Source organism: Vicinamibacterales bacterium (genome assembly GCA_035699745.1).
Taxonomy (GTDB): Bacteria; Acidobacteriota; Vicinamibacteria; order Vicinamibacterales; family 2-12-FULL-66-21; genus JAICSD01.
The window spans coordinates 1-115,343 of sequence record DASSPH010000072.1; the positions used below are offsets into that span (position 1 = coordinate 1).

89 protein-coding genes and 3 tRNA genes (1 of these 92 running past the window's edge) are annotated in these 115,343 nt (G+C 69.4%); 39 read left to right on the forward strand and 53 right to left on the reverse strand.

The features are described from left to right. Window positions 1–357 precede the first annotated feature (357 nt). Window positions 358–1,224, reverse strand: a complete 867-nt coding sequence (locus VFK57_17560) for a TIM barrel protein (GenBank protein HET7697528.1) — start codon at window positions 1,222–1,224, stop codon at window positions 358–360. 85 nt (window positions 1,225–1,309) lie between these two features. On the opposite strand from VFK57_17560, the gene VFK57_17565 reads away from it, so the two are divergent. From VFK57_17565 to VFK57_17575, 3 genes are all read left to right on the forward strand, one after another. Further along, the gene (locus tag VFK57_17565; protein ID HET7697529.1) at window positions 1,310–2,215 is read left to right on the forward strand and encodes a PIG-L family deacetylase; all 906 of its coding nucleotides are present in this window, start codon (window positions 1,310–1,312) and stop codon (window positions 2,213–2,215) included. Window positions 2,216–2,294: 79 nt separating this feature from the next. Beyond that, window positions 2,295–3,170 carry a hypothetical protein gene (locus VFK57_17570; protein HET7697530.1) on the forward strand — a complete coding sequence of 292 codons (876 nt, stop codon included), beginning with the start codon at window positions 2,295–2,297 and terminating at the stop codon, window positions 3,168–3,170. A 71-nt stretch (window positions 3,171–3,241) separates the two neighbouring features. Beyond that, on the forward strand, window positions 3,242–4,984 hold the full coding sequence (locus VFK57_17575) for a hypothetical protein (protein HET7697531.1): 1,743 nt from the start codon (window positions 3,242–3,244) through the stop codon (window positions 4,982–4,984). A gap of 13 nt (window positions 4,985–4,997) precedes the next feature. On the opposite strand, the gene VFK57_17580 is transcribed toward VFK57_17575, so the two are convergent. Next, window positions 4,998–7,604: a hypothetical protein gene (locus VFK57_17580; protein HET7697532.1), complete on the reverse strand. Its 2,607-nt coding sequence runs from the start codon at window positions 7,602–7,604 to the stop codon at window positions 4,998–5,000. Between the two features lie 197 nt (window positions 7,605–7,801). Here VFK57_17580 and VFK57_17585 point away from each other — a divergent pair, with 197 nt between their 5' ends. Next, window positions 7,802–8,293 (forward strand): heavy metal-responsive transcriptional regulator, encoded by a 492-nt coding sequence (locus tag VFK57_17585; GenBank protein ID HET7697533.1) that lies wholly within the window; start codon window positions 7,802–7,804, stop codon window positions 8,291–8,293. Here the strand turns inward: VFK57_17585 and VFK57_17590 are convergent. Then, complete coding sequence (locus VFK57_17590; GenBank protein HET7697534.1) at window positions 8,273–8,797, reverse strand: hypothetical protein; 525 nt, start codon at window positions 8,795–8,797, stop codon at window positions 8,273–8,275. The genes VFK57_17585 and VFK57_17590 overlap by 21 nt on opposite strands. 195 nt (window positions 8,798–8,992) lie before the next feature. After that, a complete protein-coding gene (locus tag VFK57_17595) occupies window positions 8,993–9,448 on the reverse strand; it encodes a plastocyanin/azurin family copper-binding protein (GenBank protein ID HET7697535.1) in 456 nt (151 codons plus the stop codon). A 92-nt stretch (window positions 9,449–9,540) separates the two neighbouring features. On the opposite strand from VFK57_17595, the gene VFK57_17600 reads away from it, so the two are divergent. Next, window positions 9,541–10,239, forward strand: coding sequence for a Crp/Fnr family transcriptional regulator (locus VFK57_17600; GenBank protein HET7697536.1), 699 nt, complete (start codon window positions 9,541–9,543; stop codon window positions 10,237–10,239). A gap of 11 nt (window positions 10,240–10,250) precedes the next feature. On the opposite strand, the gene VFK57_17605 is transcribed toward VFK57_17600, so the two are convergent. Genes VFK57_17605 through nosZ form a run of 5 tightly spaced genes read right to left on the reverse strand, consistent with a single transcriptional unit; the run spans window position 10,251 to window position 16,466 of the window. Continuing rightward, on the reverse strand, window positions 10,251–10,661 hold the full coding sequence (locus tag VFK57_17605; protein HET7697537.1) for a cytochrome c: 411 nt from the start codon (window positions 10,659–10,661) through the stop codon (window positions 10,251–10,253). After that, window positions 10,597–12,201, reverse strand: coding sequence for an ABC transporter permease subunit (locus tag VFK57_17610; GenBank protein ID HET7697538.1), 1,605 nt, complete (start codon window positions 12,199–12,201; stop codon window positions 10,597–10,599). Before VFK57_17610 ends, VFK57_17605 begins: the two co-directional genes overlap by 65 nt. Further along, entirely contained in the window at window positions 12,198–14,027 is a 1,830-nt protein-coding gene (gene nosD / locus VFK57_17615) for a nitrous oxide reductase family maturation protein NosD (GenBank protein ID HET7697539.1), read from the reverse strand. The genes VFK57_17610 and nosD overlap by 4 nt, the downstream gene beginning before the upstream one ends. Next, on the reverse strand, window positions 14,024–14,464 hold the full coding sequence (locus VFK57_17620; protein ID HET7697540.1) for a nitrous oxide reductase accessory protein NosL: 441 nt from the start codon (window positions 14,462–14,464) through the stop codon (window positions 14,024–14,026). The genes nosD and VFK57_17620 overlap by 4 nt, the downstream gene beginning before the upstream one ends. 7 nt (window positions 14,465–14,471) lie before the next feature. Continuing rightward, window positions 14,472–16,466 (reverse strand): Sec-dependent nitrous-oxide reductase, encoded by a 1,995-nt coding sequence (gene nosZ / locus VFK57_17625; protein HET7697541.1) that lies wholly within the window; start codon window positions 16,464–16,466, stop codon window positions 14,472–14,474. A 128-nt stretch (window positions 16,467–16,594) separates the two neighbouring features. Between nosZ and ric the strand changes: the two genes are divergently transcribed. Further along, complete coding sequence (gene ric / locus VFK57_17630) at window positions 16,595–17,317, forward strand: iron-sulfur cluster repair di-iron protein (GenBank protein HET7697542.1); 723 nt, start codon at window positions 16,595–16,597, stop codon at window positions 17,315–17,317. Between the two features lie 29 nt (window positions 17,318–17,346). Here the strand turns inward: ric and VFK57_17635 are convergent, their stop codons facing one another. Continuing rightward, window positions 17,347–18,714 (reverse strand): sigma-54 dependent transcriptional regulator, encoded by a 1,368-nt coding sequence (locus VFK57_17635; protein ID HET7697543.1) that lies wholly within the window; start codon window positions 18,712–18,714, stop codon window positions 17,347–17,349. A gap of 223 nt (window positions 18,715–18,937) precedes the next feature. Between VFK57_17635 and VFK57_17640 the strand changes: the two genes are divergently transcribed. Continuing rightward, window positions 18,938–19,378 (forward strand): hypothetical protein, encoded by a 441-nt coding sequence (locus tag VFK57_17640; protein HET7697544.1) that lies wholly within the window; start codon window positions 18,938–18,940, stop codon window positions 19,376–19,378. 32 nt (window positions 19,379–19,410) lie between these two features. Here the strand turns inward: VFK57_17640 and VFK57_17645 are convergent, their stop codons facing one another. The 3 genes from VFK57_17645 to VFK57_17655 all read right to left on the reverse strand — a co-directional run bounded on the left by VFK57_17645 (window position 19,411) and on the right by VFK57_17655 (window position 22,013). Then, entirely contained in the window at window positions 19,411–19,662 is a 252-nt protein-coding gene (locus tag VFK57_17645; protein HET7697545.1) for a hypothetical protein, read from the reverse strand. 26 nt (window positions 19,663–19,688) lie between these two features. Next, entirely contained in the window at window positions 19,689–20,885 is a 1,197-nt protein-coding gene (locus tag VFK57_17650; protein ID HET7697546.1) for a BACON domain-containing carbohydrate-binding protein, read from the reverse strand. Between the two features lie 141 nt (window positions 20,886–21,026). Further along, window positions 21,027–22,013: an aldo/keto reductase gene (locus VFK57_17655; GenBank protein HET7697547.1), complete on the reverse strand. Its 987-nt coding sequence runs from the start codon at window positions 22,011–22,013 to the stop codon at window positions 21,027–21,029. Between the two features lie 180 nt (window positions 22,014–22,193). Between VFK57_17655 and VFK57_17660 the strand changes: the two genes are divergently transcribed. Further along, complete coding sequence (locus VFK57_17660) at window positions 22,194–25,577, forward strand: carboxypeptidase regulatory-like domain-containing protein (GenBank protein HET7697548.1); 3,384 nt, start codon at window positions 22,194–22,196, stop codon at window positions 25,575–25,577. A gap of 73 nt (window positions 25,578–25,650) precedes the next feature. Here VFK57_17660 and VFK57_17665 read toward each other — a convergent pair whose 3' ends face one another. Then, complete coding sequence (locus tag VFK57_17665) at window positions 25,651–26,202, reverse strand: hypothetical protein (GenBank protein ID HET7697549.1); 552 nt, start codon at window positions 26,200–26,202, stop codon at window positions 25,651–25,653. A gap of 61 nt (window positions 26,203–26,263) precedes the next feature. On the opposite strand from VFK57_17665, the gene VFK57_17670 reads away from it, so the two are divergent. The 3 genes from VFK57_17670 to VFK57_17680 are packed head-to-tail and all read left to right on the forward strand — an operon-like array spanning window position 26,264 to window position 29,309. After that, window positions 26,264–27,682 carry a hypothetical protein gene (locus tag VFK57_17670; protein HET7697550.1) on the forward strand — a complete coding sequence of 473 codons (1,419 nt, stop codon included), beginning with the start codon at window positions 26,264–26,266 and terminating at the stop codon, window positions 27,680–27,682. After that, window positions 27,655–28,437, forward strand: a complete 783-nt coding sequence (locus tag VFK57_17675; GenBank protein ID HET7697551.1) for a prolyl oligopeptidase family serine peptidase — start codon at window positions 27,655–27,657, stop codon at window positions 28,435–28,437. The genes VFK57_17670 and VFK57_17675 overlap by 28 nt, the downstream gene beginning before the upstream one ends. Continuing rightward, on the forward strand, window positions 28,437–29,309 hold the full coding sequence (locus VFK57_17680; protein HET7697552.1) for a hypothetical protein: 873 nt from the start codon (window positions 28,437–28,439) through the stop codon (window positions 29,307–29,309). Before VFK57_17675 ends, VFK57_17680 begins: the two co-directional genes overlap by 1 nt. A gap of 258 nt (window positions 29,310–29,567) precedes the next feature. Here the strand turns inward: VFK57_17680 and VFK57_17685 are convergent, their stop codons facing one another. The 6 genes from VFK57_17685 to VFK57_17710 all read right to left on the reverse strand — a co-directional run bounded on the left by VFK57_17685 (window position 29,568) and on the right by VFK57_17710 (window position 38,595). Then, the gene (locus VFK57_17685) at window positions 29,568–31,205 is read right to left on the reverse strand and encodes a sodium:solute symporter family protein (GenBank protein ID HET7697553.1); all 1,638 of its coding nucleotides are present in this window, start codon (window positions 31,203–31,205) and stop codon (window positions 29,568–29,570) included. 27 nt (window positions 31,206–31,232) lie between these two features. Beyond that, window positions 31,233–32,210, reverse strand: coding sequence for an amidohydrolase family protein (locus VFK57_17690; protein HET7697554.1), 978 nt, complete (start codon window positions 32,208–32,210; stop codon window positions 31,233–31,235). A gap of 51 nt (window positions 32,211–32,261) precedes the next feature. Further along, a complete protein-coding gene (locus VFK57_17695; protein HET7697555.1) occupies window positions 32,262–32,933 on the reverse strand; it encodes a hypothetical protein in 672 nt (223 codons plus the stop codon). 127 nt (window positions 32,934–33,060) lie between these two features. Further along, entirely contained in the window at window positions 33,061–34,077 is a 1,017-nt protein-coding gene (locus VFK57_17700) for an ROK family protein (GenBank protein ID HET7697556.1), read from the reverse strand. A gap of 34 nt (window positions 34,078–34,111) precedes the next feature. Continuing rightward, on the reverse strand, window positions 34,112–37,273 hold the full coding sequence (locus VFK57_17705) for an efflux RND transporter permease subunit (protein HET7697557.1): 3,162 nt from the start codon (window positions 37,271–37,273) through the stop codon (window positions 34,112–34,114). Then, window positions 37,270–38,595, reverse strand: coding sequence for an efflux RND transporter periplasmic adaptor subunit (locus tag VFK57_17710; GenBank protein ID HET7697558.1), 1,326 nt, complete (start codon window positions 38,593–38,595; stop codon window positions 37,270–37,272). Before VFK57_17710 ends, VFK57_17705 begins: the two co-directional genes overlap by 4 nt. 67 nt (window positions 38,596–38,662) lie before the next feature. On the opposite strand from VFK57_17710, the gene VFK57_17715 reads away from it, so the two are divergent. Continuing rightward, a complete protein-coding gene (locus VFK57_17715; protein ID HET7697559.1) occupies window positions 38,663–41,752 on the forward strand; it encodes a carboxypeptidase regulatory-like domain-containing protein in 3,090 nt (1,029 codons plus the stop codon). Window positions 41,753–41,787: 35 nt separating this feature from the next. On the opposite strand, the gene VFK57_17720 is transcribed toward VFK57_17715, so the two are convergent. Further along, window positions 41,788–44,616 (reverse strand): TonB-dependent receptor, encoded by a 2,829-nt coding sequence (locus VFK57_17720; GenBank protein HET7697560.1) that lies wholly within the window; start codon window positions 44,614–44,616, stop codon window positions 41,788–41,790. 361 nt (window positions 44,617–44,977) lie between these two features. Between VFK57_17720 and VFK57_17725 the strand changes: the two genes are divergently transcribed. The 4 genes from VFK57_17725 to VFK57_17740 all read left to right on the forward strand — a co-directional run bounded on the left by VFK57_17725 (window position 44,978) and on the right by VFK57_17740 (window position 51,291). Continuing rightward, a complete protein-coding gene (locus VFK57_17725) occupies window positions 44,978–46,336 on the forward strand; it encodes a TolC family protein (protein HET7697561.1) in 1,359 nt (452 codons plus the stop codon). Further along, window positions 46,326–47,531: an efflux RND transporter periplasmic adaptor subunit gene (locus VFK57_17730; GenBank protein HET7697562.1), complete on the forward strand. Its 1,206-nt coding sequence runs from the start codon at window positions 46,326–46,328 to the stop codon at window positions 47,529–47,531. Before VFK57_17725 ends, VFK57_17730 begins: the two co-directional genes overlap by 11 nt. A 12-nt stretch (window positions 47,532–47,543) precedes the next feature. Beyond that, window positions 47,544–50,681 (forward strand): efflux RND transporter permease subunit, encoded by a 3,138-nt coding sequence (locus tag VFK57_17735; GenBank protein HET7697563.1) that lies wholly within the window; start codon window positions 47,544–47,546, stop codon window positions 50,679–50,681. Between the two features lie 73 nt (window positions 50,682–50,754). Further along, entirely contained in the window at window positions 50,755–51,291 is a 537-nt protein-coding gene (locus VFK57_17740) for a lytic transglycosylase domain-containing protein (GenBank protein ID HET7697564.1), read from the forward strand. On the opposite strand, the gene VFK57_17745 is transcribed toward VFK57_17740, so the two are convergent. Together VFK57_17745 and VFK57_17750 are read right to left on the reverse strand one after the other, a co-directional pair. Beyond that, a complete protein-coding gene (locus VFK57_17745; GenBank protein ID HET7697565.1) occupies window positions 51,277–52,170 on the reverse strand; it encodes a CehA/McbA family metallohydrolase in 894 nt (297 codons plus the stop codon). The two genes, VFK57_17740 and VFK57_17745, sit on opposite strands and share 15 nt — an antisense overlap. Then, window positions 52,152–52,739, reverse strand: coding sequence for a hypothetical protein (locus VFK57_17750; GenBank protein ID HET7697566.1), 588 nt, complete (start codon window positions 52,737–52,739; stop codon window positions 52,152–52,154). The genes VFK57_17745 and VFK57_17750 overlap by 19 nt, the downstream gene beginning before the upstream one ends. Window positions 52,740–52,770: 31 nt before the next feature. On the opposite strand from VFK57_17750, the gene VFK57_17755 reads away from it, so the two are divergent. Beyond that, window positions 52,771–53,823, forward strand: coding sequence for a proline racemase family protein (locus tag VFK57_17755; protein HET7697567.1), 1,053 nt, complete (start codon window positions 52,771–52,773; stop codon window positions 53,821–53,823). 9 nt (window positions 53,824–53,832) lie between these two features. Here VFK57_17755 and VFK57_17760 read toward each other — a convergent pair whose 3' ends face one another. The 11 genes from VFK57_17760 to VFK57_17810 all read right to left on the reverse strand — a co-directional run bounded on the left by VFK57_17760 (window position 53,833) and on the right by VFK57_17810 (window position 66,813). Next, window positions 53,833–55,431: an ATP-binding protein gene (locus VFK57_17760; GenBank protein ID HET7697568.1), complete on the reverse strand. Its 1,599-nt coding sequence runs from the start codon at window positions 55,429–55,431 to the stop codon at window positions 53,833–53,835. Beyond that, the gene (locus VFK57_17765) at window positions 55,428–56,048 is read right to left on the reverse strand and encodes a chemotaxis protein CheC (protein HET7697569.1); all 621 of its coding nucleotides are present in this window, start codon (window positions 56,046–56,048) and stop codon (window positions 55,428–55,430) included. The genes VFK57_17760 and VFK57_17765 overlap by 4 nt, the downstream gene beginning before the upstream one ends. Continuing rightward, window positions 56,039–56,416 carry a response regulator gene (locus VFK57_17770; GenBank protein ID HET7697570.1) on the reverse strand — a complete coding sequence of 126 codons (378 nt, stop codon included), beginning with the start codon at window positions 56,414–56,416 and terminating at the stop codon, window positions 56,039–56,041. The genes VFK57_17765 and VFK57_17770 overlap by 10 nt, the downstream gene beginning before the upstream one ends. Beyond that, entirely contained in the window at window positions 56,413–57,447 is a 1,035-nt protein-coding gene (locus VFK57_17775; GenBank protein ID HET7697571.1) for a chemotaxis response regulator protein-glutamate methylesterase, read from the reverse strand. The genes VFK57_17770 and VFK57_17775 overlap by 4 nt, the downstream gene beginning before the upstream one ends. 20 nt (window positions 57,448–57,467) lie before the next feature. Beyond that, on the reverse strand, window positions 57,468–58,310 hold the full coding sequence (locus tag VFK57_17780) for a CheR family methyltransferase (protein HET7697572.1): 843 nt from the start codon (window positions 58,308–58,310) through the stop codon (window positions 57,468–57,470). 8 nt (window positions 58,311–58,318) lie between these two features. Next, window positions 58,319–61,000, reverse strand: coding sequence for a HEAT repeat domain-containing protein (locus tag VFK57_17785; GenBank protein HET7697573.1), 2,682 nt, complete (start codon window positions 60,998–61,000; stop codon window positions 58,319–58,321). A 35-nt stretch (window positions 61,001–61,035) separates the two neighbouring features. After that, entirely contained in the window at window positions 61,036–63,114 is a 2,079-nt protein-coding gene (locus VFK57_17790; protein ID HET7697574.1) for a methyl-accepting chemotaxis protein, read from the reverse strand. A gap of 11 nt (window positions 63,115–63,125) precedes the next feature. Continuing rightward, window positions 63,126–63,578, reverse strand: a complete 453-nt coding sequence (locus tag VFK57_17795; GenBank protein HET7697575.1) for a chemotaxis protein CheW — start codon at window positions 63,576–63,578, stop codon at window positions 63,126–63,128. Next, window positions 63,578–65,518 carry a chemotaxis protein CheA gene (locus VFK57_17800; protein ID HET7697576.1) on the reverse strand — a complete coding sequence of 647 codons (1,941 nt, stop codon included), beginning with the start codon at window positions 65,516–65,518 and terminating at the stop codon, window positions 63,578–63,580. Before VFK57_17800 ends, VFK57_17795 begins: the two co-directional genes overlap by 1 nt. Then, a complete protein-coding gene (locus VFK57_17805; protein HET7697577.1) occupies window positions 65,515–65,928 on the reverse strand; it encodes a response regulator in 414 nt (137 codons plus the stop codon). Before VFK57_17805 ends, VFK57_17800 begins: the two co-directional genes overlap by 4 nt. A 66-nt stretch (window positions 65,929–65,994) precedes the next feature. Then, on the reverse strand, window positions 65,995–66,813 hold the full coding sequence (locus VFK57_17810) for a response regulator (protein ID HET7697578.1): 819 nt from the start codon (window positions 66,811–66,813) through the stop codon (window positions 65,995–65,997). Between the two features lie 117 nt (window positions 66,814–66,930). Here VFK57_17810 and VFK57_17815 point away from each other — a divergent pair, with 117 nt between their 5' ends. The 4 genes from VFK57_17815 to VFK57_17830 all read left to right on the forward strand — a co-directional run bounded on the left by VFK57_17815 (window position 66,931) and on the right by VFK57_17830 (window position 71,582). Beyond that, a complete protein-coding gene (locus VFK57_17815; GenBank protein HET7697579.1) occupies window positions 66,931–67,881 on the forward strand; it encodes a GGDEF domain-containing protein in 951 nt (316 codons plus the stop codon). 38 nt (window positions 67,882–67,919) lie between these two features. After that, a tRNA-His gene (locus VFK57_17820) sits at window positions 67,920–67,994 on the forward strand. A 209-nt stretch (window positions 67,995–68,203) separates the two neighbouring features. Then, window positions 68,204–71,347 carry an Ig-like domain-containing protein gene (locus tag VFK57_17825; protein HET7697580.1) on the forward strand — a complete coding sequence of 1,048 codons (3,144 nt, stop codon included), beginning with the start codon at window positions 68,204–68,206 and terminating at the stop codon, window positions 71,345–71,347. A 19-nt stretch (window positions 71,348–71,366) separates the two neighbouring features. After that, window positions 71,367–71,582 carry a hypothetical protein gene (locus VFK57_17830; protein HET7697581.1) on the forward strand — a complete coding sequence of 72 codons (216 nt, stop codon included), beginning with the start codon at window positions 71,367–71,369 and terminating at the stop codon, window positions 71,580–71,582. 84 nt (window positions 71,583–71,666) lie between these two features. On the opposite strand, the gene VFK57_17835 is transcribed toward VFK57_17830, so the two are convergent. The 4 genes from VFK57_17835 to VFK57_17850 all read right to left on the reverse strand — a co-directional run bounded on the left by VFK57_17835 (window position 71,667) and on the right by VFK57_17850 (window position 77,152). Continuing rightward, on the reverse strand, window positions 71,667–72,527 hold the full coding sequence (locus VFK57_17835; GenBank protein ID HET7697582.1) for a Ku protein: 861 nt from the start codon (window positions 72,525–72,527) through the stop codon (window positions 71,667–71,669). Between the two features lie 62 nt (window positions 72,528–72,589). Further along, entirely contained in the window at window positions 72,590–75,625 is a 3,036-nt protein-coding gene (locus VFK57_17840; protein HET7697583.1) for a TonB-dependent receptor, read from the reverse strand. 172 nt (window positions 75,626–75,797) lie between these two features. Then, complete coding sequence (locus VFK57_17845; protein ID HET7697584.1) at window positions 75,798–76,745, reverse strand: M48 family metalloprotease; 948 nt, start codon at window positions 76,743–76,745, stop codon at window positions 75,798–75,800. Further along, the gene (locus VFK57_17850; GenBank protein ID HET7697585.1) at window positions 76,742–77,152 is read right to left on the reverse strand and encodes a BlaI/MecI/CopY family transcriptional regulator; all 411 of its coding nucleotides are present in this window, start codon (window positions 77,150–77,152) and stop codon (window positions 76,742–76,744) included. The genes VFK57_17845 and VFK57_17850 overlap by 4 nt, the downstream gene beginning before the upstream one ends. Before the next feature lie 96 nt (window positions 77,153–77,248). Here VFK57_17850 and ligD point away from each other — a divergent pair, with 96 nt between their 5' ends. Further along, a complete protein-coding gene (ligD, locus tag VFK57_17855) occupies window positions 77,249–79,282 on the forward strand; it encodes a DNA ligase D (protein HET7697586.1) in 2,034 nt (677 codons plus the stop codon). Here ligD and VFK57_17860 read toward each other — a convergent pair. Next, the gene (locus VFK57_17860; protein HET7697587.1) at window positions 79,279–79,434 is read right to left on the reverse strand and encodes a hypothetical protein; all 156 of its coding nucleotides are present in this window, start codon (window positions 79,432–79,434) and stop codon (window positions 79,279–79,281) included. The genes ligD and VFK57_17860 overlap by 4 nt on opposite strands. A gap of 73 nt (window positions 79,435–79,507) precedes the next feature. On the opposite strand from VFK57_17860, the gene VFK57_17865 reads away from it, so the two are divergent. From VFK57_17865 to VFK57_17885, 5 genes are all read left to right on the forward strand, one after another. After that, window positions 79,508–79,870, forward strand: a complete 363-nt coding sequence (locus tag VFK57_17865) for a hypothetical protein (protein ID HET7697588.1) — start codon at window positions 79,508–79,510, stop codon at window positions 79,868–79,870. A gap of 28 nt (window positions 79,871–79,898) precedes the next feature. Beyond that, window positions 79,899–79,972 (forward strand) — tRNA-Arg (locus VFK57_17870). Between the two features lie 4 nt (window positions 79,973–79,976). Beyond that, window positions 79,977–80,053 (forward strand) — tRNA-Arg (locus tag VFK57_17875). Window positions 80,054–80,166: 113 nt separating this feature from the next. Continuing rightward, on the forward strand, window positions 80,167–80,832 hold the full coding sequence (locus tag VFK57_17880) for a DapH/DapD/GlmU-related protein (protein ID HET7697589.1): 666 nt from the start codon (window positions 80,167–80,169) through the stop codon (window positions 80,830–80,832). Continuing rightward, window positions 80,832–82,166, forward strand: a complete 1,335-nt coding sequence (locus VFK57_17885) for a class I SAM-dependent methyltransferase (protein HET7697590.1) — start codon at window positions 80,832–80,834, stop codon at window positions 82,164–82,166. The genes VFK57_17880 and VFK57_17885 overlap by 1 nt, the downstream gene beginning before the upstream one ends. Before the next feature lie 3 nt (window positions 82,167–82,169). On the opposite strand, the gene VFK57_17890 is transcribed toward VFK57_17885, so the two are convergent. From VFK57_17890 to VFK57_17900, 3 genes are all read right to left on the reverse strand, one after another. After that, window positions 82,170–82,700, reverse strand: a complete 531-nt coding sequence (locus tag VFK57_17890; GenBank protein ID HET7697591.1) for a PepSY domain-containing protein — start codon at window positions 82,698–82,700, stop codon at window positions 82,170–82,172. Between the two features lie 308 nt (window positions 82,701–83,008). Next, window positions 83,009–83,971, reverse strand: a complete 963-nt coding sequence (locus VFK57_17895; GenBank protein HET7697592.1) for an alcohol dehydrogenase catalytic domain-containing protein — start codon at window positions 83,969–83,971, stop codon at window positions 83,009–83,011. A 38-nt stretch (window positions 83,972–84,009) separates the two neighbouring features. Then, entirely contained in the window at window positions 84,010–84,387 is a 378-nt protein-coding gene (locus VFK57_17900; protein ID HET7697593.1) for a hypothetical protein, read from the reverse strand. Window positions 84,388–84,630: 243 nt separating this feature from the next. On the opposite strand from VFK57_17900, the gene VFK57_17905 reads away from it, so the two are divergent. From VFK57_17905 to VFK57_17945, 9 genes are all read left to right on the forward strand, one after another. Beyond that, complete coding sequence (locus tag VFK57_17905; GenBank protein HET7697594.1) at window positions 84,631–87,042, forward strand: heavy metal translocating P-type ATPase metal-binding domain-containing protein; 2,412 nt, start codon at window positions 84,631–84,633, stop codon at window positions 87,040–87,042. Then, on the forward strand, window positions 87,039–87,221 hold the full coding sequence (gene ccoS, locus VFK57_17910) for a cbb3-type cytochrome oxidase assembly protein CcoS (protein HET7697595.1): 183 nt from the start codon (window positions 87,039–87,041) through the stop codon (window positions 87,219–87,221). Before VFK57_17905 ends, ccoS begins: the two co-directional genes overlap by 4 nt. Next, on the forward strand, window positions 87,205–89,370 hold the full coding sequence (gene ccoN, locus VFK57_17915; protein ID HET7697596.1) for a cytochrome-c oxidase, cbb3-type subunit I: 2,166 nt from the start codon (window positions 87,205–87,207) through the stop codon (window positions 89,368–89,370). Before ccoS ends, ccoN begins: the two co-directional genes overlap by 17 nt. Beyond that, window positions 89,370–89,561, forward strand: a complete 192-nt coding sequence (locus tag VFK57_17920) for a hypothetical protein (protein HET7697597.1) — start codon at window positions 89,370–89,372, stop codon at window positions 89,559–89,561. The genes ccoN and VFK57_17920 overlap by 1 nt, the downstream gene beginning before the upstream one ends. Continuing rightward, window positions 89,558–90,154 (forward strand): cbb3-type cytochrome c oxidase N-terminal domain-containing protein, encoded by a 597-nt coding sequence (locus VFK57_17925; GenBank protein HET7697598.1) that lies wholly within the window; start codon window positions 89,558–89,560, stop codon window positions 90,152–90,154. Before VFK57_17920 ends, VFK57_17925 begins: the two co-directional genes overlap by 4 nt. After that, window positions 90,145–91,593, forward strand: a complete 1,449-nt coding sequence (gene ccoG / locus VFK57_17930) for a cytochrome c oxidase accessory protein CcoG (protein ID HET7697599.1) — start codon at window positions 90,145–90,147, stop codon at window positions 91,591–91,593. Before VFK57_17925 ends, ccoG begins: the two co-directional genes overlap by 10 nt. Window positions 91,594–91,598: 5 nt before the next feature. Further along, window positions 91,599–92,036, forward strand: a complete 438-nt coding sequence (locus tag VFK57_17935; GenBank protein HET7697600.1) for a FixH family protein — start codon at window positions 91,599–91,601, stop codon at window positions 92,034–92,036. Further along, window positions 92,033–92,740: a sulfite exporter TauE/SafE family protein gene (locus tag VFK57_17940; GenBank protein ID HET7697601.1), complete on the forward strand. Its 708-nt coding sequence runs from the start codon at window positions 92,033–92,035 to the stop codon at window positions 92,738–92,740. Before VFK57_17935 ends, VFK57_17940 begins: the two co-directional genes overlap by 4 nt. A 138-nt stretch (window positions 92,741–92,878) precedes the next feature. After that, a complete protein-coding gene (locus VFK57_17945; GenBank protein ID HET7697602.1) occupies window positions 92,879–93,772 on the forward strand; it encodes a hypothetical protein in 894 nt (297 codons plus the stop codon). A 15-nt stretch (window positions 93,773–93,787) separates the two neighbouring features. Here the strand turns inward: VFK57_17945 and VFK57_17950 are convergent, their stop codons facing one another. Together VFK57_17950 and VFK57_17955 are read right to left on the reverse strand one after the other, a co-directional pair. Beyond that, on the reverse strand, window positions 93,788–94,402 hold the full coding sequence (locus VFK57_17950; protein ID HET7697603.1) for a hypothetical protein: 615 nt from the start codon (window positions 94,400–94,402) through the stop codon (window positions 93,788–93,790). 41 nt (window positions 94,403–94,443) lie between these two features. Then, on the reverse strand, window positions 94,444–94,812 hold the full coding sequence (locus VFK57_17955) for a hypothetical protein (GenBank protein ID HET7697604.1): 369 nt from the start codon (window positions 94,810–94,812) through the stop codon (window positions 94,444–94,446). 95 nt (window positions 94,813–94,907) lie between these two features. On the opposite strand from VFK57_17955, the gene VFK57_17960 reads away from it, so the two are divergent. Next, window positions 94,908–97,265 carry a helix-turn-helix domain-containing protein gene (locus VFK57_17960; GenBank protein HET7697605.1) on the forward strand — a complete coding sequence of 786 codons (2,358 nt, stop codon included), beginning with the start codon at window positions 94,908–94,910 and terminating at the stop codon, window positions 97,263–97,265. A 44-nt stretch (window positions 97,266–97,309) separates the two neighbouring features. Here the strand turns inward: VFK57_17960 and VFK57_17965 are convergent, their stop codons facing one another. Next, window positions 97,310–102,082 (reverse strand): 2-oxoacid:acceptor oxidoreductase family protein, encoded by a 4,773-nt coding sequence (locus tag VFK57_17965; protein ID HET7697606.1) that lies wholly within the window; start codon window positions 102,080–102,082, stop codon window positions 97,310–97,312. Between the two features lie 450 nt (window positions 102,083–102,532). Here VFK57_17965 and VFK57_17970 point away from each other — a divergent pair, with 450 nt between their 5' ends. Beyond that, complete coding sequence (locus tag VFK57_17970; protein ID HET7697607.1) at window positions 102,533–103,114, forward strand: sigma-70 family RNA polymerase sigma factor; 582 nt, start codon at window positions 102,533–102,535, stop codon at window positions 103,112–103,114. Window positions 103,115–103,124: 10 nt separating this feature from the next. Here VFK57_17970 and VFK57_17975 read toward each other — a convergent pair whose 3' ends face one another. The 8 genes from VFK57_17975 to VFK57_18010 all read right to left on the reverse strand — a co-directional run bounded on the left by VFK57_17975 (window position 103,125) and on the right by VFK57_18010 (window position 115,083). After that, on the reverse strand, window positions 103,125–106,121 hold the full coding sequence (locus VFK57_17975; GenBank protein HET7697608.1) for a protein kinase: 2,997 nt from the start codon (window positions 106,119–106,121) through the stop codon (window positions 103,125–103,127). A 151-nt stretch (window positions 106,122–106,272) separates the two neighbouring features. Further along, a complete protein-coding gene (locus tag VFK57_17980) occupies window positions 106,273–107,589 on the reverse strand; it encodes a carboxypeptidase regulatory-like domain-containing protein (protein HET7697609.1) in 1,317 nt (438 codons plus the stop codon). A 47-nt stretch (window positions 107,590–107,636) separates the two neighbouring features. After that, complete coding sequence (locus tag VFK57_17985) at window positions 107,637–110,585, reverse strand: protein kinase (protein ID HET7697610.1); 2,949 nt, start codon at window positions 110,583–110,585, stop codon at window positions 107,637–107,639. A 46-nt stretch (window positions 110,586–110,631) separates the two neighbouring features. Continuing rightward, on the reverse strand, window positions 110,632–111,759 hold the full coding sequence (locus VFK57_17990; GenBank protein HET7697611.1) for a serine hydrolase domain-containing protein: 1,128 nt from the start codon (window positions 111,757–111,759) through the stop codon (window positions 110,632–110,634). 43 nt (window positions 111,760–111,802) lie between these two features. Continuing rightward, complete coding sequence (locus VFK57_17995; GenBank protein HET7697612.1) at window positions 111,803–112,360, reverse strand: gluconate 2-dehydrogenase subunit 3 family protein; 558 nt, start codon at window positions 112,358–112,360, stop codon at window positions 111,803–111,805. Beyond that, the gene (locus VFK57_18000; GenBank protein ID HET7697613.1) at window positions 112,357–114,069 is read right to left on the reverse strand and encodes a GMC family oxidoreductase; all 1,713 of its coding nucleotides are present in this window, start codon (window positions 114,067–114,069) and stop codon (window positions 112,357–112,359) included. The genes VFK57_17995 and VFK57_18000 overlap by 4 nt, the downstream gene beginning before the upstream one ends. Beyond that, on the reverse strand, window positions 114,069–114,599 hold the full coding sequence (locus tag VFK57_18005; protein ID HET7697614.1) for a DinB family protein: 531 nt from the start codon (window positions 114,597–114,599) through the stop codon (window positions 114,069–114,071). Before VFK57_18005 ends, VFK57_18000 begins: the two co-directional genes overlap by 1 nt. A gap of 67 nt (window positions 114,600–114,666) precedes the next feature. Continuing rightward, complete coding sequence (locus tag VFK57_18010; protein HET7697615.1) at window positions 114,667–115,083, reverse strand: hypothetical protein; 417 nt, start codon at window positions 115,081–115,083, stop codon at window positions 114,667–114,669. A 112-nt stretch (window positions 115,084–115,195) separates the two neighbouring features. Here VFK57_18010 and VFK57_18015 point away from each other — a divergent pair, with 112 nt between their 5' ends. Continuing rightward, window positions 115,196–115,343, forward strand: the beginning of a protein-coding gene (locus tag VFK57_18015; protein ID HET7697616.1) for an SMP-30/gluconolactonase/LRE family protein. Its footprint extends 809 nt past the window's final position; the window shows 148 of its 957 coding nt (coding positions 1–148); the start codon lies at window positions 115,196–115,198; its stop codon lies off the right edge, out of view.

The following is a 115,343-nucleotide window of genomic DNA, read 5'->3' on the forward strand; positions in this document are numbered from 1 at the left end:
CCGACATCGCGACGGGGCAACGATCCGGATGGGCGCCAGTTCACCATCGTCATCGACGCCCGAACCGCGGACGGCGCTACCGCAACCGCCACGACCTCGGTGGTCGTGCCGCACGATCAGCGCAGATGATCGCCGCGCGCGAGCCCGCGATAGACCTGCCGTCCGCTCGCCCGTCTCCGTCTCGTTAACGGATGGGTGACGATGGTTGTTGTTGATACGAATCAACTTGCGACTTCTACTGCAAGGGCCCTCCATGCAACGAGGGATTCGCCGAAGAATTCTCACCAAATTAGTTGGTTTGAGGCCGACGTCTCCGGCCAGCACCGCGCCCGGCTCGCCGGACGTCGCCGGCAGAGCTCACACGTCGCAGATCGTCACACCTTGTTTGAGTGACGCCAGTACGTCAGGCCGCGCCGGCACGAACTCCTGCGCGACATGCCCTGTGAAGCCGGTGTCGACGATGGCCTTCATGACGGCCGGGTAGTTGATCTCCTGCGTCTCGTCGATCTCGTGGCGGCCGGGAACGCCGCCGGTGTGGTAGTGCGCGATGAAGGGATGGAACTTCTGAATCGTCGCGATGATGTCCCCCTCCATGATCTGCATGTGGTAGATGTCGTAGAGCAGCTTGAAGTGCTCCGACCCGACGCGCTTGCACAATTCGACGCCCCACAGCGTGTGGTCGCACATGTAGTCGGGGTGGTTGACTTTGCTGTTGAGCAGCTCCATCACGGCGAGCACCTTGTGCTTCTCGCAGATCCGCGCAATGCGCTTGAGGCCGATCGCGCAGTGCTCGAGCCCCTGCTCGTCCGACATCCCGCCGCGATTGCCGGAGAAGCAGATGATGTTCTGAAATCCCGCGGCCGCCACCTTTGGCGCGGTGTCCTCGAAGAAGGCAGCGATCCGGTCGTGGTTCTCCAGGCGATTCAGGCCCGCCGTGATGCCCCCGGGAACGCCGCTGACCATCGCGCACGCCATGTCGTGTTTCTTCAGGGTCTCGAAGTCCTTCACCTCGAGCAGTTCGACCGACGCGAGGCCGAACCTCTTGCCCTCGCGGCAGAGATCGTCGAGGCTGACCTTGGGGTAACACCATTTGCAGACCGAGTGGCGCACCCGGCCTTTGAGCTGAATCCCGGCGGCGTCCAGACGTTCCGCCAGGGAGGCGATTGAGGCGGACAGGAATGCCGCGCCGCCCGCGACGCGGCCCAACGCCGAACGACGGGTCATCATCATGGCTCTCGACTCCGGATCGCGCATCATACACGGCCTCTCCGCCCGTGGTTCACGGTATATGTTGAGACAAGGAGAAACTATGTGCAAACCGACAGGCTTGATCGCAGCGATTGCCATCGTCGGCGTCTGTGGCAGCGGCATTCCATCGTCGGCGCAGGAGCCGAAGCTGCGGATCATCGCGTTCGGCGCGCATCCGGATGACAACGAGCTCCGGCTGGCGGGCACGGCCGCGAAGTGGGCCGCGCTCGGCCATCACGTCAAGTTCGTCTCGGTGACCAACGGCGACATCGGCCACTGGCGGGAGGCCGGCGGTCCTCTGGCGCGCCGCCGCACGCAGGAAGTCCAGCAGGCGGCGAAGCTTCTGGGGATCACGACGCAGGTGCTGGATCTCCACGACGGCGAACTGGAACCGACGCTGGAGAACCGCCGGACGATTACACGCCTCATCCGCGACTGGAAGGCGGACATCGTGCTGGGACACCGGCCGGAAGATTACCACCCCGATCACCGGGCGGTCGGCGTACTCGTCCGGGACGCCTCGTATATGGTCACCGTCCCGTTCTTCTGCCCCGACACGCCCCACCTGGAGCGCAACCCCGTGTTCCTCTCGTACGAGGATCGCTTCACCCAGCCCGCTCCGCTCCGTGCCGACATCGTCGTGGCGATCGATGACGTCGTGGAGAAGAAACTGGCGGCGGTGGAGGCGATGCCGTCGCAGTTCTACGAGGGCGGAGCGAACGGCGGCCCGGCCCTCGTACCCGACGACGAGCCAGGCAAAGCGCGCCGGAAGACGGAGGTTCGCGAGGGATTCAAGAGACGCTTCGCCGGCACCGCGCAGCGTTTCCGGGACAAGCTGCGCGAGCTGTACGGCGCGAAGCCGGGCGATGCCGTGCAGTATGCGGAAGCATTCGAGATCTCGGAATACGGACGCCGCCCGACCGCGGAGGAAATTCGACGGCTGTTCCCCTTCTTCGGCAAGCCGTAATTGCGCGTGTCAGAGGACGCAGATGCCGGATCGGCAGGGCATCTGTGGCTTTGGAGGGCGAATGAGATCGAAACGGCAAATGCTGCTCGTCCTGGCGCTCGCCCTTGCCGCAATCGGCCGGCCTGACGAGAGTTCCGGTGCCGGCAAGACTGAGCAGGAGCCTCGTAAGCCGGACGACCCCGCGGTCTATGTCGCCCGCACGCTTTCGGTGAGCGCAGCGGGGCGCGATGCCTTCGTAGCATGCCTGCGGCAGAAAAAGCTTCCGGTCTGGCAACAGATGAAGCGTAACGGGCTGCTCGCAGACCACAGCGTGTTCGAGACCGTCTCGGTCCGCCTCGCGGCGCCCGACGTGCCCGCCTGGAACTTCCTGCTCCTGAGTCACCTCGAACCGTCGGCAACGCCTGAGACATTTTTCAAGGCCGAGGAGAATCGTGAGGGCGAGCGGCCGATCGGCACGCGCTGCGAGGATGCGCCCGGGATCGAGACGCGCCGCGTGGAAGTACTTCGTTCGACCCCCAACTCTTATTACCCGAGGCCGGCCCCCGGGACCCGTCTGCCTGGTGCAGCCACGGAGTTCACGGTCCCGTTCATCGTGGAGTACATCGCGGTGCGGGACACACCGGAGGCGCTGAACGAATACCGGGAGACGATGCGGACGAACAACGGGCCGGCACTCGCGCAGCTCATCCGGGACGACATGCTCTTGAATTTCATCGCGTTGGAGACCGTCTCCGTCAGGTACGCGCAGCCGGGCATGCCCGAATGGAACCAGATGCACCTCCGCGGGTACTTTCCCGACAAGGGACCTGTGCCGCCAGACGCCATGGATGCGGCGCTGCGGCGTATTAACCCGAAGAGCGGCGGGGCCGCCGGCATCTTCGGCCGCCTGGCCGCTATCCGGACGAAGCCGCGCGAGGACGTGGCGCGGCAACTGCCCGAACTGGCGGTCCGGTGACACGAGATCCATGCACGACTGACGACACCTGATCGTCCACCCTGGCGCACGGCTGCGATTATGCTGGGGCCATGCGATGGATCCCGGCACTCGCGGTACTCGCTCTGGCGGCGGCGACGCTCGACCCGCACCGCCCGACGCATAACGATCCCGTCACCATCCGCGTCGACACCGCCGTCAAGAAGGGACCGATGCATCCCTTCTGGGCCTGGTTCGGCCACGACGAGCCGAATTACACCTATACCCGGAACGGCCAGAAGCTGCTGTCGCAGCTACAGGCGCTGAGCCCGGTGCCCGTCTTCGTGCGCGTCCACAACCTGCTCACATCGGGCGACGGCACACACGCCCTGAAGTGGGGCTCGACGAACGTCTACACCGAGGACACCCGCGGCAACCCGGTCTATGACTGGACGATCCTCGACCGGATCGTGGACGCCTACGTGGCTCGCAGGATGAAGCCGTTCGTCCAGCTCGGCTTCATGCCCGAGGCGTTGTCGTCGGCGCCGGCGGGCGTGCCGTACCGGCATTTCTGGAAGCCCGGCGATCCCTACAACGACATCTACACGGGATGGACCTACGCGCCGAAGGACTACAAGAAGTGGGAAGAGCTCTGCTACCGGGTGACGCGCCACTTCGTCGAGAAGTACGGCCGGCGCGAAGTCGAGAGCTGGTGGTTCGAGCTGTGGAACGAGCCTGACATCGGCTACTGGAGCGGCTCGGTCGGACCCGGCGGCGGCCGCGGCGATCCGCTGGCCGCACAGAAGGCGCAGACGCGCCGCGACGAGTTCAACCGGCTCTACGACTTCACGGTCGAGGGCGTGCGCCGCGCCCTGCCGTCGGCGCGGATCGGCGGGCCCGAAGTCACCGGCGGCGCGCAGAACATGCTGCGCTCGTTCCTGCAGCACACGTCGGCGGGCACCAACTACGCCACCGGCCGGATCGGGACGCCGCTCGACGTCATCACCTTCCACGCCAAGGGCAGCCCCACCTTCGTCGACAATCGCGTCCGCATGGGCGTCGCCAGCCAGCTTCGCAGCATCAACAACCACTTCGCGGTCGTCAGGGAGTTTCCGATGTACGCGAAGACGCCGCTGGTGATCGGCGAGTCCGATCCGGAGGGCTGCGCCGCCTGCGGCGTCACCCATTACCCGCAGAACGGCTACCGCAACGGCACGATGTTTCCGACCTACACGGCGCTGCAGATCGCCCGCACCTACGAGCTGGCCGATCTGCACCAGGTGAACCTGCTCGGTGCCGTCACCTGGGCCTTCCTCTTCGAGGATCAGCCGTACTTCGATGGCTTCCGCGATCTCGCGACCAACGGCATCGCCAAGCCGGTGCTCAACACGTTCCGCATGCTCGGCCAGATGACCGGCGATCGCGTGGAAGCGATCAGCTCGGCGGGCCTCAGGGTCGAGGAGATTCGCGACAAGGGCGTGCGCGGCGCGCCCGACATCTCCGCGCTGGCGGCACGGTCGGCGCGGTCGGCCACGGTCTTGATCTGGAACTATCACGACGACGACGTGCCGGCGCCGGCGGCGCCGATCGCGCTGACGATCGAGGGGCTGCCGGCCGGGCGCGCGACGCTGGCGCACAGCCGGATTGACGACACTCACAGCAATTCGTACGCGGCCTGGCTGAAGATGGGATCGCCGCAGGCGCCGACGCCCGCCCAGTACGAGCAACTGGAGCGGGCGAGCGCGCTGCAGCCGCTGACGCCGGCCCGGCCGGTGACGATCGGCCGCGACGGGCGCGTCACCGAGACGTTCGATCTCCCGCGCAAGAGTGTCTCGTTCGTCAAGCTGACCTGGTGAATGTCAGTGCGCGCTAGTCGACGATCCGGATGCGGCAGCCCAACGATCGCCCGGCGATCGTCGCCCCCTGCTCCACTCTGAAGTTCACGACCGTGGTGGAGTCCGCGTTCGCCAGCGGCACGGTGACGATCCACCGTTCGTCGGGTGCGAGGTCCCGCGTCTCCGACCACGATCCGTGCGAGACGCGCACGCGGTTGCGCACGGAGACGTTCGACACCTCGAGCCGGAGATCCGAACGTGAACCGTCGGTCGTCATCACCACATCGGGCTGACGTCCGCCGAGCACCCAGAAGCCGTCCGGTTCAACGGCGATGCGATTGTCGATCGCGTAGATCGCGACGCGTCCGTAGCGCGCCGCCGCGCGCGCGCGTGTCGCCCCGGCCCACGTGTCCGCGAGGTGCCGGATCGGGACGGCCGCAACGGTGCGGATCGAGCCTGCGGCGGCCGCGTCGCCGGTCACGACGAGCCGCGACGCGCGGATCGGGAGATGAAAGCTGTAGGTGTTCTCGGCGGCCGCGGCCTGCCACGATTCCAGCGGCATGCCGGACTCGCCGATCGCCAGCCGGATTTCGCCGCGCGGCTCGGACGCGAACCGGAGGCGCAGCCGATAGTCGCCCGGCGGCACCTCATCGAGCGCCAACAGCACGCCGGGGCGCGGCGTCTCCAGCAGCGACGTGGACACCTCCATGCGCGGCAGCACGTCTTCCGCGGCGAACACGCGCAGCGGCAGGAACTGGACACCCCGCGGCGTCGCCCGGGGACTCTCACGCGCGATGAGCGCGAGCTGACTCCGCGTCGCCAGGACGTGCGGCGCTTGTGCGAACGCCCATGTGCCCGCGACCGCCGCCGACACGACCAGCACCACGGATCCCGCCGCGAGAGCCGGCCGGCCGAATCCCGCCGGCGTCCACCATCTGGCAATCCGCCGCGAGCCCCGCCACGCGAGGATCCAGATGCCGGCCCAGATCGCGGCGGGAACCAGCAGTTCCTTCACCACCGTGCCGCGGACCGGACCCTCGGCGGGTATGGCGCGAAAGTAGCTGGGGAATCCGCCCGGAAGGTTGACCAGCGGCGCCAGCCAGTCGAGCAACGCCGATCGGCCCAGCGCCGCGTTGTAGGCCAGCGTGCCCTGCGCGCCGAAGCCGAACGCGACGGCGATCAGGACGCTGACGACCAGGAGCGCCGCGCTCAGCGATCGGCCGAACCCGTCCTGCCTCGCCCACAGCGACGCGACGGTCACCGACATCGGAAACACCAGCGGCGTCAGATACCGCGCCGGCGTCGACGCTCCGAACCAGTCCGGAAATGCCGCGACCGCGACCACATAGGGCACGGTCAAGGCGGCGAGTTCGACGAGCAGACGCCTGTTCACTCTCCAGAGCGCCGCCGCGCCGGCGATCCACAGCGCGTGCACGGGAGCGTTTGGAATCAGCCCGAATTCCTGATCGGCCGCCAGTCCCGCCAGCCCGTCGAGGACGAGATCGAATCGCAGCGGGGCGCGAGCGTGGAACGGCGCCAGCGGATCGAGCGTGCCGTACAGCCGGCCGAAGAACAGCAGCCACGCGGCCGCGCTCACGCCGATGGGAAGCGCCAACGCGAGCAGGACCCTCCACCATCGCCGCCAGCCGCCCGGCGCGCCGACGATCCGCGCCGCCACCGCCGCCAGGAGAATCACCGCCGCCGGCGCCAGCCGGATGTGCAGCCACGGCAGCAGTCCGATCCCGGCGCCAAGCGCCGCCGCGCCCACCGCCGAGAGCGACGCCGCGGTCAGCATCGCCAGCACGCCGGCGGCCAGCACCGTGCCCGCCACCGAATCGGGATAGACGAGCGTGCTGTGAAGGACCACCGGGGCGGTCAACGCGGAGGCGGCCCACGCAAACCAGGCGCTCGCCACGTTCGCGGTCAGCGCGTGCGCGGCCTTCCACACGAACAGCGTTCCCACGGCGCCAATCGCCGCGATCCACCACACGACCGCCCGGTAGCCGCCAATCGCGAGCGTGGGGGCGATCAGCACGGGCAGGCCTTGCCCGTGCAGCGAATACAACGCTCCATCCCTGGCCGGGGCTGCGTAATGAGGCCGCAGCAGACCGGCGTAGTAGGCCAGGTAGTCACCCCGTTCGTAGTTGTTCGACACCTCGAGGTCGCGATCGACCACGACGCTGTGTGCGATCAACAGGTAATGCGGCTCGTCCCCCGTCGGCGGCAGTTGCTGTCTGGCGTGGATCAGGAGCGACGCCACGAACGCGAGCGCGCACGCCATACGCGGTGCGACGCGTGCATCCAGGAGGAACTCGAACGCTCGCGGCTTGCCCGCGCGCAGCCACGGCGGCAGCGCGCATCCGGCGATCGCCATCCAGACGAGCACGACGATCGGACCAGTCCAGATGAGGAAGACGTCAGGAACGGGGACCGGCAGCCAGGGCAGCAGGATCAGCAGCGCCCAGCTCGCGACGTGCGTCGAACGTCCGAGCCTGCGGGCCCCGTGAACCACGGCGACGCTCGCCGCCAGCGAGATGCCGAGCGACCACAGGGGCGGAAGCAGTCCGATCCTCCGTCCGTCGACGGCGGCCGTCACGGCGAGTGAGCCGAACGACAGCCAGATGGCGAGGCCGGGCAGCAATGCGGTCAGAACAGAGACGAGTCGCGGCAATCGATCCTGCGCAGCCAGCATAAGAGATACTGACGTCAGGACAGGCGCCACCGCGGAGCACGGGACGGCGCTGTTTCTCTGGACGATCAGGCACCGCTGACGCGGCGCAAGGGCGTCAGGGTCGTCGCCGGTTGAGTCTGGAACGGTTCCAGGGTGTACGATGGCCCGTGCCCGGACCAGGTTTCGGCATCGGCGAAGCGGCGCGGCGCGCCGGCGTCAGCCCGGATCTCATCCGCTACTACGAGCGCGTCGGGCTGCTGTCCCCCGCCCCCCGGACGGCCGGCGGGTTCCGCCGCTACTCGGAGGAGAGCGTCGCCCGAGTGCTGTTCGTGCGCCATGCCATCCGTTTCGGCTTCACCTCGAAGGAGCTGGCGGGTTTCCTGCGGGCGCGGGACAGGGGCAATCCGCCGTGTCGATCGGTGCGTGCCGCCGGGCAGCGGCTGCTCGAGGAGATGGACACGCAACTCGCACGCCTGCAGGAGTCCAGGACGGCCATGGCCGCGCTGCTGTCGGCGTGGGACGCGCGCCTCGAGGGCACGCCGGCGGGCGCGCCGGCGCACCTGCTGACGATGGTTTCCCCCGCCACGCGCGCGACGGAAGGGAACGGTTCGCGGCCACGCCCGCGCGTGCGGCGAGCCTCAGTCGGTCTTCGAGACTGAGGAGACGAGGATCTTCAGAAGCTCGGTGTAGCGCTGATCCGCCTCGGACAGCCGCTTCTCGTAGGCTTCCTTCGACAGCTTCATCCGTTTCCAGTCGCCGTCGAACAGCGTCTGCTTCGAGCCCTGCTCGTACATGACGTCCACGGCCTCGGTGTTCCCCTCCAGGCCGTCTCCGCCCATGTCCTGGAAGAACAGCTTGCCGTCGGCAACCGCTGCCGACTGGAGCTCGGCGTAGACCTCGGCGAACTGCTTGTGCGCAAGCTGCGACTCGACCAGCATCGGCGAGGTGTGCCGGCCGGCGACGACCAGCAGCTGGACGCCGGGAAACGCCATCGCCGCCACGAACCGGTCGGAGGCGGCCGGATCGCGAGCGGCCATCGTCTGCAGGCCGCGCTCGGCCATCACCGACATCAGTTTCCTGGCAAGCTCCGGCGAAGCCGGCGGCGGCGGCGCGCCCGCCGCGCCAATCCCGAGGAGCGGAAGCAATAAGAACGCGAGCCGCATGGCGACAGGACCTCCTGGGCAACGTCGCCCGCGGCGGGTGTCCCGCGGGTCAACGGGACTCGGCGTCTGCGCGTGCGACGTCGCCCACCGGTCAGCGTAGCCGCGCCCCCGGGCGAACGCTATCGGGTCGAGACGGTATTTTCGGCAGGCGCCGGTCAGGACCCTCGGCGGGGCCGGCGCGGCCCCGCCGGCGGGTCACTTCACGACCAGCGTTCCTTTCATCCCGGACTGATAGTGGCCGGGGAACGAGCAGATGAACGGGTAGCGGCCGGGCTTGGCCGGCGCGGTGAATACCACCTGCACCACTTCCCCCGCCCCGGCAAGCGCCGTGCGCGCAATCACGCTGCTCGTCATCGCCGGCGGGATGAAATCGGTGGCGCGGTGCGGCGCCCCTTCCGCGACCAGCTTGGCCACGTCGGTGCCGATCTTCAGCACCACGACGTTGTGCGCCATCGCGAGCTTGGGAAGCGCACTCTTGACCGTCAGGCGGATCCGGATCTGTTCACCGGGCCGCGCGGTCAGCGTCGGCACGCTGTATTTCATGTCGTCGGTGGCCACCAGATCGAGCGTGCGCGGCGGATCGGCGGCGGCGCGGGCGGCCGGGCCGGAAGCGGAGGCGAGGACCAATATGAGAGCGGCGCAGAGTCGCATGATGAGATCTCCTCGGAAAAAAGAACTGGCGTCCTGGCTAGCCTGCACCGGCGGCGGCGGCTGCGCTATGACGGTCGTCATACAATCGTCGGATGCGCCAGGACGTGGCGGAAGTCGAGGGGATCCTGCGGACGACGCCGGTGTTTCAGCGGCTGTCGCCCGAGGATCTGCGGACGGTCGCGCAGGCGGCCGCCGTCAAGCGGTACGAGAAGGGACAGGTCCTCTTCGAGCAGGACACGCCGTCGGACGCGTTCTACACCATTGCCTCGGGCCGCGTGAAGATCTTCAAGCTGCTGCCCAGCGGCAAGGAGGTCATCCTCGAGGTGTTCGGGAAGGGGGATCCGCTCGGCGCCGTGGCGGCCTATGACGGGCGGCCGTTTCCGGCGAGCGCGATCGCCCTGGAGGACACCGTCTGCGTCGTGATCCCGCGCGCCGTCTTCTTCCGGCTGCTGGAAGCGCATCCCTCGCTCGTCCGCGGGCTGATGCTCGGCCTGACGATGCGGCTGGTGGAACTGACCAACCGTGTGGCCGATCTGTCGGGGTCCCGCATCGAGCCCCGCTTCGCGCGGCTGTTCCTGAAGCTGGCCACCGACATGGGGCGCCAGGAGCGCGGCGGCACGTTCATCCCGCTCGCCCTCTCGCGGCAGGAGCTGGCCGACATGACCGGCACCACCATCGAGACGGCGATCCGGATCATGAGCCGGTGGAACAAGGACGCGATCGTCCACACCGACAAGGACGGGTTCGTCGTCCTCGATCGCGCCGCGCTCGCCGCCGCGGCGGGCGAGTGACCGCGGATCGCTCACCGGCCGGGCTCGCTCAGCGATCGGACGTAGGCGACGAGCGCCGCCAGGTCGTCGCCGTTGATCTGCGGATTGCTCGGCATCAGCGGCTTGCCCCTGATCGCGCCGCCCATCCTGATCACGTCGCCGATCTCCTTGTCGCTCAGCGTGCTCATGTAAGCGCGATCGGTGTGATCGCGCGGCGGCGGTTTGAGCACCCCGGCGCCGGGTCCGTCGCCCTTGCCGCTCTCGCCGTGACAGGCCGCGCACGTCGTCTTGTACAAAGTGCGTCCGCGCTCGAGCGCCGCGGGCGTCGCTTTGGCCGGCGCCGCGGCGGCGGGCGGCGTTTTCCCATTCGGCGGTGCGTCAGACGAGCCGTCCTCCGACGCGCACGCAATCGCGGCGGCGAGCGCGCCCACCGACAGCAGCATGACCAACCGTCTTCCTCTCTTCATGACTACGGACCCTCCTCAGCGGACGTGAAAACGTGACGACTGCCGCGGCCACCGGCACGAGGCTCCAGCCGGCCAGCGCCCCGAGCAGCAGGGCGGCGGCGCCGGCCTGCGACAGGCGCGCCACGAGAAACGCGCCGGCCGGGCCGAGCAGATAGAGATCCGGCTCGAGCGCGAGCACGCCGAGCACCCGCGCCGCATCGACGGGATTGGCAACGAGCAGCGCCGAGACCGCCTGCACCGGCAGGCCGCTGAACGCGAGCGTGCCCATCAGCACCAGGTCGTAGAGCAGCACGAACGCGAACCAGACGAACACGGCCGTCCCCTGCGCCTGCACGCCCGATCGGCTCGTGACCGAGACGAGCAGGCCGATGCCCGCCATGGCGGCGGCGGCGAGCGCGGCGATGACGGGAAAAATCAGGTAGTGCGCCAGCATCGAGGGCTCGGCGGCAACCGCGATCAGCACGCCTGCCGGCAGGAAGCCCGCGACGGTGGCGGCCGACACCGCGACCACCAGCCCGGCGTGCTTCCCGAGCAGCAGCTCCGTCCGCGTGAGCGGCTGCGCGAGCAGGTGCTCGAGCGTGCCGCGCTCCTGCTCGCCGGCGATCGACGCCGCACCCATCAACACGGCGACGAGCGGCGCGAGCAGCAGGCACAGGTTCATCAACGTCGCGGTCGTCCGTCCGAACGCCTGCACCGCGAGCCCCGAGGCGCTGTCGAGCCCGGTGGCAGTGGCGGCGAACCCGAGCGCCGCGAGCAGCGCCGCATAGGCGATCACCCAGCGGTTGGTGATCGCGTCGCGCAGTTCCTTGCGTACGATCGGCCGGATGCTGCCGCCCGGCGCGGACGGGAGCGCCGGCGCGCGCTGCGGCCATTCCCGGGTCCCGCGCCGCGTCACCGCGCTGACGCGGCCATCCTCCAACTGCACCTGGCAGTCGCCGGCCTCGATCAGCTCCTGCCCGGCGTGCGTCGAAACCAGCACCGTGCGCCCTTCGTCGGCCGCGGCCCGCAGGCGCTGCGCCAGCCATCGCCGGCTGGCGGCGTCGAGGCTCGCGGTCGGCTCGTCGAGCACGAGAATCTGCGGATCCGTGAGCAGCGCGAGCGCGAAGCCGAGACGCTGCCTCGCACCGCCCGACAGCTCGCCGACCCTGGTCTGCAGGTATCGGTCGAGACCGGCCTCGCTGACCAGCTCGACGCCGCGCTCCACCGAGGCGCGGCGGATGCCGGCGTAGAACTCGATCGTTTCCTTGACGGTGAGATCCGGGTGCAGCCCGCCGCTCTGCGGCATGTAACCGACCAGCGCGCGCACCGCGCGGCCGTCGGCCAGCGGATCGAGCCCGCCGATGCGGATCGACCCTTCGAAGCTGGTGATGCCGAGGAGGCAGCGCAGCAGCGTGGACTTGCCGGCGCCGTTCGCGCCGAGCAGGAGCGTCACTTCCCCCGGATACAGGTCCAGCGAGACGTCGGCGAGCGCCTCACGGCGGCCGTAGTTCTTGCGGACTCCCTCGATCGCAATCATCGCAGCACTCCGTTCACGGTCATGAGCGGGCGCTCGTCGACCAGCACCGGCGGCTGGCGGAAGAGCGGAAACAGGCGCGCCGCCGCCTCGAGCGCGAGATGCGCCGGCGTATAGAGGAACGCCTGCGTCATCGGACTGCGCCGGATGAGAGCGTCGAGCGCGTCTTCGACGCGGTGCGGCTGATCGCCGATGCCGTCGCCGTCCGCGTCGTAGCCGCGATAGGCGCTCCAGGAATTGCCGCGGCCGTCCCGCGTCCACCGCATGCCCGCCGACAGCTGCCGTCCCAGCGGACGAACGTCGGCGAGGTTCTCCGCGATGCGGTTGCGTGTCAGGGTCAGCGCCGCGGTGCTCTGCAGCGCCAGGCCGGTCTCGTTGCCGGCGATGAGATTGCCGGCGAACACCGCTTCGCCGGTCCCGTCCGCCGGAACCGATTCGGCGTAGATGCCGACGCGATTGGCGACGATGTGATTGTCTTCCGCGATCAGCCCGCCGATGTCCTTCAACAGCACGCCGTAGGCGGCAGGGCCGGCCCGGTGCTCGCGGATGCGATTCCCTTTGAGCACCAGGCGGTCCGACATCATCAACGCGGCGCCGAGCAGATTGGCGGCAGCCTCGTTCCCCTCGAAGCGCGCCTCGTGCGAATACATCGAGTGCAGGCCGTAGCGGCAGCGCGTCACCCGGTTGCCCGTGACCGTCACCCGATCGGTGAACGAGAGATAGATGCCGTCGCGGGCGTCGGCAATCTGGTTGGCGGCGATCTCGCTGTCGCGGAGATGCCAGGCGCTGATGCCATGGCCGGGGCGCGCGCCGTGCCGCTCGCCGGGAACGATCCGGTTGCCGCGCACGGTCACGTACGATCCGTTGCCGAGGTGGATGCCGAAATACACGTCGCGCACGTCGTTCTGCTCGATGCGGTGGCCGTTGCCGGTGGCCTTGATTCCGGCCGCCTCCTCGGTGACGTCGCGCCCGCTGTTGCGCACCGCGAATCCGCGGAAGGTCACCTGGTCGCCCGTGATCGTCACCACGCTCCCCCTGCCGCCGCCGTCGATGGTGACGGCCCCCTCGGCGGTGAGCGTGAGCGGCCCGCGAATGGCAATCGGGCCCGCGTAGTGGCCGGCGGGCACGACGACCGTGGCGCCGCGCGGCGCGGCGTCGATGCGCGCTTGGAGCGCGCCGGCGGATTGTGCCGACAGCTGCGCCGGTCCGAGCAGGAGCACGGCCAGCCCCGCGGCGACGCCCAGGCCGGCGTCCCTGCTCGGGCGGGTGCCCCGGCGCAGGAAGCCGTTGCTGATGCGCTCGGCGAGGACGAGCAGCACGGCGGCAGCCACCAGGCTCCAGAAGCCCCACGACACCATCCCGTGCGACTCGAAGTTCCCCATGTGCGTCTCGCCGAGCACGAGCGGCGTGAACGGCTTGAGGCGGATCGGCGCTTTCGGATCGAGGCTGTGGCCGAACGAATAGAGGCGCCACTGCAGATCCGCCAGGATCGACAGCGGCACCGCCACCGTCGCCGCCACCGCCGCCCGCCGGACCCACCGGTGCAGCGGCGACAGCAGGGTCAGCGCCAGCAGAAAGGCGATGCCGATCGGGAACAGCGACGTCTCGAGCGCCGGCGCTTCGATCGGCGGCATGCCGATGTAGTGGTTGAGGATGCTCAGCTCGCGGACGTCGCCGGTCATCCCGGTGCCGAAGACGTGCAGGAACAGGCCGTGGCGATACTGCGGGGCCTCCATCTTCAGCGTCCACAGCGGCAGCTGCGTCGACAGTCCGATCAGCGCCGCGGCGGCGGCGGCGACCGAGAAACGGATCGCGCGTGCGGATCTCATCGGCGTTCTCCCCTTCGCTGCAACAGCCCGCCCAGCGTCGCCACGGCTTCTCCGCGGTGCTGCCGCGCGGCGGCGGTGGCCGACGCCAGGTCGCGGTAGGCGAGAATGCCGCCGCCCATCGGCGTCCGGATGGCGGGCGAGACGGCGAATGCCGCGACGCTGCCGTCGATCCACCCGCCGTCCGCCGCATCGTGAAACCAGAAGCGCATCGTGCGCCTCTCCTCTTTGCGCGCCGCGGCGACGAGGCAGCCGATGTCGTCGAACACTCGCGCGTCCGAATCGGCGGCCTGGTACGCCGCGGCGTAGATCCGCTCGCTGATCAACATCCCGCAGTGGCTGCAGGCGCTGCGATCGATCTCGATCGCCGGCGGACCGTCGGCTGCCGTCCGGCAACCGGCGGCGGCGAGCACCGCGAAGACGATGAACGCGAGACGCATCGGAGCCTCACTTCTCGACGATCAGCCAGCCCTGCATCTCGAGATGCAGCGCCGAGCAGAATTCCGTGCAGTAGAAGGAGTAGGTGCCCGGCTTGTCGGCGGTGAACTCCACCGTCGTCGTCTCGCCGGGATCGAGGCTGACCATGACGTTCTTGGTCGGGACGGCGAAGCCGTGCGTCGCGTCCGGGGTCGATTCCGCGTTGGTGAGATGGACGATGACCTTGTCCCCCACCTTGGCGCTGACGATGTCGGGCGTGAAGTGGCTGCGCACCACGTTCATCCAGACTTCCACCACGCCCGGGCGGCGGACGATGCGCGCTTCCTTCTCGCCGGCGATCGAGTCCGGCGACTTGCGGTTGGACGCGGGGGACACGCCGGCCTGGTAGACCTCGTGCGCCTTCAGCGTGTCGGCCTTGATCAGCTGCGCGTAGTGCGGCTCGCCGAACCCGATCGGCATGTCCGCGAGCAGCTCCATCTTCGGACCGGAGATGTCGATCAGCTGGAAGTTCTGCGGATGCAGCGGGCCGACGTTGGTGTGGCGATCGATCGACCACTTGTTCATCGCGATCAGGTACTTGCCCTGCGGATCCATCGTGTCCCCCTGCGTCGTGGCGAGGTGGCCGATGTTGTAGTGGATCGAGACCTTGTCGACGAGCTTGAACGCCTGGTCCTTCGGATGGTACGGCTCGCCGAGCGTCCACTTGGCGACGGCGCTCTCGAGATACAGGCTGGTGTAGGCGTTCCCCTGATTGTCGTACTGCGTGTGCAGCGGGCCGGCGCCGAGCTCCACCTTGCCGGCGACCACCGCGTCGAACTTGAGGATCGGCACGCCGTAGCGGTCCTTGCCCTCGAAGGTGCGCGCCTCGATGGCCTTCTTGATCAGATCGATGCTGTAGACCGTGGCGTGCGGATCGAGCTTGCCGGCGACGGTGATGTAGTCCCCCTTCGGCGCGATGTCGACGCCGTGCGGGCTGCGCGGCTCGGGGGCGAGATACAGCACGCCTTCGGCGATCGCGGTTTCCAGCGGGATGACGCGGATGCCGTTCAACTCGGTGAACTTGCCGGCGCCGACCACCTGTTCGGCCTTCTTCCAGTTGATGATGTGCAGGTAATCGAAGTCGAGCTGCGAGGCGCCGACTTCAATCGGCGGCTTGCCCTGCTGGATGCCGCCGGTCGCCATCTCGACGTTGTACGAGTTGATGAAGGCGAAGCCGTCGCTCGCCCCCTTGCCGGCGTCCGCCAGGTCCTGCGTGTACGGCGGCAGCTCGATCTGGAAGCTCTTCGCCAGGTCCATCCGCCCGGTCTGGGGGTCGACGGAGACGAAGGTCGAGTAGCCGCGATAGATGTCGGCGTAGCGATTGAGGTGGTCGTCCAGCGTGACGGTCTGGCCGCGGCTGGCGTTCCAGGCCTTCAGCGCCGGCACCTTCGACGAGATGTGCACGTACTGCGTGTCCGGCGTCGCGAAGATGCCGCCGTGCGAGGTCTGCAGGTTGGGCACCTGCAGGATCTGCTTGGCGCGGAAATCGGAGAGGTCGACCATGCCGATCCGGCCGTGCGCGCGATCGTTGATGTAGAGCCAGCGGCCGTCGTACTTGCCGCCGGTCTCGCTGAGCGCCGGATGGTGCGAGTCGCCCCAGCGGAGCGGTTCCTTCGTCCCCTGGCCCGCCAGCGCCATCTCCGACCAGTCGGCGCCGTAGCCGTAGCCCTGCCACGGCTCGGGGGTGAAGACCGCGATCGTCTTCATCAGGCGCATCGAGGGCACGCCGATCACGTGCACCTGCCCGGAGTGGCCGCCGGACGCGAACAGCATGTATTCGTCGCGGCCGCCGGGCGGCACGAACGTCTTGATCGCGCGGGCGGCGTCCTCGGGCGCGAGGCCGCGCGACTGCGCGAGAGCCAGCAGCTGGGCCTGTCCGCCGACCGCGGACCGCCGGCTGCACGCACCGATCGCCGCCGCCGCGATCAGCGTCAGCGTTATTCCCAGCAGCAACACTTTCTTCATCACTCGCCTCCGTTCAGCGGACGACTGTTTTCAGTGGAGTATTCGCCGCCGCGGCGCGCCCGCCTATGACGCGCGTCATACGCGGCGCAACTCGGTCCTGTTACCGTGGCGCGCAGAGGGAAACACCCATGCACTTCACAGGCGATTCGACAATCGGCGACATCGTCGCCGAGGATTTCCGCACGGCTGCCGTGTTCCAGCAGTTCGGCATCGACTTCTGCTGCGGCGGCCGCCACACCCTTGCCGAGGCGTGCCGCGAACGGAATGCCGACCCCGAGGCGGTCCTCGCCGCGCTGACGCGGAGCTGCAGCGCCGCCGGGACCGCGCCGAAGTTCGACGCGTGGTCGCCGGAGACGCTCATCGGCTACGTCGTGGGCACGCATCACGCCTACGTCCGGCGCGCGCTGCCGACGCTGCTGGCGCACACCCGCAAGCTGGCGGCGGCGCACGGCACCAACCATCCCGAGCTGCACGAGGTGATGCGGCTGGTCGAGCAGGTCGCCGGCGAAATGACCTCGCACATGGCCAAGGAAGAGCAGATCCTGTTCCCCTACATCGCCGAGATCGCCGAGGCCGCAGACGACGGCCGGGCCGCGCCGCGCGCCCCGTTCGGATCGATCGACAACCCGATCGCGATGATGGAGCGCGAGCACGAAGACGCCGGCGCGGCGATGGCGGAGATCCGCCGGCTCACGGGCGGCTACACCGTCCCGGCGGACGGCTGCACGACCTATCGCGTCACCTTCCGCGAGCTCGAAGCGTTCGAGAGCGATCTGCACACGCACGTGCACCTCGAGAACAACATCCTGTTCCCCAAGGCCCGGCGCCTGGCGGAGGGCCGCCGCGCCTGACGGCCGCGGCGGACCTGACGCGCGTCCGGCTACCGCGTCGATGCGAGGGTGAGACCGAACTTCTCGATGCGGTAGCGAATCTGGTCCCGGTTCAACCCGAGGAACGTGCCGGCCTTGGTCTGGTTGCCGCCGCTCCGCTTGAGCGCCTGGACGACGAGGCTGCGTTCCAGTTCCTCGAGATCGACACCGGTCGCCGGCAGGCCGAATTCCTCCGCTGCGCTGGCCGTCGTCGCCGACAGCGTGAAGTCGCGGGCGTCGAGACGGTCGCCGTCCGACAGCAGCATCGCGCGCTCGATCACGTTGCGAAGCTCGCGCACGTTGCCGGGCCAGCCGTAGCCGCGCAGCATGGCGTGCGCCGCCGGCGTCGCCCCCTGCACCCGCTTCCTGAACTCGGTGTTGAACCCGTCGATGAAGTACTCGACCAGGAGCGGAATGTCGTCCGGCCGCGATCGCAGCGGCGGGATGTCGACCGGCAGCACGTTCAGCCGGAAGAACAGGTCGGCGCGGAACCGGTGCCGCGCCACTTCTTCGTCGAGATTCCGGTTCGTCGCCGCGACGACGCGGACGTCGACGTGGATGTCCTGCGAGCCGCCGACGCGCTTGAAGCTCTTCTCCTCGAGGAACCGCAACAGCTTGGCCTGCAGGCCCGCCGTCATCTCGGCGATCTCGTCGAGGAACACCGTGCCGCCGTCGGCCGCTTCGAGCAGCCCCTTCTTCTGGAGCCGCGCGTCGGTGAAGGCGCCGCGCTCGTGCCCGAACAGCTCGCTCTCGAGCAGGTGCTCGGGCAGCGCCGAACAGGTGATGTTCATGAAGGGGCGCGACGCGCGGGCGCTCGCGTAGTGGATGATCTTGGCGACGAGATCCTTGCCGGTCCCGCTCTCACCCGTCAGCAGGACCGTCGAGGCCGGACTCGCCGCCACCCGCCCGACCAGCGATCGCAGCGATCGAATCTCCGCCGATTCGCCGACCAGGCGCTGCAGGCTGTACGGACGCGCCGCATTGGTGCGGTACTGCCGCACCTCTCGCCGCAGCCGCGTCGTTTCCAGCGCGCGTTCGACGGTCGCCGCGACTTCATCGAGGTTGAACGGCTTGTGCGCGAAGTGATACGCCCCCTGCTTCATCGCCTCGACGGCGGTGTCGACGCTGGCGTACGCGGTCAGCATCACGACGAGGACGTCCTGGTCGAAGTCCTTCATCTTGCGCAGCACGCTCAGCCCGTCCGTGTCAGGCAGCCGGTAATCGAGCAGGACCAGATCGACGCCTTCGGCCAGCTTGTCCATCGCTTCCTGGCCGGTCTCCGCCTCCAGCACCGAGTAGCCCTCGGCGCTGAGACGCTCCTTCAAGGACCATCGGATCAAAGGTTCGTCATCGACGACGAGAATGCTGGCTTTCCCCATGGTGCGCGGCTATTGCACCTGAAATGCCGCCGCCGGGCGGTGACTTTACGGGGGTTTCGGGACGATCGCGCCGCGGCGGCCGCGGACTTTTCCCCGCAGATCGGGAATAGTCCGCATCGAGGCCCCGATGGGTGCCGTGATGGTGGCGGCGGAAGGGCGGCTACTCGGCAGGGGGTTCTGAATCAGCGGCGCGCCGATCGCCGCCGTTGTAGCGGAGCGCGGCGTGCTCGGCAACCAGCCGGCGGCTGCGTTCGTGCGCGCGGCGCGTGGCGTCCACCTGCTGGCGGAGCCGCTCGGTCTCCCGGTGCAACGCCTCAATCAGCCGTTCGATGTCCCGGCGCTCGTGCTCCTGCACGGAACGAAACTAGGACATCTGATTCCCGGCGTCAAAGTCAGCTTCAGATTTTCCGCCGCGCGCCAGCTCATCACCGGGAGCGCCGGCCGGGCATATGATCGACTCCGGAGCGTGACCATGACCGAATCTCTGGCGGACGAGCACGCCCGGCTGCGGGAACGCATGCGCGAGCTCCAGGCGGAACACGCCCGGCTGGAAGCGACTCCGGGCGACATCGCGGCCCACGTCGCGCACCGCGCCCACCTGCACACGCAGATCGAAGCACTGCGCGCCCATATCGAGCGGATCAAGCGCGACGCCGCGCGGTAGCCGGCCGGAGGGTTCCCCCGGCCGGCGGCGGCTCAGGCCGATCGGCGGCCGCCCTGCGCGCTGGCGTACGTCCTGCCATCGGTCGCAAGGTGGCCGTCGTCGACCAGCGTGCCCAGCACCCGCTCGCAGTAGACGATGTCGATACTGAACAGGCGGGCCGCCTGCGGCAGCGTCAGCATCATGCCGGGCATCTCCCGGAACTCCGCTTGGATGCGCGCGCGCAGCCGCTGCTCGTCGGCGGCGGCGTCGCGCGCTGGCGTCGGCGCAGAGAGTAGGTGTCGCATGGCTGTTCGCCGGCCCACCTCAGCAATCACCGTACCGGGCCGCCCGCCTGGGTGATGGTGACCACCTTGTCGCGGACGACGATCCGCCCCGTCCGTGCCGAGGGGCCGTCGTTCGGCGCGACCGAGAACGCCACCGGGTTATCGCCGGATCGCGGCATGCTGCTGGTGATCGTGATCCACGACACCTCGGACCGCGCCGTCCACACACAGCGGTCCTGGGTCGCGCCGCCGCAGGTGAGCGGCTCGCTCTGCTGCAGCACGTCGAACGACGCCGATCCGCCGGCCGCCGGGATGTCAATCGCCGCGCGGCTGACGCCGTAGCGGCATCCCGCCTGGGCCACCTGGATGTTCTGGCCCGCGGTCGGCGTCGGCCATCGCACCTCCACCATGCCGCTGCGCGGCGCGTCGTAGTTGTCCGAATACGCGATCGATATCGTCGCCGAGCCGGTCCCCGACGTGCCGCTCGGCACACCGAGCCACGACGCCGCCGGCGCCGCCGTCCACGGACACGTCGGCTCCGTGGCGATGGTTGCCGTCACGGTGCCGCCGGGCATGCAGGGCGTGAACGACACCGGCGCCACGGAGTACTTGCATGACCCGAGGTCGCCGGACTGCCTGACGGTGAAGCTGCGCCCGGCGATCGTCAGCGTCGCGGTCCGGCCTGGAATCTCGAACTGGCGGGACACGGTGTACGACACGGTGCCGCTGCCGGTGCCCTGCGCACCACGATCGATCGTCACCCATCCGGCGCCGCTGCTCGCGGTCCACGAGCACTCGCCCGGGGCGCTGACGGTGACCGTGCCGGAACCGCCGTCCTTCGTGAAGTCGGCGCTCGCCGGCGACAACTCGTAAGTGCACGCCGTCGGCGCGCGTCCTTCCTGGTTGATCGCGTGCGTCTGGCCGCCGATGGTCACCGTGCCGTTTCGCGCCGCCGCGGCCGCATTCGACGTGACCGAATACGTCACGCTGCCGGGACCGGTCCCGTTCGCGGGAGCCGTGATGCTGATCCATCCGGCGCTCGCCGCGGCGGTCCAGGCGCAGCCGGCAGCCGTGGTCACGTTGATCGTGCCGTTGCCGCCGTTGCTGGGGATGGTCGCGCTTGCCGGAGAGATGGTGTACGTGCAGGTCGGCGTGGGCTCGGAGGGGGACGAATCCGTGCCGCACGCGACGAAGACGGCCAGTGCCGCCGTCATGAGGCCGCATGCCAAGAGTCTTACCTTCATGAAGCACCTTTCCGGTGGACCAGAGCAAATGGGGATCCAGCGGAAAGCGCCTGCCGCACACCAGCCGGCGGGAAGGTCTCGCCGAAAACTCCGCGGCGATCGGGAAATTCACGCGACGGCGGCCTGGATCGGCCGGCCGCCTCAACGATCGATGAGCCGCTGCAGGTGTTCCGGGTAGCGGGCGCCGTGCACGTCGATCGCCGCTGCGGCCTCGTCGATCTCGCGCAGATCGGCGGCGGTCAGCTCCACGGCGGCGGCGCCGAGATTCTCGTCCAGGCGATGCCGCTTCGTCGTGCCCGGGATCGGGACGATCCAGGGCTTCTGCGCGAGCAGCCAGGCGAGCGCGATCTGTGCCGGCGTCGCCTCCCGGCGCGCGGCAAATTCCTTGAGCCACGCGACGAACCCGAGATTTGCGCGCCGGTTCTCCTCCGTGAAGCGCGGCACCGCGTTGCGGAAGTCCGTGCTGACGAACGTGGTCTTGTCGTCGATGGCGCCGGTGAGGAAGCCCTTGCCGAGCGGACTGAATGGGACGAACCCGATGCCGAGCTCCTCGAGGACCGGCAGGATCTCGCGTTCCGGCTCGCGCCACCACAACGAATACTCGCTCTGCAGCGCGGCGACCGGCTGCACCGCGTGCGCGCGGCGGATGGTCCGCACGCCGGCCTCGGAGAGGCCGAACGCGCGCACCTTGCCCTCGTCGATCAGCCGCGTCACCGCGCCGGCGACCTCTTCGATCGGCACGTCCGGATCGACGCGGTGCTGATAAAGAAGATCGATGCGGTCGGTGCCGAGCCGCGTCAGCGACGCCTCGGTGACGGCTCTGATGTGATCGGGCCGGCTGTCGAGGCCCGTCTGTCTGCCGTTCTCGAGCTTGAAGCCGAACTTCGTCGCGATCACCACGCGATCGCGGACCGGCGCCAGCGCGGCGCCGACGACCTCCTCGTTGACGAACGGACCGTACGCTTCGGCCGTGTCGAAGAACGTGACGCCGCGATCCACGGCGGCGCGCAGAATCGCGATCCCTTCCTCGCGGGTCAACGCGTCGCCGAGCGCGAAGCTGATGCCCATGCATCCGAATCCGAGCGCGGATACCTCGAGGCCGCTCGTCCCCAGTCGACGTATCTGCATCAGTCGCATCCCTGCATGGCTCCCTGGAGCATCTCCCCTTTCCGCGGCCGGCGCAACCGTGCGCAACCCAGGCGCCGCGGTGGCGCCCCCCCGCGGTCGCCGCGAATTTACCCGAACGGTGTTGACCGCGGGCGCGCATAGCGATAGCCTCCCCTGCTGACCCTCGGGAGGAGGTCTCCTATGACCGCACGTCTTCGCTGCATTCGTACCGCACTGCTCGCGCTGTGCGTCGCCCTCGTCGCGGCGCCCGCGATCGCGCAATTCGACCGAAGCCAGGTCTCGGGGCGCGTGAAGGACTCGCAAGGCGGGCTGGTGCCCGGCGCGACCGTCACCGTCACCAACCAGGCGACACAACTGACCACGACCGCCGTCACCGACCAGACCGGGTTCTACACGTTCCCGAATCTCACCTCCGGCAAATACACCATCAGCACCGAACTGCAGGGCTTCAAGAAGGTCGTCCGGCCGGACGTCACGCTCGACGCCGCCGCCTCGGTGACCATCGACTTCACCCTCGAGACCGGCGCGCTCACCGAGTCGGTCACCGTCACCGCCGACAGCCCGGTGCTGCAGACCGACACCTCGATGCGCAAGACGATCGAGTCGAAGGACATCGAGCAGATCCCGTTCTCCGGCCGCAACCCGATCGGCGTCGTCGGCTTGAAGCCGGGCGTCGTGGGGGGCAGCTTCAACAACTACAACTTCTCGGATCTCGGCAACGGCGGCTTCAGCATCAACGGCAGCCGGTCGGACGAGAACAACATCACCGTCGACGGCGCCACTGCGATCCGCACCCGTTCCTCGGGCGCGATCGTCGGCATTCAGAACGTCGACGCGCTGCAGGAAGTGCAGGTCCTGACCGGCAATTACATGCCCGAGTACGGCCGCGCCAGCGGCGGCCAGGTCCGGATGGTCACCAAGAGCGGCGGCAACCGGTTCCACGGCAGCGGCTCGTTCTTCCTGCGCGACGACAAGCTGCAGGCCAACACCTGGACGCGCAACAAGAGTCCGAACGCGCTGGAGAACAGCGGCCCGGCGCCGTTCGACTACAAGCAGTACGCCTACTCGGTCGGCGGTCCGATTCAGAAGGATCGGCTGTTCTTCTTCGCCGCCCAGGAGTGGGTGAACTACGTCGCCACCGAGACGCGGACCCTGGCGGTGCCGACCGAGAAGATGCGCACCGGCGACTTCAGCGAGCTGCTGCTGCCCAACAACGTGTTCTTCGCGGCGCCGCAGATCATCCGCGACCCGACGACGGGGCAGCCGTTCCCGGGCAACATCATCCCGGCCAACCGGCTCAGCTCGAATGGGCTCGCGTTCCTGCGCGCGTATCCGCTGCCGACGCCCGGCTTCCGCTCCGGCGTGCAGAACGCGATCATCAACAGCACCAACCCGCAGGATCAGCGCAAGGACAACATCCGCCTCGACTACCGGCTGAACGCCAAGAACTCGTTCGTCTACCGCTACGGCAAGTACAACTGGGTCGCGATCGATGCGTTCCGCGGCGACGTGCCGTACGCGCGCACCGACTGGGATCGCCCCAACACCAACCAGACGCTGAGCTGGACCAGCAGCCTGTCGAACACGCTGGTCAACGAGGCGTCCTATACCTACGGCCTCGACGAAGTGTTCATCAACGTGCTCGAGAGCGATCTCTACAAGCGCAGCACCTACGGCGTCACCTACCCGTACCTGTTCCCGCAGAACAAGGAGATCGCCGACAAGCTGCCGACGATCTCGATCGACAACCTCGGGCTGATCGACGGCGGTCCCTACCCGGCGTTCTCGCGCGGCCCCATCCACACCTTCTCGAACACGACGACGTGGGTGAAGGACCGGCATACGTTCAAGGGCGGGCTGGTGATCGAGTACTCGGGCGAGGACGACTTCGATCAGATCAACGTGCAGCCGATCCCGGGGAGCACGAACAACCAGAACGGCCGCTTCGAGTTCCGCAACAGCACGACCGCCCGCAGCGGCCTCGGCATGGCCGACGCCGCTCTCGGCCTGTTCACCAACTACGCCGAGATCGGCCAGCGCGCCCTGACCAAGTGGCGCGCGCTCGCCACCGACGTCTTCGTCCAGGACTCGTGGCGTCCGACGGCCAAGCTGACGGTGGAAGGCGGCATCCGCTACGTGCTGTGGCCGCCGTGGTACTCGACCACCAACAACATCGCGTCGTTCGATCCGCGCTTCTACGACCGCAACAACGAAGCGGTCGTCAACCCCTCGAACGGCGTGATTACCGGCGGACCGCGCTACAACGGCATCGTCCTGCCGGGTGACGGCTTCCCGAGCGAGGCGAGCAACCTGGCGGTCTACAACGATCCGGCGGTGCGGGCGCTGTTCCGCGATCTGCCGCGCGGCTTCACCAGGACCTACAAGAACGTGTTCGAGCCGCGCGGCGGCGTGTCATACGCCTGGAACGAGATGACGGTGTTCAAGGCGAGCGCCGGCGTGTTCCACAACCGCGTCACGCTGAACGACTCGCTGCTGCCCGGCGGCAACCCGCCGTTCCAGCCGCAGGTCAGCGTCAGCAACGGCTCGGCGGACAATCCCGGCGGCGCCGGCGGCGCCGCGGCGCTGCCGCTCGGCATGACGGCGATCGATCCCAACGCGAAGATCCCGGTCGCCTACACCTACTCGGTCGGGGTGCAGCGCCAGCTGCCGTTCGGATTCGCGGTGGACGTGACCTACGTCGGCCGCCAGGGACGCAACCTCCAGCGCGAGCGCAACATCAACCAGCTCGCCGCCGGCACGCTTCAGCGCAACCCCGGGATCAACTCGGCGGCGCTGCGCCCCTACAAGGGCTACGGCGTCATCCGGCTGTCGGAGCACGAAGCGCGCTCCGAGTACAACTCGCTGCAGATCGGCGTCGACCGGCGCTACCGCAACGGGTTCAAGTTCGGCGCCGCCTACACGCTCGGCAAGTCGATGGACGACGCCAGCGGCCGCCGCGACGTGTTGTTCAACGCCTTCGACGATTCGGGCTACTGGGGGCACTCGAGCTTCGATCGCCGGCACGTGTTCAACTTCTATTACATCTACGACCTGCCGTTCCTCCGCGACCAGACCACGATCCTGGGACGGACGCTGGGCGGCTGGCAGATCTCCGGCTCCACGTTCATGCGCACCGGCACGCCGCTGTGGGTGACCCGCACCGCGGACATCGCCGGCGTCGGCGACGCCTTCGCGCAGCCGTACAACCAGAACGGCGATCCGATGGACGGCGCCAACGGGCAGTTCTCGCAGGGGGCGGCGGCGGATCAGAACTTCTGGTTCAACCCGCAGGCCTTCTCGGCGCCGGCGGCCGGCACGTTCGGCAACGCGCCGCGCAACGGCATCTACGGCCCGGGCCAGTACCAGTGGGACATCGCGGTGTTCAAGAACTTCGCGGTCAGGAGCGGGCACACGCTGCAGTTCCGCGCGGAGATCTTCAACTTCATAAACCACCCGAACTGGAGCAACCCGAACACGGATCCGACCAGCACGTCATTCGGCCGCGTCACCGGGAAAGACAACGCGCGGCGTGATGTGCAGTTGAGTCTGCGCTACGTGTTCTAGTCAGCTGTCAGTTCTCAGCTGTCAGTTCTCAGCTCTCAGCTCTCAGGCTGGGAGCTGGGAGCTGACACCTGTCCTACCGCCTCGCCAGCGCGCGCTCCAGTTCATCCAACTGCTGGTTGATCGCGTTCCAGCGCCCCTGCTCGGTCGTCAGATCCCCCATCAACTGCGATTCTTCGGCGATATACCGGTTCAGCGTCGCCGCCGCGGTGGCGATCTTCCCCTTCACCCCTCCGATCAGCAGCGTCGCCATGTCGGCTTCCTCGCGTGCGCCGGTGGACGCCGACCGCTTCTCCTCCAGCAGCGCGGCCTCGAGCTGCTTCTGCTCCGACTGGAGCCGGGTGAGCTCCTGCTGCGCCTCGCCGATCCGGTCGCGCACCGTATCGAGGCGGCGGATCATGTTCGAGATCCGCGTTTCCTGGAGCTGCAGCCGCGAGGCGAACAGCTGCACCCGTGGTCCGGCGCTCGCCATCTGCTCCATTGCCGCGCGCAGCCCCCTCACCTCCGCGAGGAGCGCCGGCAGCACGTCTTCGCGCGCCGCCGGCGCCGCGGACTGCCCCGAGACGCCGACTGCGCCCGCCACGATCACCGCCGCCGCCAGCCATCGTCCGCTGCTCTGCAGATCCATGAGTCCACCTCGTCTCCGGGAGTCTGGCATAATCCACAACGCCCGTTGGGAGATTTCAGCCATGACATCACGCAACCGCTTCGCCCTGACGCTCGGCGCCGCTGTGCTGGCGTCGGTCGCGCCGGCGCTGCTGGCGCAGGGGATCCAGTACCCGGCGTCCCGCAAGGTCGATCACGTCGACGTCTACCACGGCACCAGAGTGCCGGATCCGTATCGATGGCTCGAAGACGATCAGTCGGCGCAGACCGCCGCCTGGGTCGAGGCGCAGAACAAGGTCACGTTCCCGTACCTCGAGGCCATCCCCTATCGCCAGCGCCTGCACGCGCGCGTCAAGGAGCTGAGCAATTACCCCAAGTACTCCTCGCCGTCGCGCAAGGGCCCCTACTACTTCTTCAGCAAGAACGACGGCCTCCAGGACCAGAGCGTCCTGTACATCCAGAAGGGGCTCGACGGCACCCCTGAAGTGCTGATCGATCCGAACACGTGGGAAGGCGGCGGAACGACGAGGCTCGGTGTGTTCGCGGTGTCGACCGACGCGAAGTACGCCGTCTACGGCATCTCGAAGAGCGGATCCGACTGGCAGCAGTACAAGGTGATGGAGCTCGCCACGAAGAAGACGCTGCCCGACACGCTCGACTGGGTGAAGGTATCGGGCGTGGCGTGGCACGGCGACGGCTTCTACTACAGCCGCTATCCGGAGCCGAAGCGCGGCGCCTCCGAGAAGGCGTCGATCAACGAGGATCACCGCGTCTACTTCCACAAGGTCGGCACGCCGCAATCGCAGGACCGCCAGATCTATCAGGACGCCGCCAACCCCCAGCGCTTCAACACCGTCGACACGACGGAAGACGAGCGGTTCGCGCTGCTCACCGTCTCGGACCGCGGCAAGGGGCTGGACGGCAACGCCCTGTTCGCGCGCGACCTGTCGCGCGGCGAACGCGAGTTCAACCCGGTCGTCCGCAACATCGGCAACGACTCCTACAGCGTGGTCGACAACATCGGCGACAAGCTGCTGGTCGAGACCAACAAGAGCGCGCCGAACGGCCGCGTCGTGCTGGTCGATCCGCGCCGCCCCGACGAAGCGAACTGGAAGGAGATCCTGCCCGAGAAGCCGGAACCGCTTGCCGGCGTCAGCACCGCCGGCGGCAGGATCTTCGTCCGCTACCTGAAGGACGTGACGACGCGGGCGTATGTCTACGGCATGGACGGAACGCTCGAGCACGAGATCGAGCTGCCCGGCCCGGGCATCGCCGGCGGGTTCGGCGGCAACCGCGACGACACGTTCGTGTTCTACACGTTCAACTCGATGAACGTGCCGCCGACGATCTACCGCTACGACATCGCGACCAGGAAGAGCACCATCTTCCGCCAGGCGCAGGTGCGGGCTACAACCCGGACCTCTACCAGACCACGGCGGTCTTCTACCCGAGCAAGGACGGCACGAAGATCCCGATGTTCATCGTCCACAAGAAGGGGCTGAAGCTGGACGGGACCAATCCGACGCTGCTCTACGGCTACGGCGGGTTCAACATCGTGCAGTCGCCCACCTTCAGCGCCCCGCGCCTGGCGCTGCTCGAGCAGGGCTTCGTCTACGCCAACGCCAATCTGCGCGGCGGCGGCGAGTACGGCGAGGAGTGGCACAAGCAGGGGATGAAGCTGAAGAAGCAGAACGTGTTCGACGACTTCATCGCCGCCGGCGAATGGCTGATCGCCAACAAGTACACCTCCAGCAGCCGGCTGGCGCTGCAGGGCGGATCGAACGGCGGGCTGCTGGTCGGCGCGGTGATCAACCAGCGTCCGGATCTCGCGCGCGTCGCCATCCCGCAGGTCGGCGTCATGGACATGCTGCGCTTCCACAAGTTCACCATCGGGTGGAACTGGATCGCCGACTACGGATCCAGCGACAACGCCGAGGAGTTCAAGGCGCTGTATGCCTACTCGCCGCTGCACAACGTCAAGACCGGCGTGAAGTATCCGGCCACGCTGATCACCACCGCCGACCACGACGATCGCGTCGTCCCGGCGCATTCGTTCAAGTACGCGGCGACGCTGCAGGAGAAGGCGGGCAAGGACACGCCGATCCTGATCCGGATCGACACCAAGTCGGGGCACGGCGCGAGCAGCCTCACCAAATCGCTCGAGACCACCGCCGACATCTACGCGTTCATCATGCACAACATGGGGCTGACGCCGACGGCGCCGACCAGCTCGCCGTCCGGCGGAGGGATGCGGTGATGCTGCCCGGACGCGCCGGGGCCGCGCTGGGACTCGCACTGGCGTCGCTGGCCGCCGCCACGGCGGCGACGGCGGCCCGCGATCAGAAGCTGGCGCTGGTGACGGTGGCCGCGGATCACACCAAGCCCGCCGCCGCCCTGTCGCCCGCGGACTTCAAGATCACGGAAGAGGGGGGCAGCGTCGAGGTGATCGAGGCCGTTCCGGCCCGCGATCCGCTGTCGATCGTCCTGCTCGTCGACACGGCGCTGCCCTCCGACGGCAGCGCCGTCACGCCCGAGCTGCGCCGGGCGCTCAAGGCGTTCGTCGCGGCGATCAACGCCGGCGATCCGTCGGCGCAGATCGCGCTCTATCGCGTCGAAAACGCGGCCATGCCGGTGAAGGATTTCACGCCGGCGCGAGCGGAGCTGGACGCGGGGATCGATCTGCTCGCCTCGGGGACCGAGCCACGGAGCAAGATGCTCGAAGGAGTGGTGTTCGCCGCGAAGCTGGTCGCCGCCCGGCCGGCGCCGCGGCGGGCGATCGTCTGCGTCTCGATCGGCACCGCCGAAGGGACGTCGCTGAATCCCAGGAGCGTGTCCGACACGGTGCGCAACGCCGGCGCCACGCTGTGGGTGGTGTCGGTGCAGAACTCGCGCGACGCGCCGCTGACCAACCGCGATACGGTGTGGACGCGCGCGACCGAGGACACCGGCGGCCTCCGCCACAACGTCGTCCAGGCGACGCGGCTCGACGGGCCGCTGCAGGCGGTCGCCAACAGCCTGCTCTCGCAGTACTTCCTGAAGATGTCGCGCTCGCGCGACGGCGTCAGCAAGGGGTTCAAGGGGACGACGGCCGCCGGCGCTGCTGTCCTCTTTACGCGCTGGATGCGCTGAGACGTTTTAATCGAAGGAGTCGAAGGACGGCGAAGGAGCGAAGGAGCGAAGGAGCGTTGGGATCTGTCGGTCGAAGGAATCGAAGGGCGAAGGGCGAAGGGTCGAAGGGCGAAGGGTCGAAGGACCACAACCCCGATCGATGTTCGACGAGACTCGCTGAGCCCCTTCGACCTTCGCCCCTTCGAACTGCAAGACGAGCCTCCTTCGAATCTCCTTCGAATCTCCTTCGCCTCCTTCGCCATCCTTCGATTCCTTCGATTAAACCGACAGCATCAGCGCCGTCACCGCGACGAGCATCACCACGAGCACCCAGGCAATGCCGAAGCCGGCGAGATCCTCGCGGAACACTCCCCATCCGCGCGCGGCCGCGACCTGCGGCGCGCGAAGCAGGTTGACGAGCAGCAGCGGCTGGTGAGCGCCTGCCCCGGGGCCGCTGTCGTCACTCGACGTCTCCATCCGCTCGAAGAACGAACCGACCGCGCCGGCCGGCTCCGGCGGGGTCAGCAGGCTGACGACGACCAGCGCCGCGACGCCGGCGAGCAGCGCCGCCAGAAACACAGTGGCGTCCCAGTGATCCAGCCGCTGCCCGGTCGCGGCATACAGCACGAAGTTCACGGCGAGCGCCGTCAGCATGCTGGCGAGCGCACCCCAGCGGTTGGCGCGCCGCCAGATGAGACCGCCGAGCACGCTGATGCCGACGAAGGTGGCCATCGTCTCCGTCAGCAGGAACGTGTAGAGCACGCTCTGGATCAGGAAGAGCGCGTACAGCACGCCGAGAATCGTGATCGCCAGGCCGCTGATGCGCCCCGCCCAGAGATAGTGGTGATCGGACCGCCCCGGCGCCAGCCGGTGACGGTACAGCCCTTCGGTGAACAGCGCCCCGCTGTCGACGAGAAACGCCGAGCAGGTGGACATGTTCGCCGCCAGGATCGAGGCGATCATCAGCCCGAGCGCGCCGGGAAAGAGCAGCTGCCGGCAGGCGTAGCCGAAGGCGTCCTCGGCATCCGCGAGCGGCGTGTGTCCCTGAGCCACCATCGCCGCGACGATCAGGCCGACCAGCATCCAGCCCACGGTGCAGACGCGCTTGACGAAGTTGCCGTAGAACATGCCGACGCGGCACGTCCGCTCGTTCCTGCCGGTTCCGACCGCGGCGATCTGGTGCGGCATCGCCATGATCCCGACCAGCCCGTTGAGCGTCAGCATGGCGATCACCCACGGCCCGATGCCCGACGGCGTCGCGAGCGAGAAGCGGTATGGCTCGAGCACCGCCTTCATGCCATCCAGCCCGCCCACCGCGCTCCAGCCGAGCGGAATCAGCAGAAAGGACAGCACGATGATCAGGAATCCCTGGAAGAGATCCGTCCACGCCGCGGCGATCAGTCCACCGACGAGGCTGTAGAGCATGAACAGCACCGTCATCGCCACGATGATTTCGTTGACGCCGACGCCGCCGCCGGTCGCCTGGCTGATCACCTTGCCGGCTCCCTTCAGCATGCTGCCGGTGTTGATGATCAGGAAGCAGAGCGCGAACACGATGTAGATGCCGCCCATCCACGCGCCGTAGCGATCCTCGGTGAACTCCGCCATCGTCGTCCGCCGCACGCGGCGGAAGACCGGCGCCATGATCCAGAAGAACGGCGTGACGAAGAGGTTCTTCCACTGAAACCAGATCGCCGAGGCGCCGGACGTGTAGACCGCGCCGGCGAGCGCCACCGGCATCTCGGCGTGCGTGCCGACGCCGAACGTCTGGCCGATCATGATCCACGGCCCGAAGCGCCGGCCGCCGAGGAAGTACTCACCGGTGCGGCGCACGTGCCAGCCGACCACCAGCCCGATGGCGGTGATGACGACGAAGTAGGCGCCGATGACGATCCAGTCGAGGGAGGAAATGTTCATTGGGTGATCGGGTGATCGGGCGATCGGTCAGTCGTGAACGTGGCGGACGTGCAGTTCGCACGCCTCGGGGTCCCAGTCGGCCGTGACGGTGCCGCCGGGGGTGAGGCCGAGATACGCGGCCGGAATCGTGGATGCCATCGGAATCACCTCGTCGAGCGGCAGCCCGCTGAAACGGACCATGTTGCCGATCGCGCGGTCGAGCGTCAGGCTCGACCCCGCGAGATAGGGCGTGTCCGGCAGCGACACGCGGCCGTCGTCTCCAAGCACACAGTCGACGCCGCCGATCGTGAAGCGGCCGGGCGCGCAGCCGGCGGCGGCGATCGCGTCCGTGATCAGGATCGTCCGCCCGGCGCCCTTGGCCCGCGCCATCGCCTTGACGGTCGCCGGCGGCAGATGATGGCCGTCCACGATCAGGCTCGCGACTATATCGTCCGCGGCAAGCAATTCCCAGATCGGATTGGGATGGCGCGGCAGCGTGGCGGCGCAGCCGTTGCCGAGATGGGTCGCCAGCGTGGCGCCGGCGCCGATCGCGTCGCGGATCTGCTGCGCCGATGCCGCGGTATGGCCGATGGCGACGCGGACCCCTGCGGCCGCGAGATGCTCGACCAGAGGGAGCGCTCCGGGCACTTCCGGCGCCAGCGTGACGAGCAGAATGCGCCCGTCCGCCGCGTCCTGCCGCCGCTGGAAGTCGTCGATGCTGGCGGCGGTGATGTGCTCGCGCGGATGCGCGCCGCGGGGGCCGTCCTGGGGCGAGAGATACGGCCCTTCCATGTGCAGGCCCGCGATCGCGGGATCGGACATCCGCGCCAGGGTGCGGGCGCCGGCGGCGAACCGCTCGAACGAGGAGGTGATGAGGGTGGGCAGGCAGCGCGTCACGCCGCTGGCGCGCATGCGCTCGAGCGCCGCCGCGCAGCGCTCGGCGGAGAGCGACGGACCGTTGAAGTCGACGCCGCCGAATCCGTTGACCTGGAGATCGAACAGCCCCGGCAGCTGCAGGCGTCGCACGAAGGAAATCTATATCAGCGACGCCGGAAGGACGGTCGGAAAACGCGCGGACTACCGCTTGTGCCCGATCAGGGCCACGCGTCCGCTGCAGTCCGTCACCGGGTTTCCGCAGAAGGCCTCGATGGCGCGGACCGGCAGCGGTTCCGGAAACGTGAACGTCTTCACGTCCCGATCCACGATCGCCAGCCGCAGCACGACGCTCAAGTCGTCTGTAGTCACCACGCTGTAGACGACGCGGTCGTGGCCTGCCTCGAGCGAAATGAACGTCGCATCCAAGCCGTCGGGATAATTGAAGTTCATCTGCTTCGAGACGCCAGGCTCGAGGTTCGCGAACTCGCCGAAAGAGGAGAAGTCCGGGCGTCGTGGCTTGATGCTGATCTCAAACGTCCCCTTCGGACTGACGAGCAGGTTGCCGAGATCGTCGAACGCCAGGCGGCTCGCGGCGGTGGCGATGCTGCCGAGGCGGGTGCTGTTGGTCCCGTCCAGCGTGACGGTATTGCCGGCGGGATCGAGCTTCACCGTCGGCGTGCCGCTGATTTGCAGCGAGGAATTGGTGACGTTCACGTTGGCGGTCCCCACTTCGTGCACCGGCAGTGGATTGTTGAGAACCGTGACCGGCGCGGACCCCTGGCCGACTGCGGTCCGGGGCTGGAGCAGGGCGGCAAGGAATGCACAGACCGACACGAGCAGGAGAACGGCGAAGGCCCGTTTCAGTGACCGCATGGTGTCTCCTCTCTGACGACGCCCGCACTCTAGCGGGGGTGAGGGCGGCCGCCAAGCACCAAAGCACGCCGCGCGGCGGGGGCGCGCAATGGTGTGAGATGACGCACTCGAGACAGCTCGATCGCCGTTATGCGCGGGCTGCGCGCAGGCCGAAGACCCGCGTCGCTTCGAGCGCGGCGCCGCGCGCGCCGGCGGTGTCGCCGTCGGGCATCAGTTCGATCCGCGGCTCCTGTTCCGCGCGCTGTGCCGGCATGCCGACGCGGACCTCGTCGAGGAACCAGCGGCGGAATCCCGGCGACGCCTCGAGCGCCCCGCCGCCGATCAGGAAGCCGTCCGGATCGAAGAGGTTGACCATCTGGTCGAGGAACAACGCCAGGGCGCGCGCCTGCGCCCGGAAGATGTCGCGCGACATCGCGTCCCCTTCGTCCGCCAGGCTGCGCACCCTGGTCGCGGCCCGGGCCGGTTCGACGCCGTGGAGCGGATGGCCGGGATAGCGCGCGAGAAAGTAAGGCAGCAGCGTCTGCCGGATTCCGGTCAACGAACAGAGCGACTCGAGATCACCGGTGCGGCCGCAGTTGCAGGGGGGCGCCAGATCCTCGAGTCCCGCGATCGATCGCCAGGGAATCAGCACATGCCCCACTTCCCCGCCGAAGCCGTTCCGCCCGGTCACCAGCCGCCCGTCGACGACGATGCCGCCGCCCGTGCCGGTGCCGATGATGACGGAGATGCTCGATCCGCCGTCGGATCCGAAAACCGCGGTGTGCCCCCAGAGCGCCGCCGCGTTGCCGTCGTTCAGATAGGTGACGGAACGTCCCAGCCGCGCCTCGAGCTGCCCGCGCAGATCGAACCCCGCCCACGCCGGGTGCGCGAAGTTGGTCGAACCCTTCGCGCTCAGGACGCCGACGGCGCTGGCGGGCCCGGGCGTGTCGAGGCCGATCGCCGCGATCGCAGCCGGGTCCACGCCCGCCCGGCCGGCCGCCATCGCGAGCCCGTCGGCAATCTGCTGGAGGGTGACCTCCGGCCCCTGCGTGACCAGGGCGGGGTGCTCACACAAGCCGTTGATGAGAAACTGCCCGCGCGCCGAATCGAGCAGCGTGTAATTGACGGCGGTGCCGCCGAGATCGATCCCCGCGACAATCGACATGGTCCTCGCTCCGCGCCGATGATACCCCGGCGGGTCAGCGTTCGAGGTGTTCGGGTGTGGCGGGGAGCGCCGGGCCGGGAATCGGCGCCGGCCGCGGCCGCAGCAGCCTGCGCAGCGGATTGAACAGGTCGCTCGGCCGCAGCGCGCGCAGGCCGTCGAAGTACGAGTAGACCACCGGGGTGATCAGCAGCGTCAGCAGCAGGCACAGGATCTGGCCGCCGATGATCGTCACCGCCATCGACGCCCGCGAGCCCGATCCGGCGCCGCGGCCGAACGCAATCGGCAGCATGCCGGCCACGATCGCGATGGTGGTCATCAGGATGGGCCGCAGCCGGACGCGGTTCGCCTGGATCATCGCCTGGTGGCGATCCAGGTTCATCTCCCGCAGCGTGTTGGTGTAGTCGACCTGCAGGATCGAGTTCTTCTTGACGACGCCGAACAGCATCATCAGGCCGATGGCGCTGTAGACGTTGATGGTCATGCCGAACGCCATCAGCGCCAGCAGCCCGGCGGGCAGGCTGAGCGGCAGCGACGTCATGATCGTCAGGGGGTGGATGAAGCTGTTGAACTGCGACGCCAGCACCATGTAGATGAACACGATCGACAGGATGATGGCGATCATGAAGTCGTTCCCCGCCTGGCTGAGGGTGCGCGCGCTGCCGCCGAACGTCACCTGATAGCCGGCCTTGAGTCCCAGCTCGCCGACTTTGTCGCGCGCCTGAGCGATCGCGTCGCCGAGGGTGATCTTCAGGCGATCGAGATTGGCGTTGACCGAGATCTGGCGCATGCGGTTGAAGCGATCGATCGATCCCGGCGCGCTGCCCATGGTGAGATGCGCGACGTCGGTCAGGCGGACCATCCGCCCGCCCGCTGCGGGGACGAAGATGTCCCCCATCGTCCGCGGATCGTTGCGGAACCTCTCGTCGAGCCGCAGCCGGACGCTGAACTGCTCGTCGCCGTCCTTGAACTTCGAGACCTCCTCGCCGCCGACCAGCGTCCGCATCGTCGACGACAAGGTGTCGACCGAGACGCCGAGGTCCGCGGCGCGGTCGCGATCGACGGTGATGCGCATCTCGGGCTGCGTCGCCTCGAAGCTGGTGTCGGCGTCGGTGACGCCGTCGATCTCCCGTACCTTCTCGAGCAGGGTCTGCGCGTATTGCTGGAGCTGCTCGACGTCGGGGCCCTGCACGATCATGCTGAGACGGTTGGTGCTGCCCCCGCCGCCGCCGCGCCCGCCGCCGCCGCTCGACGCGCCGGAGATGTCGGTGCCGCCCGACACGCTGATCCGCGCGTTCTTGTACTTGCTGAGCGCCCGCCGCGTCACCTGCATCAGCTCCTGCTGGGACTGCTCGCGTTCCTCCAGCGGCTTGAGCTGGATCGAGTAGTTGCCGCTGCCGTTCTGGATCGAGGTCAGCATCGCCGCCAGGTTGTCGCCGAGCGCGGCGCGCAGCTCCCCTTCGATCGGCGTCATGTACTCGAGCGTCCGCTCGTAGCTGGTGCCGCGCGGCAGCCGCAGGTTCACGCTGAACTCGCTCTGATCGTCGTCGGGCACCAGCTCCTTGCCGACCAGCGGGTAGAGAAACGCCGCCGAGACGACGACGGCGGCGGCGATGCCCAGCATCACCGGCCGGTGCGCCAGCGACCACTCCAGCATGGTCGTGTACCGGCGATCGAGCCAGGCGTAGAACCCGCGCTCCTTGGTCTTGCCGTGGCCCGCCGCCGCGTCCTCCGGCCGCAGCCACCACGCGCACAGCGCGGGCGTCAGCGTGAACGACACGAACATCGACAGCAGGATCGCGGTCGCCGAGGTGATGCCGAAGCTGAAGAAGTAGCGGCCGACCTGCCCGGTCATGAACGCGACCGGCACGAAGATGACCACCAGCGACAGCGTCGTCGCCATGACCGCCAGCCCGATCTCCGACGTCGCGTCGATCGCCGCCTGGCGGGGCGACATTCCCTTCTCTTCCACGTACCTGAAGATGTTCTCCAGCACGACGATGGCGTCGTCGATGACGATGCCGGTGGCGAGCGACAGCGCCAGCATCGTCATGTTGTTCAGCGTGAAGCCGAACGGCCGCATGAACGCGAAGGTGCCGATGATCGAGATCGGGATCGCCAGGCCGGCGATCAGCGTGACGCGCCAGTTGCGGATGAACACGAACACGACGACGGCGGCGAGGATGCCGCCGAAGATGAGGTGGTGCTGGATCTCCTCGAAGGACTTGCGGATGAACAGCGACTGGTCGCGGCGCGGCAGGACGCGGATGTCGGACGGCAGCGCCGCCTGGATGCGCTCGAGGCGCGCCAGGACGCGGTCGACGACCTCGACGGTATTGGTGCCGGTCTGCTTGCGGATCGAGAGCGAGACCGCGTTCTCGCCGTCGAGGCGGGTCTGGCTGCGGACCTCTTCGATCGAGTCGGTGACGCGCGCGACGTCGCCGACGCGGATCACCGAACCGTCTTTGTACGAAAGGACGATCTGGTCGAACTCATTGACGGTGCGGAGGCGCCCCATCGTCCGCATCGAGATCTCCGAGGGGCCGGCGATGAACGTGCCGCCGGGGATCTCCGTGTTCTGCCGTTCCACCGCGGCGGCGACCTGCTGCACGGTCAGCCCGTAGGCGTTGAGGCGGTTGGGGTCGAGCAGGATGCGGATCTCGCGGCGGCGATCGCCCATCAGCGAGACTTCGCCGACGTCCTGCACGGTCTCCAGCACTTCTTTGATCTGCTTGTCGGCGATCTCGGTGATCTCTTTCGGCGAGCGGTTCGAGACGACGGCCAGCGTGAGGATCGGCGCCTGGTCGGGATCGAACTTGCTGACCACCGGCGGCGTGGTGTCGCGCGGGAAGCGCACCGTCGCGACCTTGTCGCGCACGTCCTGCGTCGCCGCCTCGATCTCGCGCTCGAGGGTGAAGGTGATGGTGCAGTTGCCGTTGCCCTGCGAGGAGCTGCACCGCAGCTCGTCGATGCCGTTGATCGTGTTGACCGCCGCCTCGATCGGCTTGGTGATCGTCGTCTCGATCTCCTCGGCGCTGGCGCCGGGAAGGCTGGCGCGGACGTTCACCGTCGGCGAATCGGTGCGCGGCATCAGGTCGAGCCCGAGGTCCTGGTACGAGAACCAGCCGAGCACGACGAGCGCCGCGCTCATCATCACGGCGAAGACGGGCCGCTTGACGCTGACTTCCGCGAGCTTCACAGGTCGCCTCCGCCGCCCGGGCCGCGCCGGCCGCTGCGGCCCGCGCCGCCCTGGCCCCGGCGTCCGCCGCCGCCCCGTGCGCCGCCCGAGCCCGCCGCGGAATTGTCGGCGTCGACGCGCACGCCGGTGGCCAGCTCGTTCAACCGGCTGTTGGCGAGCGTCTCGTCACCCTTCAAGCCGCCGAGGATCTCCCACAAGTTCTGCTGGCGGACGCCGAGCTCGACCGTCTGCTGGGTGATCCTGCCGTCCTTGACCACGTAGACCGAGGACACGCCGGCGAACGTCGACACCGCGCTGTCGGGGACCGCCATGACGTTGTCGTCCTTGCGGGTGAGAATCACTCCCTTGGCGAAGAACCCGGGTTTCAGCCGCCGGTCGGTGTTGTCGACGATCGCCTCGACGGTGAACGTCCGCATCGTCTGATCGAGCGCCGGACTGACGTGCTCGATCCGCCCGCGGAACACCTGGTCGCCGAACGACTCGACGCGGAACTGGACTTCGAGGCCCGGCTGAATCACGCCGGCGTGCCGTTCCTGCACGCCGGTCCGCAGCTTCAGCGGATCGATCTGGACGATGGTGGCGACCGGCGTGCGCTCGCCGATGAACTCGCCGACCTGCACGAGGCGCTCGGAGACGATGCCGCTGATCGGCGCCCGCACGATCGCGTCCTTCAGCTGTTTCACCGCGAGATCGTAGGCGGCGCGGCGATCCTGGAGCAGCGCCTTCTGGCCGCGCGCGTTGTCCACCGCCGACTGGTAGGCCGCTTCGGCGACTTTCAACCGCGTCTCGGCGGTCTGCAGGTCGACCGGCGAGATCAGGCCGCGGGCCGAGAGCGCCTTGGCGCGCTCGGCCGCCGCGCGGGCGTCTTCGCGGCTGGCGAGGGCGTTCCTCACCGAGCCGATGTCGTCGTCCGCCGGCGGCGTGTCGTTGCCGTCGAGGGCGCCGTGCATGCCGAGCTGCGCGCGCGTCTGCCGCAGCGCGCTCTCGGCGCGGGCGGCGGCGAGCTTCAGCTCCTGCTCGTCGATCCGTACCAGCGGATCCCCGGCGCGGACCTCCCGGCCGATGTCCACGAGGACGCTGCGGACGACACCCGCGGCTTCGGCGCTGACGCGGGCCTGGTCGGGGGACAGCAGCGTCCCGGCCAGGTCCACCTGGCGCTGGACCGCCATCCGCTGGACGGTCGTGGTTCGAACAGCGACCGCGGGGCCGCCGCGGCGGTTCTGCGTCGCTGCCTGCTGGCTGCAGGCCGGCGCCAGCAGCGCCGCACACAGCGCGCACAGCCCCCAGACGGCACTGCGGGAGGAGAGAGAAGAGACACCCATGGGTCCTTGGTCAATACGCCTTCGGCCGGCCGGCCGTTTCTCAGCACTACAATGTAAGGGATCCCACATGATTGCCTTGCTTTCACTCTGCCTCGTCGTCTTCGGCGCGGCGCCGGCGCTCGCCCAGACCTCCGCCACCCTCACGGGTACGATTACCGATACATCCGGCGGCGCCCTCCCCGGCGTCGCGCTGACCCTGCGCAATACCGGCACCGGACTGACCCGGGCCGCGACCAGCACGCCCGAGGGCCGTTTCGTGTTTGCCGGCATCCCTGCCGGCGCCTACGACCTTCGCGCCGAACTCTCCGGCTTCCGCCCTGTCGTCCGCCAGGGGCTGACGGTCACCGTCGCACAGTCGCTGACGGTGCCGCTCGTCATGGAAGTGGGCGGGGTGGAACAGGCGGTGACCGTCTCCGGCGGCGCATCGGCGGTGAACACGGCCACCTCCGAGCTGAGCTTTCTCGTCGGCGAGCAGGCGATCGAAACGCTGCCGCTGAACGGACGCAATTTCACCGATCTGGCGCTCCTCCAGCCCGGGGTGCTCGCCTATCCGTCCCGCGACGGCGGATCCGTCGTCGCGCACGGGCTCGGGATGAGCGTGAACGGCCAGGATTACCGATCGAACGTGTACCTGCTCGACGGCACGCTGCAGAACGACTTCACCAACGGACCGGCGGGCAGCGCGGCGGGGACCACGCTCGGCCTGGAAGCGATCCGCGAGTTCCGCGTCGAGTCCAACGCCTACAGCGCGGAGTTCGGGCGCAACTACGGCGGCCAGATCAACGTCCTGACCAAGTCGGGCACGAATACGTTGCGCGGCAGCGCGTTCGAGTTCCATCGCAACGACGCGCTCGACGCGCGCAACTACTTCGACGTGGCCGGCAAGCCGGACTTCACGCGCAACCAGTTCGGCGCCTCCCTCGGCGGTCCGCTGCAGGAGGATCGGCTGTTCTATTTCGCCGCCTACGAAGGGCTGCGCGAGCGGCTCGGCAAGACGATCAGCAGCTTCGTGCCCGACCTCAACGCGCGCAACGGCATCCTGCCGGACGGTCCGGTCGCGATCAGCGACGTCGTCCGCCCCTATCTCAACGCCATTCCGCAACCGACGGGGACGCCGATCGGCGGCGGCCTCGCCCCGCACACCTTCGGGTTCGAGCAGAAGCTGGATCAGACGTTCCTGCAGGGGCGCGTCGACTACCAGGCGGGACCGGCGCACCAGTTCTTCGCGCGCCACACCTACGACGACGGCGAGCAGCGGCTGCCCACGGACTATCCGGCGTTCCCGCGCTCGTTCATCTCGACCAACCAGTTCTTCACCGCCGAATACCGCAACGTGCGGTCCGAGCGGACGCTGCAGACGGCGCGCTTCGGGTACAGCCGCACGCGGGTCGGGCAGAACGTCGAAGCCAATCTGGCGTCGCCGCTGCCGCCGTTCGTCGCCGGCCGCGGCCTCGTCGGCGACATCGACATCGGCGGCATGCAGCGCTTCGGCCCGCAGAGCTCGGCGAATCTCCGCCTCGCGCAGAACGTGTACAGCGGCCAGTACGACGTGACGCACACGCGCGGCCGCCACCTGTTCAAGGCCGGCGCGCTGGTCGAGCGCTACCGCGACTTCATGACCAACCCGACCTTCAGCCTCGGGATCTACACCTTCGCGAACGTCCGCGCGTTCCTCGAGAATCGCGCCACCCGTTTCGTCGGCCTGTCGCCCCAGGGAGACATCGATCGCGACTGGCCGTGGACGCTGTTCGGCGGCTACGTGCAGGACACGATGTCGGTGAACCGCCGCCTCACGCTGAACGCGGGGCTGCGCTACGAAACGACGACGATGCCGATCGACACCGCAGGGCGGGATTCCGCGCTGGTCCGGCTCTCGGATGCCGCCCCGACGGTCGGCCGTCTCTACGAGGGCCCCGGGCGTGCGAACCTCTCACCGCGCGCCGGCGCGGCGTGGGACGTCTTCGGCGACGGATCCACGTCGGTCCGCGGCGGGTACGGCCTTTACTTCGGAACGACCGTGCAGCAGAACCTGATCGTGACGGTGACGAATCCGCCGTCGACGCCGCGGTTCGTCATCGGCGCCCCGTCGTTCCCCTCTCCTCCGTTCGATCGCGGCATCGGCAACACGATCCGGCCGATGCAGTGGGATCTGCAGAGTCCGCGGCTGCACGTGTGGAACGTGAGCGCGCAGCGTGCGCTCCCCGGCGCGGTCATCGCCACCATCGGCTACGCCGGATCACGCGGCACCCACCTGTATCGCAACACCGACGTCAACATCCCGGCGCCGTCGGCGACGGCGGACGGCCGCCCGTTCTTCGCCGCCGGGCTGCTGCGGCCGAACCGGAACTTCGGCACCATCGAGCTGAAGAGCAGCGACGGCGACTCGTGGTATCGCGCGCTGATCGTCGAGCTGCGCCGCACGTGGCAGGCCGGGCTGTCGCTGCAGTCCTCGTACACGTGGTCGCGGACCGAAGACACCACGCAGGCCTCGACGTTCTTCTCCGACTCGACCAACGGGACGACGGTCGCGTTTCCGGAAGTGATCGCCGGCTACAACCAGGGGCCGGCCGACTGGGACACGCCGCACACGCTCGTGGTCAACATGACGTGGGACGTCCCGTTCGCGCGGGATCTCAGCGGCGCGGCGCGGGCGCTGCTGGACGGGTGGCAAGTGTCGGCGATCGGCACGTTCCGCAGCGGTCAGCCGCTGACGGTGTTCGTCCAGAACAACTGGTCGCGATCGCAGTGGTCGCCGTCCATCTCCCCGACGTCGGGCCTCGATCGTCCCGACCTCGCGCCCGGACGATCCGCGGGCAGCGCGGTGCTCGGACGGCCCGACCAGTGGTTCGATCCGTCGGCGTTCGTGCTGCAGCCGCAGGGGACGCTGGGCAACAGTCCGCGCGGCGCGTTCCGCGGCCCGGATCTCCGGACGGTGGACATCGCCGCGGTCCGGCGGCTCGGCGTCGGCGGCGGGGCCCGCGTCGAGCTGCGGCTCGAGGTCTTCAATCTCTTCAACCGCGCCAACTTCGGCAATCCGACGCTGATTGCCTTCGCCGGCGCGGCCGCGAACGAAGCGCCGCTCGCCAGCTTCGGGCGCATTCGAGCCACCGTGACGTCCGCGCGGCAGATGCAGCTGGGTGCTCGTATCACGTTCTGATCCGGTAACCGGTAACCGGTAACCGGTTACCGGTCTCAGAACTGCACGCGGACGCCGAACCTGACGATCCGCGGGTTCATCACTTCGGCGACCCGGTTGAAGTTCGACGCCGAGACGTCGTAGATCCGGCCGAGCACGAAGCCGTGGTTGAACACGTTGAAGATGTCGACGTCGAGCGCGACGCTGCCGCGGCCGAAGGTGAACATCTTCTCGAGGCGCGCGTCGAGCGACTTCAGCGTCGGCAGGCGGTGCTTGCCGATGCTGCCGGCGTTGACCAGCACGTCCTTGGTCGAATACACCGGATCGTTGGTGCCGACGTCGTTCGAGTAGAACATCTGGGCGAAGCCCTGGCGCAGCAGGAAGTTGCCGCCGACGTTGATGCCCCATCGCCACTGGTAGTAGCCGTTGGCGACGAACTGGTAGCTCGGGAGCGTCATGTAGATCTGCGACTTGCCGCTGCCCGCCGTCGGCACGGTCACCAGCCCGCCGTTGACCTGCGGATCGTTGGTCAGCGGCGTCGGATCGACGATCGCCGTCGCCGGGTCGTCGAAGTACTCGCGCGAGCGGTTCCACGAGAAGCCGAACCGCGCCATCCAGTTGTTGCGCAGCCGCTTGGTCGCGGCGAGCTCGAGCCCGTTGTAGGCGCGGTGATACCCCTTCCGGTTCGCCGTCAGCGTGCCGGCGCCGTCGGGAGCCCGGTCCTCGCGCAGCGCGTAATACGGCACGTCGTACGGCGTCCCGTCCGGCAGCGTGCCGGTCAGGCGGCCGTCCTCGACGTAATCGGCCGAGGTCGCGCCGATCGGCGGCGCCTGGTTCCACCACTGGTTCACGTAGCGGCGCCAGGTATAGGCCGCCGACATGGCGAAGCCGGGGAACAGCTCCCGATCGACGCCGAACACCACTTCGTGCGTCCGCGGCGCGCTGTAGTCGTCCGCGATCCGGTTCACGACTCTCGCCGGGTTCGACGGGTCGATGTTCTTGGCGAACAGGAACGGGCCGAGCTCGCCCGGCTCGATGTTGAAGTTGCGGTTGCGGTCGACGGCGAGATAGTAGGCGTAGGCGAAGCTCGCGGACGAGATGTTCCCCGCCACCGGCGCGGCGAGCTGGCTGGCGTACGCCGAGTAGCTGGCGCGGGCAACCGTCTTGCGCTCCGCGCCCAGCGCGTAGGCCAGGCCGGCGCGCGGCGACAGCGTGTTCCACACCACCGCGTTCTTGACCGCGGGCGCGCTCACGCCGGGCAGCACCGCCGGCACCACCGGATGCGCCTCGACGGTGATCGCATCGACCGAACTGGTCGCGCGATCGAAGCGCAGCGAGCCGTTCAGCGTCAGGCGATCCAGCGTCACGGTGTCGCCGGCGTAGACGGAGGTGTAGAACGCGCGATTCACCTGATGGTACGGGCGGATCGGGATGGCGAGCGTCGTGCCGGCGGCGTCGAGCTGGATGTCGAGGAAATCGCCGGCGTAGCGCGTCGTCTGATCGTCCGTGTAGCGGCGCGCCGACGCGCCGGCGCGCAGCTCGTGCCGGCCGCGGAACCAGTTCGCGTCGCCGTTGAACACGATCTGCGGCCGATCGTTGTCGCTGAACACGTTGCTGTTGTGGTACACGCCGTCGGCGTCGATGAACACCTGGCCGTTGTCGAGGCCGCCTTTCGGTGTCAGCGTGAACGGACCGTTCACGTGCGCGCCGCGCGCGGTCACGAACAGCGTGCTGCCGATCGTGCCGCTCACCTCGCCCTTGTACATCTTCGACGGACCGTCCTGGATGAAGGTCGTCTCCGGCGGGTTGAACGGACCGGCGCCGCGGCCGTCCTTCTTCTTGTTGCCCGAGAAGAACGTGAAGTTGCCGCGCCACGCGCCGCTGAAGGCGTACTGCGTCTTGGCGCCGACGTCCTCGAGCGTCGTCTTGTCGGGGAAGCCGTCCAGCGTCTGGATGTCGACGTCGGTGCGCCCGTACGAGCCCCACGCCCACCAGCGATCGCGGACGAGCGGCCCGCCGGCCTCGCCGCCGTAGTCGGCATACTTGGTCATGCGGTTCCCCTTCCCGCTGACCCCGCCGAGCGCCTCGACGAGCTCCTGCGGCAGGTTGTTGCCCTGCAGGTCCTTGTTCTCGTAATAGGTTCGCGCCGACCCGTGTACCGTGTTCGACCCGGACTTGAGCACGACGTTCATCTGCACGCCGGGCGTCGCCTGGCGCGCGTCGCTGCCCCCCGTCGTGACCTGCATCTCCTGGAACATGTCGAAGTCGTAATAGCTCGGGGAGGAGCCCAGAGCGGTCATGTCCGTGATCGGGATCCCGTCCATGTACCAGGTGTTGTCCCCCGCCGTCGCCCCCTTCGCGATGTAATTCGACTGCTGCCCCGACTCGGATCCGCCGACGTTCACGCGATCGACGATGACGCCCGGAATCGTCTGCAGCACCACCCAGGGATCGCGCGCGGACGGAATGTTCTGCAGCTCCTGGCTGCTGACGCTGGTCGAGATCGCCTGTCGCGTCGGCTCGATGATCGGCACGTCGACGGAGACCTGCACCTGTTCCTGCACCCCCTGCACGAGCAGCGTGATCCTGAGCGGGATCGCGCTCCCGGCGCTGACCGGCAGCGCGCGATTCAGATAGTCGGCGAATCCCTGAAGCTTTGCCCGCAGCTGGTAGGTGCCGGAGATGAGGTTGAGCAGGTGCGCCTGCCCTTGCGCATCGGTGACGGCGGACTGGGTCTGCGGCCCGGTCACGTCGACGGCGACGCCCGGCAGGACGGCGCCGCTGCTGTCCGTGATCGTGACGTCGATGCGCCCCGTGAACACCTGCGCGCGAGCCGGTCCGACCACCGCGAGGACCAGGGCCAGCACCAACATGGCCTTCTTCATCTGATTCGCCTCCAATGTGCGGACGCCGCCTGCAGGCCCGCCGTGCCCTTCGATGAGCAAGCGAAGTGCCGCGAACGCGGGGGACGGTCCGCCGCGTCCCGTCTGCGCCGCGTTTTGTGACGAAACGACCGCGCAGCGTGACAGGGGCTGGCGCGTCCGGGATCGCTCAAACTCGGCCATGGCCCGGCGGTACGAGTCGCGGCGCCGAGACTGTCGCCGGATTCAACAAACCGGAGCGCGGCATCCGGGAAACCATACGCCGCCTGCCCCTGCACCCGTCCCTCGAACGTACACGAACTGCGTCCGGCGAGTGTGTCACCGAATTGTCATGCCGGGGTCGGTTGCGGGCCAGGGAGTGTGTGTGTACAAGTTACGCGCGATGCGTGCGCCCGTGGTCCTCGTGATGGCCGCATTGGCCGGATGCGCAACGGCATCGCCGCCCGCCGCGCAGCTGCCTGCGCAGCTTTCCGTCGCCAGTCGATCGGCGGGCGACACGGCTGTCTCGATCCCCGCCGGCGTATCACTGGCCGACGGCCTGTCTCCCGACGAGGCGGTCGCGATCGCGCTCTGGAACAACGCGGACTTCCGCCTTCAGCTGGCCGACCTCGGCTTCGCGCGCGCGGATTTGCTCGAGGCGGGCCTGCTCAGAAACCCGGTGCTGTCGCTCCTCTTTCCGGTGGGCCCGAAGCAGTTCGAGGGGACGCTTCGTCTGCCGATCGAGGTGTTGTGGGAGCGGCCGCGGCGGGTGGCGGCCGCCCGGCTGGCATTCGAACGGGCTGCCAAGGGCCTCGAGCAGTACGGGCTCAATCTCGTGGCGGACGTCGAGATCGCCCACGCGGACCTCGCGCTGGCGCAGGCGCGCGCCGATCTCGCGGCGACCGCCGCCACCGAGTTCGAGGCGATTCGCGCCATCGCCGACAGCCGGCTTCGGGCGGGCGACATCAGCGAGCTGGAGGCACAGACCGCGCGGGTCGACGCCGCGCGCGCCCGGCAGGAGGCCGAGCGCGCCACGTACGATGTCGCGGTGCGCGCCAACGCGCTGCGCGCGCGCCTCGGTCTGGCGATGGATCCGGCGGGGGCGGCGCTGACCGTGCCGCAGAGCCGTGCCGGCACCCTGCCGGCGGACGACCGCTGCGGCGACCGTCCGGGCCTGCTCGAACGACTCACCCGCGACGCGCTGGCGTCGCGACCCGAGGTCCGCGCCGCCGAGATCGCCATCGAAGCAGCGGGCGCGCGTCTCGGCTGGGAAAAGGCGCGCGTGGCCACGCTCACCGCCGTCCTCGACGCCAACGGCGCCGGCCGCGAAGGATTCGAGGCCGGACCCGGACTTGATGTCGCGCTGCCGGTGTTCGACCGCAACCAGGGGAACCGGGCGCGCGCCGCGGCGGAGATGGAACGCGCCAGTCTCGCCTACGTGGCGGTGCGGCAGCGGGTCACGACCGAGCTCGTGGAAGCGCTGACTCTCGCCGCGCACGCGCGCTCGGCGCGGACGGCGTGGCAGCAGGCGGTGGTCGCGCCGCTCGAGGATCAGGTGCGCCTCGCGCGCCGCGCGTTCGAAGCCGGAGACGTCTCCAGCCTGTTCGTGCTCGAGACGGCGCGCCGGCTCACCGACGCGCGGCTGCGCGCAAGGGACATCGACGCCGATCTGGCACGGGCCACGGCCCGCGTCGAACGAGCGGTGGGGCGGCCCTGCGCCGCGCGAGGACAAAATGAACGGTAGTGTCCCGAGCCGATTGCGGCGCGCCGCCGCCGTGACTGCGCTGGCGGCGCTCGCCGGCGGCTGCAGCGGCGGGCCCCCTCCGGCGGCGCCGGCCGCGGCGAAACCGGCGACCGTCACGGCGCCGGCGAAGGAAGCGGAGCTGACGTCGGTCAAGCTCGCACCCGACGCGGAGAAGCGGCTCGGCATCGTGACCGTGGCGGTCGAACGCAAGGCCGTCGCCGGCACGCGCAGCCTCGGCGGCGAGATCGAGGCGCCGTCCGGCAACGCCGTCGTCATCACCGCTCCCTCCGCCGGGCTGCTGCACGCGCCGGCCGGGATGCCGATCGCCGGCGCGGCCGTGACGAAAGGGCAGCTCCTCTTCCGCCTCATGCCGCTCTCGGCGAGCGAACGTGACGCGCCGGTAATCAGTCAACAGGCGGTCGACACCGCCACGGCGCGGCGGGACACGGCGGCGAAACGGGTGCAGCGGACCGAGCAGCTGCTCGAGGACGGGGCGGCGAGCCGCCGGCAGCTCGAAGAAGCGCAAGAGGCGCTCTCGGTCGCCGAAGCGGAACTGAAAGCCGCGGTCGATCGGCGCACGCTGACGACGCGGAGCGGAACGACGGACGCCGGCATCCGTCTGGAAGCTCCGCAGCGCGGCGTGATCCAGGCGGTCCACGTCCGCGAGGGGCAGACCGTTGCCGCGTCGGCGCCGCTCGTCGATCTCGTCGCCATGGACTCGGTCTGGGTCCGCGTGCCGGTCTATGCCGGCGAGATCCGCGCCATCGACCCGAACGCGCCGGCCCGGGTGCTGCCGCTCGGCGAGCCGCCCGATGCGGAAGGCTTCGCGGCCCGCCCGATGCCGGCGCCGCCGTCGGCAAACCCGAGGACCGCCGAAGTCGATCTGTATTTCTCGATGACCAACACGCCACCCGGCCGCCGCTTCCGCCCCGGCGAGCGCGTCGCGGTGCGTCTCACGCGCCTCGACACGACGACGGGCCTCGTCGTGCCGGCGGCCGCGCTGCTGCACGACGCGTACGGAGGCACCTGGGTGTATGTCGCGCGCGAGCCTCACGTCTACGCACGGGTGCGCGTCGTCGTCAGCGACATCAGCGGCGGCCTGGCGCTGCTCGGCGCCGGCCCGCCGATCGGCGCCCGCGTGGTCACCGACGGCGCCGCGGAACTCTTCGGCGTCGAATTCGGGGTCGGCAAGTAGCCGAATCGATCGATGCGCTGGATCGTCCACACCGCTCTGCGTCTCCGTCTCGTCATCGTCGCGCTCGCCGTGGTGCTCATCGTCGCCGGGGCGCAGGCGGCCCGCGACACACCGCTCGACGTCTTCCCCGAGTTCGCGCCGCCGCTGGTCGAGATCCAGACCGAAGCCCCCGGGCTCTCCTCCGCGGAAGTCGAGAGCCTCGTCAGCGCGCCGATCGAGACCGCCATGAACGGCGTGGCCGATCTCAGGACGCTGCGGTCGAAGTCGGTGCTCGGGCTCTCCTCCGTGGTGCTGATCTTCACGGAGGGCACCAAGCTGCTGGAGGCCCGGCAGCTGGTGCAGGAGCGCTTGCTGCGCATCGCCGCCGCGCTGCCCGCGGCGGCCCATCCGCCGGTGATCCTCTCGCCGCTGTCCTCGCTCAGCCGGGTGATGAAGATCGGCCTCACCTCGAAGAAGCTGTCGCAGGTCGAACTGACGACGCTCGCCAAGTGGACGGTGAGGCCGCGGCTGATGTCCATCCCCGGGGTGGCCAACGTGGCGATCTGGGGTCAGCGCGATCGACAGCTGCAGGTGCTCGTCGATCCGGCGCGCCTGCGGGCAAGCAACGTTTCGCTGGCCGAGATTGTCACTGCCGCGCGCGAAGGCACGTCCACCGCCTCCGGCGGCTTCCTCGAGACCGCACAGCAGCGGCTGGCGGTCGCGCACGCGCCCGCGGTATCGAGCGTCGCCGACCTGCGGCAGATTCTCGTCGCCAGGCCCGGCAGCGCGACGGCGGGCCCCGGCGGGCTGCGCGTCGGCGACGTCGCTGACGTCGTCGAGGGCTTCCCCCCGCCGATCGGCGACGCGATCGTCAACGACGTGCCCGGTCTGCTGCTGATTGTCGAGAAGCACCCCGACGGCAATACGCTGCAAGTGTCGCGCGACGTCGAAGCGGCGCTGGCGGCGCTCACGCCGGCCCTGCCGGACGTCGAAGTCGATCCGACGATCTTCCGCCCGGCGACATTCATCGAGCTGTCGCTGCGCCATCTCAATCAGGCGCTGCTCCTCGGCTGCCTTCTGGTGGTCGTCGTCCTCGCCGTGTTCCTCTACGACTGGCGCACGGCGCTCATCAGCATCGTCGCCATTCCGTTGTCGCTGATCACCGCGGCACTGCTCCTCCGCTACCGGGGCGGCACGCTCGATACGATGGTCATCGCCGGCCTGATCATCGCGCTGGGTGAAGTCGTGGACGACGCGATCATCGATGTGGAGAACATCGTCCGGCGCCTCCGGCTGAACGCCGCGCTGCCGAACCCGCAGCCGGCGTCGCGCGTCGTGCTGGACGCCTCGATCGAAGTCCGCAGCGCCGTGGTCTACGGCAGCATGATCGTGGTGCTGGTGTTCATTCCCGTGTTCCTGCTCGAAGGGCTCGCCGGGTCGTTCTTCCGGCCGCTTGCGCTGTCGTACGTGCTCGCGATCCTGGCCTCCCTGGCGGTGGCCCTGACGGTCACTCCGGCGATGGCGCTGATGCTGCTGCCGAAACACCTGCACGCGCGCGAGGCGCCGGCGGTGACCTGGCTGAAGGCGCGCTACCGGCGAATCCTGCCGTCGCTCATCGACGCGCCGCGGCGGGCGATCGCCATCATCGCGGCCGCGCTGCTGGCGAGCGCGGCGGCGTTCCCGTGGCTCGGCGAAGAGTTCCTGCCGCACTTCAAGGAATATGACTTCCTGATGCACTGGGTCGAGAAACCGGCAACGTCGCTCGACGCGATGCGCCGGATCACGGTGCGCGCGAGCCAGGAGCTGCGCGCGATCCCGGGCGTGCGCAATTTCGGTTCGCACATCGGCCGCGCCGAAGTCGCGGACGAAGTCGTCGGCATCAACTTCACGGAACTGTGGATCAGCCTCGATCGCAGCGTCGATTACGAGGCGACGGTGGCGAAGATCCAGGCGGTCGTCGACGGCTATCCCGGGCTGACCCGGGATCTGCTGACGTATCTGCGCGAGCGCATCAAGGAAGTCCTGACCGGGTCGAGCGCGACCATCGTCGTGCGCATCTTCGGTCCCGATCTCGGCGAACTGGGTGTCCGGGCGGGCGAGGTGCGGCAGGCGTTGTCCGGCATCGACGGCGTCGCCGATCTGACGCAGCAGCAGTTGACGCTGGTGCCGCAGGTGCTCGTGCGGCTGCAGCCCGATCGCGCCCGGATTGCCGGCGTCACGCCGCAGCGGGTGCGGGAGACCGTCGCAACCGTGCTCCAGGGAACGAAGGTCGGCGAGATCTACGACCAGCAGATGATCTTCGACGTCGTCGTGCGCGGCGTGCCGGCGGTCCGCTCGGACCTCTTTGCCATCAAGCGGCTGCCGGTCGAAACCGTCGCCGGCGGCTACGTGCCCCTGGACGCGGTCGCCGAGGTGTCGCTCACGCCGACGCCCAACGAGATCACGCGCGAAGGCGGGTCGCGGCGCATCGACGTGACGACGAACGTGAAGGGACGCGACCTCGGCGCGGTGGCCCGCGACATCCAGGCGGCGCTGGCGCACGTCCCGTTCAAAGCCGGGTATCACGCGGAGGTCCTCGGGGAATTCGCCGCGCGTGAAGCCTCGCAGCGGCGCCTGCTGATGCTGGGTCTTCTGTCGCTGCTCGGCATCCTGCTGGTGCTCCACGCGGATTTCGGATCGGGACGCCTCGTCGCGCTCGTGGCGCTGACGCTGCCGTTCGCGCTGATCGGCGGCGTCGCGGCGGCGTTTCTGTCAGGCGGCGTGCTCTCGCTGGGATCGCTGGTCGGATTCGTCACCGTGCTCGGTATCGCGGCGCGCAACGGCATCATGCTGGTCAGCCACTATCGGCACCTGCAGGAGGAGGAAGGGGTCCCGTTCGGGCGGCAGCTGGTGCTGCGCGGCGCGGAAGAGCGGCTGGCGCCGATCCTGATGACGGCGCTCGCGACCGGGCTCGCGCTCGTTCCGATCGTGGCCGGCGGCAGCCGCTCCGGCCAGGAAGTCGAGCATCCAATGGCGGTGGTCATTCTCGGCGGACTGTTCACATCCACCGTGCTGAACCTCTTCCTGCTGCCCGCTCTATTCCTGCGCTACGGCCGCGTTTCAGCGGCTGAGGAACCCGTCCTTGCAGCCAGGTCCGGTTGTGAGGGGCCTGGGTCTCCGCGGAACCAGTGACGAGCGCCGGCACGATTCACGGCGCTGGCGCCGATCGAAGGAGCGGCGGCGCGGCGATCGCCGGCGCGCCGGCATGCGCACGCTGCTGCTCACGGCCGCGACGCTGTCCATGCCCAGCGCCGCAAGGGTCGTCACCTCGACCGTAAGCGACATCCGTCAGAAACAGCCGAGCGTCTCGTACACGATCGATCGCATCGTGGCCCCGATCGACCCCCGATCCGCCTACGACGACATCGTTCTCGAGGCGGCGCGGTTGTACCGCCTCGACCCGCACATGATCCGCGCGGTCATGCAGGCGGAATCGGGCTTCAACGCGCTGGCGGTCTCCCCCGTGGGAGCGCTCGGCCTGATGCAGTTGATGCCGCCGGTGGCGGCGGAACTCGGCGTCAGCGATCCGCTCGACCCGCGGGAGAACATCATGGCCGGAGCGCGCTACCTGCGGCAACTGCTCGACGCGCACCGCGGCGACGAGCGCCTCGCGCTGGCGAGCTACAACGCCGGGCCCGGCAACGTCGCGAAGTATGGCCGCATCCCGCCGTTCAGGGAAACGCAGAACTACGTCAGGAAAGTCACCGCGCTGATGTCGGAGGCGCGGTCACAGGGCAACTGAGCGGTCGCGCGGGCCGAGGACGATGAGCGCCACGAGACTGATCCAGGCGCCGCCGGTCGACACGCCGTCGACCCAGTGCCATCCCGAGGGGCGGGCCGTCGCCACGCGGCGGCACTCGGCCGCCACGGGAGCAAGCAGCGCCGGCGGTCCGAACACCTCGCCGCGGCTGTCGCAGGCCACGGTACGTCCGCTTCGGATGGCCTCGAACATGCCGTCGCGCGAACGGCCGGTCACGAAGAGAAACGTCCGGTTCACCCCGAGCGGCGTGTAGTAATGGAAATCGCTGCCGCCGAACGGCGCGAGTGCCGGACGCCGCGCGACGGCCTGCCTGATGAACGGCGCCGTCTGCGCGACGGTGTCCCTGGAGGACGCGGCCTCGAACCCGTCGACGGCGGCGAGGGCGGCAGCGTCCCAGGCGGAGGGCACCGGACCCAGGGGATGCGCCGCGATCGCGAGGCCGCCTTGCGCGTGAATCGCGGCGGCGGCCTGCACCGGCGACTGGCGCCACGGCACGACCTCGCGAACCCCAATCGCCGCGATGTGGTACCCCGACGACGTCAGCTCGATCCCGGGGAGCACGATCGTGCCGTCGAACGACGAACCGAAACGCTGCGCGACGCGCCACGAGAACAGGCTGTTGTGATTCGTCAACGCGATCGCGTCGAGGTCCCGGCGGCGCGCTTCGCCGGCCAGATCCCACGGCAGCAGGCCGCCGTCACCGGGGAAGCTGTGAACGTGGAAGTCGGCGGCGAGCACGGTGTAGCCGCCGGCCGTGAGCGGCGGACGCTCCACCGCGGCGCCGCCGGCCGCGCCCAGCGCGATGCAGCCGATGAGCCCGACCCATGCGATCACGCGCGCCGTCACGGCGCGGCGAACCACTGCGCCAGCGCGCCCACGATGCGCGGCTGGAGCGCGACGCTGGCGCCGTACAGCACGCCGAGGGTCGTCCAGGTGATCGCCTGATGGACCGCGGTGCGCCACACCGCGCCGCGGCCATCCAGGCGCAGCACTTCGCGGAAGAAGGCCCTGATCGCCCGCACCGTGATGGCGAGCGGGATCAACGCCAGCGGCAGGAGCGGGAGCAGCGGCCGTCCGGCCGGCGCCGGCATCGCGGCGGCGCCGAGCATCCACAGCGACCAGGGTGCGTGACTCGCGAAAAACAGATCCAGGGCGCGCGGGATGCCGACGGTTCGCCGCGCCGGCGCGGCCACGACCACGAACGCGATGGCGATCTGCAGCACGATCACGAACGACCACGCCGCCGTCGTGCGAAGGACGAGCGCCGGCGTGACGTGCCCGGTCCCCGCGATTGCCATCGACAGGCCGATCGCCAGACAGGCGAGGAGCGGCCGTCGCAGCCAGGCCGCCGGACGGAGCGGCGACGGCTGGCGCGCGAGCATCGCGTAGGTGCGCACGGGCGCGGCGATCAGCCGCAGTTCCGGTGTCATCGAAGACGTCATCGTAATACGATCGCCGGCGATGCGACTCTCATCGATGATTGCGGCGGTGGATCTGCACGCGTGCGGCGAGCCCGGGCGGGTGATCGTCGGCGGCGTGCGCGACGTGCCGGGGCGCACGATGTTCGACAAGATGCAGCACCTGGCGCGCCACGAGGACGGGCTGCGCAAGCGGATGCTGCGCGAGCCGCGCGGCTACCCGGCGGCGAACTGCAACCTCGTGCTGCCGCCGACGCGGCCGGAGGCCGACGCCGGGTTCGTCATCATGGAGCAGGTCGAGTACCCGCCGATGTCGGGCACGAATACGATCTGCGTGACCACCGCGCTCCTCGAGACCGGGATGATTCCGATGCGGGAACCGGTCACCACCCTGACCCTCGAGACTCCCGCCGGGTTGATCGGCGTCCGCGCCGAGTGCCGCGGCGGCAAGGTCACCCGCGTCGCCTTCCGCAACGTTCCCGCGTTCGCGGTTCACCTCGACGCCGTCATCGAGGTGAAGACGCTCGGCCGCGTCACCGTCGATGTCGCCTGGGGCGGCATGTTCTACGTCATCGCCGACGCGGCGCCGTTCGGGCTCCGGCTCACGCCCGACGAGGGGCGCGACATCACCCGCATCGGCGAGCTGATCAAGGCCGCGGCACAGGAGCAGCTGCCCGTCGTCCATCCCGAGAATCCGGAGATCCGCGACGTCACCATCGCCCAGCTCTCGGGCCCCCCGGTGGTGCCGGAGAATCACCGCCGCAACGCCGTCGTCGTCTCCACCGGCAAGCTCGATTGGGATCGTCCGTCGACGTGGACCGGCGCGATCGATCGCTCGCCGTGCGGCACCGGGACGTGCGCCAGGATGGCGGCGCTGCACGCGCGCGGCGCGCTCGCCCTCGGCCAGCCGTTCCGCCACGAGGGCATCCTCGGCACGGTGTTCACGGGCACGCTGCTGGAGGAAACGACCGTCGGGCCGCATCGCGCCGTCGTCCCCGAACTGGCCGGGACTGCCTGGATCACCGGCTTCGCTCAGTACGTGGTCGATCCGCAGGATCCGTTCCCGGAGGGGTTCACCGTCGGCGATATCTGGTGAGCGGAGAGCCTAGCGGGCGAGGACGCTGCTGACCGCGGTGGCCAGCGCGCCCGGGGCGACCGGCTTGGTGAGGTGCAGACGGAAGCCGGCGGCGAGCGCGCGGCGTTTGTCCTGCGGACGGCCGTGGCTGGTGAGGGCGATCACCGGAATCGCGCCGCCGCGCGACTTCGGCCGCACCGACAACTGCTCCATCAGCCGGTAGCCGTCCTCGTCGGGCAGGCCGATGTCGCAGATGATCACGTCCGGCAGCTGGCGGACGGCGGCCGCCGCGTCGAGCGCGGAGAGCGCGTCGCGCGAGGAGGCTGCCAGCGTGATCATCACGCCGAATTCCTGCAGTGCCGCGGTGACGAGGCCGCGTCCATCCGCCGCTCCCTCGACGAGGAGGGCGCGCCGGCCGGACAGCGCTGCCGGATCCGCTTCCCCGGCCTCGCTCGCGTCGTCGGCCGTCAGCTCGGTGCGCGCCGGGAAGGTGACGGTGAACGTGCTGCCCTGCCCCTCCACACTCGCCGCGCTGACCTGCCCGCCATGCAGCTCGACGAGCTGCCGCACCAGCGACAGCCCCAGCCCCAGGCCGCCGTGCCGGCGGCTCGACGAGGAGTCGGCCTGGCGGAAGCGCTCGAACATCTGCGGCAGGAAGTCCGGAGAGACGCCGCGGCCGGTGTCCTCGACCCACAGCCGGAGGAGGTCGCCGTCGCGAGCGATGCCCAGCGTGACGCGGCCGCCCGTCTCGGTGAACTTCACCGCGTTGGAGAGCAGGTTCCAGACGATCTGCTGCATGCGATCCGGATCGCCCATCATCCACGGCTCGGCGGTGTCGATCTTGGTGAGCAGCGAGATCCCCTTGGCGGTCGCGGCCGGCGACACGACGTCGATGGCGCTGATCGCGATGTTCGCCAGATCCACCGGCTGCATCTCGAGGCGGAGCTTGCCGCTCATGATGCGCGCCATGTCGAGCATGTCGTCGATCAAGCGCGTCTGCGCCACGGCGTTGCGATCGATCACCTGCAGCGCGCGGGTCAGCATCGCCGGGTCGACCTGGCGCCCGAGCAGAATCTTCGTCCACCCGAGGACGGCGTTGAGCGGCGTGCGGATCTCGTGCGACAGGGTCGCCAGGAACTCGTCCTTGACGCGCACCGCCTCCTCGGCGACGCTGCGCGCCGTCTCGGCCGCCTCGATCTGACGCCGCATCTCGCGTTCGGTGATCACCCGGTCGCTCACGTCCTCGACGATGGCGATGGTGCCGACGATCGCGCCATCCACTTCGAGCGGGGCGATGCGCACGGTCTGCGCGCTCTCCATCTGTCCGGCAGCCGCCGGAATCAGGTAGCGGTGGAAGCGGTGGGAGAGCACGCGGGGCTCGCCGGCGAGCGCGGCGCGGAAGTGAACGTCCAGGCCGCGCGCCTCGATGTCGGGCACCACCTCGACCAGCCGGCGGCCGACGGCGTCGGCCGCAGCGATGCCGCTGTGTTCTTCCAGGTGGCGGTTCCAGCTCCGGATCACCAGGGCGGCGTCCGTCGTGAGGATGCCCTGCACGGTGAGGTCGTCGAACCAGCGCAGCATCGCGGTGGTCAGCAGATCCGGCCGGCCGACCGCGAGCGGCTGGTTCACGCGCGCCCCTCGCGGTGCTCCCATTCCTCGACGGCGCGGATCAGACGGTCCAGCGATGCGACGCTGAGGACGATCACCAGATAGCCTTTCACTTCCGCGTCGCGGAGCTTGAAGCCGGCGTGGACGACGAGGGCGTAGCGCAGCCCTTCGCGATTGACCAGCAGCGAGCGCATGACCTCGTGGAGCGTGTCGAGATTGAGACGCGGCACCGAGAACGAGACCTGCACCTTCAGGATGTTGCCGAAGGTGCCGAGGCAGGCGTTGAGCAGGATGTTGCCGACCTCGGTGAGCACTTCGCGCGCCGACGCGTCGAGCGGCAGCGGCAGCGGCGGCTCGCTGGTGAGCAGCTCCTTCAGCATGCCGGCTGCGTGGTAGTCGAGGATCAGCAGCGCGTCGCCGCCCACCGGGCCGGAAAAGATCTGGTGCACGCTGGCGACTTCGTCCGTGAGCACCGCCTGCAGCGCCTTGTTCAGCTCGTCGATGGGGTGCACCGACACCTGCGGCACCTCGAGGAGCACCCGGTGGCCGGTGAGCTGCGACAACGACGACGCGGCGCGGCCGAAGCCGATGTTCAGCAGCTCGATCAGCGCGTCCTGCTGCGTCTGAGTCAGTTCCACGGCGTCGTGCCCTTCAGGACCTGCTCGATCGTTGCGACCACCTCGCCCGGAGGAGCCGGTTTGTTGATGAAGCCGGCGGCGCCCGCCGCCTGCACCATGTCGCGCGACGACGTCTGCACGTCGGCCGTCACGACGATGACCCGCGCCATCGGATCCATTTCGCGCAGCTTTTCCAGCACGTCGAGCCCGTACATGCCTTTCATGACCAGGTCGAGCAGGACGACGTCCGGCTTGTCGACGGCGAAGCGCTCGAGCGCCGAGAGGCCGTCTTCCGCCTCGACGACGTCGTAGCCTGCCTGCTCGAGCACGCGGCGAGTGCTGCGGCGGGCGAGGCCCGAATCGTCCACCAACAGCACCTTCGGACTCATACGCGCTCCATGATCGCCTGCGCGATCCGTTCCAAGGGCACGGCGGCGTCGCTGAGCCCCGCCTCGACCACGGAACGGGGCATGCCATAGACGACGCAGCTTTCTTCGGCTTCCGTAAGGATACCGCCGCCGCGGGCCTTGATCCATGCCGCCCCCTCGCGGCCGTCGGCCCCCATGCCGGTCATCACCACGCCGAGCGCGCGCTCCCCGTAGACCTCCGCGGCCGACTGAAACAGGGCGTCCACGGAGGGGCGATGCGGCGTGTCGAGGGGACGGATGTCGAGGTGGGTCCGCACGCTCGCGCCGTCGCGGCGCAGGCTGAGATGGCGTCCCGCCGGAGCGAGGAACACGGTGCCGGGCTCGACGAGCTGGCCGGCCGAGGCCTCCACCACGCGCAGCCGCGACATCTCGTCCAGCTTGCGCGCATACATCTCGGTGTAGCCCAGCGGCATGTGCAGCACCATCGCGACCGGCACGGGGAAGTCTTCGGGCAGCGCCGGGATCACGGCCTTCAGCGCCTGCGGACCGCCGGTGGAGACGCCAATCACCACCACGTCGTAGGTGCCGCGGCCTCGCGCCGGCGAGGCCACGATCGCCGGCAGCGGCGTGCCGCGCGCGACGGCGCGCCGCGGCGCGTGGGCCGCGGCTTTCACCTTCTCGACCAGTTCCTCGGCCATGTCCATCAGCCGCTCGGTGGCGAGCGCGGTCGGCTTCTGGACGAAGTCGACGGCCCCGGCGTCCAGCGCCGCGAGCACCTGCTCCCCCGCGCCGTCCGCGATGCTGATGATCACGATCGGCAGCGGGCGGCGCGCCATCTGCTCGCGCACGTAGGTCACGCCGTCCATCTGCGGCATGTTCAGATCGCAGGTGACGACGTCGGGATTGAGCTCGGCGGTGAGATCGAGGGCCTCCCGTCCGTCGCGCGCCGCCGCGACGACTTCGATGAACGGGCTGCGCCCGAGCATCTCGGTGACGACCTTGCGCACGTAGGCGGAATCATCCACCACGAGCACGCGCACTATCTCAGGCATCGGCTCCTCTTACCCTTCGCTCAGCGCTTGACATACACGAACGCACCGCCGATCTCCTGCAGTTCGAACCTGGTCTGCAGCCGCATCAGCGACTCGGAGGCGCCGAGACACAAGTAGCCCGGCGTGGGCATGGCGCGCTCGAACTGCGCGACCGCCTGCACGATCGCGGCCGGTGAAAAATAGATGAACAGGTTGCGGCAGAAGACGATCGGGGCGCGGACGACAGCGGCGGTCTCCGCTTCCGACAGCAGATTGACGACGCTCCACGACGTGATGCGCCGCTGGAGCGACGGCTGGACGATCCACTGGTCGCCGTCGCGCGTGAAGTAGCGCGCCTGCAGCGCCGGGGGAAGGCTGCGGAACGCCCGCTGACGGAATCGTCCGCCGCGCGCCTTTGCGATCGCCGCCGCGCTGGCGTCGGCCGCGTGAATCTCGATCCGGGCGCGGGAAAAGAGCCCAGCCTCCTCGAGCGCCATCGCGATGGTGAGCGGTTCCTCGCCGGTCGCGCAGGGAAGGCTGCAGATGCGGATCGGCTGCGACGGCGCCGCGGCGAGCAGCGCCGGGACGACGTGGGTGACGACTGCCTGCACCTGATCGATCTCGCGCCAGAAGTAGGTCTCCGGCACCGACAGCGCGTCCATGAGGCGGCCCCATTCGCCCGCCGCGGCATCGTCGTACTTGAGCAGGTAGTAGTAGTCGATGAACGAGTCGAAGCCGCGTTCGACGACCAGGGGGGACACGCGGTCGGCGAGCATCTCCAGGCGCGCGTCGTCGTAGAAGAGGCCGGCGCGCTCGTGAATCAGATCGCGCAGCAGCGGCAGCGCGCTGGTCGAGAGACCCAGACCGTCGGCGTGCGGGGCCATCGCGGCGGTTACCGATCCTCATGGCCGTCGCCGACGAGCGGCGCATCGGTGGCGCGGCCCAGCGCCGCGGCGGCGGCGCGCCGCACCGCGCGGGACGAGTCCTCGCGCGCCATTCGCGCGAAGAGCCGCAGCGTGCCGCGCGCGCCCAGGCGATCGAGCGCGGTCACCGCCGCTTCACGCACCGCGGCGTCGGCATCCTCGAGCGCCGTGCGGAGCGCGGCCGAGGCGTCGGGATGGCGCAGCCGCGCCAGGACGTCGATCGTCGCGAGGCGCACGTCCGGCTGCAGGTGAGACAGGCCGTCGGCAATGGTCGCGATGCGCGATTCGGGCAGCCGCGCCAGCGCCGCCACGCTGGCATCGCGGCGCGCCGGATCCGCCGTCAGCGCGAGCAGCGCGGCGGCGGCGCGGGCAAACGGATCGCCGCTGCGGCCGGCGATGGCCCCGAGCGCCTCGATCGCCGCCGCGGCGACCGCGGCGTCGGTGTCGGCGCCGGCGGTCCAGGCCAGCGCATCGACGGCGTCCGGCGCTGCGCTGGCGCGCAGCCCGGCGACCGCCGCCGTTCGGCGCATCGCGTCCGGCGCCCGGAGGGCGTTCTTCAAGGCGGCTCTGGCGCGATCGGCATCGAAGCGGCCGAGCGCGCGGAGCGCGGCGGCCGCGAGGTCGGTTTCCGCATCGCCGGCATACTGCAGCAGCACGTCGAGCGCCGCCGGCTCGCCGATCGCGCCGAACGATTCCAGCGCCGCAATCCGCACGTGCATCGCCGGATCGGCGGCGGCGAGGGCGGACAGCCGCTCGAGCGCCGACCCGTCGCGAATCTCGCCGAGCGATCGCACGGCGTAGTAGCGGACCCAGGGATCGCCGTCCTGCAGCGCGCGGCGCAACGGCTCGCGCGCGGCGGCGGACGCCAGGTGCGCCAGCGCCTGCGCCGCGGCGGCGCGCACCCGCGCCGCGGGATCGTCGAGCGCGCGGGCGAGCTGCGCGGCCACGCGCGGGTCGTCCAGGTACGGCAGATGCTCCACGGCCGCGCGGCGCACGGCGTCGTCCGCGTCCGCGCAGCGCTCGATCAGCGTGTCGACGCAGTCCGGATAGCCGAAGTAGCCGGCAATGCGGACCGCCGATTCCCTCGTGCGCGGGTCGGGAGAGGACAACAGCGCCGCGACCCGGGATGCCATTGCCGGATGGCCGAGCGAGTTGAGCGCGCCGATCGCGGCCTGCCGCACCGCGGCGTCCTGGTGCGAGAGGAGCGGCAGCAGCGCCTCGAACGACGAGGGATCGCCGATGCGCGCCAGCGCCGACGCGGCGGCGACGATCTCCCGACGCGGACGATCGAGCGTGGCGGCGAGCGCCGGCGCCGCCCGCCGATCGCCGATCCGGCCGAGCGCGGCGATCGCCGCCAGCCGCACGTCCGCGTCGTCGGCGCGCAGCTGCTCGACGAGCGTGTCGACGATCCCCGCGCTCGCCTCGCGGCGCGCGATCGCTTCGATCACCGCCGAACGCACCGTCGGCTGGCCGAGCAGACGCGCCAGCGCGCGCTCGACCGCCGGGCCGCGGAGCCAGCCGAGCACCGTGACCAGTCCCGGCAGGTCGTCCGCGCTCGCGGCATCCACCGCGTCGAGCAGGCGCTGCGCGCCGGACGGGGCGATCGCCGCCTGCAGTTCCGAGACGATCAGCGCGCCCCCCGCGTAGTGCTCCTCGTAGCGCTCGTAGATGCGGGCCAGCGCCCGCGCGACCGGTGCCGCATGCCCGGTCTCGTTCACCACCGCCGCGAGCGGCGCCACCGCTTCCGCGCCGCCGAGCTCGCCGAGCGCGTCCGCCACCGGCTGCGTGATGTCGGGCCGGCGCAGCAGCGGAATCAGCCGCGGCACCACCCGCGCGTCGTGAATCCGCGCGAGCGCATCGACCGCCGGGAACACCAGGAAGAAGTCGTCGGATTCGGCGAGGTCGGCGAGCGCGTCGACGGCGTCGCCGGCGCGCATGCGGCCGAGCGCCTCGATCGCATGGAAGCGGACGTTGATGTCGGGATCCTGCAGCGCGGCCATCAGCGCCTCGACCGCGCCCGCGGTCTGGCGCTCGCCGAGCGCGAGCGCCGCCTGCATCCGCAGCCCCGGATCCGGATCGGCCATCAGCGTGACGAGCGGTCCGGTGAGATCCAGCTCCGACGCCGCGAGCAGCTGCAGCGCGCTGCTCAGCACGTTGAAGTCACGATGCTCCACCCGCAGCGCCTCGACCAGCGCATGGAACAGGTCCGGATCCGCCTCGCGCGACAGTTCGCTGATCGCCGTCCGCCGCACCGTCCAGTCGTCGGCGCGCAGCCCTTCGGTGAGCTCGCGCTCGCGGTCGATCCGCGCGGTGACATCCTCGACCGTCGCCATCACCCCGACGATCCCGGTGCCCTCGCGGAGCGGCCCGAGCGTCACGCGCTGCTGCATCCGATCGAAGAATCTCGACGGCTGCCGCGGCGGACACGGCACGAGGTAATGGTGGAACGCGGGCGCGAGCACCTGCACCTCGCCCGTCGCCAGCACCCGGGCGAAGCGCTGCAGGAATCCGCGGGCCTCCAGATCGGGGACGACGTCCGCGAGGGGACGGCCGACCGCGTCGGCGGCGGCAATCCCGGTGCTGGCAGCCAGCCAGCCGTCCCACGTGCGGACGACCAGCGCGGCATCCACGGTGAGGATGCCGAGCGGCACGGGCGCGCCGCCCCCGGATTGCTCCGGCGGGGCGATCAATGCGGTTTCGTCGACAGGCTATCGACGATGCTGGTCAACGCCTGGGCCGAACGGACCAGATCGGCCGTGCTCTCGCGCGTCTGCCGGACGCCCGCGGCGTTGCGATCCGAGATGCGGCGCAATTCCCCGAGATCCTCGAGGACCGAGGAGGCCGCCTGCGAGTGCTCCTTGTTGGCGACGGTGATGCCCTTGATCTGTTTCGCGGTATTCGCCGCCGCGGCGGTCATGTCTTTCATCGCCCGCGCCTGCTCCCTCAGCGCTTTGGCGGACTGATCCGCCTGCTGCCGCATCGAGGCCGCCGCCGCCGCGATCTGCACCGACGCCGCGCTCTGCTCCGACATCGACTTGGTGACGCCGGCGACCATCCGGGTGAGACCGTCGGCAGCCTTGACGATCTCCTCCGTCGAGACCGCCTGCTGCGACACCGCGCGGGTCGTCGCCGCCGCGCCGCGCCGCATCACCTCGTTGGCCTGCGCGATCTCGGCGGCGCTCTTCGCCTGCTCCGACATCGCCTTGCGCAGCTGCACCGCCAGCCTGGACGTGCCGTTGGCCGCCTTGAGGATGTCGCGCGAGGCGCGTCCCTGCTCGCCGACCGCCTTGGTGACCTCCTGCGCGATCTTCCGCATCTGCGTGGTCGCCTGGACGATCTGCGCCGCACCGGTGGCCTGCTCGGCGGTCGCGGTGGCGATGATTCGCGCCTGATCGGTCGTCGCCGCGATCGCCGCCGCCACCGACTGCCCGGTGCTCCGCTGCTCCGCCGTCGCCGCGGCGATCTGTGCCGCCAGCGTCACCGTTTCCGAGACGCCGTTGAGGATCTTCTTCAGTCCCGAGGCCCCCGCTTCGGCCAGCACGCTGCTCTCGTCGGCGACGCGCAGCCCGTCGTTCGAGGCGGTCACCGCGTCGTGCGAGACTTCCTGGAGCGCCTTGATGATCGCGGCGATGTCGGCGGTGGCCTTCGCCGAGCGATCCGCCAGGTTGCGGATCTCTTCCGCCACCACCGCGAAGCCGCGGCCGGCGTCGCCGGCCCGCGCCGCTTCGATCGAGGCATTCAGCGACAGCAGGTTGGTGCGTTCGGCGATCAGATTGATCGTGTCGACGATCGACGTGATGTCGCCGGTGCGCTTGCCCATCTCGCGCATCACCGCCGCCGACTGCACCATCGATTCGCGCATCCGCCCGATCCCCTGGATCGAGCGCTGCAGCGAGGCGCCCCCTTCCTCGGCGTCGTGCGAGACCCGGCGCGAGACTTCCTCGGCCGAGCGCGCCAGCGCCGCCACCGACGCGATCGAGCGCTCCATCTGCGTGGCGCTGACGCCGGCGTCGCGGGCCACGTCGCTGATCCGCGTGCCGCTCTGCGCCACCCCCTGCACCGACCGCGACATCTGCTCGATCGCGGAGGCGTTCTGCTCGACCGCCGTCGCCAGCCGTTCGGTCATCGCGCCGACTTCCTCGACCGACGCCGCCATCTCGTTCACCGACGACGACGTCTCCTCCGCCGCGGCGGCGAGATCGTCGGTGCTGGCCGAGACTTCCTTGATCGAGCTGGCCATCTCGTTCACCGCGCTCCCCGTCTGCTCGACGGAGGTCGTCAGGCCCTCGGTGTCGCGCGCCACGCCGCGCACCGTCCCGGCCATCGCCGCGATCGAAGCGCTCACCTGCTGCGCCGCCGCCGCCATCTCCTGGGCGGTCGCGGTGACGTGCTGGATCGACGACGCGCTCTGCTCGATCGAGGTCGAGGTCTGGGTCACCGCCGACGACAGGCTCGTCGTATTCGCGGTCACCTGCTCGATCGATGCCGCCATCTCGTTGATCGAGGAGACCAGCTCCTCGGCCGAGACCGCCACCGATTCGGCCTGGCTGGAGGTCTCCTTCAGCGACGCGGCCATCTGATTGACGCTCGCGGCGGCGCGATCCATCGCCCGCAGCTGGACGTCCGCCCCTTCGGCGACATCCTCGGTGATGCGGCTGATCGCGCCGGCGGTGGCGGTCAGCTGCTGCGCCTCGCTCATCACCAGCCGCGAATCGAAGCGCGGCGCGACGCGGGTGGCGCGGCCGTTGATCTTACGGGTTGCCATGGCGTGCCTCTTCATGCATGGGTTTCGAGCACCGGATCGCTGAACGTGAGGACCGCCTCCAGGTTCAGCACGAGAATCAGGCGATCGCCGATGTTGGCGACGCCTTCGAGATACCGGCCGCTCAGGCCGGTCAGCGCCGCCGCCGGCGGCTGGATCGTCGAGGGATCGATCGACGCGAACTCGCGCGCCGCGTCCACCACCAGCCCCACCGTCCGGCCGCCGGCCCGGACGACGAGCAGGCGGGTCGACAGATCGTAGGGCGCGCGCTCGAAGCCGAAGCGCGCCCGCAGGTTCAGCGCCGGCACGACTTCGCCGCGCGAGAACACCACGCCGTCGAGGAACGCGGTCGCGTTCGGCACGGCGGTGACGTCTTCGATCATCTCGACGTGCGCGACGTCGCGGCTCCGCACGGCGTAGGTGGTCCCGGCAAGGGCAAACAGGATGAACGTCTCGGCCGCCGCCATCAGCGCCCTCCTGGTTCGGCCGTCCGCGCCGCGCGCGCCCGTGCGTGCCGCGCCAGATCGGGCAGGTTGAGGATCAGCACCACGCGGCCGTCGCCGAGATCCGTCGCCCCGGCGACGCCGTCGGCCTGCACCATTGCGTCGGACATGCCGCGGACCACGATCTCGCGCTGCCCGCTCACGCGATCCACCGCGATGCCCACCGCATCCTGGCCGGAGCCGACCACGAACGCGTGCAGCGCCCGCCGCGGCCGTTCGGCGAGGCCGAACAGCCGGCTGAGCCGCACCAGCGGCAGCGACCCGCCGCGGAAGGGCACGATCTCGTGCCGCTCGACCGCGCGGATCGACGCCGGATCCACTTCGACGATCTCCCGCACGTTCCCCTGCGGCACCGCGAACGTCCGCTCGCCGACATGGGCGATGAACGCGTCCGCAATCGACAGCGTCAGCGGCAGCTCGATGACGAAGCGCGTCCCCTCCCCCGGAGCGGTCTGCAGCGACAGCGTGCCGTTCAGCTCTTCGACGGTCGACTTGACCACCGCCATGCCGACGCCGCGGCCGCTGGCGCGATCGGTCTCGTCGCGGGTCGAGAACCCCGGAGCGCAAATCAGATCGAGGAGCGTGCGCGGATCGAGCGGTCCCGCCGGCACCTCGAGCCCCAGCGCCTGCGCGCGGGCCGCCACCGCCGCCGCATCGATGCCGCGGCCGTCGTCGGCGATCTCGAGCACGACGGTGTGGCCGACGCTGGCGGCGGACAACGTGAGGGTCCCTTCCTCCGGCTTCCCGGCGGCGAGCCGCTGGCCGGGCGGCTCGAACCCGTGGCTCACGGCGTTGCGCACGAGGTGCAGCACCGGATCCATCATCCGCTCGATCAGGAACTTGTCGATCTCCGTCTCCTGTCCGTGCAGCTCCAGCCGCACGCGGCGGCCGGAGTCGCGCGCCAGATCGCGGACGACGAACGGCATCCGGCGGAAGATTTCGCCGATCGGGACGAGGCGGAGGCGCGTCACCCCTTCGCGCATGTCGCGGAGATGGCGATCGAGCGTCTGCGCGTGCTCCTGCACGACGCGCCACTCGACCGGCGGCACCCGCGCCGCGATGCGGTCGAGCGCCGCATCGAGCCGTGCCCGGCTGATCACCAGGTCGCCGATGATGCGCATGAGATCGTCGAGGCGCGTGAGGTCGACCCGGACGACGTGCGACGGGCCGACGCGCTGCGCCTCCCGCGGTGACGGCTCCGCGGCGGGCGCCGGCTCGGCGGCGTCCTCGACGACGGGGGCGGCCTCGATGCCGTCCTCCTGCCACCTGGCGACGGTGTCGGCGTCGAGATCGGCGGCGAGCAGGAACTCGAAGGCGATGCCCCCCGACATGATGCGCGGGGACGCCGTGCGGATCTCGCCGCGATCGCGCAGCCGGGCGCGGACGCTGTCGACGTTGATGCCGCGGGCGAGCAGCGCCGCGGAGGGGGCGAAGGTGACGCGCCACAGCGGCCGCGAATCGGGCGGCGCCGCCGCCGGGACGCCCGGAGCCGTCACCGTGTCGGGCGCGGTCGCCGCGAGCATTCCGATCACCCGCTCCGACGCGGGCGCGGGTTCGTTGTCGCGCCGCGCGGCGATGATCCGCTCCAGCAGATCGACGCCGGCGACGAGCGCGTCCAGCCCTTCGTCCGTGAGGCGGGCATCGCGCTGCCGCAGCCCGCGGAGATAGCTTTCCATGTGGTGCGCCAGCGTCTCCGCTTCGCGCAGCTCCACCATCCCGGAGATCCCCTTGATCGAATGAAAGCTGCGGAACAGCTCTTCGAGCACGGCAGGCCGCACCGGCTCGTGCGAGGCGGCGGAGGATTCGAGATCGAGCAGCAGCCGCCGCATCGCCGCGAGGTGCTCGTCACACTCGGCGAAGTACTCGTCCATGAAGCCGGCGGCGAACGGCGTCTCGTCGCTCATGCCTTCTCGACGCGTTCCGGAGTGGAGCCGCCGGTGAGCGCGCGCGCGTGCCCGGCGAGCGCGTGCGGCGCGAACGGCTTGGTCAGATACAACGAGGCGCCGGCGGCGAGCGCGGCGGCGCGGCTGTCCTCGTCGCCGCGCGTGGTGAGCACGATGACCGGCAGCCTGCGGAACAGCGGATGATTGCGCACGAAGCGCAGCACCTCCAGCCCGTGCATGTCCGGCATGTTCAGATCGAGCACCATCAGCCCGACCGGTCCGAGCGCGAGCTGCTCGATGGCTTCGAGTCCGCTGCTGGCTTCCGAAAACCCGCCATGACAGACGTCGCGGAGCGACGCCATCACCATGCGGCGCATTGTTGGAGAGTCGTCCACTATCAGGGTTCGGTCCATGGTCCGCGGACCTATCATTCTCGCCGATCTCGCGAGCCGCCCTGCCCGGATTTGCACCGGACCTGCGGCGACGAAACGGCTGAGTTAAGCGCCGCCGTCCGGCAGCAACGCGGGCGGGACCGACTGGAGCAGCGAGAGGTGACAGCCCGGCAGGATGTCGGCGAGCGCCGCGAAGCGGGCCTCCACCTCTCCGCCGGATGGTTTCGTCAGAACGTAGGCGCCGGATTGCGTCCCCGCGCGGACGAATTGAGACCACGCCTTCCGTCCGTCGGCCAGCACGCGCGGCGGCGTGAGATCCCACACGTGCAGCGAGAGCAGCTCCTCGCGCGAGCGTCCGGTCAGCGCGCACGCGGCGTCGTTGACCCCGATGTAGTGCGCCGCGTCGTCGGCCACGAGCGCGGCAGGGGTGTCGCCGTCCGCGGCGACCTCGCTCACCAATTCGAGGATCTGGCTGACGTCGCTCGTGCGCGGCACGGCAGCCGCGCGGGTGCGCACGGCATCGAGCTGCCGGAGCAGCCGGGCAGCGGCGCGGTCGAGCATCGCGGCCGTCACGTTGCCGATCAACTGATCGGGCAGGACCGGCTTCAGCAGGATGCGATCGAACAGCTCGGAAGCGCGGGCGCCGGCATCGCCGACGAAGGCCCTGCCGCTGACGAGCACAATCGGTGTGGCCGCGCTACCCGGCAGGTCGCGGACGCGCTCGGCCAGCCTCAACCCGTCCTCGCCCGGCAGGGTGAAGTCCGTGACGATCGCGTCCGGGCGCCGCGCCTGCGCGAGTTCGACACCCTGCGACGTCGTGCCGGCGGCCAGAACGTCGAAGCCGCGTGCCTCCAGACTCCACGCGTACATCTCGCGTGTATCGACATCGTCGTCCACCATGAGGACGAGCGGGCGTGTGCGCATTTTGCCGGGTGGGGCTAAGTATAACCCGAGCCGGCGCTTGTCGGATGTTCGCGGTGCGCCTTGCGCTGGAACGAAAAGCGGCACAGCCCTTGTAACTTCTGACGCGGCATCTCCACTATGGGACCCGTACGCACCCCCAAGAACAACGAGCGCACGACAGCAGAGCTGCGAGAGTGGGTCCAGGACCGCCTGCAGCTCGACGCCGAGCGCGAGGCGGAGCTGCTGCAGCGCGTCGAGGACGTGGTGTCGCGGCAGCGGCAGCTCGTCGAGGAATCGAAGCACGATGCCATCCGCGCCCTCTCCGAAGGGTTCGCGGAGAAGATGGACCGCCTGCAGCACCAGCTGACGGAAAAAGACGTGACGGTGAGCAATATCGCGCGCTACTTCGAGGAAGTGGTGGCGGACCTGACCGACAAGAGCCATCGCGATCCGAAGACCAAGCTTCTCAACTTCGACTGGTTCATGGAGCGCGTGGAATCGTACCTCGCGGTGGAACAGCGCGTGCGCTGGTGCTCGGTCGGGGTCGTCGACATCAACAGCTTCAAGTGGTACAACGACAATCTCGGGCACGCGATCGGCGACCGCATCATCGAAGGGGTCGCGCGGATCCTCGCCGACCAGATTCGCTCGCAGGATTTCCTCGCGGTCGAGCGCGGCGAGGGGCGCGACCTGCACGCGCGCTTCGGCGGCGACGAGTTCTGCTTCCTCATTCCCGACCTGCCCGGCTGCAGTCAGGCGGTGGAGATCGCCAGCCGCTTCAAGACGGCGGTGGAATCCCACGACTGGTCGCGCGAGGAGCGCCGGCTCAGCTCGCGGCCGGTGAACGTCGACGTCGGCGTCGTGTGCCTCAGGATGGGGCCGATCGGCGAGCGGCGCGGGTTCGCGCGGAAGCTCGCGGCCGAGCTCATTCAGCGCGCGGACATGCTGATGTACGACGCCAAGGGCCGGAAGTCGGAGCGCGTCCACTGCACCGCCGTCGCGGTGTCGAACGGGCACCTCTCCGAGCTCGGCGTGGACGCGGACGACGAGGACGATTCCCGCGGAGACGTCGCCACCGCGCGGGCGTGATACAGTTAAGGGCTCCGCCGCCAATCACGCGACGAATGGTGGGTGTAGCTCAAAGGTAGAGCACCGGACTGTGGCTCCGGACGCTGCGGGTTCGAGTCCCGTCATCCACCCCACCCATTTCGCGGTCTTTTTTCCCAACTGAGCTTCGCCCCGCAAGGTATTGCGGACGCTCGACCTCGCCCGCCGGCTCGGAAGCCGGTTACCGGACGGTCGAGTTACGCTCCTTGCCCGATCTGGGGCATTGGCTTCTCAACCGCGCGAACGGCCGGGCTCGAATCCGTCAGACAAAAGTGGCATCAGCCTCGCAGTGGCGTCGAGCGCTGTGACTAATGGACGTGTTTCGTACCTCATTACTGTTGCGCTCGCCGCATTCTTCCTCGGCCTCGCCGAACGCCCCGCCGCCGCCCAGTTCCTGGCGCCGCAGGAACGGCTGTGCGACCCGACGTTCGAGGACTGCCGCGCCGACATCCTCAAGTACATCCAGCAGGAAAGCCAGCAGATCGACATGGCCTACTGGATGATGACGGACGCGCGCTACTCGAACGAGCTGGTCCGCGCCGCCCAGCGCGGCGTGAAGATCCGGCTGCTGATGGATCCGCGCTGCTCGGGGTCGCATCCCGCCTGCACGGCGCAGAACGATCAGCTGCGCGACGCCGGGCTGCCGATGCGCAACCGCGTCGCCGGCGGCATCCTGCACTGGAAGATGATCATCTTCGCGTCGCAGGGGCAGGTCCAGTTCGCCGGCGCCAACTACGCGCCGTTCGAACTGACGCCGGAGATCCCCTACGTCAACTTCACCGACGAGATCGTCTACTTCAGCAAGGATCCGTCGATCGTCCGCAGCTTCATGACCAAGTTCGACGATCTCTGGATCAGCACGACCGAGTTCGCCAACTACGCCAACATCGGCCCCAACGAGCCGCTGGTGCGGAGCTATCCGATTTCGCCGATCGATCCGCAGCTCAACTTCCCGCCCGACGAGAGCTACCGGTCCCGCGCCATCAGCGCCTACAACCAGGAGCAGCAGCAGATCGACGTGATGATGTTCCGCATCACCGACGAGCAGCACACCAACGCGATGATCGCGGCGATGCAGCGCGGCGTGCCGGTGCGGCTGATCACCGACGAGACCGAGTACCGCAACGCCTCGCGCCTGTGGGACGCCTACAACGTCGACAAGATGTGGAAGGCGGGCGCGCAGGTGCGCTTCGACGGGCACCAGGGCATCAACCACGCCAAGCTGGTCATGCTGCGCGGCACCAGCTTCTCGATCTTCGGCTCGTCGAACTGGACCTCGCCGTCGAGCGACTCGCAGCGCGAGCACAACATGTTCACGTCGCAGCCGTGGATCTACGACTATCTCGAGGCGCTGTTCGAGCGGAAGTGGACCAACGGCCACGGCGAGATCGAGACCAAGCCCTTCACGCCGCTGCCGCCCGACCATCCGAGCTACAACCTGCCGGCGAACGGCGCCACCAACGTGCCGACGACCGGCGTCTCGCTGTCGTTCGACGCCGGGCTGTGGGCGCATCTCTACGACATCTACTTCGGCACGACGCCGAATCCGCCGCTGCTCGAGGCGAACCGGCGGCTCGGCCCGAGCCAGTACTTCGGCGACTACCGGTATTACGCCTTGCCGCCGCTGCAGCCGGGCACCCGCTACTACTGGCGGATCGTCTCGAAGACGATGGCGTACATGGAGGCGGATGGTCCGATCTGGAGCTTCACCACTGCCGGCACCGCCCCCGGCAACCTGCCGCCGTCGGTCGCGATCACGTCTCCGGCGAGCGGCGCCACGTTCACCGCGCCGGCCACCATCACGGTGACGACGAACGCGTCGGACAGCGACGGGACGGTGACGAAGGTCGACGTGTTCGCCAACGGTACGCTCGTCGGCACCTCGTCGTCGGCGCCGTTCACCGTCGTCTGGAACAATGCCGCCGCCGGCACCTACAACCTGACGGCGGTCGCGACCGACAACGGCGGCGCGTCCACGACGTCCTCGCCGGTGTCGATCACGGTGACGGAGGGACAGCCGCCGCCGAGCGGACTTCCGGCGGGGTGGAGCGCCGCCGACGTCGGCGCGACCGGCGCCACCGGGCGCTCGACGTTCTCGAACGGCGTGTACTCCGTGACGGGCGCGGGGGCGGACGTCTGGGGCACCGCGGACGCGTTCCAGTATGCGTATCGCACCCTGACCGGCGACGGCACCATCGTCGCGCGCGTGACCTCGATTCAGAACGTGAACGCCTGGGTCAAGGCCGGCGTCATGATCCGGAATTCGCTGTCGCCATCCGCGGCGCATGGATTCATGCTCGTCGCGGCGTCGGCGACCAAGGGCGTGCCCTTCCAGCGCCGCACGTCGGACGGAGCGGCCAGCGTCAGCAGCCCGGGCAGCCAGAACACGGCGCCGCGCTGGGTGAAGCTGGTGCGCGCCGGCAATCTGATTACCGGGTACGAGTCGGCCGACGGCGCGACGTGGACGGTGGTCGGCAGCGACACCTTCGCGATGGGCTCGACGGTCCTCGTGGGCCTCGCCGTGTCGAGCCACGTCAGCGGCGTGACCGCGACGGCGACGTTCGACAACGTCACGGTCTCGTCGAGCACGCCGCCGCCGGCCAACCAGCCGCCGAGCGTGGCGCTGACGAGTCCGGCGTCGGGCGCGAGCTACACGGCGCCGGCGACGATCAGTGTCGCGGCGGCGGCGAGCGACAGCGACGGCACGGTGGCGAAGGTGGACTTCTACGTGGGCACGACGCTGATGGGAACGGACACGACCTCCCCGTACGCGTTGACGTGGTCGAACGTGCCGGCAGGAACCTATACCCTCACCGCGCGCGCGACGGATGACGACGGCGCGGTGACCACGTCGGCGGGCGTGACCGTCACGGTGAGCAGCCAGCCGCCGCCGACGGGTCTGCCGTCGGGGTGGTCGCACGCGGACATCGGCGCGACGACGATCGCCGGCGACGCCACGTTCTCGAACGGCGTGTACTCGGTGACCGGATCGGGCGCCGACATCTGGGGCACGGCGGACGCGTTCCACTTCGCGTATCGCTCGCTGAGCGGCGACGGCACCATCGTCGCCCGCGTCGCCTCGATCCCGCAGGGCATCCACGCCTGGGTCAAGGCCGGCGTGATGATCCGCGCCTCGCTCTCGGCGGGATCGCCCCACGCATTCATGCTGGCGTCGGCGGCGAAAGGGATGGCGTTCCAGCGCCGCGGGCTGGCGGGCGGCACCAGCGTCAGCACGGCGGGGACGCTGTCCACGGCGCCGCGCTGGGTGAAGCTGCAGCGCAACGGCAACCTGTTCACTGCCTACGAATCGGCCAACGGCGTGAACTGGACGCTCGTCGGCAGCGACAGCATTTCGATGCCGGCGACCGTCTACGTCGGTCTGGCGGTCACCAGCCACAACACCGCGGCCGCTGCCACGTGCACGCTGGATTCGGTCGTCGTGCAGTAGTGCTATAGTCGCGTTTCCGATGGAAACGCGCGAACTGGAGCGGATCGCGCGGATCGTGCTGCGCGAACTCGGCGCCGGCGATCCGCCAGTGAGCGTGAGCCCTGATGCCAGGCCGGACAGCTGGCGGATCGACGTCGGCGGGAACGCCCCCGCGACGTTGACGGTCCGGGCCGGATCCGGCACCACCGCTCAGTACGTGCGCGAGCAGATCTTCAAGCAGTTCGGCAGCCGGTAGTCCGGCGGTCGGGCGCGTGGACCGGCGCCCGGGGACGACCGGCGGCCTCGAACACAGCGCGCACAGAGACGCGCGGAGCGGGCTCTAACCGCGGGCGCGCTTCTTCGCCGGCGCGGCCTTCGCCTTCGCCGGAGCCTCGGCCTCGACTTTCACCGTCTTCTTCTTGGTGCTGCTCACCCGATCGAGGCTCTGGCGCAGCGCGTCCATCAGGTTCACCACCTTCGGCGGCGCCTGCTCCTCGGTCGCCACCACTTCCTCGCCCGCGATCTTCGCGTCGATGATGCGCTGCAGCTCCTCCTGGTAGGCGTCGTTGTAGTCGGCGAGGTTCAGCTCGCCCTCGAAGTTCGAGATGACCTGCTTGGCCATCTTGATCTCCTCGGGCTTCACCTTGGCGGGGACGCCGGCGAGCTCGTCGATCGCATCCATGCTGCGCACCTCGTTGGCGCGCCGCATGGTGTACATCACCAGCCCCTTGTCCTTCGGCTGCACCGCGACCAGGTACTCGCGCCCGTAGAGCGCCAGCCGGCCGATGCCCGCCTTCCCTTTCATCCCCTCGCGAATCACCGCGAACGCCTCCAGCGCCATCTGGCCGTCGGGCGCCAGATAGTACGGCCGCTCGACGTAGATCGGATCGATCGACTCGACCGGCGTGAACTGCACGAGATCGATGACGCGCGTCGACTCGGGCCGGACCTTGGAGAGATCCTCCTCGTCCATGACGACGTAGCGCCCCTTCTCGAACTCGTAGCCCTTGACGATCTCGGCCAGTGGGATCTCCCGCTCGCACTTCGGACACCAGCGCTTCTGCTGGATCCGCGTCTGGCACTCGCCGTGGAGCTGGTTGAAGCTGATCGTCGCCGCCGAGTCCGTGGCGGGAAAGACCCGCACCGGGATGTTGACCAGCGAGATCTTCAGAAAGCCTTTCCAGGTGGGTCTTGCAGCCATGCGGGAATTATCGGCCGGATGGCGTCAAAGCGCCATCCGGTTGCACACATCTGCACACCCGCTCAGAACACGAAACGCGCCTGAAACTGGAACATGCGCGGCGGGTCGATGTTGGCCAGCGCCGGCAGGGCGTTCGCCGCCGCGCCCGCCGCCACCACCTGGCCGAACGTCGGATTGGCGGCGGCGGCATCGCCGTACGTGGTCTGCGCCCGCCCCAGGATGTTGGCGTGGTTGAAGAAGTTGAACCCCTCCATCCGCAGCAGGATGGCGTGGCCGCCCATCTTCAGCCGCCCCTCGACGAACAGCCCGACGTCCTGGGTGCCGGTGCCGCGGAAGGCGGACTTGGGCAGCACCGCGCCGTTGACCACCGGGCGATCGTTGTTGGCGCCGTCGCCGTTGTTGTCGATGCCGGTCACGGCATTGAAGGGGCGCGCCGACGCGAACTGCATCAGCGTGCCGGCGGTGATGTCGTAGGGAAGGGCGTAGCTCGCGGTGATCACCGCGCGGTGGCGCTGATCGACGACGCTCGGGCCGCGCTCCTCCTCGCCGAGGCGGGCGATGTTGGGGTCGTTCGGACCGATGCCGTTGCCGTCCGGCTCCGTCGTGTTCGTCGCCTTCGCGAGCGTGTAGCTGAGCGCCGCCTGGAACCTGGCGCTGCCGCGATAGCTGATCTGCGCCTGCAGGCCGTCGTAGTCGGCGGTGCCGAGATTCATCAGCACGTTGACGTTCCGCACCCCGCCGTTGACTGGAACGATCGGCCGCGTGGCGTTCGCCGCGGCGACCGTCCGCACCTGGCCGGGGGCGGTGCGGTCGAACGGCGCCGGCGCGTTGAGATCGACGCTGCGATCGAGATCGGTCCAGTGCTGGTGCACGTAGTCGGCGCCGGCGAGCAGCCCGCGCGCGATCTGGCGCTCGACGCCGATCGACGTCACCTGGCTGCGCGGGTTGACGAACGCGCCGGGATAGTCCGGCAGCCGATCGAAGTCCAGGCCGTAGCTGGCGAACTGCGCGCGATGGAAAGCCGCCTGCCCGGCGCGGATCGTGATGTTGCGCGCCGGCTGCTGCGACAACGGCAGCGTCCGCGGATCGACGGCCACCGGCACGCAGGTCAGGCAGACCGGGAACCCGGTCTGCCCCGGCGCCGCGGTGTAGCTGACGATGCCGTCGAGGCCGCCGGTCAGCGCGCTCGCCAGCGCGTTGGCGCGGATCTGCGTGTAATACATCGCGTAGCCGCCGCGCACCACCGTGCCCGCGCCGTTCGCCGGATGCCACGCGAAGCCGAGACGCGGCGCCACGTTGTCGGCGTCCGTCGTCAGCGTCTGGCGGTCGTAGCGCAGGCCGGCGTCGAGCGTGAACTGATCGCTGACCCGGAAGCGATCCTGCACGAAGAGCACCGACATCCACTGCTGCATCTCATAGCTGGTGATGCCGTAGCTGACCGGCTGCGAGTACTGCTGCACGTCGGCCAGCGTCAGCGCGCTGAACGGCGCCGTCGTCGTGCTCAGGAACGTGAAGGTGCCGAGCGTGGCCTGGCCGGGCTCGCTGCCGCTGCCGCCGGTGGCGTGCCGGATGATGCTGCCGCCGGCGCGGACGTTGTGATGGCCGCGCGACCACGACACCGTGTCGGCGAACTGAAACTGGTGGCCCCGGATGTCGGCGGCGCGCGACTCGCCGATGGTGAACGGCACCGGGCCGCCGCGGGTATACGCCGTCGACGGGTTCTGCGCCTCCCACAGCGTCACCGGCGCGCCGTCGAGATACGCGGCACGCGCCTCGTTGAGCAGGGTAGCGCGCACGACCGCCGTGTGATTGACCTGCGCCGAACGCGAGCCGCGCGTGTAGCGCCGCGCCACCGTCGGCGCGCTGGTGCCGACCACCGCGTCGTTCGGGTTGGTGTCGTAGAAGCGATCGTAATTGACGCGCACCATGAGCGACTGCGCAGAGGAGAGCTTGTGATCGAGCCGTCCGTTGAACAGCCGCTGGCGGTACTTGCCGACGTATTCGAGACTGCCGTTCGCCGGCAGCACGAAGGCCGGCAGCGTGCTCGACAGAAACGTCGTCCGGTCCTGCAGCGTGTAGTCCCCCGAGGCGAAGAAGAACGTCTTGCCCCTCGCGATCGGGCCGCCCGCCGAGGCCGACACCTGGTGCAGCTCGTCCGGCAGATCGGCCGGGTTGATCGCGGCGAGCGTCGGCGGCGTCGTGCAGGTCGGCACCGAGGGCGGGCAATACCCGGCCGTGCCGAACCTCCTCGCCTGCATGCCGCCCGGCCGTATCAGATAGATGCCTTCGCCGCGCACTGCGTTGGTGCCGGACTTGGTGACGATGTTGAACGCCGGGCCGGCGGTCCAGCCGAACTCGGCGGAAAACGCATTCGTCAGCACCGCCGCTTCCTGCACCGCGCCGAGCGGCAGCGTCGTCAGCATCGTCTGGCGTCCCCAGCCCTCGTCATTGCTGGCGCCGTCGAGCATGTAGGTCGTCGTGCGCCGGCTGCCGGAGCCGGTGATGAAGTAGGTGGCGTTGACGAAGAGATCGCCGGTTCCCTTCCCCTGACGGAAGGCGGAATTGAGCAGCGGGAGCGTGGTGATCTTGCGGCCGAGGATTGGCGTTTCGTCGATTGCGGCGCTGTCGAGCCGGCGGCCGATCTGCGCGTCGGCGCGGACGCCGGCGTCGGTGCCATAAACCATCACTTCGGCCTGCTCCGTGCCGACCAGCAGCCGCACGCGCAGCGTCGCGACCTCGCCGGAACGCAGGCTGATGGCGCCGCGCGTCTCGTCGCCGAACCCCGGCTTCGAAACCGTGACGGTGTAGGTGCCGGTGAGCGACAACGCCGGAAAGGAGGCGCTTCCGTCCGCGCCCGAGATCGATTCGCGCGCCGCGCCGGTCTGTGCGTTGACGACCGTCACCTTCGCGTCCCGCACCACGAGTCCGGCCTGATCGCTGACGATCACGACAATGCCGGCGTTGTTGGGAGATTGCCGCCGCGCGCGGGACGACGCGAGCGCCGGCCTGGCGGGCAGCAGCACCGCCAGCATCGCCAGCCCTCCCAGCATCAGCACGCGCAGCACGCTGCGCACCACGGCCAGCTTCTGCGCCTTCACTTGGTCATCACCATCTAGTCCTTGAAGTGACTCGCGCCCAATCGAGGGTCTGCGGTTTTGGTGAGGCGATCGACGGCCCGGTGCATCGGTTGCGGAAGCAGTCCGCAGCCCGGGAGTCTATTGAGAGGTGTCCGCTACTACCAGCGGTCGTAGCCTGGCCGGCCGGGCTCGATCAGGGAAGCGCGTGGACGAGCGTTTCGACGGCGCGATGGAGCGACGGCGCGGCCGCCATCGCGGCGGCGCCTGACGCGACCGCCGCGACGATGGCCAGCACGCGCCCGATCCCGTGGTGCGCCTGCCGCGCCGGCTCGGGCTGCACCAGCCGCCGCACGCGGGACTCGATGCTGCCGCCGAGGTAGAACGCGCTGGCCAGAGCCGGCGCTTCGGGAACCGGCGCGAGACGGGCGACGTGAATCAACGCCTGCGCCAGCTGCACCGAGCAGCGCGGATTGCCGTCGGCGACCGCCGCGTCGGCGGCTTCCTCCGCCGCCCGCGCCCACGCCCGATCCAGGCCGGCGCCAAGGAAGTCCGGGCAGGCGCGCATCAGGAGCCGCTTCAGGTTGTCGCGCTTGGCGACGTGCGCGCATTCGTGCCGCAGCATCGCGCGGACCTCGTCGTCCGGGCACTCGCGCAGCACGCGCTCGGCGATGAACAGCGCCGGCCGCGCCACGCCGACGACGGCGACGGTGGGGAACGATTCCTCGATGGCGAACACCGGCAGCGGCGCGTCGAAGCCCTGGAGCCGGCGGCCGCGCCGGCGCCACTCGCGAACCACGCGGCAGGTGGCGCGCCAGGCGGCGGCCGCGCGCCAGACGCCGCGGAACAGCAGCGCCGCCCCCGCCAGGGCGAGCAGCGTCAGCACCGCCGGCACCCGCTCGGTCGTGCCGCGCGGCTCGTAGGCGAGAAACACCGGAAGCACCAGGCCGAACGCGACGGCCCCGGCGATCCCCGCCGGCATCATCCGCAGCCGGAACAGCCCCGCGGCGCACACCGCCGGCGAATACGCCTTGAGCCGGCGCGCGATCGACGGCGCCGCGACGCTCACCGCCATCGATCCCAGGGCGGCGAAGACGGCGAAAATGCCCAACGCCACCGCGCCGCTGATCAGCCAGAACGTCATCGGCCGCTCTCCTGCTCGCGCCGCTTCTCGCGGACCAGCCGTTCGAGCTCGTCCAGGAGCCGCTCGTCGTGACGGCTCACCTCGTCGACGAACGACGAGAGGACCGGATGGGCGCTGTCACCGGACAGCAGCGGCTGCAGCGCGCGAGTCATGAACCCGGATTCCATCTCGGCGCGGGAACTGGCCGGCCGATAGAGGAACGCGCGGCCGCTTTTCTCGCGGTGCAGCACTCCCTTCTTGTGCAGCCGCTCCATCGTCGTCATCAAGGTCGTGTACGCGGCTGCCGGGAAATCGTCGCAAAGGTCGCGGACGGTGGCGTCGCCGCGGCGCCAGAGCGCCTCGAGCACGCGAAGCTCCAGCGCGCCGAAGACGGAGGCGAGGCCGGAGGGTTTGCGGCGGGAAAACACGGGGGAAGGATAGCAGAGATCAGTGCGCAGTGCGCGGTGCGCGGTGCGCAGTGCGGAGTGCGCAGTGCGCAGTGCGCGCGGCTAGAATCGGGGGGGATGGACTTGCGTCCGATGCTCGCGACGCTGGCCGAGGCGCCGCTGGTCAAGCAGGGGCTCGTTTACGAGCCGAAGTACGACGGCATCCGGGCGCTCGTCGAGATTCCTCCCAACGGGCGGGCGCGGCTCTGGTCGCGCAACGGGAATGAGAAGACGGCGCAGTTCCCGGCAATCGCCAACGCGCTGTCCGAGGCGAGCCGGCGCATCGGCCAACCGCTCGTGCTCGACGGCGAGATTGTCGCGCTCGACGAGCGCGGGAGGCCTGCCGGCTTCCAGCGGCTGCAGGGACGCATGCACCTCGGCGGCGCGAAGGATGTCGCACGCGCCGAACAGGCTCAGCCGGCGGCGTTCATCCTCTTCGACATCCTTCGGGACGGCGGCGATCTGTGCCGCCTGCCGTTGACCGATCGACGCCGGCGCCTCGAAGAAGTCTTCACGCGGCTCTTCCAGAAAGACAAGACCGGCATCCTCCGCATCAGCGAACAGGTGTCCGGCGATGCGACGGCGCTGCACGAGCGCGCGCTGAAGGAAGGCTGGGAGGGGCTGATCGTGAAAGAGGCGGGGTCCACGTATCAGCCGGGCCGCCGCTCCCCTGCGTGGCGGAAAATCAAGCTGCACCACCAGCAGGAATTCGTCGTCGGCGGCTGGACCGAGCCCCGCCAGACGCGGCAGTACTTCGGCGCGCTGCTGCTCGGCGTGCAGGAAGCCGGCGGTCTGAAGTACGTCGGCCACACCGGCACCGGCTTCGATGCGAAGGAGCTGGCGCGGGTCTCGAAGCTGCTCAAGGCGCGCGAGATCGATCGCTCGCCCTTCGCCGGGACGATCAAGACCAACGAGCCCGCACACTGGGCGAGACCCGAACTGGTCGCGCAGATTCGCTTCAGCGAATGGACGGCGGACGCGAAGCTCCGGCATCCGGTCTACCTCGGACTCCGCGACGACAAGAGCGCAGGCGACGTGGTCCGCGAAGGGCCGCAGGTGAGCGCCGCCGGACGGCAGACGGCCGCCTCGAACCGCACCGATCTCGACGCGCTGATCGCGCAGCTTCAGGCGCTCGAGGATGCCCGGAAGGACGGCGAAGTCACGCTTCCGGGCGGCGACCGCGTGAAGGTCACCAACCTGGCGAAGATCTTCTGGCCCGCGCTCGCCGCGTCGGGCGCGCGGCGGGCGGAGCCGGCGATTACGAAAGGAGAGCTGCTCCGTTACTACGTTCGCGTATCGCCGTTCCTGCTTCCGGCAGTTGCCGATCGTCCGCTGGTGATGAAGCGTTTTCCCAACGGGATCGCCGGGAAGGCGTTCTATCAGCAGCGCTCGCGCGAGGAGCGGCCGCCCGCCGGCGTGCGCATCGAGACGCTGCCCGATGACGCGGATCCGATCAGCGAGCCGGATGCGAAGCGGCTGGTCGGCGGATCGCTGACGACGCTGATCTACATGGCGCAGATCGCGGCCATTTCACAGGACCCGTGGTTCTCGCGCGTGCAGTCGCCGCTGGACGCAGACCACGTGGCGATCGATCTCGATCCGACCGAGCACGCGACGTTCGGCGCGGTCCGTGACGTCGCGCGCTGGGTCCGTGACGAGCTTGCCGCGCTCGGCATTCCCGGATTCCCCAAGACCTCCGGTTCGAGCGGCCTGCACATCTATATCCCGCTGCCGCCGGACACCTCGTACGAGTCGGGCATGCTGCTGTGCCAGATCGTCGCAACGCTGGTGGCCGCGCGCCACCCGAAACAGGCCACGGTGGAACGCACGGTGGCGCGGCGGCCGCGCGGCACGGTGTACCTGGATTACCTGCAGAACATTCTCGGAAAGACGCTGGCGACCGCCTACAGCGCGCGGGCCAGCGAGTACGCCGGGGTCTCGACGCCGCTCGCGTGGAAGGAAATCGACGACAGGCTGGATCCGCGGGCGTTCACGATCCGGACGGCGCCCGCCCGGTTTGCGGAGGTGGGGGATCTGTGGGAAGGCCTGCGGACCTCGAAGCCCGCAGACCTTCAGGCCGTGCTGAGGAAGTTCGCGAAACGCACGAACTAGAACGTCGCCCCCTCCTCGTCCTCTTCTTCTTCGGCGTCCAGGTCGTCGGCGTCCATGTCGTCGAACTCTTCGTCATCCGCCACGCCGCGCACCCGTTCGTCGGCGGCTCCGGTCATCGGTTCGTCGTCGTCGCGATTCCACTTGTCAGCCATGAGCCCTCCTGCGCGACCAGGGAGCAAGCCGGGTGCCGTATGATCAGGTGGCGCAGGCGGCGACATCTGAACCATGGCCAAGAAGTTCGAGACTCCGCAGCAGGCGGCGGCCGCGTTCGGCGTCGGCAAGCTGACGCGGCACCTTTTCGTGTGCGTAGGCCCGGACTGCGTCGATCCGGAGACGGGCGACGAGACGTGGCAGTACCTCAAGCGGCGGATGAAAGACCTGAACATCGCCGGCCCGGATGGGCCGTTCTACCGGACGAAGTGCCAGTGCCTGCGTATCTGTACCGACGGTCCTGTCTGCGTTGTATACCCGGACGGCACGTGGTACCGGTCGGTCACGCCGCACAATGCCGAGCGCATCATCCAGGAACACCTCATCGGCGGACGCGTGGTGGAGGATCTCTGCTTCGCGCGGAATCCGCTCGGCTGATCAAGTATCATTGCAGGACCGTCACTGCGCGCTCGTAGCTCAGTTGGATAGAGCGCCGGGCTTCGAACCCGTAGGTCGGGGGTTCAAATCCCTCCGAGCGCACGACGCGCCCGTAGCTCAGCTGGATAGAGCGTTGGCCTCCGGAGCCAAAGGCCGCAGGTTCGAATCCTGCCGGGCGCACCACCCTTTTTTGATCTGAGGGACGTTGCCCCTCAGACTCCCCTACAGCCTCACGCGCTCGCGCGGGGGCACGCTCCGCTCGCAGCTCGAGCGGGGTATGATCCTCCCCCTCCGCAATGATCGCCTGGTTCTCTCGAAAGCTGCACGACTACGTCGAGCGCATCGCGCGGCAGACGGTCGACCGCGAGCTGCGCGCCCGCGGCGAGCGGACCCGGCTGTCGTATCGCGATCCCCTTGCGGTGTTCGCGGAGCAGCGGAGCGCCGTGCGCGAACAGCTGGCCGAGGCGGCCAACCTGGTCGGCCAGGACGTGATGATCGGCCAGGGCGTGGTGATGTGGGGAGGCCGGTTCCCCGGCGGCGTCGGGATCGAGCTGCACGATCGGGTGCGGCTCTACGAGCACTGCGTCCTGGCCGTCGATCACGCGTCGCCGCGCAGCGGGATCGTGCTCGAGGAAGGCGTCGCCGTCAACGTGCGCGCGTATCTCGATGGCAGCGGCGGCATCCGCATCGGCAAACGGACGATACTCGGCCCGAACGTCGTCGTCGTGTCCTCGGGCCATCGCGTCGATCCCGAGGTGCCGATCCAGGATTCCGGCAAGGAGTTCGCCGCAGTGGAAATCGGCGCCGGCGTGTGGATCGGCGCCAACGTCGTGATCCTGAAAGGCGTCCGCATCGGTGACCGCGCGGTCATCGGCGCCGGATCGGTCGTGACCCGTGACGTTCCGGATCGATCGATCGCGGTGGGCAATCCGGCACGAGTGATTCGAACGGCCGCGCCCTGATGCTGAGCCGGCTGTCACGGCCGATCCGCGCCGTGCGCCGCCGCATCGCGCGGTGGTCCGCACAGCAGGACCGCGCGTTCCACGACCAGCTGTTCGGCGCGTCCACGCACGACCCGTTCTCGAAGTCCTACCCCGGATATCTCACCATTCGCCGGTTCGCCGACCTGGCGGGCGATCACCTGCAGGGGGCGCGCACGGTGCTGGATCTGGGATGCGGGCCGGGCGAGATCACATGCGAGCTGGCGCGCCGGTATCCCGGCGTGGCGTTCACCGGCGTCGATCACAGCGCCGTCGCGATCGACGCGGCGGCCGCACTCGCGCGCCGCCTCGGCCTGCCCAACGTGCGCTTCGCCGCCGGCGACGTCGCGCGCTACGCGCCGGCGGGCCGCGTCGACGTCGTGATGATGTTCGACGCCTTCCATCACCTGCTCGATCCGGCGGCGTTCGTCCGCCACGCCTCGGCCTTCACCGATCGCTTCTTCCTGATCGAGCCGGCGGGCGATCTGCTCGGACGCTGGCGGCGCACGCTGGATTTCGACTGGCTGCCGATCGAACTGGACAAGATTCGCGGCCGGATCGAGCACGCGCTCGGCGCCGGCCCGCCCGCCGGGCGCAGCGCCGCCCGGCCGGACGACGATCCGGCGATCGCCGGCAGGGCGGTCGAGAACCGCTATCCGCTCGACGATTACGCGCGCTTCTTCCAAGGCTTCGGTCTCGTGGTGCGCGGCACGGTCGCCGGGCTCGACAGCTACCCGCCACAGCCGGCGTACGAGAGCGCCTGGCGCGAGGACGCGATGGAGACCGCCTGCGCGATGCTGACACGCGTCGACGACGAGCTGCAACGCCGGGGACACGACGGCTTCGCGAAGCACTGGGCGATCTGCGCGACGAGGGGAAGGTCTGGAATCACCGGTCCAGGACTGATCGCGCCCGTGGCCGGCGCCGATCACCCGGACTACGTGAGGGGGGCATTCGATGCCGAGTACGCGGACGTCGCGATCCCGGAAGCCGTTCGCGCCGGCACCGAGGTGCTGGTCGAGCTGACGCTGCGGAACGCGAGCTGGCGCGAATGGCGATCGGAGCAGACGCCGCATCCGATCATGGTGAGCTACCACTGGCACGCCGCCGGCGGCGAGTGCGTCGTCTACGACGGACTGCGCACGCCGCTGCGGCGGCCGCTGCCGCCCGGCGATGCCTGCCGCGCGACGGTTCGCGTCGCGGCGCCGGCGTCACCGGGTCGCTACACTCTCGAGATCGATCTCGTGGAAGAGCACGTCAGCTGGTTCAGTCACGCGGGCGTGCCGCCGCACGCGTCGTACGTGCGCGTCACCTGAGGATCAACCTCCCAACTGGTGGTGCTGCGCCCGCACCCGGCGCCTGCCCGAGAACGTCACCCACCACATCCACAGGCCGCTTCCCCACAGCAGCAGCAGAACGACCCCGGTGGGCAGGAACACGCCCAGCTTGATCCAGTCGCCGCCGAAGAACGACCCGTCGTGAATCGACTCGATCAGATCCGAACGGCGGTAGGCCGAATGAAGCACGCGGCCGGTGCCGAGATCCACCTGCACTTCATGGCCGGACTGCAGCCACACCTTGGCGACGCCGCGCCCCGGACGCACGTCGATGCGGTTCACGTCGGCCCACGAAGTGACCTCGTGCGACGGATGGCGGCGAACGCTGTCGAGCAGTTGATGGAAGTCGAGCGCCGGCGCGCTGCCCGTGCCGCGATGTTCGGCCGGCTGCACCCAGGACCAGTGCTTCTTGGCCTGCAGCAGGAGCCCGCTCCCCAGCAGTATCAGCGCCGGGAGCGCGACGATCGCGCTCGCCCAGTAATGGACTTTGCGATTGGCGACGTTGAATTTCACTGCATCAGGGATATCTGACGCGGTCGCCTACTACCAGCCATCGTAGGCGCACCATACCCGCGGCGGGCGGAGAGCGGGGCACGAGCCTCAGCCGCGTCCCCCTGCGCGATTTACGACGCGCGCAAGCGCCTTACGGGGTCCGAAAGGGTGGGCACGGCGTCCGGTTCCCAGATTCGCCGGTTTATTCCGGTTTTCTGGCGTCATGCCCGTCTTGCGCGCGTCGATGGATATCGGACTGCACGATGCGTGCTCAGGTGAGCGCGGCTCTGCCGCGAGCCGACGCCGCGCGTCAGGCGTGTCGGCGACGTTCAGACCTGCGGACGCAGGATCACCTTGCGCCCCTGCTCCGCCGCCTCGAACGCCTCGGCGAACCGATCCAGCGGATACGTCGCGTCGACGAGCGGCCGGACGTCGACGCGGCCGGCAGCGAGCAGATCGAGCGCGGCGTCGAAGGGACCGCATCGCGAGCCGACGAGCGTGATCTCGTCGACCACCAGCGGCGCGAGCGCGAGGCGAGCTTCGCCGTGAAACGTCGACTTCATCACGATCGTGCCGCGCGGCCGCACGAGGCGCTTCGCGATCGTCAGCCCCTCGGGTCGTCCGGTCGCGTCGACGACGACGTCGAACTGCCGCGGGGCGATGTCAGTCGCGTCTGCCGCTGCAGTGTCGAAACCCGATGACCGCGCCAGCGCCAGGCGCGCCGCGCCCCGGCCGATCACCGTGACGCGTGCACCGGCGGCGCGCAACACCAGGGCGACGAGCAGCCCGAGGCGTCCCGGGCCGACGACCGCGCAGACCGTTTGCGGCGTCACCGCAATCTGCTCGAGCACGCGGCACGCGGCAGCCAGCGGCTCCACCAGTACGGCGGCCTCGTCGCTCACAGCATCGGGAACGGCGTGGAGATTGACCGCGGGGAGTGACAGGTACTCCGCGAACGCGCCGTCCCGGCCGATGATGCCGAGCACGGACCGGCGATCGCAATGTCCGCGGCCGGCGGCGCGGCAGCCGTGGCACGCGCCGCAGCCCACGGTGATCTCTCCGGTGACGCGCCGCCCGATCCACGCCGCATCCGGCGCCGGCGCCTCGTCCACGACGCCGACGAATTCGTGCCCCGGCACGCCGGCGAAGCCGGCATAGCCGCGGCGCAGCTCGAGATCGGTGCCGCAGATCCCTGCCGCGGCGACGCGGATGACGCACTCGGACGGCAGCGCGGGACGCGGCCGGCTGGCGAGGGTCAGCGTTCCGGAGGGATCAAGGACGAGTGCGCGCATCGGCTGGCGCGCCGCGCTACGTACGTCGCGGGCGATTCCTACTTGCCCTTGCCGGCTCTCTGTCGCGCCCAGCGGGCCTTCTGCGCCTCGGAGATCCGGCGCCGCGCGTCGGCCGACATCGTCCGGCGCTTCGGCCGGCCGCGCTTCCCTGCGCCCTTCTTCCCGGCCGATCCCTTCGGTCTCCCGGGTCCGCGCCGGCGTCTGCGCCGGGTTGCGCCCGCGCCTGCGGCGGCGGGCCGTCCGCGGCGCCGCCCCGTCTCGACCGCCTCCCCGAGCTCGACGAGCAGGTCTCGAGCACTGGAGATGATCTGACGCAGGTTGTCGGCAAGTTGCCGCCGTTCATTGGCGAAGCGGCTGACGCGCTCCCTGACGGTATTGAAGACCGAAGATAAATCGTTCGCACTCTGAGCTGTCAATACCGCCTCCGCATCATTCGGGTTTGTAGGACAAAACCTTACTTTATCGAGTACGAAAAGGAAAGAACCGAGGCAGCGTCGCGCTGGCACCGAACGAGGTCCGGGCGCGCGCGGATTTTTCCCCCCACGCGCGGACTAATCCGCGCCGGACCCCGCCGCGAGAGCTGAAGATTCCCGCAACCTGCTGATTTCCTTGGACAAGTCCGGCGGTACCTCACTTGCTGAACCGTCCGGCACATCGTCATGTCGGCCGCCGCTCCTGCCTCCGACCGGGTCGCCCGGCGCAACTCCTCCTGCGCGCATTGCGGCGAGCCCTGCGAGGGCGGGGCGGTGGCCACGGACGATGGAACGTTCTGCTGCAGCGGGTGCGCGTCGGTCTTCACCATCCTGAAGGCGCACCGCCTCGAAGGCTACTACGCGTGCGAGACGCCGCCCGGCGTATCGCAGCGCCGCTCGAGCGCCGGCGCCCGCGACCGCTTCGCCGCGCTCGACGATCCCGCCGTCGCGGCCGCGCTGCTCGAGTTCGACGACGGCCGCACCGCGCGGGCGACGTTCGACGTGCCGGCAATCCACTGCGCGTCGTGCGTCTGGCTGCTCGAGCAGTTGTGGCGGCTGCAGCCGTCGGTGCGCGCCGAAGTCGACCTGCTGCGCCGCGCCGTGCACGTCAGCTTCAGCCCCGGCGCGACCTCGCTGCGGCGCATCGCCGACACGATGGCGTCGCTGGGCTACGAGCCGGTCGTGACGCCGGAGCCGCGCACGAAGGGGATGTCGCCGGCGCTGCGCCGGCTGTACCTGCAGCTCGGCGTCGCCGGGTTCGCCGCCGGCAACATCATGCTGTTCAGCGTCCCGCGATACCTGAACGGCGCGCCGCTCGACGGCGGGTTCCAGCGGCTGTTCGACTGGTTGAACCTGGCGTTCGCGACACCGGTGCTGCTGTTCAGCGGCGCGGACTACTTCCGCAACGCCTGGCAGGCGCTTCGCACCCGGACGATGACGCTCGACGTGCCGGTGGCGCTCGGCCTCGCCGTCCTGTACGCGCGGAGCGCGTTCGAGATTGGCACCGCGCGCGGCGAAGGGTTCATGGACTCCTTCACCGGCCTCGTGTTCTTCCTGCTCATCGGCCGGTTGTTCCAGCTCAAGGTGTTCGAGCGCATCGCGTTCGACCGCACCTACCGATCGTTCCTGCCGCTGACGGTTCGCGCCGAACGCGGCGGCGGCACGGCGCCGGTTCCGATCGATCGCCTGCATCGCGGCGACGTCATCACGCTCCGTCGCCACGAGGTGGTGCCTGCGGACGCCGTGCTGCTGGACGAACGCGGCGCGGTCGACTACGCCTTCATCACCGGCGAGCAGACGCCGGTGATCGTCAGCCGCGGCGAGGCGGTGCGCGCCGGCGGACGCGCGGCGTCCACGTCGCTGCGGCTGCGCATCGCCCGCGACGTCTCCCAGAGCGTGCTCGCCGGGCTCTGGAACAACCCGGTGTTCGGCAAGCCGAAGGAGCGGTGGCTGACGGCGGTGGCGGCGCGATTCGGCGCGTGGTTCACCGTCGGTGCGATTGGCCTGGCCGCCGCGGGGGGGATCGCGTGGTGGCCGGACGCGGCAGCCGCGATGAGCGTCGCGACCGCCGTGCTGATCATCGCGTGCCCCTGCGCGCTGACGCTCTCGGCGCCGATTACGCTCGGCACGGCGATGGGCATGCTGGGCCGCCGCGGCCTGTATCTGAAGCATCCGGCGGTCGCCCTCGATCTCAGCCGCATCGACACGATCGCCTTCGACAAGACGGGCACGCTGACGTCCACGGCCGATGCGCCGCACATCGAGCGCTACGGATTGTCGGAGTGTGCGTGGTCGCTGGTCCGCCGTCTCGCCGGCGAGTCCGTCCATCCGGTCAGCCGGGCGATCGCCGCGGCCGGCGGCGCCGTTCCCGCCGTCCGGGTGAGCGGCGTGCGCGAGATCGCCGGCAAGGGGATCCGCGGGACCGTCGACGGCGTCCGCGTGGCAATCGGGACGCGTGCATTCATCGCAAGCGAGACCGGCATACATGCGGGGGGGCCCCAGTACGCCACTTACGCCAGCGCCGGCGACGAGCTCGGCTGGATCGACCTCACCTCCCCGGTGCGGGACGGAGTGGAGCAGGCGGCCGAGATGCTTGCCGCGAGGCACGAGCTGTTTCTGCTGTCCGGCGACAACGCGCGCGAAGCGGCGCGGTGGCGGCGGTATTTCGGGGAGCGCACCCGCTTCTCGCAATCGCCGGACGAGAAGCTGCGCTGCGTCGAGGAGGCGCGGACCCGGGGGCGGCACGTGCTGATGGTGGGCGACGGCCTCAACGACGCCGGCGCGCTCGCCGCGGCAGACGTCGGCATCGCCGTCTCCGACAGCACCGCCTGCCTCGTTCCGGCGTGCGACGCGCTGCTCGCGGCGGAACGCGTCGCCGACCTGCCGGCGTTTCTCGCCTACGCGCGCCGGGCGCGCCAGGTGGTGCTGCTGTGCTTCACGGTGTCGGTCGCGTACAACGCCGTCGGGCTGACGCTGGCGCTGGCCGGCGCGCTCACGCCGCTCGCCTCGGCCATTCTCATGCCCGTCAGCTCGCTCACCATCGTCGGGCTGAGCGCCGGCAGCATGCGCTGGGCCGCGGCCAGGGTGCTGCCGTCATGAGCGTGCTCGTGCTGCTCATCGCCGCCGGAGGGCTCGTCGCGGCGGGCTTCCTCGGCGCATTCCTCTGGGCGGTGTCGTCGGGGCAGTTCGACGATACCGCCACGCCGCCCATCCGCGTACTGCTCGAGGACGACCCCGAAGGGGTGAAGGGAGATGCCGAAGGTGACTGGAGAGGTTGAGACATTCCGCTACGACAACGCCATCGTGCGCAGGTTCGCCGTCGCCACCGCGGGCTGGGGCGTCATCGCGTTCCTGGTCGGGCTGATCGTCGCGCTCAAGCTGGTGTTTCCGCAGTTCCTGGCCGGACTGCCGGTGCTGTCGTACGGACGCCTGCGGCCGCTCCATACCAACGCGGCGATCTTCGCCTTCGCGGGCAACGCGATCTTCGTCGGCGTCTATTACTCGCTGCAGCGCCTCTGCAAGGCGCGGATGTTCAGCGATCGGTTGAGCGCGATTCATTTCTGGGGCTGGCAGTTCATCATCGTCCTTGCCGCCCTCACCCTGCCGCTCGGCTTCACCACGAGCAAGGAATACGCGGAGCTGGAATGGCCGATCGACGTGCTGATCGCGGCCGTGTGGATCGTCTTCGGCTGGAACATGCTCGGCACGATTCTGCGGCGGCGCGAGCGCCACATGTACGTGTCGATCTGGTTCTATCTCGCGACGTTCATCACCGTGGCGCTGCTCCACGTCGTGAACTCGTTCGAGCTGCCCGTCAGCCTGCTCAAGAGCTACTCGATGTACGCCGGCGTGCAGGACGCGCTGGTGCAATGGTGGTACGGCCACAACGCGGTCGCCTTCTTCCTGACCACGCCGTTCCTGGGGGTGATGTATTACTTCATTCCCAAGGCGGCGAACCGCCCGGTGTTCTCCTACCGGCTGTCGATCGTCCACTTCTGGTCGCTGATCTTTCTCTACATCTGGGCCGGGCCGCACCACCTGCTCTATACCGCGCTGCCCGACTGGGCGCAGTCGCTCGGCACGGTGTTCTCGGTCATGTTGATCGCGCCGTCGTGGGGCGGCATGGTCAACGGGCTGCTGACGCTGCGCGGCGCGTGGGACCGCGTCCGCGAGGACCCGGTGCTGAAGTTCATGGTGGTCGGCGTCACCGCCTACGGCATGTCGACGTTCGAAGGGCCGATGATGTCGCTGAAGAACGTCAACGCCCTCACCCATTACACCGACTACATCATCGGCCACGTCCACCTGGGCGCGCTCGCCTGGAACGGCGGGCTGGCGTTCGCGATGCTCTACTACATCTTCCCGCGCATCTACCGGACGACGCTGTATTCGGTGCGGCTGGCGAACGCGCACTTCTGGCTGGCGACGCTCGGCATCCTCTTCTACGCCATCCCGATGTACATCGGCGGCATCACGCAGAGCCTGATGTGGCAGGACTTCACCGCGGACGGCACGCTGCGCTACGCCAACTTCCTCGAAACCGTCATCAGGATCGTGCCGATGTACGCGCTGCGCGCGACCGGCGGCACGCTGTTCACCGCCGGCGGGCTCGTCGCCGTGTTCAACCTGTATCGCACCGCCCGTCAGGGATCGTTCGCGGCGGACGAGACCGCGCAGGCGCCGGCGCTGCACGGCGAGGCGGCGGCGGGAGCGTGGCACCGGAGGCTCGAGTCCCACCCGGTCCGCTTCGCGGTCCTGACGTTCGCGGCGGTGCTGATCGGCGGCGTCGTGGAGTTCGTCCCGACCGCGCTGGTGCGGTCGAACGTGCCGACGATCGCGTCGGTGAAGCCGTACTCGCCGCTCGAGCTGGAAGGGCGCGATCTCTACATCCGCGAGGGCTGCGTCGGCTGCCACTCGCAGATGGTGCGGCCGCTGCGGGCCGAGACCTCACGCTACGGCACGTACTCCAAGGCGGGTGAGTTCGTGTTCGACCATCCGTTCCTGTGGGGATCGAAGCGGACCGGACCGGATCTGCACCGCGTCGGCGGCAAGTACCCCGACTCGTGGCATTACGTGCACATGAACGAGCCGGGGGCCACCTCGCCGGGATCGCTGATGCCGGGATACCCGTGGCTCTATACCAACCGGCTCGACACGGGGCACATCGAGGGGAAGATCATCACGCTTCGCCGGCTCGGCGTGCCGTATCCCGAAGGCTACGAGCGTCAGGCGGCCGCGGATCTTCAGGCCCAGGCGGCGCGGGTTGCCGCGGGACTGACCAGGAGCGGGCTGCCGGCCTCCGCCGATCGAGAGATCGTCGCGCTGATCGCCTACCTGCAGCGTCTCGGCACGGACATCAGGATCAAACGCGGCGACGACATCCTGGCGTCGATGCCGCAGCCGGCGCCCCAGGCTGGAGGACGGTGATGTACAAGGAAGCGCTCCGCGGCATCGCCGGCATCGGCATCTTCCCCGTCGTTTCCCTGCTGCTGTTCGTGATCGTGTTCGCCGCCGCCGTCGTGCGCGCGTTCCGGATGCAGCCCGCCGATGCGGCACGCCTGGCGTCGCTGCCGCTCGACGATCTTCCGCCTGACGCGGCCGAGGAGACCCTGCGATGAGCGCCAACACACCTGAACCGAGGCGCGACGACCTGCTCGAGCACGAGTCGGATGGCATTCGCGAGTTCGACAACGCGCTGCCCCGCTGGTGGCTGTACGGGTTCTATTTCACCATCCTGTTCGCCGTCCTCTACATGACGAACTATCACCTGCTCTCGATGCCGCTGGTCGGCAAGCGCGGCATGGTCGAGGAGTATCAGGCGGAGATGGCGGCGGCGCCGAAACCGCGGGTGCCGGCGGGCGGCGGCGGCGTCGCCGCCGCGGCGCTGACCGACCCGGCGAGCCTGGCGCAGGGGCGCGCCATCTTCGAAGGGCAGGACAACGTCTGCTCGTCGTGCCACCGCCCGGATCTCGGCGGCATGATCGGCCCGAACCTCACCGACGATCTCTGGCTGCACGGCTGCTCCGTGCAGGCGATCACGGCCAGCATCAAGAGCGGCTACCCGCTGATGGGCATGATGCCGTACGGCACCGGCAAGCCGCTGGACGACGGGCAGGTGCTCAAGGTGGCGAGCTACATCCTGTCGAAGCAGGGCTCTGCACCGCCCGCGCCGAAACCGTCGGACGCGGAGCGCGACAAGGCATGCCGCTGATCGCGCTGTCGGAAGAGCACGAGACGTTTCGCAACGCGCTCGCGAGCGTCGCCCGGGACGGGCGGCGGCGGTGGATCTACGCGCGTCAGCCGTCCGGCCGCCGCTACCGTCTTCGCACCTACGTGAGCTGGGTCCTGCTCGCCTTTCTCGCCCTCGCCCCCTTCGTGACGGTCTTCGGGCAGCCGCTGATGCAGCTCGACGTGCTGCATCGCCATTTCGTCCTCCTCGGCATCGTCTTTCGCCCGCAGGACTTCCATCTGGTCGTACTGATCGCGCTCACGCTGCTGGTGACGCTGCTGCTGTCCACGGTCGTCGTCGGCCGCGTGTGGTGCGGCTGGCTGTGTCCGCAGACCGTGTTCATGGAGATGCTGTTCCGGAAGATCGAGTACGCGATCGACGGGTCGGCCGAGCGGCAGCTGCGGCGGCATCGCGGGCCGTGGACGCGCGAGCGGGTGCTGCGGACCGCGGTGAAGCAGGCGATCTTCGCCGCGCTCTCGTTCCTCATCGCCAACATCTTTCTCGCCTGGATCATCGGGGCCGGCGAGCTGTGGCGGATCGTCACCGACCCGCCGTCGCAGCACCTGCGCGGACTGACTGCGATTCTGATCTTCAGCGCCGTGTTCTACGCCGTGTTCGCGCGCTTCCGCGAGCAGGCGTGCGTGCTGGCATGTCCCTACGGGCGGGTGATGTCCGCGCTGACCGACGCGCAGACCGTGACCGTCACCTACGACAGCGTTCGCGGCGAGCCGCGAGGACGGCTGACGCACGAGGCCGCCGGCCAGGCCGTGCACGGCGACTGCATCGACTGCCATCAGTGCGTCACCGTCTGCCCGACCGGCATCGACATCCGTGACGGCATCCAGCTCGAATGCGTCAACTGCACGGCGTGCATGGATGCGTGCGACAGCGTGATGGCGCGGCTGCACCGGCCGCCGAATCTCATCCGGTGGGCCTCCCACGCGGCGATTCTCGCCGGCCCGGCGGCGGGCGCGCGCCGCCGATGGCTGACCGCGCGCGTCGCCGCGTACGGCGCGGTGTGGCTCGTGCTCGCCGGGACCGTCACCACGCTGCTCGCCACGCGCCGCGATCTCGACGTCGTGATCCTGCGGCAGCCCGGCACCCTGTATACGACCGCCGCCGGCGGCGACGTCACCAACTTCTATCAGATTCAGGCGCTCAACCGGACGCGCCGCGACGCCGAGTTCTCGATCGACGTACTGCGGCCGGCAGGGGCGCGCGTCACGCCGCTCGGGCGCATCGGCCGTGTCGGGGCCTATGAGCTGCTCGAGGGACGGCTGCTCCTCCGCGTGCCCGCGGATCGAGTCAGCGGCGCGACGACGCCGGTGACCTTCGCGATTCGCAGCGGCGGCAGCGTGGTGCAGACGATCGATTCATCGTTCCTCGGTCCGGCGGCGCCGGCGGGATCGGCGCGGAGGTAGCGGTCATGAAGGTCAGCTGGGGTGCGGCGATCGCCGGCGTCTACACGCTGTTCGCCCTGAGCACGGCGGGCTTCGTCGCCTTCGCGATGAGCCGGCCCGTGGATCTCGTCCGTCCCGATTACTACGCGGAGTCGCTGCGGCAGGACGAGCGGATGCAGGCGGCGGCCAATGCCGAGGGGCTGGATCCGGCCGCGCTGGTGAGAGAGGCGGGACGTTCGATCGAGATCGCGCTGCCCTCCGCACTGCGGCCGGTGCGCGGCACGATCACGCTCTATCGGCCGTCCAACGCCGCCGCCGACCGCCACGTCGACTTGTCGCTCGATGCGGACGGGCGCCAGCGGGTCGCGATGCAGGACGCCGCCGCCGGGCTCTGGATCGTCCAGCTCGCGTGGACGTCGGCGGGGCGCGAGTTCTACGTCGAGCGCCCGATCAGCCTCCGATGACCGAGTTCCTCAGCGGCGTCGTCATCGGGCTGGCGGCGAGCGGACACTGCGCGGCGATGTGCGGACCGCTGGTCCTCGCCGTGGGACGGACGCTTCGCCGCCCCACGCGCGCGGCACAGGTCGGCCATGCCGCGCTGTACCACGCCGGCCGGATCGCCATATACCTCGTTCTCGCGGCGATTGCCGGCATGCTCGGGATGGCGCTCACGCCCACGGCCGCCGGCCGCGCGGCCGCGGTCGCCGCGGCGATCGTGCTTCTCGATCGCGCGCTCGGGTTCCGGCACGGCCGCATGCCGGAACCGGTGGCCACCCGGTACCGCGCCATCGTCGGACGCATCGGCGGATTCACCGCCGGCTGGATGCAGCGGCACGGCATCGCCGGTCCACTGGCCGGCGGCGCCGTGCACGGGCTGATGCCGTGCGGGCTGCTCTACGCCGCGCTCACGGCCGCGGCCGCCACGGCCTCCGTCGGCGGCGCGATCGCGCTGATGGCGGGATTCGGCGCCGGCACCACGCCGGGACTCGCGGCGTTGGCGCTCGCCTCGTCGGCGGTGCCGGTGCGGGTCCGCACCGCGCTCGGCCGGCTGACGCCCGCGGCGCTCGCCCTGACCGCGGCGCTTCTGCTGCTGCGCGCGTTCGCGCCCCCCGCGCAGCATCCGGGCGACACCCACCCCGCCGCTCTGCACCTCGCCCATCGCAAGTAGCGGCCCGACAGCCGCGCCGGGAAGGCATCTTGCTATTTCTCTCGTGCTTGCGCGATCTGCGCAATTTCCGGCGGATTCCCGCCCCGTCGCTGTCAAAACCGTCAGCCGGGAATCGGATCTGTCTGCAGGAGGGATGAAATGACTCGTCGCAGCGCGGCCATCGTCCTCGCGCTCACGCTGAATCCGGCGCTGGTGTCCGCTCAGGAGATGGTGTTCACGGTGACCGCTCCGTCGGCGGACGTGTACAAGGGGCCGACCACTGTCACTCCGGTCATCGGCCGTGCCCCGCGCGGCACCGTTCTGCCCGTCTCGCGCAACCTGGGAAGCTGGGCGAAGGTGCCCTGGCCCGACGCGCCTGACGGCGTCGGGTACGTGCACCTCACCATGGGACGGCTCGCGTCATCGAAGGGGGGCGTACCCGCGGCGACCGTCGCGCCGTCCTCGCCGGCCGAGCATGGCGCGGCGGCCACGGCTACGGGGGCGGCGACAACGACGACGGCGCCGGCGCTGGCGCAGCGGCTGCCGCGCGATCAGGTCGCGGTGAGCGATCAAGCGACCGGCGCCCCGATCAGTCACATGCTCGGCCTCGGCGGGCGGGTCGGCTTGAGGCGCAGCGTTGGCGCGACCGCGCGCGTGTGGCGCAACGACCGCGTCGGCCTCCAGCTCTCGTTCATGCGGGACACGATGACGAGCAGCGTCGCGGCGGGGCGTGTGACCTCGTTCCAGGTCGAACCGGCGGCGGTGTTCGCGCTGATGGATCACGTGAGCGACTACGTCTGGATCCGCCCGTACGTCGGGTCCGGCGTGAGCTTCCATCGCCAGAGTTTGAGCGTCGCCTCGGCCGACCTGGTTCAGCCGGCCGGCAACGGCGTCGGCGTTCGCGTGTTCGCCGGCAGCGAACTGACGTTCGCGACCGCGCAGCGGTTCGGGCTGAGCGTCGAATTCGGCTACCGGAAGCTGCCGGCGGCGTTCCCTGGATTCGAGGCCGACAAGCTGAGCGCGTCGCTCGCGGGCCACTGGTACGTCAAGTAGACGCGGTGCGGCGTCCTACTCGCACCGGACGAGTCGTGGACGGCGGGCAATCTCGAGGGGGATCGGCTTGGTCACCAGCAACGAGTGAACGAGCCGTCCCTTCCCGGCCAGTTGTCGGGACCAGGTGTCCGTCAAGGCGGGATCGTCGGGCCAGAGATTGACCGTCAGGCGCAGCACGTGCGACCCGGCGCGGGCAATGCCGGGAACGTCGGCGGAGTGCAGCGCGAAGGGGATCGCCACGGCCAGCGGCAGGTCGGCGGACGTCGTCCGGCCGGGTGGAAGCGCGTAGAACCGGCTGCTGACTGGTGCCGCGGCGGCCGAGTAAACCGACGGAAACAGATCCGTCCGGTACACGCCGTCGAGCAGCGCCCCCTCGTCCCTCGCCAGCACGATTCGCACCACCGCTGGCGATCCCAGATACAGCACGGCGGGACTGTCGCCGTCGTTCCTGAACCGCAGTTTCACCCGAAGCTGCAGGACGTTGATCTCGCCGCGGCCATCGCAGTAAGTCTGACGAACGATCTCCGGCGTGACAGAGATGCGGGCCGGGGGTTCGGCAGAACTCCCCTCCTGCGCGGCGGGCGCGGACTGCAGCGCAAGGGCCGCGATCGCGCCAAGCCACAGCCACATGATCGGCGTGAGAGTAGCATTGCCGCGCGGCGGCTACCCACTCATGACACGCGCCGCATCCTGGCGTTGACGAACGACCGGATGGCGATGACCAGATACACGAGCGTCAGCAGGGCCATGATGGCCTGCGACACGACTGCGGCCGGGCGGGCCGCCGTGCCGTCCAGCAGAGCGCCGATCTGCAGCAGGCCGCGGAACGATCCCAGGAACCCGAGCAGCGCGACGAGGACTGCCGCGTGCATCGCGTGCTTGCGCCGGCGCTCGTCGCGCGCGATCGCACCGGCCAGAGCCAGCACGGCACCGAAGGCGGCCGGGATGAGCGCGGTCAGGCTCGCCGCGCCGGTCAGGAGATAGCCGCCGAGCCCGAGGACGACGAGGACGGCGCCGAGCGCGATCGTGAGCGAAGGCATCGGCGAATCATATCGCGCCCTGCCGCGGCGGACGGCGAGGCGGCCACCCGATTTTGGGGGAATCCTCCGGCGAGTGGCATAGAATCGAGGCGCCGATGAAGCAGGAAGCCGCGGCGTCGTTCGGCGGGCGGCTCAAGTCCCTCCGCGAGGCGGCCGGCTTCACGCAGGAGGAGCTCGCCACGATTGCGGGGCTCTCGGTTCACGCCGTGAGCGCGCTGGAACGAGGCGAACGGCGCCGGCCTCACGTCGAGACCGTGCGCGCGCTGTCCACGGCGCTGGACCTCACCGGCGCGGGGCGCGACGCGTTCGTCGGAAGCGCCCGCTCATCTCCTCAGGCGACGGCGGTCGACGAGCTGACCGGCGTCCTGCTGCCCGCGCCGCTCACTCCGCTCGTCGGCCGGGAGGCGGACGTGCGGACGCTGCGCCAGTGGCTGGCCGATCCGGCCGGCCGCCTGATCACGCTCGCCGGCCCGGCAGGCGTCGGCAAGACCCGGCTGGCACTGGAACTCGCCCGCGCCGTGATGCAGGACGGCTCGACGCGCGTGCGCTTCGTGTCGCTGGCGGTCATTCGCGATCCGTCCCTGGTCGCGGCGGCGATCGCCGAGTCGCTCGGGCTGGTGGATGTGACCGCCCTCGACCTGCCTCGCCGCCTCCGCGTGGCGTTTCAGGATCACGCGACGCTGCTGGTGCTCGACAACTTCGAGCACGTGCTCGAGACGGCGCCGGTCATCGCGGACCTTCTGACGTCGGTCGCGTCCCTGCGCGTGCTCGCCACCAGCCGCGCGCCGCTGCGGCTGCGCGGCGAGCGCGTGCACGCCGTGGAGCCTCTCGAGTTGGAGCCGGGCGCCGAAGCCATGGCGCCTGCCGATCTGGCGCGGACTCCGGCGGTGCGTCTCTTCCTCGATCGGATTCAGGACGTCCAGCCCGAGTTCCGCCTCACCTCCGCGAACGCGGCAGCCGTGGCGGGAATCTGCCGGCGGCTCGATGCGCTGCCGCTTGCGCTCGAACTGGCCGCGCCGTGGATGAAGGTGCTGACCGCCGACGGTCTGCTCCGCCGGCTCGAACAGGACGTCCTGCCGTCCGACGGCGGCCGCCGCGACCTCCCGGAACGGCAGCAGACGATGAACGCGACCGTCGCGTGGAGCTATCAGCTCCTCGGCGCGGAGCAGCGGCACGCCTTCCGCCGCTTCGGCGCGCTGCCCGGCGTGTTCCCGATCGCGGCGGCCGCCGCCGTCCTCTCCGGCCGCGACGCCGCCGCCGACGGCACCGACGCCGCGCTGCGCGCGGCGGCTGACCTCTTCGACATGAACCTTCTGCTCCGCGCCGAGACGGCGGCGGTGGGCCGGCCGCTGTTCCGCATGCTGGAAACCGTCCGGGCGTACGCGGCGGTCGAGCTCGCCGCGTCCGGCGAGCGCGATGAGGCCATGGAAGGGCTCGTGCGGTTTTGCACCGACGAGGCCTCGCTGGCGATCGCCGGACTGGTCGGACTCGACGAGGTCGAATGGCTCGATCGCACGCGTGAGAACCTCGCCAGCTTCCGCGCCGCCCTGACGTGGCTCGTCGAGCACGACCGCGCCGCCGACGCCGCCGGGATCGCGTGGGGGTTGACGCTCTTCTGGGTCATCCGGGGGCACGCCGCGGAAGGTCTCCGCTGGTACGAGCAGATTCTGAATCTGCCGTCGCTGCTTCCCGGCGCCGCGTCGAGGGCGCACCTTGGCGCGTCGGCCATGCTGTACACGCAGGGGGAACTCGGGCAGGCACGGACGCGGGTCCGGCGCGGCATCGCGCTCGCCGAGCGCATCGGCGACGGCGAAGCCGTGGTGCAGGCCGAGTGGTTGTTCGGGTACATCGAACACGCGGCGGGCAATCTGGACGCCGCGCGCGAGTGGTTCGAGCGGGCGCGTGAGGGATTCAAGGCGGCGGCCGCGTCGTGGGGCACCGGAGATGCGCTCACCGGCATGGCGTGGGTGGCGCTGGCGGCCGGTGACAACGACGAAGCCGAACGCCTGCTCGGTGACGCGTCGGCCTCGCTGCACGACGCCGGCCCGTGGTTCCTCTCGCTCTGGCTTTACATCCGCGCCGTCCTGGCGGTGCGCCGCGGCAACGCCGACGAGGCGATCGCGCTGCTGCGGGAGAGCCTCCACGGCATCCGCGAGCTTCACGACAACTTCGCCTACGCGTATGCGCTGGTCCCGCTCGCGGCGGCGGCCTCCCTGGAGGGGGATGACGGCTGGGTGGCGAAGATTCTCGGCACGCGCGACGCGCTGAGCGAAGGCATGGGGCCGACGATCGTGGACAAGACGGTCGAGGATCTCCCCGCGCGGATCGAGCGCGAGGCGCGTACCCGGCTCGGTCCCGAGTCGTGGGCGGCGGCGTACGGCGCAGGACGCAGGAGCTCGATCGATGCGGTGATCGGCGACATCGACGTCAAGCGTCAGCGGATGCCCGCCTAGACCGGATCGCGTCCCGCGCGTCCCGCGCCTCTGCGCTGTCGCAGCTACACGCCGGCCGAGACCGCGCCGTCGGGCGGCGGCGCCGCGGCGGCGGCGGCAGCTGCCGGGCGCGGTGCCCGCGGCTCGGGCGCCTTGTGCGCGGCGGCCGGACCGCCGATCCGCGCCTTGAGCAGCGACTCGGCGTGGGCGAAGAATTCGTCGAGCGGGATCCGTCCCGCGTCGACGTCCGCCAGCAGCGCGCGCTGCGCCTTGTACTCGCGGTTCTCGACGCCCGCCTTGCTCTGCAGCATGCGCCACGCCTTGCGGCGCTCGACGCAGAAGAGCACGAGCTGCCGCGAGATGGCCCGGTACTCGACGTGGCCGTTGCTCCCCTGCACGGTGATGAAGACCCCGAAATCGGGCACGTGAGACCGGTGCCCCTGCACCAGGTACCGCCGGTAGACGACGTCCTGCTGCGTGATCCGCACGAGCATGTTCTCGAGCGGGATCAGCTTCGCCGCGTCCTCGGCCTTGACCTTCTTCAGATGGTTCCGGAAGCGGGCCTCCGTCGCGCACCAGTGCGCCACGGTGTAGCGGTAGCTCTCGTTGGTCGCCTTGAACTTGGTCTCGTACCAGTCCATGTCGATCGTCGGGTTGCCCTTGATGTCGAGCGCGTCCTGGTAGCTCTCGCCGAGACGCGGGTTGAAGACGAACTCGGGCGCGCCGCGTGAATCGCGCACCCGCTGCGCCTGGGTCAGCGCCATGTCGTCGGCGACGCCGTGTTCCGGCTGGCAGGTGGTGAAGCACTGGAGGAACGCCGTGCCGCGGTACTCGATGCCGTCGAGAATCGCGCGATACAGCTTCGGCGCGTTGGCAATCGACACCTGCGCGACGAACGGAGACCCGTGGCCCGCCAGGAACGTCTCGGCCACCGTCTTCTTCTCGACGTTCTTCCCCTGCGTCGCGGCGCCGAACATGTTCATGTCGTTGCCGCCGAGCATCGGCGTCGAGTCGGAGTTCTGCCCGCCGGTATTGGAATAGACCTGGGTGTCGAGCATCACCGCCTTGACGTTCGGCCGGTTCTGCAGGATGACCTTCGACATGTTCTGGTAGCCGATGTCGCCCATGCCGCCGTCGCCGCCGACGACCCAGACCTTCGGCATCTCGAGGACTTCCTGGTCGGTCATCAGCGCATCGCTGAAGTGCGCGTACTCGTAGTACTCGCGCGGGGTGATGACCTCGGTGTCGCGCTGCATCAGCGCGTCGGCCAGCCGCTCCGGGATCACCGAGCGGCGGCCGTGATCGACGATGAAGCTCTCGCCGAGCAGCCAGCCCACCGTGATGCCGTCCTGGAAGAGCGAGTTCATCCACGGATAGGGGTGCGGGTTGTTGGGCGGCGTCGATCCGTACACGGTGTTGCAGCCGGTGTGCGCCGCCATGGCCATCACCGCCTGGCCGTTCGCGGCGCGGCCGTCGACGGGCTGCAGGTTCTTGTGGATGAACGCTTCGTGGCGCAGCACGGCGGCGATCGCGCCGATCACGTCCTGGTCCGAGATCGGGCCGTGTGCGGCGATGCGGGCCCTGGTGTCCGCGTCGTCCTCGCCGCCGAGTCCCATCACCAGGTGCGCCACCGCCTGCCGGAACAGGTCGTAGTGTTCCTGGCTGCGCGCCTTCAGCGCCGCAAGCTTCTGCCCGCCGGTCTTCTCCAGGTCGTCGGCCTTGCGCCGGAACCGATCCGCCTTGGCGTGGAAGAGCGGGCGCATGTACGACTCGGTCACGGCCGTCACCGAGCGCAGGATGCTCTTCTCACCACAGCCGGCGCAGGCGCCGTCGCCCGAGACGAGCGCATCGTAGTTGCGCCGCACCATCAGCATGTTGCGGAGCGTCGCGGTCTTCGAATCCTGCGGACGCGTGTCGTTGTAGAGCCCGAGGTACTTCTGCGCGGTGTCGGGCAGCAGGTTGAGGAAGGCGGTGCCGCTCTCGTGTTCGGCGTTGACCTCCTCGGTTTCCTGCACCATCCGCAGCGCCTGGTGATCGCCGCACGCCGTGACGCACGCCGCGCACCCCTTGCAGAGGTCCGAGACGAAGATCGAGAAGATGCCGCCGGACCCCGGGCTCTTCTTCTCCGGCGTCGCGAAGATCGCGTTGGCCTTCTGATAGGCCATCGGCACCTTGTCGATGATGCCGAAGAACTCCTCTTTCGCTCGCGCCGAGAAGCCGTTGACCTCGTGGGTGACCTTGCGGATGAAGGCCTGCGGCGGCGGCGCCTCCTTGCCGGCGACGGCGGCGCGCATCAGCTCGCGCGTGCGCCTGGAGATCTCCGGCAGCAGATCGAGCATCTTCGCGCGCTCGCCGCTGTCGCTCACGTAGTTGCTCACCGCGGTGCGCAGAATCGTGTCGAGATCCTGCGAGCAGTTCGGCAGCGCCGTGTCCGGGCAGACCGCGATGCACTCCATGCACTGCGTGCAGTTCTCGGGGATGTAGAGCGGCGTCTCGCGGCGCGCCACGTACTTCGACGCGGTGTCGCCGCTGCCCGCCGCCATGATGCCGAGCGAGGCGTAGGCGTTCGCCGGCTGGTTGTACCCGAGCTTCGCCCGGAAGTTGGCGTCGAACTCGGCGACGCGCATCAGCGGCGGACGCTCGGCCTGGCCGGCCGGCGGCTCGACGGTCCGGCAGCCGGTGCCGCAGCCTTCCCGCGCGGCGACGCTCGGGGCCATCGCGACCGGCAGCAGCGCCTTGCCGCGCAGCGTCGAGCGGTCCGGCGCCTCCAGCTCGCCGACGTTGATCTCGCGCACCAGCTCGAAGCCCTTGGTCATGACCTCCATGTTGGAGGCGACGACCGCCTCGCCGAGCTTGCCGAATTTCTTCACGTACTGCTTGTGCACGGCGTCGCGGAACTGCTCCGGCGTGATCCGGAAGTCCGCGAGCATCGGCGACACCGAGAAGAAGGCGCCGAGAAACGCGTTCCCCTGCATCCGCAGCTGCAGGTCGCCGCGGTCGGTCGCCTCACGCGCGATCTTGAAGCCCGGCAGCGTGAAGACGCGGATCTTCTTGTCGATGATCTGCCGGCGCGCCCAGAGCGGCAGCCGCTCCCAGGCGGCCTCGCCTTCCTCCTCCGACTCCCAGACCAGGCTGCCGCCTTCCGCCATCCCGTCCAGCGGGTTGGTGTGGGTGAACGCCTTGGGGTCGCAGCAGAGGACGACGTTGACGTGGCGGAGGTCGCAGTTGACGCGGATGCGCTCCGGCGCCGCGATCATGAAGTACGACGTCGGCGCCCCCTTCTTCTCCGATCCGTATTTCGGGTTGGCGCTGACGTGGATGATCTCCTTCGGGTTGCCGAACTCGTCGACGACGCGGTCGCGCTCGTAGAGCAGGTCGTTCAGGTCGCCGATGATCGCGCCGAGGTTCTTGCCGGTCGTGATCGCGCCCCACCCGCCGACCGAATGGAAGCGGACGGCGATCGCCTTGTCGGGCAGCAGCGACGGCGTGTCGTCCGACTTCACTTCGTAGGGATGATCGACGCCGAGCACGATGAACGACGCGCCGTCCGCCGCGCGCTTGCCGTCCTTCCGCGCGCGGCGCCCGGTGACGTATTCGTAGGCGCCGATCGTGTGCTCGGGACGGAAGTCGCGCGACCCGAGACCGTAGACGCCGCCGAACAGCCGCGGCATCCGATCCGGCGTCAACGCCGGCAGGCCGTCCACGCCCTGCAGCGCCTTGTTCAACGCCGTGCGGATGTCCCGCCCCATCGGGTTGTCGCCGGCCATCGGTTCGTCCGTCCGCTCGAGGACGATGACGTTCTTCTTCCCCGCCAGCGCGGTGACGACCGCCGCCTCGGGGAACGGCCGGAAGACGTTGATGTGGATCGAACCGACCCGCGCGTGCTCGCGCCGCCGCAGGTGGTCGACCGCCGCCTCGATGTTCTCCGCCGCCGAGCCGAGCGACACGAACACCGTGTCGGCGTCGTCGCACTTGTACTGAGTGACGAGGCCGTAATGACGGCCGGTGAGCGCCGCGAAGTCCTTGTACGCCGCGTCGAAAAAGTCCAGGATTGGCTCGATGAAATTGTTCCGCCGCGCCACCACTCCCTGCATGTAGTGCTCCTGGTTCTGGACCGGACCGAGGAGGACAGGGTTGGCGAGATCGATCATCTTGGGCACGCGCCGCCGCCGGGGGCCGAAGAGCTTCCGCTGGCTGTCGGTCGGACACTCGATGATGTCGTCCGGCGCGCCGAGATACTCGCGGATCAGACCCGCTTCGTGCTTGTAGAACGTCCGCTCGAGGTGCGACGTGAGGAAGCCGTCCATCACGTTCATTCCCGGCGTGAGACTGAGCTCGGTGACGCGGCGCAGAATCAGCGCCTGATCGGCGGCCTGCTGCGCGTCCTTGCCGAAGACGATGATCCACCCGGTATCGAGCGCGCCGTACACGTCGTCATGGCCGCAGTGAACGTTGAGCGCGTGCTTGGTCAGCGCCCGCGCCGCGACTTCGAGCACCATCGTCGAGCACTTGCCCGGCGCGTGGTAGTACTGCTCGACGCCGTAGACCACCCCTTGTCCGGACGTGTAATTGACGACCCGCTTGCCGCTGACGGAATGGGCGATGGCCCCGCCCTGCGCGGCGTGTTCCCCCTCGGCTTCGATGGCGAGCGTGTTCCGGCCGAACACGTTCAGATGGCCTTCGGCGAAGGCCTGCTGGTACAGCTCTCCCCCCTCCGTGGATGGCGTGATCGGATAGAAGACGCCGGCATCTGCGATGCGGGTCTCGGTGTGATACGAGACGAGCTGGTTACCGTTCGCGGTGACGCGGATCCCTGGGTAGCGCGGTTTGTCGGTCATGACTGCCCTCGAGGTACTCGATCATCGTGTAGGTTCTCGCGGACGCCAGTCGGGACAGGACGTGCACGTCTCGACCGTCTCGAGCGGCCCGGTGTGCGCTGGATGACGGCAAGTCCACGGCGCGTCCCACGCGCTGAGCCATTCCGGAAATGTCGTGTACAGAGTGGAGTCGCCCCAGCGGCAGGCCTGCGGAGCGTGCCTGGAGGACGCCGAGGCGTCGTGGAGCGGAGCGCCGGTCGACCAATCCATGGGAGTCTGCGCCATGGAACACCTTCCCCTGATCGATCCGAGTTTCTGTGACTTGTCGGTAAGTCCGTTATACACCCGCGGCGGGCCCGGGGGCAAAGGATCGCTGCCGCGGCCGCGCGCGGGGCGGGTCACGGGAACATCAAGCAATTCCTGAACTTATTGCCATCGCGGCGAGTCTGGCCTTATCCTCGCTCGACGCTGATGGCGGATGACACTCCCGCGCCCACCGATATCACCCGACTGCTGATCGCCTGGAGCGACGGCCGCCGGGAGGCGCTCGACGACCTCATGCCGATCGTCTACGCGGACCTGCGCCGGGTCGCGGCGGCCTACATGCGGCAGGAAGATGCCGGCCACGCGCTGCAGCCCACCGCCCTGGTGCACGAAGCCTTCGTCCGCCTCGTGGATCAGAATCAGGTCCGGTGGCGCAATCGCGCCCACTTCTTCGGCGTCGCCGCCAACATGATGCGCCGGATTCTCGTCGACGACGCGCGGCGGCGGCGGGCGGAGAAGCGCGGCGGCGCCTGGGAGCGCGTGACCCTGACCGCCGAAGAGCCGATTGCGGAGGGCCACAAGGACATCGATGCGCTGGCCCTCGACGAAGCGCTCCGGCGGCTGGCGGTCATCGATCCGCGGCAGGAGCGGATCGTGGAGCTGCGCTACTTCGGCGGCCTGACGATCGATGAAGCGGCGGAGGTCCTGGGCATATCGGCGGCAACCCTCGTGCGGGAGTGGACGATCGCCAAAGCGTGGCTGCGGCGGGACCTCTCGCGCTCGCAGTGAGCGGGAGCGCTCAGCGCGCGCCGGCGGTCTGGCGCGCCGCGCGCTCCCTGGCCTTCACTTCTTCCGCCCAGTTGAGCACGACGACGATCTGCGTGGCGCCCGCGGGGTAGTCCTCTCGCACCATGAGGAAGCGCTGGCCGTCGGCGGACACGTCGTAGCTGGCCGAGGCCACGCCGGGCATGCCACACGACGAACCCGTGCCGTGCGAGTACGGCGATTCCCACAGCAGCCGCGGCGCTTCGGCGCGGAAGGCAGGCGAGGTCGTCACCGTGACGGCCATCATCTTGTCGTCGTTGCGATAGTAGAGCTCTCCCCCCTGGCGGCGCCACACCGGATCGGTTCCGCCATTGTTCGACACCTGCAGCTTCAGGCCCGGCCCGGGGAACGCCTGCACGTAGATCTCCGGACGTCCCGATTCGGTCGACGAGAACGCGATGAAGCGTCCGTCCGGAGAGAACTTGCCGGAGCCCTCGCCGAACCGCGTTTGCGCCACCGGCAGCGCCGGCTGCCTGCCGTCCAGCGGCAGCACCATCACGTCGTCGCGCGTCCGCGGATCCTTCTGATCGAACGTCAGGAAGCGGCCGTCGGGGGAGAACGACACCGGGCTCTGCCGCGTCCCTGATGGATCGAGCCGGGTGGCGGGCGCACTTCGATCCGCCGGCATCCGCCACAGCGTCATGCCGCCGGCCTGCCAGGACCTGAACGCCACCTCCTTGCCGTCGGCGCTCCAGACCGGGTCGTGGCTCATCCCGTCCGTCGTGACCTTGCTGAGGACGGTGCGCGCGAAATCGTAGAAGTAGAAGTCGTGATTCGGCCCCTCGATCTCGACGGCGAAGGCGTGGCCGTCCGGGGCGATCCGCGGATAGAGATACGACGCCGGCGGCAGCGGCAGCGGATCCGCCTTGCCGGATCGGTCGACCCAGACGAGCGTGCGGTTGGCGCCGTCGGACGCGCCGGGAACGTAGGCGAGGTCTCCGCGCGCCGACATGCTGAAGTGCGCGGCGCCGGTGTTGCCGCTCATCATCACGCCGTCGAGCACCTGGAACGCCGGGCCGGTGACTTCCTGGCGACTCAGGTCGAACGCGGCGGCGAACAGCTTGCCGCCGCGGGCATAGACGATGTGGCCCGACGGAGAGTAGACCGCCGACGTCCCGCCCTCGATCAGCGTCTTTCTCCGGCGCGTGGCCATGTCCCACAACTCGATGCGCGCGTCGTTGTAGCTGCTGATCCCCTCGAACGCCGCGGTGAAGAGCAGAGCCCGGCCGCCCGGCAGCAGGTGCGCGAAACGATGGCTGCGCTCGCTGCTTCTCGGGTCGAGGTCGGTGACGGTTTCAATCGCCCCGCCCGACTCGCGAATGCGGACGATGCCGCCGGGATAGGTGGAGGTCCAGTAGATCCAGCCGTCGGCCCCCCAGTCGCCGCGGTGAAAGCTGTCGTACTCGACCAGCTTGGTTGGCGCGCCTCCCGCGATCGAGGCCTTGAGGAACGGGCGCGACGCTGAAAAGCTCGAGTTGCCTTCGATGAAGGCGATCGACGCGCCATCCGGGGAGAAGAGCGGGGCGCCGCGGAAACCGGGTGCCGCGGTAATCTCCAGCGGCTGGTTCTCCAGGCCATTCAGCCGCCGAATGTAGACCGGTCCGGGCAGCGGCGTGAATGCCAGCAGCGTCCCGTCAGCCGACAGCGCGACCTTCGAATTGAACTCCGGCCCGATTTCCTGATCCTTCGGCAGGTCGATCGTCATCCGCACGACGCGGGCATCGGCCGCCGCCGGATCGTCGCGCAGCCACCAGACCGCCGCCAGGCCTGCCGCCGCGGCGAGCGCCGCGGCGCCGAACCCGAACGCCATCTGCGCGCGGCGGCGCCAGGTGCGCGACTGGTGGGCGGCGAGGTCCGCGTCGAGGTCTTCGCCGGGCGACTGGATGATGTGCTCGATCTCGACCCTGACGTCGGCGATGTCGCGCAGCCGCTGTTTCGGATCCTTCTCGAGACAGCGCTGAATCAGGCGGCGAACCGCCCGCGGCGTGTCGGGCGGCAGCGTCGACCAGTCGGGATCCCGCTCGAGGATCGCGGCGATCGTGTCGGTCACCGTGGCGCCGTCGAACGCCATCCGGCCCGACAGCATTTCGAAGAGCACGCAGCCGAACGCCCAGATGTCGGTGCGCTTGTCCACCGCCTTGCCGCGCGCCTGCTCGGGGCTCATGTAGCCCACGGTCCCGGCGATCAGGCCCGGACGGGTCGCGGCGCTGGCGGTCTGTGACTGCGTGAACGCCAGGCTGGCGTCGTCGCCGGACACGACCTTGGCGATGCCGAAGTCGAGCAGCTTGACCACGCCGTCGGGCGTCACCTTGATGTTGCCGGGCTTCAGGTCCCGGTGCGTGATGCCCTTGTCGTGCGCGGCTTCGAGCGCGTCGGCGATCTGGCGGGCGATGTTCAGGGCGTCCTTCAAGCGCAGGCCCGGCGCCGCGGCGCCCGCGGTTTCCGAGAGCTTCTGCGCCAGCGTCTGCCCTTCGACCAGTTCCAGCACGAGGCCGCGAACGCCCGCGCTTTCCTCGAGGCCGTGGATCGCCGCGATGTGCGGATGGTTCAGTGCGGCGACCACGCGGGCCTCACGCTCGAGGCTGGCCACGCGGGCGGGATCGGAGGTCAGCGCGTGCGGCAGGACCTTGATCGCGACGTCACGACCCAGCTTGTGGTCGTGCGCCAGGTACACCTCGCCCATCCCGCCGCGGCCGAGCAGCGATCGGACCTCGAAGGATCCGAGGCGCCGCCCGACGAGGAGCGGAGCGGCATCACTCGCGGGAGCGTCCCGGACGGTGCGGGCCGGGGCGCCGACGAAGCCGAGGAACTCGGCGGTGCCGGCGGGCTGGTCCAGCAGCGACTCGACCTCGAGCTGCAGGTCCGTGTCGCCCTTGCATTCCCGCTCGAGGAACGACGAGCGTTCCCTGTGGGGACGCGCCCGTGCGAGCTCATACAGTGTCTTGACGCGTTCCCAGCGTTCAGGGGTCATGGGACTCCCGCGAAAGGCGCAGCATCCTAACAGTCCTCTCACGCGACGCGCAAATGCCGCGACGCCGTCAACGGCCTCGAGAGCTGCTCCACTACCTAACGCGCATTCCGGCGGGAAAATACCTCAGGGCCGGGTGTTGCGGGCGGCCAGGTCACTTCGGGGTGGGGCACGGACGGGTCAGCACGATGCGCAGCGACGCGGCCGCCGCCGGATCGACGGGCAGGGCGTCGGACATCGCCGCGACGCGCCCGTTGCAGTCGTACCCGGTGATCGTGTATCGCCGCCCTTCCCACCCGCGGACGCGAAACCGGCCGCGCGCGTCGGCGGAGGCGTTGGCGACCCCATGGCCCGCATCGACATCGTGGAGCAGGACGCCCCCCTCAACCGGTCGATCACCGGGACCGATGATGACGCCGGCGAACTGAACCTCGCGCGGCGGATCGGGATAGCGCAGCGCCAGCCGCACCGCCGGACCTCCAACGCGGACGATCGCCGCGTCTTCCGGCCGCGCCGCCGCCGGATACCAGAACGGCATCCGCTTCGCGTCCCAACGCGGCTTGAAGTGCGTGCCGACGGCGATCAGATAGTCGCCAGGCGGCAGTCCATCGAACGACCACGTCCCGTCCAGATGATTCACGTAGGTGAAGGTCATGCGGCCGGGCGACGGCGCACGCGTCGCCGGGTCGATCGCGTAGGCGTGAATCGTCACCGCGTTGAGCTCGCGGCTGCCGTCCGCCAGCGCGAGCGTGCCGTGCAGCGGCAGCCGCATCACGCCGATGTTCGCGTCGGCGTAGCAGGCGACCCGCACGACCGCATCATTGCCAGCAACGCGCTCGTAGCCTGGCGGCAGATCCGCGGTGACGCGGTAATCGCCCGGCGCGAGATTCCGGAAAACGAAATAGCCGTCGGCGTCGCTGACGGCGCGGCGGACGTCCGGGCCGCGCCGCGCGGTGACGGCGATTCGCGGCAGCGGCAGCAGGTCTGAACCGGGCGTGCCGTCGACACGCTGGCGCGACTCGGTGATCCGGCCGGCGAGTCGCGGAACCGTCACGCCGCGGCGGCGCTCGCGCAGCACGTCGACCTCGTGCTGACGACCCGCCAGCTCGCTGGTGCGGCTGCACAAGCTGGCTTCGAGGCTGCCGCCAACGATGCGCGCGTAGACCAGATAGTCGCGTCCCGCGGCGAAGGAGGCGAGGCAGTTTCCGCCGTTTCCGCTGGGCAGCACAACCGGCCCGGTGATGGAGCCGTGCAGCACCTCCGCGACCGCGAACCGCGCCATCGGATGGCGCGGATTGGCCGGATCGCGCGAGCCGGGCTGCAGGTCGACGACGCGCCCGATGAAGACGACGTCGGCGTTCTCGATCGCGGCGCAGGGATCACCCGGCATGGCGCAGCTGCATGCCGACGCCGCGGCAGGCAGCGCGAGCGATGCCGCAGCCGTGGCGAGGGCGAGAGCCAGGGTCTTCATGGCGTTCGTCAATTTAGACACCGCGAGGAAGTGGTTGGCCTCGGAGCCTACCGCAGCACGACGGGGCCGAAGTACTTGTCCAGCCAGGCGAGCGTTTCCGTCATCCTCTCGCCTCTCGGCAGATTGTGGCTGGTGTCGTACAGCACCCGCCGCTTGTGGGATGCGGGGGCGCCGATCAGGTCGAACATGACCTGCTGCGAGGTATCAGCGGGGAAGAAGAAGTCGTACCGGCCGTTCAGCATCAGGGTCGGCACCCGCACCCGGGGCGCGAAGTTGACCGCGTCGGCTTCCGGCCGCGGCTGCTGGTGATAGAACCCGCCGACGTGGAAGATGGCGAGCTTGAACCGCGGTTCGGTCGCCACCATGATCGTTCCCATCGCGGCGCCCCAGCTTCGGCCGAGGTAGCCGATTCGGTCGGGCATGATGTCGGGCCGGCTCTGAAGGTAATCGACCGTGCGTTGAACGTCCTTCGACCACATCACGACGTGATCGCGGAAGAACGTACTCGAATTCGGGAAGTCTGAGATCAGATCGTCGCGCCGCTCGTGCGTGCTCTTCAGCACCGGCAACACCATCACCCGGCCGCTCCCGACGACGAACTCGGCGAGGTCCAGCATGCCCGCAACACCGTCGCGGCTCGACGGCTGATGAATCGCGGTGATGCCCGGGTAATAGACCAGGGCCTGGTAGGGCGGCCTGGCACGCTTCGGAATGAGAACGGAGAGCGCGAGCCGCTCGCCGCCATAGGCGGCGTTGACTGTCACCGTCTCCACCCGCCAGTCGCGAGCCGAGTCGTCCGTCGACTCGAGCTTCGGCTCCAGCTCGCCTCGGTCGTACGAATAGAGGCTGGCATAGGCGCGAAACACCTGGTCGGTGACCGGCCGGGCGCGGCTGAAGTCGCGGAAGTAGAACTCGACCGGCCGCGCCGCTTCGGCGCCCGACGGCAGGTCCGCGGCGAGCTTCACGGTACGAAAGCCGAGCGATGGTTCCCGCTCCCACGGCAAGCGCGCGTCGGCATCATTGAAGAAGTACGCAGGGTCGTTCCAGCCGCCGCCGAGCGTATAGCGGCGCCCGCCCCCGGCCTCGTTCCAGCACCACTCCTTGACGTTGCCGGCGAGATCGAACGTGCCGAAGCGGCTCTGCGCGTTCGAGGCACCCACCCGCAGAGGACCGCTGGCCTGGAACCGTCCGAGTTGCAGGAGCACCTGGCTCGTGCCTCTCCGATCGGCGGCGACGCTCCAGTGGAAGATCGTCGGCAGCGTTCTACCCGCGAAGTTCGCGTACGCGGCGGCTTCGTACCAGCTCACCCCGCCCACCGGTTCCTCTTCCTTGCCGCTGCCGAACGTGCCCAGTTCCCACGTGCTTGGACCAGGCCGCCCGGTTCGATCGCGCAGGAGATCCACGGCCGCTTCCCAGCGCAGCTCCCTGCCGTCCTTGACGAAGGGCATCGTCCAGTAACGGCGATCGGCGTAGCCGCCGGCGTCGACGAACGCCTTGTACTGGCGATTGGTCACCTCGTAGCGGTCGATCCAGAAATCATTGAGCTCGATGGCGGGTACGTGCTCGAGCCCTGCGATGCCCAGCAGCTGCGGGCCGCGCGGCGACGCGCGGACCATCCCGGCCGGAATGCGATCGGGGGGCTCCATCACATACGTGTGCGGCACCTCCGGGGCACGGGTCCTGACCGTGACGTAAGGCGGCAGCAGCCCCACGTCGTTGATCGTCGCAAAACCGGCGTGGACGATCTGCCATTCCTGCAGGCCGCGCGGAATGACCGCGTTGCGCACCGGCGTCGAGCCGAGTCGACGCCACGGGTCCCTGCTCCCGTAGTCGCGATGGAACACGTCGCTTCCCTGCGGGGTCGAGTCGATGTCGATGCGGCGGCTCACGCGCTGCACCGCGGCCGCCAGCTCGGGATCGCCGGCCAGCAGCGGCTCGGCCTCGCGGGAGAGATCCAGAGCGGCGGTGAACTGATCGGCGTTCGCCAGCGCCTGGATGCGCGGAAGTGCGACATCGCGTGCCCACCGCACCCGGTCCCGGCGCTGCTGCCACCACCATCCCACACCCGCGGCCGCGATCATCAGGACGGCGATCGCACCACCGATCGCCGCCCGCCAGCGGCGCGGAATCGGCAGCGCGCGAACTCGGGCGCCGTCCGACTGCGCCGCCTGCCAGTCCACGATGCGGCCATGAATCTCGCGCGCGGTCAGCGATCGCCGGGCCCGATCCTTCTCCAGCGCGAGATCGACGATCTCCGCCAGCACCGAGGGCGTGTCCGGACGCAGCGTGTGCACCGGAACGGGCGTATCGGTGAGCACGGCCTGCATCGTGGCGAAGGGATTGCCCCCATCGAAAGGACGCCGGCCGGTCAGCAGCTCGTACAGCGAGACACCGAGCGCCCAGATGTCGGTGCGTTGATCGATCGGTTCGCCCCGCGCCTGCTCCGGCGACATGTAGGCGACCGTCCCCGCGGTGGTCCCCACCGCCGTCAGCCGTGACGCCGTCTCGTCCAGGCCGCGCGGATCGTCAATCGTCGCCAGGCCGAAATCGAGAATCCGCAGGTGCCCGTCGGGGCCGACCATCATGTTCGCCGGCTTCAGATCGCGATGCACGATGCCGCCCGCGTGCGCAGCGGCCAGCCCCGCGGCGGCCTGCGCGGCGGCGGACGCGATTTCCCGAATCGGCAGCGTCCCGCGGGCAAGCCTCGCCTGGAGCGTCTCTCCCGCGCAGTACGCCATCACGATGACGGGAACGCCGTCGTGGTCCGCCACCTCGTGAATTGCCGCGATGTTGGGGTGATCGAGGGCACCGGCCGCGCGCGCCTCGCGCAGGACACGCCGGGACGACGACGGATCGGCGGTGGCGGTCAGGACCTTGAGCGCAACGTGCCGCGCGAGCTGCAGGTCCTCGGCCAGGTAGACGATCCCCATGCCTCCGGCGCCGAGCGGTTTGACGATGCGAAAGTGACCGATGACGGCACCGGCCTCGAACGTCATGGGCGCTGAGTATACGCTCGAAGGAAGGCGGGCGCGGCCGCACCCATCACGACTTCCCGGCGCGGTCCGCGTACTCCCACTCGTATGGCACCCCGGTGTCGCCGAGCACGAAGCGCACGAGATCGGCGAAGCTCGCCTCGGCGCGCACGTCGTTCGCCAGCAGCAGCACGCAGCGCCGGCCGCGCTCGAGGCAGACGAAACTGTTGGCGGTCTGACCGTCGTGACCGCCTTTGTAGAAGCCGGGGCCCTGCGGTCCGTCGAACACGATGACGCCAAGGCCCGCCGCGAGGTCGCGCCGCTGTTCCGCCGGGGGGAGATACGGCGCGAAGTTGGGGAACTGGTGCGCCGTGCCGATGTGCAGGGACGGCTTGACCATCTCGGCACGCGCTCCCTTCGACAGGCCGTCGCCGCGCACCAGCGCCGCGACGAACTTCGCGAAGTCGCCGATCGTGGTGTCCATCGAGCCGGCGACGCGCACGTTGGAGCGCTCGTCGTGCTCCTGGGGCTCCCCTTTGTCGTTCCAGCCATCCGCCAGATTCGGCCGGAAGTCTGCGCGCCACTGAAGGCTGGTGCGCGTCATGCCGAGCCGCACGAAGATGGCGTCGGTCAGTTGCTTGACGTCCAGGCCGAGCCCCTTGCTCCTGGCGCCCTGCTCGATGGTGAACTGCAGCAGGCTGAAGCCTTCGCCCGAGTAGCTGTAGCGCGAGCCGGGATCGAAGTGGATGCGGAGCTTCCGGTCGGGTTCGATGAACCAGAAGTTGTGGAAACCCGTGGAATGGGTCAGCGCCATGCGCGCGGTAATGGTGCGCCAGCGATCGTCCGCCGCCAGATCGCGATAGGGACCGTACTTCGCCAGATGCGCCTCGCCTTCGCCGTAACTGATCAAGGGGCGTTCGAGGTAGCCGGCGAGCGGCGCGTCGAGATCCAGCCTGCCCTGGTCCACCAGGGTCAGCGCGGTGTAGGCCATCACCGTCTTGGTGAGCGACGCGCCGTACATGACCGTGTCGGTCTGAAGCGGATCCCCCTTGGCGTTGCGCGCGCCGTACGCCTGCACGTAGGTGACGCGCCCGTCATCGATCACCGCGATGGCGAGGCCGTTCGCGCGTGTCCCGGCCATCGCGGCGCGCACGCGGGCATCGATCGCGGACGGATCGGGAAGGCACGCCTGCGACACGCCGCTCGCGAGCAGCAGCGCGAGGCAGCGCGCCGTGCGGCGGCTACGTGGTCCAGTTGCGACGGCCCACCTGCTCGATCGGCACGCAGCCGTCATAGACGCCGGGGATGGGGTCGTAATTCAGCACCTTCTTGCCGACCTGCTCCGAGGTGAAGTAGCCCAGCACGGTCATCGCTCGCAGCAGCCCGAACGGACTGGGCGTCACGGTCTGCTGCGCGGCGGCCACGCCGCGCAGCACGGCGTCCTGCTGCGCCGGCGCCAGCGACGCGAACGGCGCCTGGTGCGCGTCGCGGGCGGCGCGGTCGATGTCCTCCACCGCGCTCGCCAGCAGCCTGCGCTCCTCCGCGGTCATGAACTCGCCGTAGAACCGATCGATGAACGCCGGCACGCCGACGTCCAACGCGCCGGGCGTGTCGGTCCGCGGCAGGATGCGCTCCGCCGCGGCGCTGAGCACCGCGCCCTGCGCGGCGGTCAGGTAGGTCTTGCCGGCCGGCGCCTGCGCGCGGACGGCAAACTCCACCCAGTCGGGGACGAGCGCGACGCCGGCGAGCAGCGCCCCTCGCCGGATGGCTTCACGACGATCGATGCCGGGACTGCTCACAGGTTCCGCCTGTTGATCTCGCTGACGGCGCGGTCGCAGGCGCGCGCGGTCAACGCCATGTAGGTGAGCGAGGGATTGACGCAGGATGCCGACGCCATGCACGCGCCGTCGGTGACGAAGACGTTCAGCGCCGAGTGCACCTGGTTCCAGCCGTTGAGCACCGACGTTTTCGGATCGCGCCCCATTCGGGCCGTGCCCATCTCGTGGATGCAATTTCCCGGCGCGCTGTTGGTCACGTCGTCGAAGGGCGTGACGTTCTTGAGGCCCGCAGCCTCGCACATCTCGGCGGCCGAGTTCATCATGTCCTTGCGCATGTTGAGCTCGTTGGTCTTCCATCCGCAGTCGAACGTCACGGTGGGCAGGCCCCATTTGTCCTTCACCGTGTCGCTCAGGTACATGCGGTTCTCGTGGTACGGGAGGCACTCCCCCCACGAACCGATGCCGAACCGCCACGGCCCCGGCGCGATCAGATCGGCCTTGAGGTCCGCTCCGAAGGCGCTCATCTCCTTGATGCCGCGCGCCCAGTTCTCGCGGCTGGCACTCCCCTGGTAGCCGAAGCCGCGCACGTAGTCCTTCTGCGCCGAGCGCGCGTCGAGGTTGCGGAACCGCGGGATGTAGATGCCGTTCGGGCGCTGCCCCTTGTAGAACCGATCGCCGAAGTCCTCCGACAGCCCGTTGGCGCCGACCTTGAAGTGGTGGTCCATCAGGTTGTGGCCGAGCTCGCCGCTCTCGTTGCCGAACCCGTTGGGGAACGTCTCCGACTTCGAGTTGAGCAGGATGAACGTCGAGGCAATGGCCGACGCGCACAGGAAGATGACGCGCGCGAAGTACTCGGACGTCTCGTTCGTCTGCGCGTCGCGGATGCGCACGCCGGTCGCCCGCCGCGTCTTCGGGTCGTAGACCAGCTCGGTGACGATGGAGAAGGGACGCAGCGTGAGCCTGCCGGTGGCGTAGGCCGCCGGCAGCGTCGCCGAATTGCTGCTGAAGTAAGCGCCGAACGGGCAGCCGCGAATGCACCGGTTGCGGTACATGCACGTGCCGCGGCCGTTGTGCGGCTGCGTCAGGTTCGCGGTGCGCCCGATGATCATGGCGCGGCCGCCGAAGGACTTCGCGATGCGCCCCTTGACCTGTTCCTCGAGGCAGTTCATCTGCATCGGCGGCAGGAACTGGCCGTCGGGCAGCTGCGGCAGCCCGTCGCGGCTGCCGCTGATGCCGGCGAACCGCTCGACGTAGTCGTACCACGGGCTGAGGTCCTTGTAGCGGATCGGCCAGTCGACGCCGTGGCCGTCGTGGGCGTTGGCCTCGAAGTCGAGATCGCTCCAGCGATACGACTGCCGGCCCCACAACAGGGAGCGGCCGCCGACGTGATAACCGCGCATCCAGTCGAAGCGCTGCACTTCGGAGTACGGGTTCTCGACGTCGTTGACGAACCAGTGCGCCGAGGCCGGGTGCGTCGTGTACCCGGTGCGCGCCTGCTTCTCCTGTTGCGCGAGATCCGCCGTCGAGAGGCGGTTGCGGCCGGCGAACTCCCAGCTCTCCTTCATCGCCGTCGGATAGTCGCCGTGCTTGACGTCGCGGCCGCGCTCGAGCACGAGCGTGCGGAGCCCCTTCTCGGTGAGCTCCTTGGCCGCCCATCCGCCGCTGATGCCCGACCCGACGACGATCGCGTCGTAGGTGCGTTCCGCCGTGCCGCGTCCCTGGACGAACACTACCGTTCGCTCGAGGGAGGGACGATGTTCTTGAGGCGCATGTAGGTCACGAGATTGCCGTAATGCTCCCACATGTGGCTGTTGGTGAAGGCGAGCATGCCCAGCCGCGTCTGCTTCTGACCGAAGAAGTCGACCTGGGTCGTCGCGTTGGCGTCGTTCGTGGCGGCAAACACCTGATCGCAGGCGGCGTACGACGCCTTCAGTCCCGCCACCAGATCGGCGCGCGTCGTCTTCTTTTCGTTCGACTGATCGACGACGGTCTTGCCGGTGCCGGCGAGGCCGCACAGCAGGTTGTTGCCGTCGGCGATGTGGCCGAGGAGGGCGCCGAGGCTTCGGACGTCCGGCGTCGGCTTGAACGCATACAGATCCTCGGGAACCTTCTCCGCCGTGCGCAGCACGAACGATCGGATCGTTTCGGCCTGGGTCTTCAGGATGGCGACGTGCGGCGCCACGCCCCCGCCTGGCGTCTGTGCACCCACCGTCGCCGTCGTCATCGCCATTCCCAGCACAAGCGCCATGGCTCGTTTCATCGTGGTCGCTCCTTGCGTCAGAAATCGGAGGATACCGGGAGCGGCGCCGGATGGCAATGGGACCCGATCAGGCGTAATTGAACGGCAGGCCGTCCGGCACGGTCGTCCCTGCCGCCGCCCATCGCCGCTGATCCACGGTCGCCCGGCGGAAGTATGCCGAGACCCGCGCGGCCAGCTCACCCGAGAGTCCGATGTCGGCGACAGCCAGGTCGAACGCCTTCAGGCACGCCTCGTCGAGCTCGACGTGCTCGCCGTTGCAGGCGTGGATCCGCTGGACCGAGCTTTCGTCGCCGTATCCGGAGGTGTAGAGCGCCGGGCCGCCGAACGCCTCGGACAGGTACGCCGCCAGCCGTTCCTCGTGGCGCGGATGGGTTCCGTGTTCGAACGGATGCCACGCGAGCGGATCCTGCTGCAGGCGCGCCTGCCAGGCCCGGCACAACGCGAAGATCCGGTCGAAGCCGCCGACATCCTGGTACAGGCTCATGAACGACATCCTACTCTGCCGGCCGTGCCGTTATACTCACGCGGAGATTCGCTGAGGGAGGCCGATGGAGACGGATCGACGATCTTTTCTTGGTGCAGCGGCGGGCACTCTGGTGGCCGGCGCCGGACGGCTGCGGAGCACGGGGGCGGCGCAGCCGCCCCCCTCGCCCGTGACGTTTCCCGGCATCGCCAATCCACTGGAGGGCGCGGTCGAGGTCATCGCGGCCGGCTACATCTGGACGGAAGGTCCGGTGTGGGTCG

What these genes read in the sequence shown, in the direction of transcription:
- VFK57_17885 (HET7697590.1), top strand. Translation starts at nt 80,832, where the DNA reads ATGCTGAGCCGGCTGTCACGGCCGATCCGCGCCGTGCGCCGCCGCATC.
- VFK57_17715 (HET7697559.1), top strand. Translation starts at nt 38,663, where the DNA reads ATGATTGCCTTGCTTTCACTCTGCCTCGTCGTCTTCGGCGCGGCGCCG.
- VFK57_17735 (HET7697563.1), top strand. Translation starts at nt 47,544, where the DNA reads ATGCGCTGGATCGTCCACACCGCTCTGCGTCTCCGTCTCGTCATCGTC.
- nosZ (HET7697541.1), bottom strand. Translation starts at nt 16,466, where the DNA reads ATGAAGAAAGTGTTGCTGCTGGGAATAACGCTGACGCTGATCGCGGCG.
- VFK57_17865 (HET7697588.1), top strand. Translation starts at nt 79,508, where the DNA reads ATGGCCAAGAAGTTCGAGACTCCGCAGCAGGCGGCGGCCGCGTTCGGC.
- ligD (HET7697586.1), top strand. Translation starts at nt 77,249, where the DNA reads ATGGACTTGCGTCCGATGCTCGCGACGCTGGCCGAGGCGCCGCTGGTC.
- VFK57_17750 (HET7697566.1), bottom strand. Translation starts at nt 52,739, where the DNA reads ATGACACCGGAACTGCGGCTGATCGCCGCGCCCGTGCGCACCTACGCG.
- VFK57_17675 (HET7697551.1), top strand. Translation starts at nt 27,655, where the DNA reads ATGTTCATCGTCCACAAGAAGGGGCTGAAGCTGGACGGGACCAATCCG.
- VFK57_17955 (HET7697604.1), bottom strand. Translation starts at nt 94,812, where the DNA reads ATGCCTTCGCTCACGATCGCGCTCGGCGCCGTCCTCGTCGTCCTCGGG.
- VFK57_17960 (HET7697605.1), top strand. Translation starts at nt 94,908, where the DNA reads ATGAAGCAGGAAGCCGCGGCGTCGTTCGGCGGGCGGCTCAAGTCCCTC.
- VFK57_17860 (HET7697587.1), bottom strand. Translation starts at nt 79,434, where the DNA reads ATGGCTGACAAGTGGAATCGCGACGACGACGAACCGATGACCGGAGCC.
- VFK57_17940 (HET7697601.1), top strand. Translation starts at nt 92,033, where the DNA reads ATGACCGAGTTCCTCAGCGGCGTCGTCATCGGGCTGGCGGCGAGCGGA.
- VFK57_17770 (HET7697570.1), bottom strand. Translation starts at nt 56,416, where the DNA reads ATGAGTCCGAAGGTGCTGTTGGTGGACGATTCGGGCCTCGCCCGCCGC.
- VFK57_17790 (HET7697574.1), bottom strand. Translation starts at nt 63,114, where the DNA reads ATGGCAACCCGTAAGATCAACGGCCGCGCCACCCGCGTCGCGCCGCGC.
- VFK57_17965 (HET7697606.1), bottom strand. Translation starts at nt 102,082, where the DNA reads ATGACCGACAAACCGCGCTACCCAGGGATCCGCGTCACCGCGAACGGT.
- VFK57_17565 (HET7697529.1), top strand. Translation starts at nt 1,310, where the DNA reads ATGTGCAAACCGACAGGCTTGATCGCAGCGATTGCCATCGTCGGCGTC.
- VFK57_17685 (HET7697553.1), bottom strand. Translation starts at nt 31,205, where the DNA reads ATGAACATTTCCTCCCTCGACTGGATCGTCATCGGCGCCTACTTCGTC.
- VFK57_17660 (HET7697548.1), top strand. Translation starts at nt 22,194, where the DNA reads ATGACCGCACGTCTTCGCTGCATTCGTACCGCACTGCTCGCGCTGTGC.
- VFK57_17700 (HET7697556.1), bottom strand. Translation starts at nt 34,077, where the DNA reads ATGTCGATTGTCGCGGGGATCGATCTCGGCGGCACCGCCGTCAATTAC.
- VFK57_17925 (HET7697598.1), top strand. Translation starts at nt 89,558, where the DNA reads ATGAGCGCCAACACACCTGAACCGAGGCGCGACGACCTGCTCGAGCAC.
- VFK57_17895 (HET7697592.1), bottom strand. Translation starts at nt 83,971, where the DNA reads ATGCGCGCACTCGTCCTTGATCCCTCCGGAACGCTGACCCTCGCCAGC.
- VFK57_17575 (HET7697531.1), top strand. Translation starts at nt 3,242, where the DNA reads ATGCGATGGATCCCGGCACTCGCGGTACTCGCTCTGGCGGCGGCGACG.
- VFK57_17780 (HET7697572.1), bottom strand. Translation starts at nt 58,310, where the DNA reads ATGGCCCCGCACGCCGACGGTCTGGGTCTCTCGACCAGCGCGCTGCCG.
- VFK57_17610 (HET7697538.1), bottom strand. Translation starts at nt 12,201, where the DNA reads ATGATTGCGATCGAGGGAGTCCGCAAGAACTACGGCCGCCGTGAGGCG.
- VFK57_17740 (HET7697564.1), top strand. Translation starts at nt 50,755, where the DNA reads ATGCGCACGCTGCTGCTCACGGCCGCGACGCTGTCCATGCCCAGCGCC.
- VFK57_17920 (HET7697597.1), top strand. Translation starts at nt 89,370, where the DNA reads ATGTACAAGGAAGCGCTCCGCGGCATCGCCGGCATCGGCATCTTCCCC.
- VFK57_17830 (HET7697581.1), top strand. Translation starts at nt 71,367, where the DNA reads ATGGAAACGCGCGAACTGGAGCGGATCGCGCGGATCGTGCTGCGCGAA.
- VFK57_17845 (HET7697584.1), bottom strand. Translation starts at nt 76,745, where the DNA reads ATGACGTTCTGGCTGATCAGCGGCGCGGTGGCGTTGGGCATTTTCGCC.
- VFK57_17650 (HET7697546.1), bottom strand. Translation starts at nt 20,885, where the DNA reads ATGAAGGTAAGACTCTTGGCATGCGGCCTCATGACGGCGGCACTGGCC.
- VFK57_17645 (HET7697545.1), bottom strand. Translation starts at nt 19,662, where the DNA reads ATGCGACACCTACTCTCTGCGCCGACGCCAGCGCGCGACGCCGCCGCC.
- VFK57_17570 (HET7697530.1), top strand. Translation starts at nt 2,295, where the DNA reads ATGCTGCTCGTCCTGGCGCTCGCCCTTGCCGCAATCGGCCGGCCTGAC.
- ccoS (HET7697595.1), top strand. Translation starts at nt 87,039, where the DNA reads ATGAGCGTGCTCGTGCTGCTCATCGCCGCCGGAGGGCTCGTCGCGGCG.
- VFK57_17670 (HET7697550.1), top strand. Translation starts at nt 26,264, where the DNA reads ATGACATCACGCAACCGCTTCGCCCTGACGCTCGGCGCCGCTGTGCTG.
- VFK57_17775 (HET7697571.1), bottom strand. Translation starts at nt 57,447, where the DNA reads ATGCCTGAGATAGTGCGCGTGCTCGTGGTGGATGATTCCGCCTACGTG.
- VFK57_17835 (HET7697582.1), bottom strand. Translation starts at nt 72,527, where the DNA reads ATGGCTGCAAGACCCACCTGGAAAGGCTTTCTGAAGATCTCGCTGGTC.
- ccoG (HET7697599.1), top strand. Translation starts at nt 90,145, where the DNA reads ATGCCGCTGATCGCGCTGTCGGAAGAGCACGAGACGTTTCGCAACGCG.
- VFK57_17795 (HET7697575.1), bottom strand. Translation starts at nt 63,578, where the DNA reads ATGGCGGCGGCCGAGACGTTCATCCTGTTTGCCCTTGCCGGGACCACC.
- VFK57_17950 (HET7697603.1), bottom strand. Translation starts at nt 94,402, where the DNA reads ATGTGGCTGTGGCTTGGCGCGATCGCGGCCCTTGCGCTGCAGTCCGCG.
- VFK57_17730 (HET7697562.1), top strand. Translation starts at nt 46,326, where the DNA reads ATGAACGGTAGTGTCCCGAGCCGATTGCGGCGCGCCGCCGCCGTGACT.
- VFK57_17635 (HET7697543.1), bottom strand. Translation starts at nt 18,714, where the DNA reads ATGGGGAAAGCCAGCATTCTCGTCGTCGATGACGAACCTTTGATCCGA.
- VFK57_17595 (HET7697535.1), bottom strand. Translation starts at nt 9,448, where the DNA reads ATGCGACTCTGCGCCGCTCTCATATTGGTCCTCGCCTCCGCTTCCGGC.
- VFK57_17710 (HET7697558.1), bottom strand. Translation starts at nt 38,595, where the DNA reads ATGGGTGTCTCTTCTCTCTCCTCCCGCAGTGCCGTCTGGGGGCTGTGC.
- VFK57_17805 (HET7697577.1), bottom strand. Translation starts at nt 65,928, where the DNA reads ATGATAGGTCCGCGGACCATGGACCGAACCCTGATAGTGGACGACTCT.
- VFK57_17665 (HET7697549.1), bottom strand. Translation starts at nt 26,202, where the DNA reads ATGGATCTGCAGAGCAGCGGACGATGGCTGGCGGCGGCGGTGATCGTG.
- VFK57_17985 (HET7697610.1), bottom strand. Translation starts at nt 110,585, where the DNA reads ATGACGTTCGAGGCCGGTGCCGTCATCGGTCACTTTCGCATCGTCAAA.
- VFK57_18010 (HET7697615.1), bottom strand. Translation starts at nt 115,083, where the DNA reads ATGAGCCTGTACCAGGATGTCGGCGGCTTCGACCGGATCTTCGCGTTG.
- VFK57_17655 (HET7697547.1), bottom strand. Translation starts at nt 22,013, where the DNA reads ATGCAGATACGTCGACTGGGGACGAGCGGCCTCGAGGTATCCGCGCTC.
- VFK57_17810 (HET7697578.1), bottom strand. Translation starts at nt 66,813, where the DNA reads ATGCGCACACGCCCGCTCGTCCTCATGGTGGACGACGATGTCGATACA.
- nosD (HET7697539.1), bottom strand. Translation starts at nt 14,027, where the DNA reads ATGAGATCCGCACGCGCGATCCGTTTCTCGGTCGCCGCCGCCGCCGCG.
- VFK57_17560 (HET7697528.1), bottom strand. Translation starts at nt 1,224, where the DNA reads ATGACCCGTCGTTCGGCGTTGGGCCGCGTCGCGGGCGGCGCGGCATTC.
- VFK57_18005 (HET7697614.1), bottom strand. Translation starts at nt 114,599, where the DNA reads ATGAAACGAGCCATGGCGCTTGTGCTGGGAATGGCGATGACGACGGCG.
- VFK57_17800 (HET7697576.1), bottom strand. Translation starts at nt 65,518, where the DNA reads ATGAGCGACGAGACGCCGTTCGCCGCCGGCTTCATGGACGAGTACTTC.
- VFK57_17970 (HET7697607.1), top strand. Translation starts at nt 102,533, where the DNA reads ATGGCGGATGACACTCCCGCGCCCACCGATATCACCCGACTGCTGATC.
- VFK57_17935 (HET7697600.1), top strand. Translation starts at nt 91,599, where the DNA reads ATGAAGGTCAGCTGGGGTGCGGCGATCGCCGGCGTCTACACGCTGTTC.
- VFK57_17590 (HET7697534.1), bottom strand. Translation starts at nt 8,797, where the DNA reads ATGCGGCTCGCGTTCTTATTGCTTCCGCTCCTCGGGATTGGCGCGGCG.
- VFK57_17695 (HET7697555.1), bottom strand. Translation starts at nt 32,933, where the DNA reads ATGCGGTCACTGAAACGGGCCTTCGCCGTTCTCCTGCTCGTGTCGGTC.
- ric (HET7697542.1), top strand. Translation starts at nt 16,595, where the DNA reads ATGCACTTCACAGGCGATTCGACAATCGGCGACATCGTCGCCGAGGAT.
- VFK57_17880 (HET7697589.1), top strand. Translation starts at nt 80,167, where the DNA reads ATGATCGCCTGGTTCTCTCGAAAGCTGCACGACTACGTCGAGCGCATC.
- VFK57_17755 (HET7697567.1), top strand. Translation starts at nt 52,771, where the DNA reads ATGCGACTCTCATCGATGATTGCGGCGGTGGATCTGCACGCGTGCGGC.
- VFK57_17815 (HET7697579.1), top strand. Translation starts at nt 66,931, where the DNA reads ATGGGACCCGTACGCACCCCCAAGAACAACGAGCGCACGACAGCAGAG.
- VFK57_17980 (HET7697609.1), bottom strand. Translation starts at nt 107,589, where the DNA reads ATGAAGACCCTGGCTCTCGCCCTCGCCACGGCTGCGGCATCGCTCGCG.
- VFK57_17680 (HET7697552.1), top strand. Translation starts at nt 28,437, where the DNA reads ATGCTGCCCGGACGCGCCGGGGCCGCGCTGGGACTCGCACTGGCGTCG.
- VFK57_17975 (HET7697608.1), bottom strand. Translation starts at nt 106,121, where the DNA reads ATGACCCCTGAACGCTGGGAACGCGTCAAGACACTGTATGAGCTCGCA.
- VFK57_17945 (HET7697602.1), top strand. Translation starts at nt 92,879, where the DNA reads ATGACTCGTCGCAGCGCGGCCATCGTCCTCGCGCTCACGCTGAATCCG.
- VFK57_17720 (HET7697560.1), bottom strand. Translation starts at nt 44,616, where the DNA reads ATGAAGAAGGCCATGTTGGTGCTGGCCCTGGTCCTCGCGGTGGTCGGA.
- VFK57_17620 (HET7697540.1), bottom strand. Translation starts at nt 14,464, where the DNA reads ATGCGTCTCGCGTTCATCGTCTTCGCGGTGCTCGCCGCCGCCGGTTGC.
- VFK57_17600 (HET7697536.1), top strand. Translation starts at nt 9,541, where the DNA reads ATGCGCCAGGACGTGGCGGAAGTCGAGGGGATCCTGCGGACGACGCCG.
- VFK57_17905 (HET7697594.1), top strand. Translation starts at nt 84,631, where the DNA reads ATGTCGGCCGCCGCTCCTGCCTCCGACCGGGTCGCCCGGCGCAACTCC.
- VFK57_17605 (HET7697537.1), bottom strand. Translation starts at nt 10,661, where the DNA reads ATGCTGCTGTCGGTGGGCGCGCTCGCCGCCGCGATTGCGTGCGCGTCG.